At 74.1% G+C, this 111627-nt stretch carries 104 protein-coding genes, 1 pseudogene and 3 riboswitches (2 of these 108 cut by a window edge); of the genes and pseudogenes, 38 read left to right on the top strand and 67 right to left on the bottom strand.

From position 1 onward, the window contains the following. Nucleotides 1-789: the 5' portion of a hypothetical protein gene (locus tag ACSUPR_RS28810; protein WP_436888182.1), read on the bottom strand. Its footprint begins 483 nt before the window's first position; 789 of the gene's 1272 nt are visible here — the first part of the coding sequence; it begins with the start codon at nucleotides 787-789; its stop codon lies off the left edge, out of view. A 614-nt stretch (nucleotides 790-1403) separates the two neighbouring features. Continuing rightward, nucleotides 1404-1967, bottom strand: a complete 564-nt coding sequence (locus ACSUPR_RS28805; protein WP_436888180.1) for a hemerythrin domain-containing protein — start codon at nucleotides 1965-1967, stop codon at nucleotides 1404-1406. Nucleotides 1968-2483: 516 nt separating this feature from the next. Between ACSUPR_RS28805 and ACSUPR_RS28800 the strand changes: the two genes are divergently transcribed. The 3 genes from ACSUPR_RS28800 (at nucleotide 2484) to ACSUPR_RS28790 (ending at nucleotide 7760) form a co-directional block, all read left to right on the top strand. Continuing rightward, nucleotides 2484-2963 carry a hypothetical protein gene (locus ACSUPR_RS28800; protein WP_436888179.1) on the top strand — a complete coding sequence of 160 codons (480 nt, stop codon included), beginning with the start codon at nucleotides 2484-2486 and terminating at the stop codon, nucleotides 2961-2963. 540 nt (nucleotides 2964-3503) lie between these two features. Further along, nucleotides 3504-4892, top strand: coding sequence for a dihydrolipoyl dehydrogenase family protein (locus ACSUPR_RS28795; protein ID WP_436888177.1), 1389 nt, complete (start codon nucleotides 3504-3506; stop codon nucleotides 4890-4892). Nucleotides 4893-5144: 252 nt separating this feature from the next. Continuing rightward, on the top strand, nucleotides 5145-7760 hold the full coding sequence (locus tag ACSUPR_RS28790; RefSeq protein ID WP_436888175.1) for a protein kinase domain-containing protein: 2616 nt from the start codon (nucleotides 5145-5147) through the stop codon (nucleotides 7758-7760). Nucleotides 7761-7771: 11 nt separating this feature from the next. Here ACSUPR_RS28790 and ACSUPR_RS28785 read toward each other — a convergent pair whose 3' ends face one another. Further along, nucleotides 7772-8689 carry an ADP-ribosylglycohydrolase family protein gene (locus tag ACSUPR_RS28785; protein WP_436888173.1) on the bottom strand — a complete coding sequence of 306 codons (918 nt, stop codon included), beginning with the start codon at nucleotides 8687-8689 and terminating at the stop codon, nucleotides 7772-7774. A 141-nt stretch (nucleotides 8690-8830) separates the two neighbouring features. Here ACSUPR_RS28785 and ACSUPR_RS28780 point away from each other — a divergent pair. Beyond that, nucleotides 8831-9205: pseudogene (locus ACSUPR_RS28780) on the top strand (alpha/beta fold hydrolase); the annotation flags it as partial. Nucleotides 9206-9671: 466 nt separating this feature from the next. Here the strand turns inward: ACSUPR_RS28780 and ACSUPR_RS28775 are convergent. Then, nucleotides 9672-10820, bottom strand: a complete 1149-nt coding sequence (locus tag ACSUPR_RS28775) for an epoxide hydrolase family protein (RefSeq protein WP_436888171.1) — start codon at nucleotides 10818-10820, stop codon at nucleotides 9672-9674. An 81-nt stretch (nucleotides 10821-10901) separates the two neighbouring features. Here ACSUPR_RS28775 and ACSUPR_RS28770 point away from each other — a divergent pair, with 81 nt between their 5' ends. Further along, complete coding sequence (locus ACSUPR_RS28770) at nucleotides 10902-11864, top strand: helix-turn-helix transcriptional regulator (RefSeq protein ID WP_436888170.1); 963 nt, start codon at nucleotides 10902-10904, stop codon at nucleotides 11862-11864. Between the two features lie 127 nt (nucleotides 11865-11991). Here ACSUPR_RS28770 and ACSUPR_RS28765 read toward each other — a convergent pair whose 3' ends face one another. Continuing rightward, the gene (locus ACSUPR_RS28765; protein ID WP_436888168.1) at nucleotides 11992-12201 is read right to left on the bottom strand and encodes a hypothetical protein; all 210 of its coding nucleotides are present in this window, start codon (nucleotides 12199-12201) and stop codon (nucleotides 11992-11994) included. Between the two features lie 214 nt (nucleotides 12202-12415). After that, entirely contained in the window at nucleotides 12416-13495 is a 1080-nt protein-coding gene (locus ACSUPR_RS28760; RefSeq protein ID WP_436888166.1) for an RNA ligase (ATP), read from the bottom strand. Nucleotides 13496-13710: 215 nt separating this feature from the next. Further along, nucleotides 13711-13922: riboswitch (cobalamin riboswitch) on the top strand. Nucleotides 13923-13980: 58 nt separating this feature from the next. Here ACSUPR_RS28760 and ACSUPR_RS28755 point away from each other — a divergent pair. The 7 genes from ACSUPR_RS28755 (at nucleotide 13981) to ACSUPR_RS28725 (ending at nucleotide 23729) form a co-directional block, all read left to right on the top strand. Then, complete coding sequence (locus ACSUPR_RS28755) at nucleotides 13981-15018, top strand: ABC transporter substrate-binding protein (RefSeq protein WP_436888164.1); 1038 nt, start codon at nucleotides 13981-13983, stop codon at nucleotides 15016-15018. Continuing rightward, nucleotides 15015-16031, top strand: a complete 1017-nt coding sequence (locus ACSUPR_RS28750) for a FecCD family ABC transporter permease (protein WP_436888162.1) — start codon at nucleotides 15015-15017, stop codon at nucleotides 16029-16031. The genes ACSUPR_RS28755 and ACSUPR_RS28750 overlap by 4 nt, the downstream gene beginning before the upstream one ends. A gap of 80 nt (nucleotides 16032-16111) precedes the next feature. Then, a complete protein-coding gene (locus ACSUPR_RS28745) occupies nucleotides 16112-16969 on the top strand; it encodes an ABC transporter ATP-binding protein (protein ID WP_436892178.1) in 858 nt (285 codons plus the stop codon). Then, nucleotides 16966-20556, top strand: coding sequence for a cobaltochelatase subunit CobN (gene cobN, locus ACSUPR_RS28740; protein ID WP_436888161.1), 3591 nt, complete (start codon nucleotides 16966-16968; stop codon nucleotides 20554-20556). Before ACSUPR_RS28745 ends, cobN begins: the two co-directional genes overlap by 4 nt. Continuing rightward, nucleotides 20553-21275 (top strand): precorrin-6A synthase (deacetylating), encoded by a 723-nt coding sequence (cobF, locus tag ACSUPR_RS28735; RefSeq protein ID WP_436888159.1) that lies wholly within the window; start codon nucleotides 20553-20555, stop codon nucleotides 21273-21275. The genes cobN and cobF overlap by 4 nt, the downstream gene beginning before the upstream one ends. Nucleotides 21276-21409: 134 nt before the next feature. Further along, nucleotides 21410-22843 carry a cobyric acid synthase gene (locus ACSUPR_RS28730; protein WP_436888157.1) on the top strand — a complete coding sequence of 478 codons (1434 nt, stop codon included), beginning with the start codon at nucleotides 21410-21412 and terminating at the stop codon, nucleotides 22841-22843. Between the two features lie 166 nt (nucleotides 22844-23009). Further along, a complete protein-coding gene (locus tag ACSUPR_RS28725) occupies nucleotides 23010-23729 on the top strand; it encodes a cobalt-precorrin-6A reductase (RefSeq protein ID WP_436888155.1) in 720 nt (239 codons plus the stop codon). A gap of 279 nt (nucleotides 23730-24008) precedes the next feature. Here the strand turns inward: ACSUPR_RS28725 and ACSUPR_RS28720 are convergent, their stop codons facing one another. From ACSUPR_RS28720 to ACSUPR_RS28710, 3 genes are read right to left on the bottom strand one after another with little or no spacing between them, the layout of a single operon-like run. Then, complete coding sequence (locus ACSUPR_RS28720) at nucleotides 24009-26594, bottom strand: cobyrinate a,c-diamide synthase (RefSeq protein WP_436888154.1); 2586 nt, start codon at nucleotides 26592-26594, stop codon at nucleotides 24009-24011. Beyond that, nucleotides 26588-27202, bottom strand: a complete 615-nt coding sequence (cobO, locus tag ACSUPR_RS28715; protein WP_436888152.1) for a cob(I)yrinic acid a,c-diamide adenosyltransferase — start codon at nucleotides 27200-27202, stop codon at nucleotides 26588-26590. Before cobO ends, ACSUPR_RS28720 begins: the two co-directional genes overlap by 7 nt. Then, nucleotides 27202-29301, bottom strand: coding sequence for a VWA domain-containing protein (locus ACSUPR_RS28710; RefSeq protein ID WP_436888150.1), 2100 nt, complete (start codon nucleotides 29299-29301; stop codon nucleotides 27202-27204). Before ACSUPR_RS28710 ends, cobO begins: the two co-directional genes overlap by 1 nt. 27 nt (nucleotides 29302-29328) lie before the next feature. Further along, nucleotides 29329-29464, bottom strand: a riboswitch (cobalamin riboswitch). A gap of 55 nt (nucleotides 29465-29519) precedes the next feature. Here ACSUPR_RS28710 and cbiE point away from each other — a divergent pair. Then, on the top strand, nucleotides 29520-30752 hold the full coding sequence (gene cbiE / locus ACSUPR_RS28705) for a precorrin-6y C5,15-methyltransferase (decarboxylating) subunit CbiE (RefSeq protein WP_436888148.1): 1233 nt from the start codon (nucleotides 29520-29522) through the stop codon (nucleotides 30750-30752). A gap of 260 nt (nucleotides 30753-31012) precedes the next feature. On the opposite strand, the gene cobM is transcribed toward cbiE, so the two are convergent. From cobM to ACSUPR_RS28665, 8 genes are all read right to left on the bottom strand, one after another. Beyond that, nucleotides 31013-31780: a precorrin-4 C(11)-methyltransferase gene (gene cobM, locus ACSUPR_RS28700; RefSeq protein ID WP_436888146.1), complete on the bottom strand. Its 768-nt coding sequence runs from the start codon at nucleotides 31778-31780 to the stop codon at nucleotides 31013-31015. Continuing rightward, nucleotides 31765-33279, bottom strand: coding sequence for a precorrin-2 C(20)-methyltransferase (locus ACSUPR_RS28695; RefSeq protein ID WP_436888144.1), 1515 nt, complete (start codon nucleotides 33277-33279; stop codon nucleotides 31765-31767). The genes cobM and ACSUPR_RS28695 overlap by 16 nt, the downstream gene beginning before the upstream one ends. Continuing rightward, nucleotides 33276-33941: a precorrin-8X methylmutase gene (locus ACSUPR_RS28690; RefSeq protein ID WP_436888142.1), complete on the bottom strand. Its 666-nt coding sequence runs from the start codon at nucleotides 33939-33941 to the stop codon at nucleotides 33276-33278. The genes ACSUPR_RS28695 and ACSUPR_RS28690 overlap by 4 nt, the downstream gene beginning before the upstream one ends. Next, on the bottom strand, nucleotides 33938-34816 hold the full coding sequence (locus tag ACSUPR_RS28685) for a nitrite reductase (RefSeq protein WP_436888140.1): 879 nt from the start codon (nucleotides 34814-34816) through the stop codon (nucleotides 33938-33940). Before ACSUPR_RS28685 ends, ACSUPR_RS28690 begins: the two co-directional genes overlap by 4 nt. 54 nt (nucleotides 34817-34870) lie before the next feature. Continuing rightward, a riboswitch (cobalamin riboswitch) is annotated at nucleotides 34871-35078 on the bottom strand. 146 nt (nucleotides 35079-35224) lie between these two features. Continuing rightward, nucleotides 35225-36055, bottom strand: coding sequence for an ABC transporter permease (locus ACSUPR_RS28680; RefSeq protein ID WP_436888138.1), 831 nt, complete (start codon nucleotides 36053-36055; stop codon nucleotides 35225-35227). Between the two features lie 2 nt (nucleotides 36056-36057). Next, on the bottom strand, nucleotides 36058-36696 hold the full coding sequence (locus tag ACSUPR_RS28675; protein WP_436888136.1) for an ABC transporter ATP-binding protein: 639 nt from the start codon (nucleotides 36694-36696) through the stop codon (nucleotides 36058-36060). 77 nt (nucleotides 36697-36773) lie between these two features. Beyond that, nucleotides 36774-38978, bottom strand: a complete 2205-nt coding sequence (locus tag ACSUPR_RS28670) for a polyprenyl synthetase family protein (RefSeq protein ID WP_436888134.1) — start codon at nucleotides 38976-38978, stop codon at nucleotides 36774-36776. Between the two features lie 540 nt (nucleotides 38979-39518). Continuing rightward, complete coding sequence (locus tag ACSUPR_RS28665) at nucleotides 39519-40232, bottom strand: PepSY domain-containing protein (protein WP_436888132.1); 714 nt, start codon at nucleotides 40230-40232, stop codon at nucleotides 39519-39521. Nucleotides 40233-40400: 168 nt separating this feature from the next. Here ACSUPR_RS28665 and ACSUPR_RS28660 point away from each other — a divergent pair, with 168 nt between their 5' ends. From ACSUPR_RS28660 to ACSUPR_RS28650, 3 genes are all read left to right on the top strand, one after another. Next, nucleotides 40401-41063, top strand: a complete 663-nt coding sequence (locus ACSUPR_RS28660) for a response regulator transcription factor (RefSeq protein WP_436888130.1) — start codon at nucleotides 40401-40403, stop codon at nucleotides 41061-41063. After that, the gene (locus ACSUPR_RS28655) at nucleotides 41060-42433 is read left to right on the top strand and encodes a HAMP domain-containing sensor histidine kinase (RefSeq protein ID WP_436888127.1); all 1374 of its coding nucleotides are present in this window, start codon (nucleotides 41060-41062) and stop codon (nucleotides 42431-42433) included. Before ACSUPR_RS28660 ends, ACSUPR_RS28655 begins: the two co-directional genes overlap by 4 nt. Before the next feature lie 104 nt (nucleotides 42434-42537). Beyond that, on the top strand, nucleotides 42538-42963 hold the full coding sequence (locus tag ACSUPR_RS28650; RefSeq protein ID WP_436888125.1) for a GNAT family N-acetyltransferase: 426 nt from the start codon (nucleotides 42538-42540) through the stop codon (nucleotides 42961-42963). Between the two features lie 54 nt (nucleotides 42964-43017). Here the strand turns inward: ACSUPR_RS28650 and ACSUPR_RS28645 are convergent, their stop codons facing one another. After that, a complete protein-coding gene (locus tag ACSUPR_RS28645; protein ID WP_436888123.1) occupies nucleotides 43018-43170 on the bottom strand; it encodes a hypothetical protein in 153 nt (50 codons plus the stop codon). After that, entirely contained in the window at nucleotides 43163-43354 is a 192-nt protein-coding gene (locus tag ACSUPR_RS28640; protein WP_436888121.1) for a hypothetical protein, read from the bottom strand. The genes ACSUPR_RS28645 and ACSUPR_RS28640 overlap by 8 nt, the downstream gene beginning before the upstream one ends. Nucleotides 43355-43392: 38 nt before the next feature. Here ACSUPR_RS28640 and ACSUPR_RS28635 point away from each other — a divergent pair, with 38 nt between their 5' ends. Then, entirely contained in the window at nucleotides 43393-44685 is a 1293-nt protein-coding gene (locus ACSUPR_RS28635) for an RNA-guided endonuclease InsQ/TnpB family protein (RefSeq protein ID WP_436888119.1), read from the top strand. Nucleotides 44686-44894: 209 nt separating this feature from the next. Here ACSUPR_RS28635 and ACSUPR_RS28630 read toward each other — a convergent pair whose 3' ends face one another. From ACSUPR_RS28630 to ACSUPR_RS28620, 3 genes are all read right to left on the bottom strand, one after another. After that, complete coding sequence (locus ACSUPR_RS28630) at nucleotides 44895-46388, bottom strand: aminopeptidase P family protein (protein WP_436892177.1); 1494 nt, start codon at nucleotides 46386-46388, stop codon at nucleotides 44895-44897. A gap of 301 nt (nucleotides 46389-46689) precedes the next feature. Beyond that, complete coding sequence (locus tag ACSUPR_RS28625) at nucleotides 46690-47223, bottom strand: GNAT family N-acetyltransferase (protein WP_436888117.1); 534 nt, start codon at nucleotides 47221-47223, stop codon at nucleotides 46690-46692. A 148-nt stretch (nucleotides 47224-47371) separates the two neighbouring features. Beyond that, entirely contained in the window at nucleotides 47372-48310 is a 939-nt protein-coding gene (locus ACSUPR_RS28620; RefSeq protein ID WP_436888115.1) for an oxygenase MpaB family protein, read from the bottom strand. 251 nt (nucleotides 48311-48561) lie between these two features. On the opposite strand from ACSUPR_RS28620, the gene ACSUPR_RS28615 reads away from it, so the two are divergent. Next, nucleotides 48562-49272 (top strand): nuclear transport factor 2 family protein, encoded by a 711-nt coding sequence (locus ACSUPR_RS28615; RefSeq protein WP_436888113.1) that lies wholly within the window; start codon nucleotides 48562-48564, stop codon nucleotides 49270-49272. Between the two features lie 112 nt (nucleotides 49273-49384). Here the strand turns inward: ACSUPR_RS28615 and ACSUPR_RS28610 are convergent, their stop codons facing one another. Then, nucleotides 49385-50065 carry a response regulator gene (locus tag ACSUPR_RS28610; protein ID WP_436888112.1) on the bottom strand — a complete coding sequence of 227 codons (681 nt, stop codon included), beginning with the start codon at nucleotides 50063-50065 and terminating at the stop codon, nucleotides 49385-49387. After that, nucleotides 50035-51426, bottom strand: coding sequence for a sensor histidine kinase (locus ACSUPR_RS28605; protein ID WP_436888111.1), 1392 nt, complete (start codon nucleotides 51424-51426; stop codon nucleotides 50035-50037). The genes ACSUPR_RS28610 and ACSUPR_RS28605 overlap by 31 nt, the downstream gene beginning before the upstream one ends. 162 nt (nucleotides 51427-51588) lie before the next feature. On the opposite strand from ACSUPR_RS28605, the gene purB reads away from it, so the two are divergent. Both purB and ACSUPR_RS28595 read left to right on the top strand, forming a co-directional pair. Then, nucleotides 51589-53019, top strand: a complete 1431-nt coding sequence (gene purB, locus ACSUPR_RS28600) for an adenylosuccinate lyase (RefSeq protein WP_436888109.1) — start codon at nucleotides 51589-51591, stop codon at nucleotides 53017-53019. 245 nt (nucleotides 53020-53264) lie between these two features. Further along, entirely contained in the window at nucleotides 53265-53441 is a 177-nt protein-coding gene (locus tag ACSUPR_RS28595; RefSeq protein ID WP_436888107.1) for a hypothetical protein, read from the top strand. A 157-nt stretch (nucleotides 53442-53598) separates the two neighbouring features. Here the strand turns inward: ACSUPR_RS28595 and ACSUPR_RS28590 are convergent, their stop codons facing one another. Next, nucleotides 53599-54564, bottom strand: coding sequence for a threonine ammonia-lyase (locus tag ACSUPR_RS28590; protein ID WP_436892176.1), 966 nt, complete (start codon nucleotides 54562-54564; stop codon nucleotides 53599-53601). 68 nt (nucleotides 54565-54632) lie between these two features. On the opposite strand from ACSUPR_RS28590, the gene ACSUPR_RS28585 reads away from it, so the two are divergent. Further along, nucleotides 54633-55229, top strand: a complete 597-nt coding sequence (locus ACSUPR_RS28585; RefSeq protein ID WP_436888105.1) for a flavin reductase family protein — start codon at nucleotides 54633-54635, stop codon at nucleotides 55227-55229. Between the two features lie 52 nt (nucleotides 55230-55281). Here the strand turns inward: ACSUPR_RS28585 and ACSUPR_RS28580 are convergent, their stop codons facing one another. From ACSUPR_RS28580 to ACSUPR_RS28560, 5 genes are all read right to left on the bottom strand, one after another. Next, entirely contained in the window at nucleotides 55282-56661 is a 1380-nt protein-coding gene (locus ACSUPR_RS28580) for a cellulase family glycosylhydrolase (protein WP_436888104.1), read from the bottom strand. A gap of 415 nt (nucleotides 56662-57076) precedes the next feature. Beyond that, on the bottom strand, nucleotides 57077-57745 hold the full coding sequence (locus ACSUPR_RS28575; RefSeq protein WP_436888103.1) for a maleylpyruvate isomerase family mycothiol-dependent enzyme: 669 nt from the start codon (nucleotides 57743-57745) through the stop codon (nucleotides 57077-57079). A gap of 76 nt (nucleotides 57746-57821) precedes the next feature. After that, complete coding sequence (locus ACSUPR_RS28570) at nucleotides 57822-58178, bottom strand: hypothetical protein (RefSeq protein WP_436888101.1); 357 nt, start codon at nucleotides 58176-58178, stop codon at nucleotides 57822-57824. Between the two features lie 77 nt (nucleotides 58179-58255). Further along, a complete protein-coding gene (locus ACSUPR_RS28565) occupies nucleotides 58256-58876 on the bottom strand; it encodes an FMN reductase (protein WP_436888099.1) in 621 nt (206 codons plus the stop codon). Further along, complete coding sequence (locus ACSUPR_RS28560; RefSeq protein WP_436888097.1) at nucleotides 58873-59985, bottom strand: LLM class flavin-dependent oxidoreductase; 1113 nt, start codon at nucleotides 59983-59985, stop codon at nucleotides 58873-58875. Before ACSUPR_RS28560 ends, ACSUPR_RS28565 begins: the two co-directional genes overlap by 4 nt. Nucleotides 59986-60261: 276 nt before the next feature. Between ACSUPR_RS28560 and ACSUPR_RS28555 the strand changes: the two genes are divergently transcribed. Beyond that, complete coding sequence (locus ACSUPR_RS28555) at nucleotides 60262-60459, top strand: hypothetical protein (RefSeq protein ID WP_436888095.1); 198 nt, start codon at nucleotides 60262-60264, stop codon at nucleotides 60457-60459. 413 nt (nucleotides 60460-60872) lie between these two features. Here ACSUPR_RS28555 and ACSUPR_RS28550 read toward each other — a convergent pair whose 3' ends face one another. Beyond that, the gene (locus ACSUPR_RS28550) at nucleotides 60873-61784 is read right to left on the bottom strand and encodes a GlxA family transcriptional regulator (protein ID WP_436888093.1); all 912 of its coding nucleotides are present in this window, start codon (nucleotides 61782-61784) and stop codon (nucleotides 60873-60875) included. Nucleotides 61785-61927: 143 nt separating this feature from the next. On the opposite strand from ACSUPR_RS28550, the gene ACSUPR_RS28545 reads away from it, so the two are divergent. Further along, on the top strand, nucleotides 61928-62365 hold the full coding sequence (locus tag ACSUPR_RS28545; protein ID WP_436888091.1) for a Rid family hydrolase: 438 nt from the start codon (nucleotides 61928-61930) through the stop codon (nucleotides 62363-62365). Here ACSUPR_RS28545 and ACSUPR_RS28540 read toward each other — a convergent pair. The 4 genes from ACSUPR_RS28540 to ACSUPR_RS28525 form a co-directional block, all read right to left on the bottom strand. Beyond that, on the bottom strand, nucleotides 62343-62546 hold the full coding sequence (locus ACSUPR_RS28540) for a hypothetical protein (protein ID WP_436888089.1): 204 nt from the start codon (nucleotides 62544-62546) through the stop codon (nucleotides 62343-62345). The two genes, ACSUPR_RS28545 and ACSUPR_RS28540, sit on opposite strands and share 23 nt — an antisense overlap. Before the next feature lie 156 nt (nucleotides 62547-62702). Continuing rightward, nucleotides 62703-63107, bottom strand: coding sequence for a hypothetical protein (locus ACSUPR_RS28535; protein ID WP_436888087.1), 405 nt, complete (start codon nucleotides 63105-63107; stop codon nucleotides 62703-62705). A 376-nt stretch (nucleotides 63108-63483) separates the two neighbouring features. After that, entirely contained in the window at nucleotides 63484-63873 is a 390-nt protein-coding gene (locus tag ACSUPR_RS28530) for an ADP-ribosylation/crystallin J1 (protein WP_436892175.1), read from the bottom strand. Between the two features lie 465 nt (nucleotides 63874-64338). Then, complete coding sequence (locus ACSUPR_RS28525; protein ID WP_436888085.1) at nucleotides 64339-66570, bottom strand: protein kinase domain-containing protein; 2232 nt, start codon at nucleotides 66568-66570, stop codon at nucleotides 64339-64341. A 513-nt stretch (nucleotides 66571-67083) separates the two neighbouring features. Here ACSUPR_RS28525 and ACSUPR_RS28520 point away from each other — a divergent pair. Then, nucleotides 67084-67950 carry an alpha/beta fold hydrolase gene (locus ACSUPR_RS28520; protein ID WP_436888083.1) on the top strand — a complete coding sequence of 289 codons (867 nt, stop codon included), beginning with the start codon at nucleotides 67084-67086 and terminating at the stop codon, nucleotides 67948-67950. A 157-nt stretch (nucleotides 67951-68107) separates the two neighbouring features. Then, entirely contained in the window at nucleotides 68108-69766 is a 1659-nt protein-coding gene (locus tag ACSUPR_RS28515; protein ID WP_436888081.1) for a catalase, read from the top strand. 179 nt (nucleotides 69767-69945) lie between these two features. Here the strand turns inward: ACSUPR_RS28515 and paaI are convergent, their stop codons facing one another. The 10 genes from paaI to ACSUPR_RS28465 all read right to left on the bottom strand — a co-directional run bounded on the left by paaI (nucleotide 69946) and on the right by ACSUPR_RS28465 (nucleotide 78159). Continuing rightward, the gene (gene paaI / locus ACSUPR_RS28510) at nucleotides 69946-70323 is read right to left on the bottom strand and encodes a hydroxyphenylacetyl-CoA thioesterase PaaI (protein ID WP_436892174.1); all 378 of its coding nucleotides are present in this window, start codon (nucleotides 70321-70323) and stop codon (nucleotides 69946-69948) included. A gap of 38 nt (nucleotides 70324-70361) precedes the next feature. After that, on the bottom strand, nucleotides 70362-71462 hold the full coding sequence (gene paaE, locus ACSUPR_RS28505; protein ID WP_436888079.1) for a 1,2-phenylacetyl-CoA epoxidase subunit PaaE: 1101 nt from the start codon (nucleotides 71460-71462) through the stop codon (nucleotides 70362-70364). Between the two features lie 2 nt (nucleotides 71463-71464). Next, on the bottom strand, nucleotides 71465-71983 hold the full coding sequence (gene paaD, locus ACSUPR_RS28500; protein WP_436888077.1) for a 1,2-phenylacetyl-CoA epoxidase subunit PaaD: 519 nt from the start codon (nucleotides 71981-71983) through the stop codon (nucleotides 71465-71467). Continuing rightward, nucleotides 71980-72858, bottom strand: coding sequence for a 1,2-phenylacetyl-CoA epoxidase subunit PaaC (gene paaC, locus ACSUPR_RS28495; RefSeq protein WP_436888075.1), 879 nt, complete (start codon nucleotides 72856-72858; stop codon nucleotides 71980-71982). The genes paaD and paaC overlap by 4 nt, the downstream gene beginning before the upstream one ends. Nucleotides 72859-72898: 40 nt before the next feature. Further along, nucleotides 72899-73276: a 1,2-phenylacetyl-CoA epoxidase subunit PaaB gene (gene paaB, locus ACSUPR_RS28490; protein ID WP_436888073.1), complete on the bottom strand. Its 378-nt coding sequence runs from the start codon at nucleotides 73274-73276 to the stop codon at nucleotides 72899-72901. Next, nucleotides 73273-74265: a 1,2-phenylacetyl-CoA epoxidase subunit PaaA gene (gene paaA / locus ACSUPR_RS28485; protein ID WP_436888071.1), complete on the bottom strand. Its 993-nt coding sequence runs from the start codon at nucleotides 74263-74265 to the stop codon at nucleotides 73273-73275. The genes paaB and paaA overlap by 4 nt, the downstream gene beginning before the upstream one ends. 217 nt (nucleotides 74266-74482) lie before the next feature. After that, the gene (locus ACSUPR_RS28480; RefSeq protein ID WP_436888070.1) at nucleotides 74483-75274 is read right to left on the bottom strand and encodes an enoyl-CoA hydratase/isomerase family protein; all 792 of its coding nucleotides are present in this window, start codon (nucleotides 75272-75274) and stop codon (nucleotides 74483-74485) included. Nucleotides 75275-75278: 4 nt separating this feature from the next. After that, nucleotides 75279-76097 (bottom strand): 3-hydroxyacyl-CoA dehydrogenase family protein, encoded by an 819-nt coding sequence (locus tag ACSUPR_RS28475; protein WP_436892173.1) that lies wholly within the window; start codon nucleotides 76095-76097, stop codon nucleotides 75279-75281. Nucleotides 76098-76156: 59 nt separating this feature from the next. Continuing rightward, nucleotides 76157-76912: an enoyl-CoA hydratase/isomerase family protein gene (locus ACSUPR_RS28470; protein WP_436888068.1), complete on the bottom strand. Its 756-nt coding sequence runs from the start codon at nucleotides 76910-76912 to the stop codon at nucleotides 76157-76159. A gap of 11 nt (nucleotides 76913-76923) precedes the next feature. Then, nucleotides 76924-78159, bottom strand: a complete 1236-nt coding sequence (locus ACSUPR_RS28465) for a thiolase family protein (RefSeq protein ID WP_436892172.1) — start codon at nucleotides 78157-78159, stop codon at nucleotides 76924-76926. Between the two features lie 248 nt (nucleotides 78160-78407). Between ACSUPR_RS28465 and paaK the strand changes: the two genes are divergently transcribed. The 4 genes from paaK to ACSUPR_RS28445 all read left to right on the top strand — a co-directional run bounded on the left by paaK (nucleotide 78408) and on the right by ACSUPR_RS28445 (nucleotide 82442). Beyond that, nucleotides 78408-79769, top strand: a complete 1362-nt coding sequence (gene paaK, locus ACSUPR_RS28460) for a phenylacetate--CoA ligase PaaK (protein ID WP_436888066.1) — start codon at nucleotides 78408-78410, stop codon at nucleotides 79767-79769. A 467-nt stretch (nucleotides 79770-80236) separates the two neighbouring features. Continuing rightward, a complete protein-coding gene (locus tag ACSUPR_RS28455; RefSeq protein WP_436888064.1) occupies nucleotides 80237-80710 on the top strand; it encodes an RrF2 family transcriptional regulator in 474 nt (157 codons plus the stop codon). A gap of 89 nt (nucleotides 80711-80799) precedes the next feature. Continuing rightward, the gene (locus ACSUPR_RS28450; RefSeq protein ID WP_436888062.1) at nucleotides 80800-82047 is read left to right on the top strand and encodes an MFS transporter; all 1248 of its coding nucleotides are present in this window, start codon (nucleotides 80800-80802) and stop codon (nucleotides 82045-82047) included. Continuing rightward, nucleotides 82044-82442: a RidA family protein gene (locus ACSUPR_RS28445; protein ID WP_436888060.1), complete on the top strand. Its 399-nt coding sequence runs from the start codon at nucleotides 82044-82046 to the stop codon at nucleotides 82440-82442. Before ACSUPR_RS28450 ends, ACSUPR_RS28445 begins: the two co-directional genes overlap by 4 nt. 521 nt (nucleotides 82443-82963) lie before the next feature. Here ACSUPR_RS28445 and ACSUPR_RS28440 read toward each other — a convergent pair. Then, nucleotides 82964-83338, bottom strand: a complete 375-nt coding sequence (locus ACSUPR_RS28440) for a hypothetical protein (RefSeq protein WP_436888058.1) — start codon at nucleotides 83336-83338, stop codon at nucleotides 82964-82966. Between the two features lie 122 nt (nucleotides 83339-83460). Continuing rightward, nucleotides 83461-84033 (bottom strand): ATP-binding protein, encoded by a 573-nt coding sequence (locus ACSUPR_RS28435; protein WP_436888056.1) that lies wholly within the window; start codon nucleotides 84031-84033, stop codon nucleotides 83461-83463. 220 nt (nucleotides 84034-84253) lie between these two features. Here ACSUPR_RS28435 and ACSUPR_RS28430 point away from each other — a divergent pair, with 220 nt between their 5' ends. Further along, nucleotides 84254-85111, top strand: a complete 858-nt coding sequence (locus ACSUPR_RS28430; RefSeq protein WP_436888054.1) for a helix-turn-helix domain-containing protein — start codon at nucleotides 84254-84256, stop codon at nucleotides 85109-85111. Further along, nucleotides 85108-85290, top strand: coding sequence for a DUF397 domain-containing protein (locus ACSUPR_RS28425; RefSeq protein ID WP_436888053.1), 183 nt, complete (start codon nucleotides 85108-85110; stop codon nucleotides 85288-85290). The genes ACSUPR_RS28430 and ACSUPR_RS28425 overlap by 4 nt, the downstream gene beginning before the upstream one ends. 52 nt (nucleotides 85291-85342) lie before the next feature. On the opposite strand, the gene ACSUPR_RS28420 is transcribed toward ACSUPR_RS28425, so the two are convergent. From ACSUPR_RS28420 to ACSUPR_RS28360, 13 genes are all read right to left on the bottom strand, one after another. Beyond that, nucleotides 85343-85813 (bottom strand): NUDIX domain-containing protein, encoded by a 471-nt coding sequence (locus ACSUPR_RS28420; protein ID WP_436888051.1) that lies wholly within the window; start codon nucleotides 85811-85813, stop codon nucleotides 85343-85345. Between the two features lie 118 nt (nucleotides 85814-85931). Then, entirely contained in the window at nucleotides 85932-86600 is a 669-nt protein-coding gene (locus ACSUPR_RS28415; protein WP_436888049.1) for a YdcF family protein, read from the bottom strand. Next, the gene (locus ACSUPR_RS28410; RefSeq protein ID WP_436888048.1) at nucleotides 86546-87175 is read right to left on the bottom strand and encodes a histidine phosphatase family protein; all 630 of its coding nucleotides are present in this window, start codon (nucleotides 87173-87175) and stop codon (nucleotides 86546-86548) included. Before ACSUPR_RS28410 ends, ACSUPR_RS28415 begins: the two co-directional genes overlap by 55 nt. After that, on the bottom strand, nucleotides 87168-87929 hold the full coding sequence (locus ACSUPR_RS28405) for an SDR family NAD(P)-dependent oxidoreductase (protein ID WP_436888046.1): 762 nt from the start codon (nucleotides 87927-87929) through the stop codon (nucleotides 87168-87170). Before ACSUPR_RS28405 ends, ACSUPR_RS28410 begins: the two co-directional genes overlap by 8 nt. Further along, a complete protein-coding gene (locus tag ACSUPR_RS28400) occupies nucleotides 87914-89044 on the bottom strand; it encodes a hypothetical protein (RefSeq protein ID WP_436888044.1) in 1131 nt (376 codons plus the stop codon). The genes ACSUPR_RS28405 and ACSUPR_RS28400 overlap by 16 nt, the downstream gene beginning before the upstream one ends. After that, complete coding sequence (locus ACSUPR_RS28395) at nucleotides 89041-90000, bottom strand: glycosyltransferase family 9 protein (RefSeq protein ID WP_436888043.1); 960 nt, start codon at nucleotides 89998-90000, stop codon at nucleotides 89041-89043. Before ACSUPR_RS28395 ends, ACSUPR_RS28400 begins: the two co-directional genes overlap by 4 nt. A 140-nt stretch (nucleotides 90001-90140) precedes the next feature. Then, the gene (locus tag ACSUPR_RS28390; RefSeq protein ID WP_436888040.1) at nucleotides 90141-90713 is read right to left on the bottom strand and encodes a phosphoribosyltransferase; all 573 of its coding nucleotides are present in this window, start codon (nucleotides 90711-90713) and stop codon (nucleotides 90141-90143) included. Between the two features lie 22 nt (nucleotides 90714-90735). Then, nucleotides 90736-92532, bottom strand: coding sequence for a DUF4254 domain-containing protein (locus tag ACSUPR_RS28385; protein WP_436888038.1), 1797 nt, complete (start codon nucleotides 92530-92532; stop codon nucleotides 90736-90738). Between the two features lie 22 nt (nucleotides 92533-92554). Beyond that, the gene (locus ACSUPR_RS28380) at nucleotides 92555-93196 is read right to left on the bottom strand and encodes a hypothetical protein (protein ID WP_436888036.1); all 642 of its coding nucleotides are present in this window, start codon (nucleotides 93194-93196) and stop codon (nucleotides 92555-92557) included. A gap of 15 nt (nucleotides 93197-93211) precedes the next feature. Next, entirely contained in the window at nucleotides 93212-93679 is a 468-nt protein-coding gene (locus ACSUPR_RS28375; RefSeq protein ID WP_436888034.1) for an NUDIX hydrolase, read from the bottom strand. Between the two features lie 246 nt (nucleotides 93680-93925). Then, the gene (locus ACSUPR_RS28370; protein ID WP_436888032.1) at nucleotides 93926-94759 is read right to left on the bottom strand and encodes a helix-turn-helix domain-containing protein; all 834 of its coding nucleotides are present in this window, start codon (nucleotides 94757-94759) and stop codon (nucleotides 93926-93928) included. Next, nucleotides 94759-95292, bottom strand: coding sequence for a DUF6879 family protein (locus tag ACSUPR_RS28365; protein ID WP_436888030.1), 534 nt, complete (start codon nucleotides 95290-95292; stop codon nucleotides 94759-94761). The genes ACSUPR_RS28370 and ACSUPR_RS28365 overlap by 1 nt, the downstream gene beginning before the upstream one ends. Next, nucleotides 95276-95455 (bottom strand): hypothetical protein, encoded by a 180-nt coding sequence (locus ACSUPR_RS28360; protein ID WP_436892171.1) that lies wholly within the window; start codon nucleotides 95453-95455, stop codon nucleotides 95276-95278. The genes ACSUPR_RS28365 and ACSUPR_RS28360 overlap by 17 nt, the downstream gene beginning before the upstream one ends. 392 nt (nucleotides 95456-95847) lie before the next feature. On the opposite strand from ACSUPR_RS28360, the gene ACSUPR_RS28355 reads away from it, so the two are divergent. Genes ACSUPR_RS28355 through ACSUPR_RS28345 form a run of 3 tightly spaced genes read left to right on the top strand, consistent with a single transcriptional unit; the run spans nucleotide 95848 to nucleotide 97983 of the window. Next, nucleotides 95848-96282 (top strand): hypothetical protein, encoded by a 435-nt coding sequence (locus ACSUPR_RS28355; protein WP_436888028.1) that lies wholly within the window; start codon nucleotides 95848-95850, stop codon nucleotides 96280-96282. Continuing rightward, the gene (locus tag ACSUPR_RS28350) at nucleotides 96279-96740 is read left to right on the top strand and encodes a hypothetical protein (protein WP_436888026.1); all 462 of its coding nucleotides are present in this window, start codon (nucleotides 96279-96281) and stop codon (nucleotides 96738-96740) included. Before ACSUPR_RS28355 ends, ACSUPR_RS28350 begins: the two co-directional genes overlap by 4 nt. A gap of 55 nt (nucleotides 96741-96795) precedes the next feature. Then, on the top strand, nucleotides 96796-97983 hold the full coding sequence (locus tag ACSUPR_RS28345) for a hypothetical protein (protein WP_436888025.1): 1188 nt from the start codon (nucleotides 96796-96798) through the stop codon (nucleotides 97981-97983). A 13-nt stretch (nucleotides 97984-97996) separates the two neighbouring features. On the opposite strand, the gene ACSUPR_RS28340 is transcribed toward ACSUPR_RS28345, so the two are convergent. The 3 genes from ACSUPR_RS28340 to ilvA are packed head-to-tail and all read right to left on the bottom strand — an operon-like array spanning nucleotide 97997 to nucleotide 100052. Further along, nucleotides 97997-98305 carry a hypothetical protein gene (locus ACSUPR_RS28340; RefSeq protein WP_436888024.1) on the bottom strand — a complete coding sequence of 103 codons (309 nt, stop codon included), beginning with the start codon at nucleotides 98303-98305 and terminating at the stop codon, nucleotides 97997-97999. A gap of 60 nt (nucleotides 98306-98365) precedes the next feature. After that, complete coding sequence (locus ACSUPR_RS28335) at nucleotides 98366-98767, bottom strand: hypothetical protein (RefSeq protein ID WP_436888022.1); 402 nt, start codon at nucleotides 98765-98767, stop codon at nucleotides 98366-98368. Nucleotides 98768-98771: 4 nt separating this feature from the next. Next, entirely contained in the window at nucleotides 98772-100052 is a 1281-nt protein-coding gene (gene ilvA, locus ACSUPR_RS28330) for a threonine ammonia-lyase IlvA (RefSeq protein ID WP_436888020.1), read from the bottom strand. A 314-nt stretch (nucleotides 100053-100366) separates the two neighbouring features. On the opposite strand from ilvA, the gene ACSUPR_RS28325 reads away from it, so the two are divergent. After that, nucleotides 100367-101824, top strand: a complete 1458-nt coding sequence (locus ACSUPR_RS28325) for an alanine/glycine:cation symporter family protein (protein ID WP_436888019.1) — start codon at nucleotides 100367-100369, stop codon at nucleotides 101822-101824. A 185-nt stretch (nucleotides 101825-102009) separates the two neighbouring features. Here the strand turns inward: ACSUPR_RS28325 and ACSUPR_RS28320 are convergent, their stop codons facing one another. From ACSUPR_RS28320 to ACSUPR_RS28310, 3 genes are all read right to left on the bottom strand, one after another. Next, on the bottom strand, nucleotides 102010-103119 hold the full coding sequence (locus tag ACSUPR_RS28320; RefSeq protein WP_436888017.1) for an NADH:flavin oxidoreductase/NADH oxidase: 1110 nt from the start codon (nucleotides 103117-103119) through the stop codon (nucleotides 102010-102012). 188 nt (nucleotides 103120-103307) lie between these two features. After that, entirely contained in the window at nucleotides 103308-104576 is a 1269-nt protein-coding gene (locus tag ACSUPR_RS28315; protein WP_436888016.1) for a fibronectin type III domain-containing protein, read from the bottom strand. 281 nt (nucleotides 104577-104857) lie between these two features. Next, nucleotides 104858-105814 carry a helix-turn-helix transcriptional regulator gene (locus ACSUPR_RS28310; RefSeq protein ID WP_436888014.1) on the bottom strand — a complete coding sequence of 319 codons (957 nt, stop codon included), beginning with the start codon at nucleotides 105812-105814 and terminating at the stop codon, nucleotides 104858-104860. Between the two features lie 62 nt (nucleotides 105815-105876). On the opposite strand from ACSUPR_RS28310, the gene ACSUPR_RS28305 reads away from it, so the two are divergent. Next, nucleotides 105877-108111, top strand: a complete 2235-nt coding sequence (locus ACSUPR_RS28305; RefSeq protein WP_436888012.1) for an ATP-binding cassette domain-containing protein — start codon at nucleotides 105877-105879, stop codon at nucleotides 108109-108111. Here the strand turns inward: ACSUPR_RS28305 and ACSUPR_RS28300 are convergent. Then, nucleotides 108097-109503, bottom strand: coding sequence for a serine hydrolase domain-containing protein (locus tag ACSUPR_RS28300; protein WP_436888010.1), 1407 nt, complete (start codon nucleotides 109501-109503; stop codon nucleotides 108097-108099). The two genes, ACSUPR_RS28305 and ACSUPR_RS28300, sit on opposite strands and share 15 nt — an antisense overlap. A 249-nt stretch (nucleotides 109504-109752) precedes the next feature. Here ACSUPR_RS28300 and ACSUPR_RS28295 point away from each other — a divergent pair, with 249 nt between their 5' ends. Beyond that, a complete protein-coding gene (locus ACSUPR_RS28295; protein ID WP_436888008.1) occupies nucleotides 109753-111411 on the top strand; it encodes an amidohydrolase in 1659 nt (552 codons plus the stop codon). A 70-nt stretch (nucleotides 111412-111481) separates the two neighbouring features. Next, on the top strand, nucleotides 111482-111627 hold the 5' portion of the coding sequence (locus ACSUPR_RS28290; protein ID WP_436888006.1) for an MFS transporter. 1189 nt of this gene lie beyond the right edge of the window; only the first 146 of its 1335 coding nucleotides appear in the window; the start codon lies at nucleotides 111482-111484; the stop codon falls past the right edge of the window.

Here is a 111627-nt window from a genome sequence, read left to right as displayed (position 1 = left end):
GGCGTCTCCGGGCAGGGGCTGCAACCCGTCGAGCCGGTCGTAGAAGGTGCAGAAGGCCATGATGCCGTTGACGGGCATGTCCTTGGTCTTGTCGGCATGGGCCGAGATCCTGGCCTTGGACTGCTTGCGCCCGGCCGCGGCAGGGGTGTTGTGGTAGATCTGCGCGAGGACGTGGTTCAGCGGCGCCTGGTCCCGGAACACGGTGGCCGCCTCGCGGTTCAGAGCCTCGACGATAGCCGTGTCGGTCGGACGGAAATCCTCGGTGGGCCCCGAGAGGTTCGTGGAGCACCGGAGCAGGCGGAAATGCAGTTCGTCGCCCTCCCGTGTCACGGGCGTCAGATAGATGCCGCTGCGATGGGCCTTTCCGGGCTTTGTGGACTCGGTCAGGGACTGGAATTCGTGCTCCGCACGGATCCGCCCGAAGTGATCGGCGCCGGGGTCGAAGAAGCGGCGGTAGTACACGCCGGCGCCGTGGACGCGGATGGGGACCCGGCCGGGGTCGACGGGGGTCCAGGGTTCGTCGCCGCCCCCGTGGTGACCGTGCGACAGGTCCCGGACGACGAACACCCGGGCCGCCGTACGCAGTCGGCGGACGCTGATCCCGGATACGTCGCCACAGAGGTAGACGGTCTTGTGCGCGAGGTCGGGCGGACCGGAGGCAAGGTCCTCGGGCGTGATCACGGAGCCGAAGAAGTCCCTGGCCAGGTCATGGTCCGACAGGCTCGGAGTCGCGACCAGGATGTTGTCCGCATCCTCGATACGGGCTTCTCCCGGTCCTGTTGTGCGCATCGGACGGCACCTGTCGTTCGCAGATCTGGTGGATCACTGGAAACCGTGAACACGGCAGCGGCCCGCACCCTTTCCATTCGCGTTCCCGCGTTGTGAGGCGCGAAGGAAGGGAGGCGAACCGTCGGCCCCGGATTCTCTCACGGGGCTCGACAGGGGGCAACGGATCATGCCGTGCGAACGGTGCGCGGAGCTGCTCGGCGCGGACGGCCCGCGGAGATCGGGCTGTGCAGGTCGGTGACGCCTGCGGGCCGCCTGGTGTGCGGGCACCTCGCGCAGGGGCGCGGCCGCGGTCCCCGATGTCGGCCGATCCGCGCCCAGGTGCCGCAGGGACCTGCCGAGGCCGACCATCCGGCGGGCCGGTGAGTCTCCCTACGCGAGCCCGGGGATATCGCCGGAGCCGGAACGCCCTGGCCGACGACACGGCCGCCCCGGCCCGGCACCGGGAGCGCCTCTCCGCCCGTACCCGGCCGAAGCGGGCCACGCCGGCACGGACGTCCGGGCCGACGTTCCGGGATCGCCGGGCTCCCATGCCTGCTGGACGGGGTGGGGGCCCGGGGCCCGCGCGCCCGGCGGCCCGTCCCCGTGCCGGGGACGGGCCGCCGGGCGAGGGGTGTTCAGGTCTCGCGGCCCGAGAGCGCGTCCCGCATCCGGTCGATGAGCCCTGCTCCCGGGTCCAGGATCCTGTTGGCGGGCGGGGTGTCCGGGGCGCTGGGGTGGGGACGCGTGGGGGCCCGTTCCTTGGCCTTGACCACCTTGGCCCCCAGGTCCCGCAGCTCCTCCTGCGTGCACGCGGAACGCAGGCGCGGCAGCAGGTCCTTCTCCTCTTCGTCGATGTGGTGGCGGATGTCCGAGATCAGCTTGTTCAACAGCCGCTGGAACTCGGGGTCGTCGGCCTCCAGGCCCTCCAGGTCCTTCATCACCTGTTCGGCCTCGGCGTGCTCCTCCAGCTCGTGGTCGACGATCCGGTCGCCGTCGTCCAGCACCCGGCGCGCCGCCGGGTACATGTGCTGTTCCTCGGCGACCGAATGCCTCACCAGCTCGGTGATCACGTGTTCGGTCAGCTGCTTGCGCACTTCGGGAGAAGGAGAGTTCTCCAGCTCCGTGAATATCTGCTCGACCTGGCGGTGGTCGGAGATGATGACATCGATGAGGTCGGGTTGCCGGGTTTCCGCGGTCATGGTCTCCCCCTGAGGTCACGGACATGGACGGCCGGCGCTCCGGACGGCTCCGCCCTCACACGGCGGGACCCCGGGAGGCGCACCGATACTGTGCGCGGCCGACTGTGCTCCTGCGTCCTGCGAGCGCGCCCCGGCGTCATGATGCGTCCCGGGCCGCACCCGAACAGGCAGTCACACATGGTGACGGACCTCAGACACTAACACCGCGCGCCTCCGTCGGCTTCGATGTGCGCGCGTGTCACCGGCCGCGCGTTCGTGTGGGCGGACCGGAGTGGAACACCGCCCCGGTGGCTCCCGCGCTCGACCCGCACCGCCGACAGGGCGTCCACCACCGGCGAGGCGTGTACGCGGCCGGCGCCGACCGGTCCGCCACCCGCTGCGGACACAGGTCGGCACCGCCACTGGGCGGAGGAACCGGCCCCGTTCCAACGGATCGGACACCCGGGCGCGCTTTCCCCCCGCTCCGCGGGATCGTAGGCTTTCCCGAACAGCGAAGCCCCTCCCAGGAAGCGGTTCATGATCCTCCGACCGCGCAACACCGCGGGCACCAGGTCCCTTTCGGACGTCATCCGCGACCCCCGGCAGTGGTGGTGGGGCGTCCAGGGTGGAAACCCGCAGGTCGCCGAGCAGGACCTGCGCGACCTCCGCCAGGGGCACCCCCTACAGGCGGTCGCCCACCTGCGCCGGGGACCCTTCTTCCGGCAGGGGCTGCTGATCATGCACCTCGCGGCCGCCGAGCGGCTCACATGGCGCAGATGGCGCCCGTTCCGCTCTGACGCGCCGCCCATCCCGGTGCCGGCCCCGGTCGAGGTGGTCGCCGTCAGAGAGCCGTCCTCCTTCCAGGAGCGCGGACTCGGAGACGTACGCATCATCGACTTCCGAGCGGGAGTCCAGGAGTGGAGCATGGCCGTGGTCACCATCGACGTCCCCGTGGTCACGGCCGCCCTGGGAGAGGCCTCATCCCGGTCCGGACCTCCCGCCCCGGGAGATCTCTGACCGGATCGGCCACCGGCACGTGGCACGGCCCCCATCATGTCCGGCAGGCGGCATGTCCGTGAAACCGCTCGGCCGCGTCGTGTTCCCTCCTCGACGGTCGGAAAAGTCCCGGGCGCCGGTCGTGCCGGTGCGCGGGCGCGGCCCCGGTGCCTCGGTCCGAGGAACCGGTGGCACCGCGCCGACGGGCCGTCGGCCGCCCCGGCCGGACCGGCCCGTGAACCGCGCATGCTCCTGCGGTGCCCGGACGAGACCCACGGGCTCCCCTCCCCCTGAGCGCCGGTGTCCGACGCGCGGCCCCGCCTGGGGCGGTTCGGCGCATCGGCCCGGCCGAGCAGCCGGGCCGGGCCGCGGCCGTCCGGGGAGCCCGTCGGGGCCCGGTGTTCCGCACGGGACGGGAGCCGCCCCTCCTCGCCGTCGGCCCGCGGCGGGGGCGCGGCGGGCCGGGTGGAAGCCGACCGCCCACCTCCCCGGAAGCGGCCCCGCGGTGAGAGGGTGGAACCGCCGACGGGCACGACGACGCCGAACACGAACGGGACGGGCATGGACGAGATCGAATTCGACGCGGTGGTGGTAGGGGCCGGGCCGGGCGGGGAGGTCGCGGCCGGAAGGCTCGCCGACGCCGGGCTGAGCGTCGCGATCGTGGAGGCCGACAAGGTCGGCGGCGAATGCTCCTACTACGCCTGCATGCCCTCCAAAGCGCTGCTGCGCCCGGGTGAGCTGCTCATCGAGGCGCGCCGGGCGCCCGGGGCAGCGGAGGCGGTGACCGGGCCGCTGGACGTGGAGGCGGTGCTGCGCCGCCGCGACGAGATCATCGGCGGGCGCGGCGAGGACGGCTCGCTCAGCGACGCGGGCCAGCTGCCGTGGCTGGAGGAGCACGGGATCACCCTCTTCCGCGGCCGGGGGCGCCTGGTCGGCGAGAAGCGGGTGGCGGTCGGCGGCAGCGTGCTGCGGGCCCGGCGCGCGGTGGTCCTCGCGGGCGGCACCCGGGCGGCGCTGCCGCCGATCGACGGGCTCGCCGACGCCCGCCCGTGGACCAACCGGGAGGCGACGACCGCCCGCGAGGTCCCCGGGTCGCTGATCGTGGTCGGCGGCGGGGTGGTGGGCGTCGAGATGAGCCAGGCGTACCGGTCGCTGGGCGCCCGGGTGACACTGGTGGCGGGCGGACGGGGGCTGCTGCCCCGGGAGGAGGACTTCGTCGGCGAGCAGGTCGGCGCGTCCCTGGCCGAGCAGGGAGTGGACGTCCGGTCCGGGCCCCGCGCGGTCGCGGTGCGCCGGGACGGCGACCGGGTGACGGTCGCTCTGAACGACGGCACGGCCCTGGAGGCGGACGAGGTGCTGGTGGCGGCCGGACGCGTACCGCAGAGCGCCGAGCTGGGGCTGGCGGAGGTCGGGGTGGAGACCGACGGGTTCGTCAAGGTCGACGAGCGGATGCGGGTGCCCGGGCTGGACTGGCTGTACGTGATCGGCGACCTCAACGGGCGCGCCCTGTTCACGCACATGGCCAAGTACCAGGCGGCGATCGCGACCGCCGACGTCCTGGGCTCGGACATCGCGCTGGAGCACCCGGCGGACGGCCCGGGCGCGCCGCGGGTGATCTTCACCGAGCCCCAGGTGGCCTCGGTCGGGTACACGGTGGCCGCCGCCCGGGAGGCGGGCCTGCGCGTGCGGGCGGTGGACGTCCCGACCGACGGGAACGCGGGCGGGGCGTTCACCGGCGGCGGGCGCGGCACGGCCCGGTTCGTCGTCGACGAGGAGCGGAACGTGCTGGTGGGCGCCACCATCACCGGGACGGGCGTCGCCGACATGCTCCAGGCGGCGACGATCGCGATCGTCGGCGGGGTGCCGGTCGGCAGGCTCCGGCACGCCGTCCCGGCGTTCCCGACCCGCAGCGAGATCTGGCTCCACCTGTTCGACGCCCTGGGCGTCTGACCCGCGGCGGTGCGGTCGGCCTGCCCGCGCGGTGGTGCGCGCCGCGGACACGGAAGTGTCGAACACCTGTTCATCCATGACCCCATTCTCGGGCGTCGAGGGCCGCCGGGGGCGTTTTCCACAGGCGCTCATCGACGTGCTGCGCCGCCGGGCGGACCCCGGCCGCTGATCCGCTCCCGGCGGCGAGTCCGCTAGGCTGCCCTGCGGCACCCCGGCCCTTACGGCACCCCCACCCCGGAAACGACCCCCCGCATGGAACCCCTGCGCCCCGGCGACCCCCGAGCGTTCGGACGCTACCGCACCCTGCGCCGCATCGGCGCGGGAGGCATGGGCGTCGTCTTCCTCGCCGTCACCACCGAGGGGGAGGCGGACCTGGCGGCGGTGAAGTCCATCCGCCCCGAGTACGCGGCCGACCGGGAGTTCCGCGCCCGGTTCGCGGGCGAGGCCGCCCTGGCCCGCCGGGTGCGCGGCCCCTACACCGCCCGGGTCCTGGACGCCGACACCGAGGGGTCCACGCCCTGGCTGGCCACCGAGTACATCGCGGGCCCGTCCCTCCAGGACGCGGTGCGCGACGGCGGCCCGTTCCCGGAGGCGTCGCTGCGGGTGCTGGCCGCCGGGCTCGCCGAGGCCCTGGCGGCCATCCACGCCGTCGACCTGGTCCACCGCGACCTCAAGCCCTCCAACGTCCTGCTGTCCCCGCGCGGCCCGCAGGTCATCGACTTCGGCATCGCCCGGGCCGCCGACGCCACCGCCCTCACCCGCACCGGCCAGGCACTGGGCACCCCCGCCTACATGTCGCCCGAGCAGGCGAGGGGTCGGGGTCTGGGCCCGCACAGCGACCTGTTCTCCTACGGGGGCGTGCTGGTGTTCGCGGCCACCGGCCGCCTCCCGTTCGGGACCGGCGACCCGGCGGCCCTGCTCTACCGGGTGGTCAACGAGCCCGCCGACCTCGAGGGGGTGCCCGCCTCCCTGCTGCCGCTGGTGAGCGCGTGCCTGGCCAAGGATCCGCGGGAGCGCCCCTCGCTGGAGGCGGTCGCCGCCGAGCTGGCCGGCACGGCGCTTCCGGGGTCGGGGTCCCAGGACCCCACGGTGTGGCTGCCCCCGCCGGTCGCCGACGAAGTCGCGCGCACCCTGGTGGCAGCGACCCGCCTGCACCCGACGGCGGTCCTGCGGACGAAGGTCGCGGAGGAGTCCGCGCCCCCGACGCCGGAAGCCGCCGAGGCGCCGGACACCACGGTGCCCGCGCCTGAGGCACAGGCCAGGGACGCCGGAACACCTGGGGAGCCCGAATCGGGGACCGGCACCGCGGAGGAGGCGAACTCCGCGGCCTCCGGGGCCGCTGCCGAGAGGGAGGAGCCGAGCACGGAGGTGCCGGACACGGAGGCGCCGGACACGGAGGCGCCGGACACGGAGGCGCCGGACACGGCGGCACCGGACGCGGGAGCGGCCGCGGGGTCCGAGACGCGGTCCTCCCCCGCCGAGGCGGCGGTACGGCCGCGCCCGGCGACCGGGACCACAGCGGTGAAGGCCTCGGCGGCACGACAGGGCACCTCCGCACCGGAGCCCACCACCCCGGAACGGGGCGGCCCCGCCCCAGAAGAGACACCGAGCGAGGCCCCGGGGCGCCCTGCCCCCCGCCGTTCCGCGGCGCACCTCTCCCGGGCGGCACCGCGCCGCCCTCGGCTCCTGTCCACTCCCGGACGACGTCGGGGCGCGCTCGGGGCCGCGGTGCTGGCCGTCGGCCTCGTCGCCGCGCAGTACGTGGCGGCCGGGGCCGGGGAAGAGGGTCCCCAGAACCCGGCCGCCCGCGAAGAGGAGCCCGCACCGGTCCCGGGAGGCCCGACCGATCCCGCCGGGGCGCGGGTCGTCGACACCGCCCCCGTCGCACCCCCGTACAGTTTCGCGGCCCTGTCCGATGCCGGACTGCACCTTTTCGACTCCCGACGCGGGGACCGGGTCAGGGAGCTGACCCTCCAGGACGAGAGGCACGACTTCGGCGGCTCGGAGTTGGCCGCCACCCCGAGCGGGACCGTCCTGGCGGCACGGGCCCCGCGGGCCGCCGGTGACGGCGTCTCCAAGGTCCACGTCTGGGATCTCGCGGGTGATGAGCGCCACGCCGTCGACCTGCCCGAGGAAATGGGCGACGGCGGGCACATCGCGCTCTCGGCGGACGGCGGAACGGTGTTCGTCGCCTACCACCACACCCGCACGGGACGCGCGGAGGTGGGCGCCTACCGGATACGCACCGGCGCCCGGGTGTACACCTACGCCGTTCCTGAGAACGAGCGGGGGTGGTTCCCCCGGGTGCGGGACCTGGTGGTCACCGGCGACGGGGAGGCACTGGTCGTCACCCTGGACGCGGGCCTGCTGGTGCTGGATCCCGCCACCGGAGAGGCGCACCCCTCCTACGACGGGTTCCGGACCGCGCCCCGGGACCTGCTCGGTCCCACCGCGGTCTCCCACAGCAGCGACGCCGGAGTCGTCGTGGCCACCGCCACCGACGACTCCGTCCTGGTGTGGGCCCTGGATTCCGGCGCGGAGCCGCGGGAGTTCCACCCCCGCCCGACCCCCGACGACGGAACGGAGGTGGTCATCCGCGACGTGGCCTTCACGGACTACGGGCGCGGTGTCGCCGCGTCCGGAACGGCCCGCGGCAGGGACCAGGGGTTCCTCATGGTGTGGGACCGCGGGGAGGGGAACGTACGGGCCCAGAAGTGGTCGGAGAGCGAGTTCCTCTCGATCGGCAGCACCGGTGGCGGCTGGCTCCTGGTCTCCTTCCGGCCGATCGCCGAGCGGGAACCCCACGGGCTCGCCATGCTGGAGGACGACCTCACCACCAACCAGGAGTACCGCGTCCGCTGGGATTGAGCGCCGGGCCGTCAGGGCGCGGGGGCCTCGAAGGCGGTGACCCAGGCCGGGAGGGGCTCACGGCTCGCCGGCCACGGCTCCGGCACACCGGCGGTGCCGGTGCGGGCCGCCACCACGCCCCCGGCGATCGCGCAGGTGGTGTCCCGGTCGCCCAGCCCCGCCACCGTCGTCCAGAGCGCTTCGGCCAGGTCGTCCGGGTGGCCGGCGGCGGCCCAGAGGGCGAACGGCACGGTGTCCTGGGCCGACAGGCGGGTGCCGTTCCCCAGCATCGCGGCGGCGTGTTCGGGCGCGGTGCCCGGCGCCAGCCGGGCCGCCCGCTCCAGGCCCGACCGCACCTGTGAGGGTTCGAGCCGTTCGGCGACCGTGCGGAGGAACCCGGCGCGGCCGGGTGCGGGGGCTCCGCGGCCGCGCACCGCCAGGGCCGCGGCGAGGGCCACCGCGACCGCACCGGCGACGGCCTCTGGGTGGGTGTGGGTCACCGTGGCGGACAGGGCCGCCTCCTCGGCGACGCGGTCGAGGTCGTCGGCGAAGTAGGCGCCCAGGGGGGCCACCCGCATGGCGGCGCCGTTGCCGTGGGAGCCCTCGCCGCCGAACTGCCCGGCGGCGGCCGGACGCCACGGCTCCCCGTCGCCGATGCGGCGGAGCAGCCGGTTCATCGACGGCCCGTACCCGCGGCCCGGGTCGTAGCGGCCCGCGAAGTCCGCGGCGAGGGCGTCCTGGTCGATCCGCCCGTGTTCGATGAGCACGGCCAGGACCGAGAGCGCCATGGCGGTGTCGTCGGTCCAGTGCCAGACGGGCTCGGCCAGCCATCGCCGGCCGATCGCCTCCTCGGCCTGTCCCGGCGCGAGGAAGTACCGGTCGCCGAAGGCGTCCCCGAGTGCGAGCCCGTCCAGGCTCCGCACGGCCCGCCCGATCCGCTGTTCCCGCATCCGCCTGCTCCGTCCGCCGTGTCGCCGCCGCCCCCATCCTGCCCGGTACCGTCGCGGCCGCGCCGCCCGGGGTAAGGGCACTCCGGGGGCGGTGGCCGGCGGGGCCGGCGGGGCCGGCGGGGCCGGCGCCAGCCTCGGCGCATGCACGTCGTCGAACGCGGATCGGGCACGCCGATCGTCCTGCTGCACGGTTTCGGGGTCGACCACCGGCTGCTCCTGCCCCTGGACCCCGTCTTCGAGGCGGAGGGCGGGTGGCGGCGGCTGTACGTCGACCTGCCGGGCACCGCGGGGACACCGGTCGGCGCGGTCGCGAGCGCCGAGGACGTGGTCTCCGCCGTGGAGGACGAGATCGGAGAGCGCCTGGGCGGGGAGCCGTTCGCCCTCCTGGGGAACTCGTTCGGCGGCATGGTCGCCCGCCGGGTGGCCCACGACCTGCGCCCGCGGGTGCCGGGCCTGGCGGTGCCGGCAGCGGTGTTCGTCGCCGGCCACGCGCAGCGGGACGTGCCCGCGCGGACCGTGCTGGCCGAGGATCCGGCGGCGGTCGCGGGTCTGGGCGGGGACGGCGGGACGTACTCCGAGACGGCGGTGGCCCAGTCGGCCGCCGACGCGCGGGCGTTCGCCGAGCACGCCCTCCCCGGGCTGCGCTCCGCCGACGGGGTCGGGCTGGAGCGCATCGCCCGGCGCTACGCCCTGGACCGGGAGCCGGAGGAGGACGCACCGGAGCCGTTCACCCGGCCGTCCCTGTTCGTCACCGGCCGGCAGGACCACGTGGTGGGCCACCGCGACGCATGGGTCCGGGCCGGGCACTACCCGCACGCGACGTTCACCGTGCTCGGCGCGGCCGGTCACAACGTGCACCTGGACCGGTCGGCGCTCACCGCGGCGCTGGTCGCGGACTGGCTCCGGCGGATGCGGACCGTTCCCTGGGACGCCGTCCCGGCGCCGGACCGCCGTGGCGGGTCCGGCGCCCGGCGGGCGCCGGTCAGGCGGCGCGGAGCGCGGCGAAGAAGGCGCGGATGTCGCCGGCGACGACCTCGGGGACCTCCAGGGCGGCGAAGTGGCCTCCCTTCTCGAAGCGGCTCCAGTGCACGATGTTGGAGTTGTCGCGCTCGGCGAGGACCCGGATGGTCTGGAAGTCGTCGGCGAAGACCGCGACGCCCGTGGGCGCCCCGTTCACCTGCGGCTCGTCCTGGGCGCGCGCGTTCTCGAAGTAGGAGCGGCCCATGCCGGAGGCGGCGTTGGCGAACCAGTTCACACTCACCTCCAGGAGGATCTTCTCCAGCGGCACCAGCGACGTGCCGTTGCCGAAGGAGTTGAACAGCTCGCTGTAGGCGAGCAGGCCCACCGGCGAGTCGCTGAGGCCGACCGCGACGGTCTGGGGCCGCGAGGCGTTCATCGTGTTGTAGCCGCCCACGGACTGGAACCACCGCATGTGCTCCAGCCCGGCGTGGTCCTGCGGCTCCAGTCGCTCGAACTCGGCGGGGTCGCCGGAGGGGAACGAGAAGAGCTGGAGCACGTGCAGGCCGAGGAACCCCTCGGGCTCCAGCAGCCCGAGCTCCCGGGCGACCATCGCACCGTTGTCGGAGCCGTGGACGCCGTAGCCCCCGTAGCCGAGGCGGCGCATCAGGGTGTCGTAGGCGGCGGCGACGCGGGCGGTGGTCCAGCCGCCGGAGGCGAGCGGCTGGGAGAAGCCGTAGCCCGGTGCGTCCGGGATGACCAGGTGGAAGGCGTCCTCGGCGCGGCCGCCGCGGGAGACCGGGTCGGTGAGCGCGTCCACGAGGTCGAGGTAGTCCACGGACGAGCCCGGGTAGGTGTGCGCGAGCAGCAGCGGCGTGGCGTCGGCGTGCGGGGAGCGCACGTGCACGAAGTGGATGTTCTGCCCGTCGATGTCGGTGGTGAAGTGCGGGACGGCGTTGATGCGCGCCTCGGCGGCCCGCCAGTCGAAGTCCCGCCAGGCGCCGACCGCCTCGCGCAGGTAGGCGTCGGGGGTCCCGGCCTCCCAGTCGTCGACCGGGGAGGGCTGGGGCAGGCGGGTCCGGGAGAGGCGGTCGTGCAAGTCGGCGAGCTCGGCGTCGGTGACGGCGACGGTGAAGGGGCGGATGTCGGCGGCGGAAGCGCTGGTGTTCTCCATGTCTCCGACGGTACGGTCCCATCAGGAAGATTCGCTTCCTAATGGATCCTGCGGTCCGCGAGGATGTTCGGAGGGGGCCGGATGCCCGACACCGCCGCCAGACTGCTGGCGCTGCTCTCCCTGCTCCAGTCGCAGCCCGACCGGACGGGGCGCGAGCTCGCCGAGCGGCTCGGGGTCAGCGGCCGCACGGTCCGCAAGGACGTGGACCGGCTGCGCGAACTCGGCTATCCCGTGGAGGCGGCCCGGGGTTCGACGGGCGGGTACCGTCTCGGGGCGGGCGGCCGGATGCCCCCGCTGCTGCTCGACGAGGAGGAGGCCGTCGCCGTGGCCGTCGGGCTGCGCGCCGCGGGCGGCGTCTCGGGGGTCGCCGAATCGGGAGGGCGGGCACTCGCCAAGCTCGAGCAGGTACTGCCCGCGCGCCTGCGCCGGACCGTGGAGGCCCTGCACGGAACGATCGAGCACGCCCCCGGGAACACCGGCACCGACGCGCCCGATCCCGAGGTCGACGCGGGTGTGCTGCGGGCGGTGGCGCGCGCCGTCCGCGACGGCGAGTGGCTGCGGTTCGACTACGAGGGGGACCCCCGGCTCGTGGAGCCGTACCGGCTGCTCTCCTGGCAGCGCCGCTGGTACCTGGTCGGCCGCGACCCGCGCGGCGGCGGGTGGGACGCCTACCGCGTCGACTGGATGGCGCCGCGGCCGCCGACCGGTCGCCGCTTCGACCCGGTGGCGCCGCCAGGCGGGGACCTCACGGCGTTCGCCATGCGGGCGATCGCCGCCCAGGGGTGGAAGGTGCATGCGCGGCTGCGCGTCGACGCGCCCGCGGAGCGGGTGCTGGAACGCATCAACCCGGCGGTCGGGGTGGTCGAACCCGTCGACGGGGCGACCTCTGTACTGGTCACGGGTGCCGACAGCCTCGACACGGTGGCCGTGTACGTCGGCATGCTCGGCATGGACTTCACTGTGGAGTCGCCGGCCGAGCTGGTGCCGCTGCTGCGCGCGCTGTCCGAGCGCTACGCCCGTGCGGTCCGGGGCTCGTCCCGGTGAGGGCCGGGCCGGTCGTGCCCGCCGGCACCGCCCCCGCGTCGCACGGCGGGGCCGCCGCACCCCGCCCGCGGGGCGGGGTGCGGCGGCCGGAGCCGTTCCCCGGCGCGTCCGCGCCGGGGCGGCCCGGTCAGCCGTTGTGGTTCGCGATGCACTGGCTGAGCAGGTTGAGGTCCAGGTTGATGAGGCCGAGCGCGTTCTGCTCGTCGATGCAGGCCTGGTAGGCGTTGGAACCACCGGAGGCGGCGGTCGTCGGCGCGGCGGTGGCCACCCCCGCGCCCGCGCCGAGCAGACCCGCGGCGAACAGACCGGTGACGGCGAACTTGACAGCGTTACGCATGATCGTTCCTCGTTCCTCTGTCTTGGTACTTCAGGCACAGCGCCCACCAGGGAAGATAACCCTTAGATCACATTTCGAAACTCTCTGTGTCCAGATGGGGGCGGCAGCGGGCGTCCCCGGCCGCCCCCCGCGGGCGGGGGCGCAGGCCGGAATCCGGCCGTGGCGGGCCCTTCCGGGCCGCCGGCGCGCAGATGCGGCCGGCGGCCCGAACGGATCACTCGTACTCGGTGCCGCCCTTGCGGGTGAGGTAGGCGTCGGACACGAACTTGGCGATCGCGCGCCCCGCCAGGACCTCGGAGTACCGCTCCCGGGCCGGGCGGACGACCACGCCCTCGCGCAGGTGGGCGGCGCGGCCGCTCCAGGTCTCCTCGCCCTGGGCGACCCCGAGCAGGGCCGCCTCGTCGTAGGGGCCGCTGTAGAGCTCGGGGACGGCGGGCAGGCCGACCTCCTTCAGCACGCCCGGCAGGTCCGCGGCGTCGATCCAGGACACGGCGCCGCCGACGTCCAGGCGGACGTCGAACACCGCGTACCCCGGCCGCTCGCTGCGGCCGTGCTCGCCGTAGCCCAGGTCCTGCACGCCCGCGCCGAACACCTCGCCGAACACGCCCACCCGGTCCGCGCCGAACCTCTCGGCGATCCGCCGGGCGGCCCCGGGGACCCCGTGGGCCTTCACCGACCTCCAGTACAGGTTGTCCTCGGCGAAGGCCAGCGCCAGGTTGCGGGACCCGTGCCCCTTGGAGGAGACGAACTCCTCGCCGGTCCCGGCGACCAGGGTGAACAGGCAGGCGGTGCCGTGGATCTTCTCCGTGGCGACCACGGGCTCGCCGGGGACGAAGACGTCCGGGTAGCGCTTGGCGTTCTCCACCTCGATCCACCGCAGCAGGTCGGGGGCGGCGACGACCTCGCCGCTCATGTGCAGCGGCACCTCGGGCACCCACTTGGTGATGCCGAGTTCCGCGGCGAAGTCCTCGCCCTCCTCCTGGGACCGCGCCAGGTCCCGGCCGACCAGCGCCCGGGGGCGGCAGACGATGCCCTGGGAGATCTCCCCGCGCAGCCGGATGGCCTTGACCCGGTTGCGCCTGGAGCCCGCGAGCTTCCCGGTCAGCCCGAGCTCGTCGATGAGCCCGTCGGGGAGCACGGCGCTCTCGGGGATGTAGACGGCCCGGTCACCGGTGCGGTAGGCGCCCTTGGCCACGACCGCGCGGAACAGGCCGACCTGGGCCAGTTCGAGCGCGTCGGCGTTGGGGTGGGGGTGGATGGTGAGCCGCTCCGCGGTGACCCGGAGGGTGGACATGGGGTTCCCTTCCTGGTTCGGGGACAGGGTGCGCCGGGGCAGGGGCCCTGCGGCCCGGGGGCCGGGCGCAGGCGCCGTGGGTGGCCCGGCCACTATGGCCGAGGGGCCGCCGCGGGGACAACGCCTTTTCCCTCCGGGCCCCGGGGCGGCCGGCCGGAGACCGCCCCGGGGGCGGGTCCAGCCCAGGGGCCGCCTCCGCCGGGCCCCGGGGGCGTTGATAGCCTGCCCGGGCCAGTCGTACCACTCCGGTGGTCAGGGAATCCGGTGCGAATCCGGAACTGACGCGCAGCGGTGAGGGGGACGGGCGGGGTACTGCGCCACTGGGGCGGGACCGTGTCGGCCGGGAACGGCGGCGCGGACCGGCCTGGGAAGGCATCCCGTCCGGGTGAGCCCGAGTCCGAAGACCTGCTGGCCCCGCGCGCCGACACCGCGCGGGTGACCCATGCCAGGCTCCGCGTCCGAGCCCCGACATGCAAGGCGTCCCCATGTACCGCCGTACGCCCCTCGCGGGCTCCCTGCTGCTCGTCCCCGTGCTGCTGCTCTCCGCCTGTTCCCCGGACCCGGGGGACGGGTCGGCCGCGACCGGCTCCGCCCCGGACGGCGGAGCGTCCCTCGACAACTGCGGGTACGCGGTGCCCCTGGGCACTCCCCCGCAGCGGGTCGTCTCCCTCAACCAGGGCACCACCGAGATCCTGTACTCCCTGGGCCTGGCGGACCGCGTCGTCGGCACCGCCACCTGGACCGACCCGATCATGGAGGGCCTGGAGGAGGCCGACGAGGGCGTCCCGCGCCTGGCGGAGAACAACCCCTCCTTCGAGCGGGTCCTGGAGGCCGAACCCGACTTCGTCACGGCCTCCTTCGTGTCCACCCTGGGCACCGGCGGTGTCGCCACCCGTGAGCAGTTCGAGGAGCTGGGGGTGGGCACGTACGTCTCTCCCGCCGACTGCGCCGCGGGCAAGGACAACGGCGGCGGCGGTGACGGCTCCCGCAGCGAACCGCTCACCCTGGACGTCGTCCACGGGGAGATCCGCGACCTGGCCGCCGTCTTCGGCGTCGAGGAGCGGGGCGAGGAGCTCGTGGCCGAGCTGGAGGCCAGGGTGGACTCCGCCACCGCCGACCTGGACGCCTCCGGGGTGTCCCTCATGTACTGGTTCGCGAACTCGGAGGCGCCCTACCTGGCCGGGTGCTGCGGGGCGCCCGGAGCGATCACACGGGCGGTCGGGGCGGAGAACGCCTTCGACGACACCCACGACGAGTGGCCCCAGATCAACTGGGAGACCGTCGCCGACCGGGACCCCGACGTCATCGTGCTGGGCGACCTCACCCGCGAGTCGCAGACCGCCGAGTCGGCGGCGGCCAAGATCGACTTCCTGGAGGGGCACCCCGCCACCCGCAACCTCACCGCGGTGCGCGAGGAGCGCTACATCCTGCTGAGCGGCCAGGCCATGAACCCCTCGATCCGCACCGTCGAGGGTGTGGAGCGGGTCGCCGCCGGACTGCGGGAACTCGGGTTCGCACGGTGAGGGGCGCGCGTCTCGCGCTGCTCACCGGCACGGGCCTGGCCGCCCTGGTCGCCTCCGTCGCGGTCGCGGTGACCATCGGCCCGGCCGACATCACCGTGACCGAGGTGCGGCTCTCGGTGCTGGCCCGGTTCGGGCACGGTGAGAGCCCCCTGTCGGCGCTGCGCGAGGGCATCGTGTGGAACCTGCGCATGCCCCGTGCGCTGCTGGCGGCGGTGTGCGGGGCCGGGCTGGCGCTGTGCGGCGCGGTGATGCAGTCGCTGCTGCGCAACCCCCTGGCGGACCCCTTCGTGCTGGGGGTGTCCTCGGGCGCCTCCACCGGGGCGGTCGTGGTGATCGTGCTGGGCTGGGGCGCCGGGGTGGTGTCGCTGTCGGCGGGCGCCTTCGCCGGTGCCGTGCTCTCCTTCGGGATGGTGGTGGTGCTGTCCCAGACCCTGGGCGCGACCATGGACCGGGTGGTGCTGTCCGGGGTCGCGGCGATGCAGCTCTTCTCGGCCCTGACCTCGTTCGTCGTGCTGACCTCGGCGGACGCCGAGACCACGCGCGGGGTGCTGTTCTGGCTGCTGGGCTCGCTCTCGGGTGCGGGGTGGGCCGACGTGGTCCTGTGCTCGCTGGTGCTGGCCGCGGTGCTGGCGGTGTGCCTGGGGAACACGGGCACCCTGGACGCGTTCGCGTTCGGGGAGGAGGCCGCCGCGCACCTGGGCGTGCGGGTGGCCAGGGTGCGCCTGCTGCTGCTGACCGCGACGGCCCTGCTCACCGCCGCGCTGGTCAGCGCGGCGGGGGCGATCGGGTTCGTGGGGCTGGTGCTGCCGCACATCACCCGCCTGCTCACCGGGTCCGGCCACACCCGGCTGCTGCCGGTGACCGCGCTGACCGGTGCCGTGTTCCTGGTGTGGGTGGACACGGCGGCGCGGACGCTGCTGGACCCGCAGGAGATCCCGGTGGGCGTGGTGACCTCGCTCATCGGGGTGCCGGCGTTCGTCGCCGTGCTGTACCGGACGAGGAGGGCGTCGTGACCGACCACGTGACCGCCGTGCCGGGACCGCCGCCTCCCGCCGCACCTCCCGCCGCGCCTCCCGCGACAGGGGAGCGCGGTCTGCGGGCCGACCGGGTGGCCCGCCTGGCGGGAGGGCGCCTGGTCGTGGACGGGGTGACCCTGGCCCCGCGCCCCGGGGAGACCGTCGGGCTGCTGGGCCCCAACGGCTCGGGCAAGTCCACCCTGCTGCGACTGCTGTCCGGTGTGCTCGCGCCGTCCGCGGGGGTCGTCGTCCTGGACGGCCGCCCGCTCGCCCGGACCGCCCGCCGGGCGGTGGCGCGGCGGGTGGCGGTCGTGGAGCAGCACGCGGAGACGCGGACCGAGCTGACGGTCCGCGACGCGGTGGCGCTGGGGCGCATCCCCCACCGGCGCGCCTGGACGCCCCCGTCCGCCGCCGACGCCGCGGCGGTGGCGGCCGCGCTGGAGGCGGCCGGGCTCACCGCTCTGGCCGACCGGTCCTGGCACACGCTGTCGGGCGGTGAGCGCCAGCGCGCCCAGATCGCCCGGGCCCTGGCCCAGGAACCCGGGGAGCTGCTGCTCGACGAACCCACCAACCACCTCGACATCCAGTACCAGCTGGACCTGATGGAACTGGTCGTGGGCCTGCCGGTGACCACGGTGATCGCCATGCACGACCTCAACCTGGCCGCGATGTACTGCGACCGGCTGCTGGTGCTGCGCGGGGGCCGGGCGGTCGCCGAGGGCACGCCCGCGCAGGTGCTCACCCCCTCCCTCATCAGGGAGGTCTACGGGGTGGACGCCGAGGTCGCCGAGGGGCCCGGCCACCCGGTGGTCCGGTTCCTGCGCCGGGTCCCGCACGTGCCCCTCGACCGCACCCGCCCCGCACACCCCCGCGCGGACACCGACGCGCCCGACGAGCCACAGCCCACGACCCCCTGGGGAGGAATCCGGCCATGACGGTACGGATCGCACTGTTGTCCACATCCGACACCGACCTGCTCTCAGCACGGGGCAGCGGCGCGTCCTACACGTGGGCGAACCCGTCCCGCGCCTCGGACGGCGAGCTCACCGCGGCGGTGGAGGGCGCCGACCTGGTCGTGGTGCGGCTGCTGGGCTCCCCGCACGACCTCTGGCCGGGGCTGTCCGCCGTCCGGGAGCGGGGCACGCCCCTGGTCGTGCTCAGCGGCGAGCAGCAGCCCAGCGCGGAGCTGATGGAGCACTCCACCGTGCCGATCGGCACGGCCACCGAAGCGCACCGCTACCTCGCCCAGGGCGGGCCCGCCAACCTGGCACGCCTGCACGCCTTCCTGTCGGACACCGTGCTGGTGACCGGCGAGGGGTTCGAGCCGCCCCTGGAGATCCCGGTGTGGGGCGTCGCCGAGCGGGACCGCGACGCGGACCCGGACCTGCCCCGGATCGGCATCCTGTACTACCGGGCCCACGAGGCCGGGGGCAACACGGCGTTCGTCCACGACCTGGCGGACGCGGTCGACGCCACCGGCCGGGCGGTGGGCGTGCCCGTGTTCGCCGGGTCGCTGCGCTCGGCGCCCGACGAGCTGTACGAGGCGCTCGGCGCGTTCGACGCGCTGGTGGTGACCCTGCTCGCCGCGGGCGGCAGCACCCCCGCCGCGGCGGGTGCGGGAGGGGACGACGAGGCCTGGGACGTGGAGCGGATGGCCGCCCTGGGCGTCCCGGTCCTCCAGGGGCTGTGCCTGACGAGCCCGCGCGCCGCCTGGGAGGAGTCCGACGACGGGGTCACACCGCTGGACTCGGCCAACCAGATCGCCATCCCCGAGTTCGACGGCCGCATCATCACCGTGCCGTTCTCCTTCAAGGAGATCGACCGGGACGGGCTGCCCCGCTACGCCGCCGACCCCGAGCGCTGCGCCCGCCTGGCCGGGATCGCGGTGGCGCACGCGCGCCTGCGGCACGTGCCGCCCGCCGAGAAGCGGATCGCGGTGGTGCTGTCGGCCTACCCCACCAAGCACGCGCGGATCGGCAACGCGGTCGGCCTGGACACCCCCCGCTCCCTGGTGCGCCTGCTGCGGCGGCTGCGGGAGGAGGGCTACGACCTCGGCGGACCGGAGGCCCTGCCCGGCCTGGACCTGCCCGACGAGGGAGAGGCGGGCGACGCGCTCGTGCACGCCCTGATCGCCGCGGGCGGCCAGGACGAGGAGTGGCTGACCTCCGGACAGCTCACCGACGCCCACGTGCGCATCACCGCCGAGGAGTACGCCGCCTGGACCGCGCACCTGCCCGCGGAGCTGCGGGAGGCGATGACCGAGGCCTGGGGCCCCGCCCCGGGAAGCCTCTACGTCAACGACGCCGGCGAGATCGTGCTCGCCGCGCTGCGGGCGGGCAACGTCGTCGTCCTGGTGCAGCCGCCGCGCGGTTTCGGCGAGAACCCCATCGCGATCTACCACGACCCGGACCTGCCGCCGAGCCACCACTACCTGGCGGCCTACCGCTGGCTGGAGCACGGGTTCGGCGCCCACGCGGTGGTCCACCTGGGCAAGCACGGATCGCTGGAGTGGCTCCCGGGCAAGAACGCGGCCCTGTCCGCGGCCTGCGCCACCGACGCCGCCCTGGGCGACCTGCCGCTCGTGTACCCGTTCCTGGTCAACGACCCGGGTGAGGGGGCCCAGGCCAAGCGGCGCGTCCACGCCACGGTCGTGGACCACCTGATCCCGCCGATGGCGCGCGCGGAGACGTACGGCGACATCGCCCGCCTGGAGCAGCTGCTGGACGAGCACGCCAACATCGCCGCCATGGACCCGGCCAAGCTGCCCGCGGTCCGCGGCGAGATCTGGTCCCTGATGCGGGCCGCGGAGATGCACCGGGACCTGGGGCTGGCCGAGCGGCCCGGCGACGAGGAGTTCGACGACTTCCTGCTGCACGTCGACGGATGGCTGTGCGAGATCAAGGACACCCAGATCCGCGACGGGCTGCACGTGCTGGGCGCCGCCCCCGGGGGCGGGGCCCGGGTGAACCTGGTCCTGTCCGTGCTGCGCGCCGCGCAGGTGTGGGGAGGGGTCGGGCGGGCCGTGCCGGGACTGCGCGCGGCGCTGGGCCTGGAGGAGGGCGCGTCTACCGCCGAGGTGGACGCGGTGGAGGCGCTCGCCCGCGACCTGGTGGAGCGCATGGAGGCCGCGGACTGGGACCCGGCCGCGGTGCCGGGCCTGCACGACGACGCGCGGGTGCGCTCCGTCCTGGAGTTCGCGGCCACCCAGGTCGTGCCGCGCCTGGCGCGCACCACCGACGAGCTCGACCACGTCCTGCGCGCCCTGGCGGGCGGGTTCGTCCCGGCGGGGCCGTCGGGGTCCCCGCTGCGGGGCCTGGTCAACGTCCTGCCGACCGGGCGCAACTTCTACACCGTCGACCCGCGGGCGGTGCCGTCCCGGCTGGCCTGGCAGACCGGCCAGGCCATGGCCGACTCGCTGCTGCGCCGCCACCTGGACGAGACGGGGACCTACCCGGAGTCGGTCGGGCTCTCGGTGTGGGGCACCTCGGCGATGCGCACGTCCGGCGACGACGTGGCCGAGGTGCTGGCCCTGCTCGGCGTGCGGCCGGAGTGGGATGAGGCGTCGCGCCGGGTCTCGCGCCTGGACGTGGTGCCCCTGGAGGAGCTGGGGCGCCCGCGGATCGACGTGACGGTGCGCATCTCCGGTTTCTTCCGGGACGCGTTCCCGCACGTGGTCGCCATGATGGACGACGCCGTGGCCCTGGTTGCCGGGCTCGACGAACCGGACGAGCGCAACTTCGTCCGCGCGCACACCCGCGCGGACCTGGAGTCGCACGGGGACCTGCGGCGGGCCACCACCCGGATCTTCGGCTCCGCCCCGGGGTCCTACGGGGCGGGCATCCTCCAGGTGGTGGAGTCGGGCAACTGGCGCGACGACAGCGACCTGGCGGAGGTGTACACCGCCTGGGGCGGGTTCGCCTACGGCCGCGGGCTCGACGGCGTCCCGGCCGCCGACGACATGCGGGCCAACTACCGGCGGATCAGGGTGGCGGCGAAGAACATCGACAGCGCCGAGCACGACATCGCCGACTCCGACGACTACTTCCAGTACCACGGCGGCATGATCGCCACCGTGCGCGCGCTCACGGGCTCCGACCCCAAGGCGTACGTGGGCGACTCCACCTCGCCCGACGCGGTGCGCACCCGCCCGCTGTCGGAGGAGACGGCGCGGGTGTTCCGGGCCCGCGTGGTGAACCCGCGGTGGATCTCCGCGATGCGGCGGCACGGGTACAAGGGGGCGTTCGAGCTGGCCGCGACCGTCGACTACCTCTTCGGGTTCGACGCCACGGCGGGCGTGGTCCACGACTGGATGTACGAGCGGCTCGCGGCCGAGTACGTGCTCGACGGGACCACGCAGGAGTTCTTGCGCCGCTCCAACCCGTGGGCGCTGCACGGCATCGTCGAGCGGCTGCACGAGGCCGCCCGGCGCGGCCTGTGGGCGGAGCCCGACCCCGCGACCCTCCAGGCGCTCACCGAGGTGTACCTGGAGGTCGAGGGCGACCTGGAGGAGAGGGACGAGTGAGGGTGCGCGTCCTGGGGATCGGCATGGGTCCCCGACAGCTCACCGCCGAGGCGTCCGACGCCCTGCGGGGGTGCGACTACGCGGTCGCCTCCCGCAAGGGGGACGACGACGGGCTGCTGGCGCTGCGGCGGGCGGTCTGCGCGGCGCACGGCGTCCCGCTGGTGGAGGTGCCCGACCCCGAGCGGGACCGGGACGCCGCCGACTACGCGGCGGCGGTCGCCGCCTGGCACGGGGCGCGGGTGGCCGCCTACGAGCGGGTGCTGGCCGAACGCGGGGGGACGGCGGCGTTCCTGGTCTGGGGCGACCCGTCCCTGTACGACTCGACGCTGCGGATCGTGGAGGCCGTGGCGGCGCGGGGCGCCGTGCCGGTGGAGTACGACGTGCTGCCGGGGATCAGCGCCCCGCAGGTGCTCGCCGCGCGGCACCGGATCGTGCTGCACGGGGTGGGGCGGCCGGTCCACGTCACCCCGGCCCGGCGGCTGGAGGAGGCGGTGGCCGCGGGCCACCGCGACATCGTCGTCATGCTGGGCGGGCGGCACGGGTTCGACGGCCTGGCGGACTGGTCCGTGTGGTGGGGCGCCAACCTGGGCACCGACACCGAGGAGCTGGTCGCGGGGCGGGTCGGCGACGTGCTGCCCGGCATAGAGGCGGCCCGGCGGCGGGCCCGGGAGAGGGCGGGATGGGTCATGGACACGGCGCTGCTCAGGAGGCCGGAGTGAGGCCGGGGGGCACCGGGCCGAAGGCCTCCCTTGAGGGTGGAAGTCCGCACCGGCGCGAAGCGCTCCCCCCGGACGACGGTGGGAGACGGGCGGGACTGCTGGTCGCCGGCACCACCTCCGACGCGGGCAAGAGCGTGGTCACCACCGGCCTGTGCCGGGCCTTCGCGCGCCGCGGGGTGCGGGTCGCCCCCTACAAGGCGCAGAACATGTCCAACAACTCCATGGTCTGCCGGGGGCCGGACGGGCGGCCCGCGGAGATCGGACGGGCGCAGTGGGTGCAGGCGTTGGCCGCGCGCACCGAGCCCGAGCCCGCGATGAACCCGGTCCTGCTCAAGCCCGGCGGCGACCGGCGCAGCTACGTGGTGCTGCTCGGCCACCCCGGGGGCGAGGTGTCCTCCGCGGACTGGGAGGCGGGGCGCCGCCACCTGGCGGAGGCGGCGCACGCCGCCTTCGACGACCTGGCGTCCCGGTACGAGGTGGTCGTCGCCGAGGGCGCGGGCAGCCCCGCCGAGATCAACCTGCGGGCGGGCGACTACGTCAACATGGGGCTGGCCCGGCACGCCGGCCTGCCTGCGGTGGTCGTGGGGGACATCGACCGGGGCGGGGTGTTCGCCGCCCTGTACGGGACGGTGGCCCTGCTGGAGCGGGCCGACCGCGACCTGGTCGCGGGTTTCGTGGTCAACAAGTTCCGGGGCGACCCCGCGCTGCTGGAACCGGGGCTGGCGGACCTGGAGCGGCGCACGGGCCGGCGCGTGTACGGCGTCCTGCCGTGGGAGCCGGACCTGTGGCTGGACTCGGAGGACGCCCTCGACCTGGAGGGCAGGCGCGCGGACGGGGACCGGGCGCGGCGGGTGGCGGTGGTGCGCCTGCCCCGCATCAGCAACTTCACCGACGTGGACGCGCTCGGGCTGGAGCCGGGCCTGGACGTGGTGTTCGCGTCGGGCCCGCGCGACCTCTCCGACGCCGACCTCGTCGTGCTGCCCGGCACCCGCGCCACCCTGGCGGACCTGGAGTGGCTGCGCTCGCGGGGGCTGGACCGCGCCGTGGTCGGGCACGCCCGCCGGGGGCGGCCGGTGCTGGGGATCTGCGGCGGCTTCCAGATGCTGGGCCGCACCGTGGCCGATCCCGGCGGGGTGGAGGTCCGCGGCGGCGGGGAGGCGCCGGGGCTGGGGCTGCTGGACGTGCGCACGGACTTCACCGCGGACAAGACCCTCGGGCTGCCGTCGGGGGAGGTGTTCGGCGTTCCCGTGAGCGGCTACGAGATCCACCACGGCACGGTGACGCGCGGCCCGGGGGCGGAGGCGTTCCCCGGCGGGGCACGGGCGGGCGCGGTCTTCGGCACGCTCTGGCACGGGGCTCTGGAGGGCGACGCCTTCCGCGGCGCGTTCCTCGCCGAGACGCTCGGCCACGAGGCGTCCGGCGTCCGGTTCGCCCAGGCCCGGGAGCGGCGCCTGGACCTGCTCGGCGACCTGGTGGAACGGCACCTGGACGTCGACGCGCTGCTGGACCTGGCCCGCGGGGGCGCCCCCGCGGGCCTGCTCGATCCGCACCCCGGGGGCGCCCGGTGAGGCCGCCGCGCGGGAGCCGGACACCGGCCCGCGAAAGCGCACCGCGGCGACCGCCCGGCACCCACCCGCGGGAACGCACGGTGGCACCGCCGCCGCGCGGGAGCCGGACACCGGCCCGTGAAAGCTCGGTCCATGGACCGTCCGAGACCCGCCGGAGGGGAACACGATGAGACTGCTGCTGCTGGGCGGTACCTCCGAGGCCCGCGAGCTGGCCGCCCTCCTGGTGGACGCGGGGGTGGACGTCACCTCGTCACTGGCCGGGAGGGTGGCGCGGCCGCGCCTGCCGGTGGGCCGGGTCCGCGTCGGGGGTTTCGGCGGGGTGGCCGGGCTGCGCGCCGCGCTGGCCGACTACGACGCGGTCGTGGACGCCACCCACCCCTTCGCCCTGGGGATGTCCGCGAACGCGGCCGCGGCCTGCACCGACCTGCCGCTGCTGCGGCTGGAGCGGCCCGGGTGGGAGCCCGAACCGGACTGGCACCACGCCGCCGACCACGAGGAGGCGGCCCGGACGGCGGCGCGGCTGGGGTCCCGGCCGTTCCTGACCGTCGGGCGCCAGGAGCTGGCGCGGTTCGAGCCCGCCCTGAGCTCCCTGCCCGTCCTGGCCCGCGTGGTGGACGCGCCGGAGCGGCGGCCGCCCGACGCCTGGCGGCTGGTGACCGGGCGGGGGCCGTACACGCTGGAGGGCGAGCGCGGGCTCATGGCCGGGCACGGGTCCGACGTCCTGGTCACGAAGAACTCGGGCGGGACCTACACCCGGCCCAAGCTGGAGGCCGCGCGCCTGCTCGGCGTCCCGGTCGTGGTGGTGCGGCGCCCGCCGGGCCCCGCGGGTGTGCCCGTCGTGCACGACGTGGCGTCGGCGTTCGCGTGGGTGCGCGACCTGGGCTGAGCCGACCGCCGCTCCGCCCTCCCGGCACCGGGCATGAGCGTTCGGTCCCCCTGAGCGGTGGCGGTGCCGACACCCGCCCGGGCACGCGGCCTGAGCCGAGCAGGTCGACGCCCCCGGCGGCCCGACGCCGGGACCGAGCACGAGTGGCCCCTGGCCGTGGCGCGGTACCGACACCCGCCCGGGTGCGCACCGGGCCCGGACGACATCACCTCTCCCCGGCGTCTCACCTCCCCCATCAAGCGGCCCGGCACCGGCGTGCGTGCGCCGGGCCGCCGGGGTTCACGCCTGGGTGGCGAGGGCGGGCGCCGTCCGCCCGGTGATCGCGTCCAGCGCCGCCAGGAACCTCGCGGTGGCCTCAGGCGGGCGCACGGCCACCCGCACCCAGGAGGCGTCCAGGCCGGGGAAGGTGTCGGCCCGCCGCACCGCGATGCCGCCCGCGCGCAGGCGGGCGTGGATTCCCTCGCCGACCCGGGCCAGGACGAACGGGGCGCGGGAGGGGACGTGGTCCAGCCCGGCCCGGCGCAGTCCGGCCTCCAGCGGGGCCCGCCACCCGTCGAGGGTGCGGGCGCGTTCGGCCGCCTCGGCCACCGCCCGCGGGTCCGCCGCGCAGGCGACCATGGCCGCGACGGCGGGCGCGGACACCGTCCAGGGCGTCTGACCCCGGGCCAGCTCCCGGACGACCGCCGGGTCGCCGACGGCGTACCCGGCGCGGATGCCGGGGATCGACCAGTGCTTGGTGAGGCTGCGCAGGACCACCACCCCCTCCAGCTCCTCCCCCGCCAGCGACCCGGGTTCGCCGGGAACGGCGTCCATGAACGCCTCGTCGATGACCAGGAGGCGTCCGGGGCGGCGGAGGGCGCGCAGCACCTCGGCCGGGTGCAGGACCCCGGTGGGGTTGGTGGGGTTGCCCACCACCACGAGGTCGGCGTCCTCGGGGACGGCCTCGGGGTGGAGCGCGAAGCCGTCCCGCGCGGTGCACAGCACCGGTGTGACGCGGTGCCCCGCCTGTTCCAGGGCGGCGTGCGGCTCGGTGAACTGGGGGTGCACGACCACCGGGCGGCGCCAGGGGCGCAGCCGGGCGAGGAGCGTGAACGCCTCCGCGGCCCCCGCGGTGGGCAGGACGTCATCGGGAGCGCGCCCGTGGCGGCGGGCGATCGCGGCGCGGGCGGGGCCGGGGTCGGGGTAGGCGGCGGCGTCGGCCAGGCTCGCGTGCAGGGCCCGGTCGAGCCAGGCCGGGCGCGGGCCCGCGTACACGTTGACGGCGAGGTCCAGCAGGCCGTCGCCGGTCTCGGCGTCCCCGTGGTGGCGCAGCGGATCCGCGGGGCGCTCGGGACCGCTGGCGGCTGCCGGGGCGGCCGGAGGTGCTCCGCCGTCCGTGCCGGGCGCCGCCGGAGCCGCGCACGTGGGGGCGGAGCCGGAGGCCGGGGAGGACGCGCCGTCCGTGTCGGCGGGTGTCGGAGGTGTCGCCGCGGGGGCCGCGGCCGTGTGCGGTCCGACCCCGCGCGCAGGCCCGCCGGAGGCGACGGCGGTGGCGAAGCGGTCCGCGAGCCGGGGGTGACCCGCCCAGTGGACGTGCAGGTAGGACGCGTGCAGGGTCGGTGAGGCGAACCCCTCCGCGGCGCCCCCGATCTCCCACGCCGGGCCGTCCGCTCCGCTCTCCGGGGTGACCCGGGTGCGGTGGAACTCGTGGCCGGTCACCCTCTCCCCCGCCCGGGTCAGCAGCGTGTCCCGGGGCGAGACCGCCTCCGGATAGCGCAGCGTCAGGCGGTCGGTCATCCGGGCGTCGGCCGGCAGGGCGCCGACCATGGGCAGCCCGTCCAGGGACCGGGCGAGGTAGAGCAGGCCCGCGCACTCGGCGACGGTGGGGACACCGTCCAGCACCGCCTCCCCGAGTTCGGCGGCCAGGGCGCGGTTGGCGGACAGTTCCCCCGTGTACACCTCCGGGAAGCCGCCGCCGAGGTAGATCCCCCGGGTCCCGGCGGGCAGCCCGGTGTCGGTGAGCGGGTCGAAGACCCGCACGTCGCACCCGGCGGCGCGGAGCAGCTCCTCGGTCTCGGTGTAGCGGAAGGTGAAGGCGCGCCCCCCGGCCACCGCGACCACCGGGCGCCGCCCGCCGGTCCGGCCGCCGGACCGGCCGTCCACCTCCCGGTCCGGGTCCCAGGGCCGGGCGTCCAGAGCGGGCGCGGAGCGGGCGAGCTCCAGCAGCGCGGCCAGGTCGACGTGGGCGGCGACGTGCTCGCCCAGGCGGGCCACCACCCGCTCCGACTCCGCCCGTTCGGCGGCCGGGACCAGGCCCAGGTGCCGCGAGGGGCGGGTGATCCGCTCGTCGTGGGGGACGACGCCGAGCACCGGCAGGCGGGTGGAGCGGGTGATCTCCGCGATGTTGCGCGCCGACCCGGCGCGGTTGAGGATCACGCCCGCGACCTCGACCGAGGGGTCGTAGTCGGCCATCCCCGCCACGAGGGCGCCCGCGGACCGGGACATGCGGGACACGTCCACGACCAGCACCACCGGGGTCCGGGTGAGCGCGGCGACGTGCGCCGACGAGGCGAAACCGCCGGTCCCGATGCGCCCGTCGTGCAGCCCCATGACGCCTTCGATGACGGCGGTGTCCGCGCCGCGCGCCCCGTGCAGGAACAGCGGCGCCACCCGGTGCTCCCCCACCAGGTGGGGGTCGAGGTTGCGGCCGGGGCGGCCGGTGGCCAGGGCGTGGTAGCCGGGGTCGATGTAGTCCGGGCCGACCTTGTGCCCGCTCACGGTGTGCCCGGCGTCGCGGAGCGCGGCCATGAGCCCGGTCGCGACCGTGGTCTTGCCCTGGCCCGTCATGGGGGCGGCGACCATGACCCGGGGCGGCGCCGTCACCATTCGATGCCCCGCTGCCCCTTCCGGCCCGCGTCCATGGGGTGCTTCACCTTGGTCATCTCGGTGACCAGGTCGGCGGCCTCCAGGAGTTCGGGGGCCGCGCGGCGGCCGGTGACCACCACGTGCTGGCGGCCCGGCCGGCCCCGCAGGGTCGCCACGACGTCCTCGACGTCGACCCAGCCCCAGTGGATCGGATAGGTGAACTCGTCGAGGATGAGCAGGTCGTGCCGCTGGTCGGCGAGCCTGCGCTTGATCTCCGCCCAGCCCTCGGCCGCGTCCGCGGCGTGGTCCTCCGTGCTGCCCTGGCGGCGGCTCCAGGACCAGCCCGAGCCCATCTTGTGCCACTCCACGGGGCCGCCCTCACCGGTCTCCTCGTGCAGTCGCCCCAGGCGTTCGAGCACGGTCTGCTCGCCGATGCGCCACTTCGCCGACTTCACGAACTGGAACACACCGATCCGCCAGCCCTGGTTCCAGCCGCGCAGCGCGAGCCCGAACGCGGCGGTCGACTTGCCCTTGCCGTCGCCGGTGTGGACGGCGAGCACGGGCTGGTTGCGGCGCTGGCGCGTGGTGAGCCCGTCGTCGGGGACCACGAGCGGTTTTCCCTGCGGCATCAGGCGGCCCTCTCTCTCACGGCGGTGCCCAGCGCGTCGGCGCTGACCTCGGACACGGGGATGTGGTCGGCGCCCAGGCGGCGGGCGAGGTCGGCGGCCAGTCCCAGTCGCAGCGGACCGGACTCGCCGTCCACGACGACGGTGGTCACGCCCAGCCCGGCGACGTGGTCGGCGGCCGCCAGTGAACGGCCGACGGCGCCCCGTCCTCCGGTGGCCCGGCCGTCGGTCACCAGGACGAGCAGCGGGCGCTGGCGCGGATCGCGCAGGCGCTCGCGCCGCAGGACCCGGGCGGCCTCCAGCAGGCCCTCGGCGAGCGGGGTCCGCCCTCCGGCGGGCAGCTCGTCCAGGCGTGCGGCGGCGGCGTCCACCGACCGGGTCGGCGGCAGCACCAGTTCGGCCCCGGCCCCGCGGAAGGTCACGAGGCCGACCTTGTCGCGGCGCCGGTAGGCGTCCAGAAGCAGGGACAGGATGGCCGTCTTGACCTCGCCCATGCGCTTGCGGGCCGCCATGGAGCCGGACGCGTCGACGCAGAACAGCACCAGGTTGCCCTCCTGGCCCTCGCGCACCGCGACGCGCAGGTCGCGGGGCAGCAGGCCGATCCGGCCGCCGCCGTGCGGGCGCGAGGCCGCGGCCCTGACGGTCTCCACCAGGTGGAGCGAGCCGCCCGAGGCCGGGCCCGGCGGCTCGGCTCCGATCCTGCGGCCCCGGGTGCCGACGGCGCGGCTGCGCCGTCCGTCGGCGCCCGCCCCCGTGCCGCGCACGCTGAACGCCCGGGGCCGGTAGGGGGTGCCCGCCCTGACCGCGGTGCCCGCGGCGGGCCGCGGCGCCGCGCCGTCCCCGGGCTCCTCCTGCTCCCGGGGGGCGTGCGGTTCCCCGGAGCCCTCCGGATCCCGGGGCGGTTCGGGGGGCCGCCCCGGTGCGTCGTCCCCGGTGTCCGGTGCCGGGGAGGGACCCTCCTGCGGGGTTCCGGTGTCCGGGGCGCCGTCCCCGCCGGAATCACGGGGGCCGCCGGAGCCCTCGGGGCCGCCGGGGCCGTCCTGCGGTCCGGGGTCGTCCGGCGGCGGTTCCTCGTCGCCGAGGACCCGGTCGAGGAGCTCCTCGTCGATGCCCGGCGCGTCGAAGGGGTTGCGGCGGCGCCGGTGCGGCAGCGCGAGCAGGGCCGCGCGGCGGATGTCGGCCCGGGTGACCGAGGTGCGGCCCTGCCAGGCGGCGTGCGCGAGGGCCGTGCGCGCGGTCACGATGTCGGCGCGCAGCCCGTCGACCTCGAACGCCGCGCACACCTGCGCGATCTTCAGCAGGGCGGCGTGGGACAGCCGGGCGCGCCCGAGGGTGTCCCGGGCCGACGCGATGCGCTCGGCGAGCGCCCTCTCGGCTGCGCCGTAGCGCTCCGCGAAGGCCGCGGCGTCGGAGTCGTAGGCCATGCGCCTGCGCACCACCTCGACCCGGGCGGCGGGGTCGGCGGGCGCGGAGACCTCGACGGTGAGCCCGAACCGGTCCAGGAGCTGCGGGCGCAGCTCGCCCTCCTCGGGGTTCATCGTGCCGATGAGCAGGAACCGGGCCGTGTGCTCCACGGAGAACCCGTCGCGCTCCACGGTCACCCGGCCGGTCGCGGCGGCGTCGAGGAGGAGGTCGACCAGGTGGTCGTGGAGCAGGTTGACCTCGTCGACGTAGAGGATGCCCCGGTGGGCGCGGGCCAGCAGCCCGGGTTCGTAGGCGACCCTGCCGTGCGTGAGCGCCTGCTCCAGGTGCAGGGAGCCCAGGACTCGGTCCTCGGTGGCCCCCACGGGGAGTTCGACCAGGCGCACCGGGCGGCTCTCCACCGGGGCGCCGGGCGGGAAGGGGCCGTCCGGCGACTCCTGTGCGGGGTCGGCGGGGTCGACGGAGAACCGGTCGCCCGGGTGGACCTCCACGGGGGGCAGCAGGGGGGCCAGGGCGCGCACCGCCGTGGACTTGGCGGTCCCCTTCTGTCCCCGTACCAGGACGCCCCCGATCTCGGGGGAGACGCTGGCCAGGACCAGGGCCAGGCCGAGATCGTCCAGCGGCTCGGTGTCGCAGCCGACGATCGCCGAGAAAGGGTAGTGCGATGACCGCGATGGCATGGGTGAGGCTCCCGCTCGTTTCGCCATGGGTGTGACGGATGCGGGGCCGGTCTTCGGACTTGCCGGGTCCCCCTGTTCGGGGGCCCGGTTCACCGCAGCGGGCCTGTGCCGGAATCTCACCGGGCTTCCCAGATTCTCCCCGACCGCCCTTCCCACCGTTTCCGAAGGTGGGGAGGCCGGGGCACCTCGCACCAGGGTCCGACGATAGCGTCCACCCCATGAGCACCTTCACCCGCCCCACCCCCGAACCCCGTGTCACCGTCGTCGGCGTGGGCGCCGACGGCTGGCCGGGGGTGCCCGAACGGCTGCGGCGGCTGGTGCTGGACGCGGAGGCGGTGCTGGGCGGGCGCAGGCACCTGGCGATGCTGCCGGTCCTGGGGGGGCAGCGCCGGGAGGCCTGGCCCTCCCCGCTCCGGGAGGGGCTGCCCCGGCTGCTCGCCTCCTGCCCCGACCGGGGCGTGGTGGCCCTGGCCTCGGGCGACCCGCTGGTGTCCGGTGTGGCCGCCACGCTCATCGACCTGCTCGGTGCGGACGCGGTGCGGGTGGAGCCCGCCCTGTCCTCGGTCGCGCTGGCGCGCGCCCGGATGGGCTGGCCCGCCGAACGGTGCGCCGTGGTGACCCTGGTCGGGCGCGATCCCCGGCTGCTGCTGCGCTGGCTGTCCCCCGGGCGGCGCCTGCTGGTGCTCTCCTCGGACGCGGGCACCCCCGCGCTCGCGGCCGCCCTGCTGAGCGGAGCCGGGTACGGGGGCACCCGCATGACCGTGCTCGGGGACCTGGGCTCGGACGCGGAGTCACGCCTGGAGGGCACGGCCGACGGCTGGCCCGGCATGGACCCGGGCTCCGTGCCCGCCCTGCACGTGCTGGCCCTGGAGCTGGACGGGCCGCCCGGGTACGGCCTGGCGGCCGGGCTCCCCGACGACGCCTACGAGCACGACGGGCAGCTCACCAAGCGGGACCTGCGCGCTTGCGCGCTGGCCCGGCTGGCGCCCGCGCCGGGGCTGCACCTGTGGGACGTGGGCGCGGGTGCGGGGTCGGTGGGGATCGAGTGGATGCGCGCGGACCCCGCCTGCACGGCGACGGCGGTGGAGGCCGACGCCGGGCGGGCCGCGCGGATCGGCCGCAACGCGGGGCGGCTCGGGGTGCCGGGGCTGCGCGTGGTCGCCGGGCGCGCCCCGGAGGCGCTGGCGGGGCTGCCCGCACCCGACGCGGTGTTCGTCGGCGGCGGCGCGACCCGGCCCGGGGTCCTGGACACCTGTCTGGCGGCGCTGCGCCCGGGGGGCCGCCTGGTGGTGCACGGGGTGACCCTGGAGACCGAGCGGCTGCTCGCCGACGCCCACCGGGACCACGGCGGGGAGCTGACCCGGATCGCCGTGGAGACCGCCGCGCCGATCGGCGGGTTCACCGGGTGGACGCCGGCCCGGACCGTCACCCAGTGGTCCTGGAGGGCGTGAACCGGACCGTGCCCTCCCCGGCCCCGGGCACCGCCGGCCGCGGGGGCCGGGAACCGCCGGCTCCGGTCGGACGTGCCCCCGCACCGGGTGTCCGCCCGGCGCCGGGCCCCGGCTCCCCGGCCGCGGGGGCGGGGCCGGGGGCGCAGGGCGGGGCCGGATCGCCCGTTTCCCCGGTCGGGGCCCGGAGCGCGTTCTCGGAGGTCCGGGGGCGGGCAACGGGAAACCGGCGGAGGCGGGGCCCGGGCCCCGGGGTACGCGGCCTATCCGCCGTTTCCCCGCCGGAGCCGGGCCGGGTCGTAGAGGTAGGAGTCGCCGCCGCCGCTCGGGTCCAGGGCCCGCCCCACGAGGATCACCGCGGCCTGCCGGAACCCGGCCTCCTCCACCCGGTCGGCGATGTCCGCGACGGTTCCGCGCAGCACCGCCTCCCCCGGCTGGGAGGCGCGGTGGACCACGACCACCGGGCAGTCCGCGCCGTACTCTGGTCCGATCTCCGCCATGAGCGCCCGCACCCGGGTGATCGCCAGGTGGAGCACCAGGGTGGCCCGGGTGGCGGCGAACGCCGTCAGGGACTCCGTCTCCGGCATGGCGGTGGAGCGCGCCCGGGTCCGGGTGAGCACCACCGACTGCGCCACCAGCGGCACGGTCAGCTCCCGCCCGGCCAGGGCGGCGGCCGCCGCGTAGGCGGGCACCCCGGGGGTGACGTCCCACGGCACGCCGTGCGCGTCGAGCCTGCGGGCCTGCTCGGCCAGAGCGGAGTACAGGGACGGGTCCCCCGAGGTCAGGCGTACGACGTCGTGTCCGGCCCGGTGGGCGCCGACCAGGCGGTCGGTGATGTCGTCCAGGTCCAGGCCCTGGGTGTCCACGAGTTCGGCGCCGGGCGCGCAGTGGGACAGGACCTGCGGGTCCAGGTACGTCCCCGGGTAGAGCACCACGTCGGCCGCGCCGAGCAGGCGCGTGGCGCGCACCGTCAGCAGGTCCGCCGCGCCGGGGCCCGCCCCGACGAAGTGCACGGTCACGGCTTCACCCACCGGGGGGTCCAGACCCGCCCCGAGGAGGAGACCCGGGTCCCGGACGCCCCCACGATGAGCAGGCAGCGCATGTCGACCGCGGCGGGGTCGAGCCCGCCCAGGGTGGTCACCTCCAGAGCCTCCCCCTCCCGGCCCACGTCACGGCCCACCACGACCACCGTGTCCGGGTCGCGGTGCTCCAGCAGGACGCGGCGCGCGGTGGCGATCTGCTCGGTGCGCGAGCGCGAGGCGGGGTTGTACAGGGCGAGCGCCAGGTCGGCGTCGGCGACGGCGCGCAGCCGGTGCTCGACGACCTTCCACGGCTTGAGGCGGTCCGAGAGGCTCATGACCGCGAAGTCCCCGCCGACGGGGGCGCCGGCCCGGGCGGCGACGGCCTGGACGGCGCTCACACCGGGCAGGACGCGCACGGGCACGTCCCGGAAGCGGGGGTCCTCGGCCGCCTCGAACACGGCGGTGGCCATGCCGAAGATCCCGGCGTCGCCGCCGGAGACCACGGCCACGCGCTCACCCGCCGCGGCCAGTTCCAGGGCGTGCCGGGCGCGGTCGAGCTCGACGGTGTTGCCCGAGGCGTGGCGGGTCAGTCCGGGGCGCTGGGGCACCCGGGCGACGTAGGGCCCGTAGCCGACCACGTGGTCGACGGCGGCCAGCGCCTCCCGGGCCTCGGGGGTGAGCCAGTGGCCGGGGCCGGGCCCCAGGCCGACGACCAGGAGCTCGGCCGCGGCCGCCGCGGGCGGGGGTGCGGCCCGGCGGGCGGCCGCTCCGTCGCGGGAGCGGGCGCCGTTGCGGCTGTCGCCGGTGACCAGGACGAGGGAGAAGTACGGGACGGTGCCGGGGTCGACCTCCGCCGCGGGCAGCCGCCGCTCGCCCTCCATGGAGGCGCGCTCCACGTAGACGGCGTGGTCCAGCCGGCCGGCCGCCGCGAGGGCGCGGCGCACCGCCGGGAAGGTCCGGCCGAGCTTCATGACGACGGCGGCGTCGGTGTCGGCGAGGCGGCGGGCCAGCTCCGGCTCGGGCAGGGTGCCGGGTAGGACGGTGAGCACGTCCGTCTGGCGCGCCAGGGGCGCGGCCGCGGCGGCGGTGGCCGCGGCGAAGGCCGGGACGCCGGGCACGATCCCGGTCTCGTACCGGTCGGCCAGGCGGTCGTGCATGTACATGTACGACCCGTAGAAGAGCGGGTCGCCCTCGGCGAGCAGGACGACGTCGCGCCCGGCGTCCAGGTGGGCGGCCAGGCGCTCGGCGGACTCGCGGTAGAAGTCGGCCAGGGCGCCCTCGTAGCCGCCCGGGTGGTCGGCCGCGCCGGTGGTCACGGGGTAGGTGAGCCGCTCCTGGACCGCCGCGGCCGGGATGAGGCCGGCGGCGGTGCGGCGGGCGTTGGAGTCCTTGCCCGGACCGCAGTGGTAGGCGACGACGTCGGCCGCCGCGATGAGCCGGGCGGCCTTCAGGGTGATCAGCTCCGGGTCCCCGGGGCCGACGCCCACACCGTGGAATCTGCCGGTCATTCCTCCTCCTTGGCGAGGGCGTTGAGGGCCGAGGCGGCCATCGCGGAGCCGCCGCGGCGGCCGCGGGCGAGCACGTAGGGGACGTCGGTCCCGTGGCGGTCGGCGAACTCCTCCAGGGCCTGCTTGGACTCGGCGGCGCCGACGAACCCGACCGGGCAGCCGACGATCGCCGCGGGGCGCGGGGCGCCGTCGACGAGCATCTCCAACAGGTGGAAGAGCGCCGTGGGGGCGTTGCCGAAGGCGACCACGGCCCCCTCCAGGCGGGGCTCCCACAGGGAGACCGCGGCGGCGGAGCGGGTGGTGCCCCAGCGTCGGGCCAGGCCGGGGACGCGGTCGTCGCCCAGCAGGCACAGGACCTCGTTGTCGGCGGGCAGCCGGCTCCTGGTGACGCCGGTGGCGACCATGGTGGCGTCGCACAGGATCGGAGCGCCGGAGCGCAGGGCCGACCGGGCCGCGCGGACCAGGTCGGGGTGGACCACCAGGTCGGCGGCGAGGTCGACCTGCCCGGTGCCGTGGATCATCCGCACCGCGAGGCGCTCGGCGTCGGCGGGCAGGTGGCCCAGGGAGGCCTCCGCGCGGATGGTGGCGAAGGAGTCCACGTAGATCGCGGGCCCGTCGTCGACGTACTCGTAGTGCCGGTTCGGGCGGCGCAGGGGGGTCACCGGGCCTCCCCGGGGACGACCACGCCGCGCCAGGGGGTGACGACGAGTTCCCCGGCACCGGTGCCGGGGGCCTCCCCGGCGAGGGCCTCGGCGGCGGCGCGGTCCAGGCCCTCCTCCGGCACGGGCACGTGGCGGCCTCCGCCGGGCAGCGGCCCGTACGGCAGGGGTGGGGCCGGGTCCGGCAGGCGCGCGTCGGGCGGCTCGGGGGCGCACAGCGGGGCGGGGAGCTCGGTGACGTGCCACGGCGCGGCGGGACCGGTGCCGCGCCGCTCCAGGAACAGGTCGGCCAGGCGGACCAGGGCGTCGGCCGCGTCCTCCAGTCGCACCACCGGGCCGTGGCGGTCGCCGACCCGCAGCTGGGCGGTGCGCCCGTCCAGCGCGGTGAGCCCCAGGTCGCAGGCGCGTCCCACGAGGTCGCCGCGCCCGTCGTCGAGGACGAACAGGAAGCGGCCGGGCAGGGCGGCGCGGCGCGGGGCCGAGCACAGGGCGGCGTCCAGGGCCGCGGCGACGGGGCGCAGGTCGGCGCGCCCCCCGGACAGGCCGGTGAGCGGGGAGGCCATCACGTTGCGGACGAGTTCGTGGGAGGGCGAGGGCAGCAGCCCGGTGGCCTCCAGGGCCCGCAGGGCGTCGGGGGCCAGGCGCCCGTCCCGGCCGGGCAGGGCGCGCAGCTGGAGGTTGGCCCGCCCCGTCACGTGGATCCGCCCGGAGCCGTACTCCCGGGCGACGGCCGCCAGTGCGGTGAGGGAGCGGGCCGGGAGGCGGCCGCCGATGAGGCGGAGCCGGACCAGCAGGCCGTCGTCGGCGGGCCAGGGTCTGAGTGCACCGGGGCAGCGGTCGCGCCGGGTGCGGGGCGCGGGGGCGTCCGCGGGGAACATGCACGTCCTTCGGGTCGGGGGCCCGTACGCGGGGCCCGCGGGTGACCCGGCGGCCCGTCACCGCCGGTGCCAGCAGGTCTTCGGACTCGGGGTCTTCCGGAGCGGAGCGCCTTCCCGGGGCTGTGCGCCCCAGTGGCCGCCCGGGACCCTCAGGTCCGCGGACACGCCCGCCCGTCACCCTCACCGCTGCGCGTCAGTCCCGGATTCGCACCGGGTTCCCTGCCCCACGTAGTGGAGTACGACTGGCCCGAAGAGCGTACAACGTCCGCCTTCGGCTCCGACCAGCGGTCTTGCCTTCTCCCCCGGAGCCCCTCCCGCCGAGCCGCCGGGACCGGGAGCGTCCCCCGTTCCACGCTCCCCGCACCCGGTGCCCGCCCGGCCCCGGACCCTCCCCGTCCGGCCCCCGGCTCAGGCGGGGCCGGACGGCGCGGCCGTCCCCGACGGGGCGCGGGACGACCGGGCCGGGAACGCGGACGGGGAGCGCCGGCGGTCCCGGGTGCGCAGCCGGAAGGCGACCGCGGCCACCAGCACCGCTCCCCCGAACCAGAGCGGTCCCAGCAGCAGGTGCCCGGTCGGCAGCGTCCCCCCGAAACCCGCCGCCACCGCCGTCTGCATGGTCCCGTAGGTCGGCAGGAAGACCACCACCCCGCTGTCCGAGGCCGGGTTGGAGACCGGGTTCTGGAGCCCCATGTCGATGATCGACAGCATGATGATGCAGAACATGCCCTCCAGCTCGCCCCGCAGCACCGACGCCAGCATCACCCCGATCCCTCCGAAGGCCAGGGCCGCGCCCAGCAGTGACAGCCACACCACCGCGGGCCTCTCCGGCGACCAGTAGAGGTGGATGACGGCCACCGCGTAGGCGCAGACCAGCGCGGAGGCGGCGAGAAGGGCGGTCAGCTTGGCGCCCAGCAGGTGGGCGCGGGGGTACCCCGCCACCGCCAGGCGCTCGTCGAACTCCGCGGAGCGGAACGTGACGATGAACATCATGAAGCCCACGATCAGCGTCACCGCGTTGACCGCGCCGGAGATCTTGCTGACGTGGTTGCCGTCGACGACGAGGGTCTGGTCGGTGGCGCGCAGCAGGAACGGCACGTCGGCGTCGGCGATCACCAGGTAGACCAGGGTGATCCAGACCGGGATGAAGAACACCACCAGCAGCAGGGCGAGACGGTTGCGCAGGTGTTCCAGGAGGGCGTACCGGGTGGCGGTGGTGTAGCGGGTCCAGGCTCGTCGCACGGTCACACATCCGCCCCGCGGGGGTCGGCCGCGCGGACCCCCTCCGCCAGCACCCCGTCGCGCATGTGCCACAGCACGTCGAAGCGGGCGGTGTCGAAGGCGATGTGGGAGACGACGAGGACGGAGCGGCCGCTCCGTGCCAGTTCCGCCGCGAGCTCCCAGAAGCGCTCGTAGGTCTCCCAGTCGAACCCCTGGTAGGGCTCGTCCAACAGGAGCAGCGGCGGATCGTGCATGAGGGCGAGCGTGAGGTTCAGCTTCTGGCGGGTGCCGCCGCTGAGCGTGCCCACCGGCTCGTCGAGGTAGGCGGCGAAGTTGAGCTCCTCGGCGAGCCCGCGGGCGCGGTCCAGGGACGGGAGGTCGTAGGCGACCTGGAAGAAGCGCAGGTGCTGTGCGACGGTGAAGGCCGGGTTGAGGACGGGCCGCTGGGGGCAGTAGCCGACGCCGTCGGGGTGTTCGACGGTGCCCCGGTCCGGGGACAGGCGCCCGGCGAGGATGCGCAGGAGGGTGGACTTGCCCGCCCCGTTCTCCCCGACCACTCCGGCCAGGCACCCCGGGGGGACGCTCATGTCGATGCCGCGCAGCACGGCGCGGCGCCCGTAGGACTTGTGGACGCCGGTGACGGTCAGGGTGGTCGTGGGCACGGCGGGGCACCTCCGTCGGTGTCGTGGCGGGGGAACGGTGGAGGGCGGCGCGGGGACCGCCCGGGCTCGCGCGGGGATCACTCGGATTCCCGGTTCGCGGCGTAGGAGCCCAGGGCGCGGGCGTGCACGGTGGCCCATCCCGCGGGCAGGAGGTCCCGGAGGGGCTCCCAGGCGGCCGCGACCAGGCGCGCGGCCTCCTCCTCGCAGGCGGAGACCGCCCCGCACCCCTCCAGGTCCTCCACCGCGGAGGCGATGGCGTCCCTGTCCTCGCAGCCGTCCCTGACGGTCTCCCAGATCCGCCGCACGCGCTCGGCGGGCAGGAGTCCCACGGCGTGGGCCAGCGGCATGGTGGCCTTGCCCGCGCGCAGGTCCTCGGCGGTGTGCTTGGTGGGCTCGCTGGAGCCCGTGGAGGAGCGCGCGGTGACGCCCCTCAGGTCCATGACGTCGTCGCTGATCTGGTAGGCGAGGCCGACGGCCTCGAAGTAGTCGCCCAGGGTCCGCACCAGGCCGTCGTCCGCTCCCGCGATGCGGGCGCCGATCTCGGCCACCCCCCGGACGGGGGCCGCCGTCTTGAGGCGGTGCACGGTGCGGATGCGGTTGAGCAGCGGTCGGGCGTCGCCTGTGGCGACCGCCCGGTCCATGGCCGACCGGTGTCCGGCGATGTCGAGGGCCTGGCCGGCGTGGCCCGCGCGCAGCGCCCACAGGTAGGTCCGGTAGGCCCGCAGCCGCAGCGCGTCGTCGTCCGCCAGCACCTCGTCGATGACCCGGTCGAACGCGAAGTAGGCGGCGGTCCCCGCGTTGATGGCGGCGGGGACCCCGAAGACCGTGTGCGCCGCCGGGCGCCCCCGGCGCAGCGGCGAGCCGTCCTGGACGTCGTCGACGACCAGGGAACCGGTGTGGAAGAGTTCCGTGGCGGCCAGCAGGGGCCGGTAGGGTTCGCTGTCCCCTCCGCACAGCTCGATCGCCGCCACGGCCACGTAGGAGCGCCAGCTCTTGCCCAGGCCCCCGGTGGCGTGGCGCATCGGTTCGATGAGGGAGGCGTGCAGGTCGTCCGCGGCCCCCGGGTCGAACCGCTCGGGGCGGTCCTCGCATCCGGCGGCGCTCATGGGGGTGTCCCGCGGGATCGGCGGGTAGAGGCGGTCGATCTCCTCCAGGGTCACGTCACGGATCCTGGTGACGTGCCGCTCGAAGTCGCCGACCCTGTTGTCGGGGAACTCCTCCCATACGCCGTGGCCCCGTACGCGCCTGCCGGCCAGAGCGCCCTCGGCGTCGACGTGCGCGCAGAGCATGCCCGGGCCCAGGAGCAGGGAGCGGATCTCCTGCCGCGGGAACCAGGACCTCACGGACAGGCGCAGGCCCAGGTCGGGGGCTTCGACCTCCCAGGCGGCCGGGTAGGTGTTGAGGCTGGGCAGGGAGGTCCAGGGGTCCCGGGCCGCCACCCTCGCGGGGGCCGCCACCGGCTCCCCCTCGGGCGAGATGGCCACGACGGTGGCCCCCGCGGAGGGGCCGGGGCCGGTGCGGTGGACCTCCAGCTCCCAGCCGTCGTCCAGGCGCAGCCCCGCCCAGATCCACACCGGGGCGTCCGCCGGGCGGGAGCGGTCGGCTCGGTACCAGGGACCGGCGTCGATGTGCTCGTACCAGCCGTCCCCGGTGACCCGCTCCTCCCGCAGGCCGTCCTTCAGCACACCCCGCGCCTCCAGGCGGGGGACGGTGCGGACGCGGGTGTCGGCGGCGTCCGCCGGGGACCACCGCCCGGCTCCGGGGCGGGACCTGACCAGGGCGGGTTTGCGCGGGGTGAGGGCGAGGGAGAACCCGTTCTCGCCGTCGGCCTCGATGACGTGGCCGGCGCCCTCCTCCCGGAGCCGGGCCACCCCGAAGTCGAGGTCCAGCCGGTCGCCTCCGGTGCGGACGGGGGCCGGCAGGACGCGGTCGGGGTGCAGGTCCTCCTGCCGCAGCAGTGTCTCCGCCAGGGCGGCGCGGACGCGGGGGTCGGTGCCGCGGTCGGCGGCGGCCGCCGCCCGGAGGAGTTCCAGGCAGCCCGCGTCCATCCACGTTCGGACGCCGTGGGCGGCGGCGGGGCCGCTGCGCGCCCACAGCACCGCGTGGGAGTCGGGCAGCCCCCGCTCCGGCCCGGGGGCGCCGTGCCGGAGGAAGGCGACCACGAGGCCGACCGGACCGCCGCCGGTCAGCAGCCGGGCGGTGAACCACCACCACTCCGCTCCGCTCCGCGCCCGCGCGGCCTCCACCGGGAGTGCGGCCGCGGAGGTCCGTGCCGGCTGCACCGACGAGTGAATCATTCCCGCCCCTGTCCACGGCCCCGCGGGCCGCGCCGTGGGCCCGGCGCGCGAAAATCGGCGGCCGGGACCTTCTGCTCATGACAGTGGGGATGTTAGGGCAGGGAGAGCCGCGGGGACCGGCTTTTCCAGAAAGGGGGGAGGGAAATTCCCGGGGCTCTGAGAAACCTGCGAGAAAGAAAATCACAAAGGACGCATAATTGCCGACGAAAAGTCCGTGGGGAAGCTTTTTCGTCCTTTGGGGGACCAAGGTCCGCCATCCGGGCCGGGAACGGCGGACGGGCCGGGAGGAGCCGGTCCGGCGCAGACCCCGGCCGAGGGCGGCGACACGCCCGGGCCCCGGTCCCGGCGGGAGGCCGGGGAGGGGCGCCGGTCACCGCGGAGAACGGCGTCGCCCCGGCGGCTGCCGGGGAGACGGCCCGGACGGAGCCCCCACCCGGGCCGCGCGGGGCCGGTTCCGGTTCCCTGGTCGGCGCCAGGGGCGGCCGGAAGCCGGGCGGGTACCGGGGACGGGACGGCGCGGGCCGCTCAGTCGTCCTCGCGGACGTCGACGACCTCGCCGGACAGGTCGACGATGACGTCGTACTCGCGGCCGTCGGCGCCGCGCACCTCGACGTCCCAGGTCCGGTGGCCGTCCTCGTCGTCGAGGTCGGCGCCCACCGCGCGGGCACCCTCGCCCACGGCGGCCGCCGCCGCGGCCTCGACGGCGGCGCGGTCGGCCTCGCCCGTCTCACCGGAGTCGTCCCAGGGGGCCGGTCCGCCGTCCGGGTCGCGCAGGTTCAGCCCGTTGACGGTGTAGACGTCGGCGTCCTCGCGCTCTCCGTCGTCGTCCTCCTCGTAGCGGACGCCCAGGGTGACCTCGGTGCCCTCCAGCCCGCGCAGCTCCTCCGGCAGGGGGGCGGCGGTGCCGTCGCCGTCGTAGTCCTCCAGGACGGGGTCGGTGAGCAGCCACTCCTCGGGGCCGAAGTCGACGTCCACCCCGGCCACGCTCCAGTCGTCCCTGTCGTCGCCGTCGGCGCGCAGTTCACCGACGAGCTGTTCGAGGCCCTCGACGGGCCTGGTGGCCGAGGTGCCGCCGCCGTCCTCGCCGACCGGGGCGGCCCCGGCGGAGAACCCGGTCAGGCCGATCGGCTCGATCCGCTGCTCCGGGTCGTCGAGCAGCAGGTGGCCGCCGACCGCGCCGACGGCCAGCAGCCCGGCGGCGGCGGAGGAGGCGAGGAGGATCGTGGTCCGCTTCTGCATCGTGGTGTCCTTACCCGTGGATGTCCCGTTCACTGCCTCCAGCATGGGACGGCGGGATGATGGGGGCCTGAGCGCAACCTGAAGGCCGCCTTCAGGTTGCGCTCAGGGAGGGCTCAGCGCCCCCTGGGAGGCTGGGGCGACGACCGACGGGGAGAGGGGCGCGGGGGCGTGGCGATTCTGGTGGTGGAGGACGAGGAGGGAATCGTCTCCTTCGTGCGGCGCGGCCTGGAGAGCGCCGGGCACCGGGTGCTGGTCGCCTCCGACGGCGTCGACGGGCTGACGATGGCCCTGTCCCCCGACGTCGAGCTGGTGGTCCTGGACCTGGGCCTGCCGGGCATCCCGGGCGAGGAGGTGCTGCGCAGGCTGCGGCGCCGCCGCCCCTCGGTACCGGTGATCGTGCTGACCGCCAAGGACGCCGTGAGCGACCGGGTCTCGAACCTGGACGCCGGGGCCGACGACTACATGGTCAAGCCCTTCAGTGTGAGCGAGCTGCTGGCCCGGGTGCGGGCCCGGCTGCGCACCGGCGGGCAGGAGCGCGGCGACGTGCTGGCGGCCGGGGGCCTCGTCCTGGACCTGGGGGCGCGCACCGCTTCGGTGGACGGGGCCACGGTCACCCTGTCGGCGCGCGAGTTCGCGCTGCTGGAGGTGCTGGTGCGCCACCCGGGACAGGTGTTCTCCCAGCCGCAGCTGCTGGACCGGGTGTGGGGCTACGACTTCGACGGGGCGTCGAACGTGGTGGAGGTGTACATCAGCCAGCTGCGCCGCAAGCTGGGCGCGGAGCGGATCGTGACGGTGCGCGGGGTCGGGTACCGGCTCGGCGGTGACCGGTGAACCTCACCGCCCGGGTGGTGCTCCGGGCCCTGCTGGTGATGGCGCTGGTGATCGGCGGGGTCGCCCTGCTCACCTACGAGATGGTGCGGGTGTCGGGCCGCGCCGACGTGGACCGGCTGCTGCGGGAGGAGTCGGCGCTGGTGGGCGAGGCGCTCGGGGTCCGGCTGCCTGCCGCCGCCGGGCTGGACGGGGTGGTGTCGGGCCCGGAGGCGCAGCGGGCGGCGCGGCAGGCGCTGGCGACGCGGCCCAGCGGGGCCCGGCACGTGACGCTGGTGTCCGCGGGAGGGGTGCGGTTGCAGAGCACCGGGGGGCCGGGGGCGGTGGCGACCCTCATGAGCGGGTCCGACGCGCCGCCGGTGGAACCGGGCACCCTGCGCACGGTGGACAGCGGCGCCGGGCCCCTGCGCGTGATGGACGCCGCGGTGGTGGACGGGGACGGTGCGCAGGTGGCGGTGGTGACGGTGGCGGCGCCGCTGGAGCCGTCGCGGGAGGCGGCCGGGGCGGTGCTGGCGAGTGTCGGCGCGGCGGGCGCGGTGGGCCTGGCCGGGGGCGGGCTGCTGCTGTGGGCGGTGGTGCGGCGCACGCTGCGGCCGGTGCGGGAGGTGTCGGCGGCGGCCAAGGAGGTCTCCCCCGCCGACCTGGCGGCGCGGGTGCCCGTCCCCGGCAGCCGTGACGAGATCGGCGAACTGGCCGGGGAGATCAACGGCATGCTGGACCGGATCGAGGCGGCCGACGCCGACCGGCGCCGGTACCTGGCCGCGATCTCCCACGAGGTGCGCACCCCGCTGGCCGTCGCCGAGGGTCACCTGGAGCTGCTGGGCGGGGCGGAGGCGGATGTGGTGCGCACCGAGCTGGGCCGTTTGCGGAGGGTGCTGGAGGACCTGATGGCGGTGGCGCGCGGCGGCGACGAGATCGACGCCGACCGCGGGCCGGTGTTCCTGCCCGACCTGTTCGACGAGGTGCGCTCGCGCGCGGCGGCGCTGCCCGCGCGGGAGGCGGTCGCCGTGGAGGAGCCGCCGCCGGTGGTGCTGCTCGGCGACCAGGCCCGGTTGGAGCAGTGCCTGGCCAACCTGGTCGGCAACGCGGTCGACCACAACCCGGCGGGGACCCGGGTGACGGTGTCGGCGCACGGGTCCGGGGAGGAGGTCGCGCTGGTGGTGGCGGACGACGGGGCGGGGATCGACCCGGAGGTGCTGCCGCGCGTGTTCGAGCCGTTCGTGACCACGCGCGCGGGCGGGCCGGGGCGCATCGCCGGGCTGGGGCTGGCGGTGGTGCACTCGCTGGTGGCGGCCCAGGGCGGGCGGGTGGAGGTCGACAGCGGACCGGCGGGCACGTGCGTGACCATCACCCTGCCGCGCGCCACCGCCTGACGGCCGCCCCCGGCACGCGGTCGTGCCGCGGTGGCGGGGCCGCCCCCGTGTGCGGGAGGCCCGGACCGTGGGAGACTCCTGTTCCTCGGAGGAGGGGGCGGAACATGGTCGAGGTCGAGGTGCGGGCGTGCGCGGCGCGGGAGCCGGCGCGCGACGAGGTGCTGGAGCTGTACGGGTCGGTGGGCTGGGACGCCTACACCCGCGATCCGGAGGGGCTGCTGCGGGCCCTGGCCGGGTCCCACCGGGTGGTGGCCGCCCGCCGGGACGGCCGCCTCGTGGGGCCGGCCCGGTCGGTCTCCGACGGGGAGACCGTCGTGTACGTCCAGGACGCGCCGGTGGCCCCCGCCGAGCAGCGCGGAGGGCTGGGGCGGCGGCTGCTGGAGGAGCTGTTCGCCGGGTACCCCGGCGTCCGGCAGCGGGTGCTGCTCACCGACGACGAGGACAGGCAGCGGGCGTTCTACGAGGCCCTCGGGTTCACGGAGGTGCACGACCACAGGCCGCCGCTGCGCGCGTTCGTGCGGTTCGGCTGAGCGGCCGCGGGCTCCGGCACGGGCCGGGGCGCGCCCGAGGCCGCCCCGCGCGGATCAGCCGAGGGCGTCGCGCTCGTCCTCCAGTCGGGCGCGGGAGGGCGGGTCGGTGGTGAGGGAGACCGCCCGGTCGTAGGCGGCCCGGGCCGGACCGGTGCGGCCCAGGAGAATCCGGATTCGCCGCCAGATCGATCCAGCGTCCTCACGCACCCTTCTTCAGTTCCTCCAGTAGCTCCTGCCGGTGGTTCTGGGCCACGCGCAGTGCGGCGACAAGGACGGCGGACATGGACAGGCGTCGTTGCGCGTCGGTGGTCAGTGCCAGAGTGGCCTGGCGTAGGGCGTCGCGTGCGGGCTCGGTGAGGTTCACCGAGATGTAGGGCGTCTTTCTCTTCATACCCATACAGTAGCTTACAGAGTGCTAATATAGCGTTCATGTCGAGGTTCCGGTTATACCCCACCCGTGCGCAGGAGGCCGTGCTGTTCGGCCACTGCGCGCAGGCGCGGCATGCCTGGAACCTGGCTTGGGAGGTCAACACCACGTACTGCAAGGGCGGGGCCCGCACCGCCCGCCCAGCACGGTGGGTGGGGATGTGCGCGATGCTCACCGAGGTGCGCCGCACCCTCGCCGCCGATCTCACCCCGGAGGAGGCGGACTACTTCTCCTGGGTGGCCTCGGGCAACGCCGACGTCCAGCAGCAGGCGCTGCGCGACTTCGACCAAGCGCTGGTCAACTTCTTCAACGGCACCCACGGATACCCGGGCAGGCGCAAGAAATACCAGCACGAGGGCTTCCGGGTCATCGGCACCGACCGGGTCCCCGCCTGGACCGCTGACGGGAAGCCGGTGCTCAACGCCAAGGGCAGGCGGGTCATGCACCGGCAGGTACGGGTCGAGAAACTCAACCGCAAATGGGCGCAGGTCAAGGTTCCCGGGTGCGGTTGGGTGAAGTTCCGCAACACCCGCCGGGGACTGCCCGACGCCAAGACGTTCCGGGTCACCTACCGGGCCGGGCAGTGGCACGTGTCCTTCGCCGTGGCCCCGGACCCGGTCCAGGCTCCCGGCAACGGTGAGACCGTCGGCATCGATCGGGGCGTGGTCATCACCGCCGCTCTGTCGGACGGGCGCACTCTGAACTGCCCGCAGTTATCGGCCCAGGAACGAGCCCGGGTGCGCAAGCACCAGCGGCGCGCCGCCCGCGCACCCAAAGACAGCCCCGCCCGGAAGACCGAATACGCCCACATTGCCCGGCTACGGGAGAGGGAGGCGGCCCGGCGCAAGGACTGGTGCGAGAAAACGAGCACCATGCTCGCGCGTTCGTTCGACATCATCCGGTTCGAGGACCTGCGCATCAAGAACATGACCCGCTCCGCCCGCGGCACCGCAGCCGAGCCGGGTCGGTTGGTCCGTCAGAAGGCCGGGTTGAACCGGGCGATCCTCGCCCAGGGATGGGGACTCCTGCGGCAACGGGCCGGGCACAAGGCCCCCGGCCGGGTACAGGACATCCCGGCCGCCTACACCAGTCTGCGTTGCAGCGACTGCCAGTGGATCGACAAGAACTCGCGCAAGAGCCAAGCCGAGTGGTCGTGCACCAACTGTGGTTTCACCTGCAATGCCGACACCAACGCAGCCAACAACGTCGCGGCAGGACAGGGCGGGCCTCCCCGCCCCGGGCCTCGGGGCCCGTGCCGGAGGGACGACACCGCACCAGCGGTCGAGCGTCCGTGAACCCCAGCGGTTCCCACTCTCCGAGTGGGAACCGCTGGAATCCCCCGTTTTCCGACGGGGGAGGATGTCAAGTGACCACCCGGGAGGGCGGTTCGCAAGGGTGACGATCGACGGGGCGGGGATTCGACATCCGATGGGAGGGGACCCGGAAAAAATCCGGGCCGCCCGCGCCGTCCCCGGCGCGGGCGGCCCGGGGAGCGGACCGGCGGTCAGGAGCGCGGCAGGCGCTCGGCCAGCCAGGCCTCGACCTCGGCGGAGGAGCGCGGCAGGCCTGCCGACAGGACGGTGCGCCCGTCCTCGGTGACCAGGACGTCGTCCTCGATGCGCACGCCGATGCCGCGCAGCTCCTCGGGGACGGTCGTGTCGTCGGCCTGGAAGTACAGTCCGGGCTCCACGGTGAGGACCATGCCCGGCTTCAGGTCGCCGTACAGGTGGACCTCCTGGCGGGAGAGCGCGCAGTCGTGCACGTCCAGGCCGAGCATGTGGCCGGTTCCGTGGAGGGTGTAGCGGCGCTGGAGCCCCAGCTCCAGGATGCGGTCCACCGGGCCCTCCAGCAGGCCCCACTCGACCAGGCCCTCGGCCAGCACCCGCTGGGAGGCCTCGTGGAAGGCGATGAAGGGGGCGCCCGGGGCGACGGCGGCGATACCGGCCTCCTGGGCGGCGTACACCAGGTCGTACACCCTGCGCTGGACGTCGGTGAAGGTGCCCGAGACCGGCATGGTGCGGGTGACGTCGGCGGTGTACAGGGTGGTGGTCTCCACGCCGGCGTCGAGGAGCAGCAGGTCGCCGTCGCGGACGGGGCCGTCGTTGCGGGTCCAGTGCAGGGTGGTGGCGTTGGCGCCGGAGGCGGCGATGGTGCCGTAGCCGACGTCGTTGCCCTCCACCCGGGCGCGCAGGAAGAACGTGCCCTCGATGAAGCGCTCGGAGGTGTCCTTGGCCTGCGGCAGGGTCCTGGCGACGTCCTCGAAGCCGCACACCGTGGCGTCGACGGCCAGCCGGAGCTGGGCGATCTCCCACTCGTCCTTGACCAGGCGGTGGTCGGCCAGGGTGACGGCGAGCTCCTCGTCCAGGGCGGCGGACTTGGCGCGGGCCTCCTCGTCGGCGTCGCCGCGCACCTCGTCGACGATGGCGTCGAGCCCGGCGTCGTGGCCGCGGACGATGCGCACGGCGGTGTCGGTGGCGCGCAGGACGTCGGCCAGGGTGGTGACGTCGGCGGTGGGAACGCCGAACAGGTCGGCGGCCTCGGAGAGGCTGTTGCGGCGGCCGGTCCACAGTTCGCCGTAGCCGCCGAGCCAGAACTCGCCGTTCTCGCGGTTGGAGCGCGGCTTGAGGTAGAGAACGGAGTCGTGGCCGCCGTCGGCGCGCGGGGTGAGGACCAGGCAGCCGCCGTCGGAGGTGTCGCCGGTGAGGTAGGCGTACTCGGTGGCGGCCCGGAAGGGGTACTCGGTGTCGTTGGAGCGGGTGACCAGCTGCCCGGCCGGGACGACGAGGCGCTCACCGGGGAAGGCGGCGCTCGCGGCGGCGCGGCGGCGGGCGGTGTGCGCGGCCTGCTCGATGGGCTCCAGGTCGCGCCGCTCGGTGTCGGCCCAACCGGTGGTCATCCACGCGGCGAGCTCGTCGGAGACCGACTGCGCCTGGCCGTTCTTGCGTGGCGTGAACACGAAGGTGCCCGTGTCGGCTCCGGGGCGCTGCTGCTCGCTCACGTCGTGACTCTCCTCGTCGTGGTCGTCCTGGGTCATGGCTGACCGGTGCGGCCGCTGCGGGGTCAGCGGCCGGGCGGGGCCGCGGGTGGCGGCCCGCCGCCCATGGTACGGCGGCGGGAGGCACCGGGGCCGCCCTGCGGACATAGCGAACCCCATAACGCGCGAACACGCCTTGTTATGCCTCCGTGACCGGCAAAGTCGCAGGTGGAGCGGGTGCGGGCGGACCGGCGGTGGACGGAGGCGCCGGTCGTCCCAGGGGCCGGGGCCGCGCGCCCGGCGCGCACCCGTGGGGCGGGGCCGGTCAGAGCCGCTGCACGAAGGGGATGGCCTTGGGGTAGGGCAGGTCGTCGATGGAGGCGGGGTCCACCCACCGGTAGCCGATGCGCTCGTACAGGGCGACCGCCTCGGGCTGGTTGGGGCCGGTGAACAGGATGACGTCGGCGTAGCCCAGGGCGCGGGCGGCGTCCTCCAGGGCGGCCATGACCCGGCGGCCCAGGCCGCGCCGCCGGTGGCGGGCACAGGTCCAGATGCGCTTGAACTCGGCGGTGCCGGGACGCTCCCCGGGCCGGACGCGGTAGGGGCGCAGCGCTCCCCCGGCGACGACCTCCCCGCCGATCTCGGCGAGAACGACCCGGCCGTGGGGCGCGGCGAACTCGGAGATCGGGTAGCGGGACAGCTCGTTCGCGGCCCCCTCGGCCCCGTAGCGCTCGGTGTACTCCTCCAGCAGGCCGTCGAGCAGCCCCTGCACCCGGGGGTCGTCGTGCCGGACGGTGAGCATGCGCACGCCGTCGGCGTCCGTGGCCCCGGCCGCGCCCTCGGTCCGCGTGCGTGTCATCGGTGGTCCCCTCCCCTGAAACGGGGCGCCCGCGGGCGCCCGCCGGGAATGGTATCCGCGATCCGGACCGCCCGGCCACGCGTCGAAGGTCACCCCCGGGGGACCGGTCAGGGCGGCCGTCGGCCTCCCGGGAGTGCGGCGCTCCGGTTCAGGACTCGGCGGGGACCCTCGGGGCGGGGACGGCGGTGGTGTCGGGGGCCCGGAAGCGGGTGAGCGAGCGCAGCGCGCGGGACCCGTTCTCCACCCGGTAGCCGGCCGCGAGCAGGCGTTCGCGGGCCTCCTCGGCGCTGCGCAGGGTCGCCTCGTCGAAGATGAGGTTGTAGTAGCGCTCGGGCACCCGGTTGAGCCCGGCGCGCAGCGCGCGCAGGGCCGCGGTGGCCGCGGCCTCCCCGCCCGGGACCGGGGGCAGGACGCCGTACTCGCGGCGCGCCCAGGCGGGCAGGGTGGCGTAGGACAGGGCGCCGACCGGGAACCACAGGGGCCGCAGCGGGGCCAGCGCGGACAGGTGCTCGGGCACCGACGGCCAGAGCAGGAACCGGACCGCCTGCCGGGCCTCGGGGGTGGCGCGCAGCACGGGCCGCACCGCGGCCAGGTAGCGGCGCATGTCCGCGACCGAGCGCGGGACGTCGTCCCGCGACAGGCCGACGTAGGCGGCGGTGGCGGACTGCTCGTCGAGGTAGCGGTCGCACTCGCCCGGGGTGAGCGGCACCCCGGCGCGCACGGCGGTCTCCAGGTAGGAGCTCACCTCGGCGCAGTGCACCCACACCAGCAGGTCGTGCTCGTCGACCCGGTGGCGGCGGCCGGTGGCGGGGTCGGTGAACGACAGCGCCCGGTGCACCCGGCGGATGTGCGCGCCCAGGCGCTCGGCCTCCTCCGGGGAGCCGTAGGTGGTGACGGCCACGAAGTGGGCGGTGCGCAGCAGCCGTCCCGTGGGGTCGCTGCGAAAGTCCGACCGCTGCCAGACGCCCTGCATCGCCACCGGGTGCAGGGCCTGGAGCATGAGGGCGCGCACGCCCGCCACCCACATGGCGCGGTCCAGGTGGACGGCCCAGGTGACGCTCTCGGGTGCGGCGACGGTCGGTCTCATCGGCTCTCCTCCGGGGCTGCGCGGGGGGCTCGCGCCTGGGCCGTCGGGCCCGGGGGCCCTGCGCCCCACGATACGTCGGCCGCCGCGGGGCCCCGCGGCGGCCCGGCCCCAGCGGCCCTTGTCCAGAAAGCACCGATTCTTGGCACGCGCAGGACCGGGGCCGGGCGCACCCTGGCGTTAACGGGACGCCCCGGGCCCGCCCCTCGGCCGCGCGCCCCTCCTCATCCCTTCGTCCACCTGTGGAGCGGGACATGTCCACGCAGAATGACGTCCACTTCGATGCCGACACCTACCGCCGCGCCATCGAGGAGACGGACGCCGACACCCTGATCGCGATGTTCAAGGACGACGCCGAACTGGAGATGTTCGACAAGCGCACACCGCCGGGGTCCCCCGCGGTGCTGCACGGCAAGGACGCCATCGAGCCGGTCGTGCGCGAGCTGTGCGGCCGGGACATGACGCACGAGGTCCTCAAGGTGGCCGTGGACGGGGACCACGTCGCCTACACCGAGAGGTGCGTCTACCCCGACGGCAGCATGGTCATGAGCAACACCATGCTGGACCTGAGCGACGGCGCCATCGCCCACCAGACCACCGTGCAGGCGTGGGACGAGGAGGCGGTGGACCAGCCCCAGGTCGGTGACTTCGACGCCCCCGACGAGCAGCAGTCGTTCGACCACGGGCACGCCGAGATCGTCCGGATCGGTGGGCACAACGTCCTCCGGACCACCATGGAGCCGGGGTGGCGCTGGTCGGAGCACATGAAGGAGATGGTCGGCACCGACCAGTGCGAGCTGACCCACACGCTCGTACTGCTGTCCGGCACCGTCCGGGTGCGGATGGAGGACGGCACCGAGGCGGAGGTGACCGCCGGACAGACCGCGTTCATCCCTCCCGGGCACGACGGCTGGGTGGTCGGCGACGAGCCGGCCGTGGGGATCGACTGGACCGCCAGGGACTGACGCCGGGCCGGGGCCGGCCCTTGCGGGAGGTCCCGGCGCGGCCCGGGGCCGGGCGGGGCGCCCGGTCCCCTCCGGGCGCGCGGGCCCGGACCGCCCGCCGCGTCCGGACCGCTCAGGTACCGCGCAGGTAGGCCAGGACGGCGTGGACGCGGCGGTGCGAGCCCTCGTCGGGCGGCAGGTCGAGCTTGGCGAGGATGTTGCCCACGTGCTTGCCGACGGCGGCGTCGCTGACCACCAGGCGGCGGGCGATCGCCCCGTTGGAGTGCCCCTCGGCCATCAGCGCCAGCACCTCGCGCTCGCGCGGGGTGAGCCGCTCCAGCGGGTCGGAGCGGCGGCGCAGCAGCTGGCGGACCACCTCGGGGTCGACGAACGTGGCGCCCTCCACCACCCGGCGCAGCACCGACGCGAACTCGCGCACGTCGCCCACCCGCTGTTTGAGCAGGTAGCCCACCCCCCGGCCCGCGCCGGAGTCGAGCAGGTCGGAGGCGTAGCTGAGCTCCACGTACTGGCTGAGCGCCACCACCGCCAGCCCGGGCAGGCGGCGGCGGAGCTCGACGGCGGCGCGCAGCCCCTCGTCGGTGAAGTCCGGGGGCATGCGGATGTCGGTGACGACCAGGCCGGGCCGGTGCTCCTCCGCGGCCTCCAGCAGGGCGTCGCCGTCTCCGACGGCGGCCACCACGGGGAACCCGAAGCGTTCCAGGACGCCCACCAGTCCCTCCCGCAGCAGCACGCCGTCCTCGGCGAGCACGGTGGGGACGGGGGTCACCTCGGGTCCGTCCGGTCGATCGTGCACGGCAGCTCCACTCGGATGCGGGTCGGCCCTCCCTGGGGGCTGGACAGGTCCATTGTGCCGCCCATGACCGCGACGCGGTCGCGCATCCCGGTCAGGCCGCTGCCGCGCGCCGGGTCCGCACCGCCGGGCCCGTAGTCGGTGACCTCCACCGCCAGGGCGTCGCCGCCGGGCGCGGAGGACAGGGAGGCGTGCACGGTGGCGGCGTTGGCCTCGGTGTGCTTGTAGACGTTGGTGAGCGCCTCCGCGACCACGAAGTAGGCGGTGCCCTCCACGTGGGCGGGGAGTCGGCGCGGCAGGTCCGCCTCGACGGTGACCGGCACGGGCGAGTGGTCGGCGAGTTCGGCCAGGGCGGCGGGCAGGCCCCGGTCGGTGAGGACGCGCGGGTGGATGCCGCGGACCAGCTCGCGCAGCTCGGTGATGAGCTCGTCGGCCTTGCGCTGGGCGGCGGCGAGCCGGCGGTCGGCCTCGGACCCCTCCTCGACGTCCAGCCGGGCCATGCCCAGGTCCATGTTCAGGGCCACCAGCCGCTGCTGGGCACCGTCGTGCAGGTCGCGCTCGATGCGGCGGCGCTCGTACTCGAAGGCGTCCACGAGGCGGGCCCGTGAGTGGGTGACCTCGGTGAGCTCGGCGCGCAGCTCCTCCTTGGGCGGGCCGACCAGCAGGGCGCGGGCCAGGACGCCGTGGCCGTAGGAGGTGAGGCCGCACAGGTAGACGGCGGTCAGGAGCGCGACCGGGGAGAGCAGGGTCAGCGGCAGCGCCTCCTCGACGGTGGTGGCGGTGACGAACCCCAGGCTGATCTGGGAGCCGGGGGCGTCCCCGACCAGTGCCGGACCCAGCAGGAGGAGGACCGCGAAGCTCAGCAGGGTCCCCATCACCATGATGAGGAGGAACGCGATGGGCATGAACAGGAAGAGGTAGGCGACCTCGCGCCAGGTCGCGGCCTCGGTGTAGCGCAGCCTGATCCAGCCCCACAGCCCGGGCGGGGGGACCCGGTGGCCGCTGTCGGCGGGGGCGGGCGAGACCAGGCGCAGGCGGCGGCGCTCCAGGGCCCCCAGCGGCAGGCCGAGCAGCGGGCCGAGGCACACCGTCATGAGCAGCCCGGACAGGACCCCGGAGACCAGGAGGAACATCCGGTCGCCCGTGTCCGCGGGTGTTTCGGCCAGGGCGAGGGCGACCACCAGCCAGGGGCCGTACAGCGGGAAGGCGACGGCCATGAGGAGGACGCCGATCAGCGCGGTGGTGGCCGCGTAGGCGGTCGCCCGCAGCGACCAGCCGGAGAAGGGGAAGAGCGGGCGGGCCATCGCCCGGAGGAGGTCTGCGGGCGCGTTCCGGGGGCGCTGCCCTACGGTGCCTGTGGTCATGCCTCCACGTTAGGAAGCCGGGGAGCGGCGGGGAATCCGCCCGGCCACCGGACCGGGGGTGGGGACGGCCCTACCCCCCCGGGGCGGCGGAGTGCGGGGCCCGGCGCCCGGACCGGGTCCGGAGCGCGGGTGTCCCTGCTCAGCGCGGTAGGGTGGGCGAACGTGAGCGCGAAACCCGTTATCCCCGATGTCCTGGCCGCCCGGTACGCCTCGGCGGAGCTGACCCGGCTGTGGTCCCCGGAGTACAAGGTGGTCGCCGAACGGCGGCTGTGGCTGGCCGTCCTGCGCGCGCAGGCGCGCCTGGGCGTGGACGTCCCCGACGGCGTGGTGGCCGACTACGAGAAGGTCCTGGAGCAGGTGGACCTGGAGTCCATCGCCGCCCGCGAGCGGGTCACCCGCCACGACGTCAAGGCGCGGATCGAGGAGTTCAACGCCCTCGCCGGGCACGAGCACGTGCACAAGGGCATGACCTCGCGCGACCTGACCGAGAACGTCGAGCAGCTGCAGGTCCGCGACAGCCTGCTGCTGGTGCGCGACCGCACGGTGGCGCTGCTGGCGCGGCTGGGCCGGCTGGGCGCCGAGTACGACACGACGGTGATGGCGGGCCGCTCGCACAACGTGGCGGCGCAGGCCACCACGCTGGGCAAGCGGTTCGCGTCGATCGCCGACGAGGTGCTGGTGGCGTTCGGCCGGCTGGAGGAGCTGATCACCCGCTACCCGCTGCGCGGCATCAAGGGCCCGGTGGGCACCGCCCAGGACATGCTGGACCTGCTGGGCGGGGACCGGGCCGCGCTGGCGCGGCTGGAGGACGAGGTGGCCGCGCACCTGGGGTTCACCCACCGGTTCACCAGTGTGGGCCAGGTGTACCCGCGCTCCCTCGACTTCGAGGTGCTGACGGCGCTGGTCCAGCTGGCCGCGGGCCCGTCCTCGCTGGCCAAGACGATCCGGCTGATGGCCGGGCACGAGCTGGTCACCGAGGGGTTCGCCGAGGGCCAGGTGGGCTCGTCCGCGATGCCGCACAAGATGAACACCCGCTCGTGCGAGCGGGTCAACGGGCTGACGGTGGTCCTGCGCGGGTACGCGTCGATGGCCGGGGAACTGGCCGGGGACCAGTGGAACGAGGGCGACGTCTCCTGTTCGGTGGTGCGCCGGGTGGCGCTGCCGGACGCGTTCTTCGCCTTCGACGGCCTGGTCGAGACGATGCTGACGGTGCTGGACGAGTTCGGCGCCTTCCCCGCGGTGGTCTCCGCGGAGCTGGACCGGTACCTGCCGTTCCTGGCCACCACGAAGATGCTGATGGCGGCGGTGCGGGCGGGCGTGGGCCGGGAGACGGCGCACGAGCTGATCAAGGAGCACGCCGTGGGCTCGGCGCTGGCGATGCGCCAGGAGGGCGTGGGCAACCGGCTGCTGGAGCGGCTGGGCGGGGACGAGCGGTTCCCGCTGGACCGGGCCGAGCTGGAGGCCCTGCTCGCGGACCGGATCACGTTCACGGGTGCGGCGGCCGAGCAGGTCGCGGCGGTGGTGGAGAGGATCGACGCCATCGTGGAGCTGCACCCGCGGGCGGCGGCGTACGCTCCGGGGTCCATCCTCTAGATCGTTTTCTCGAACTCCCGCCCCGGCTCGGCCCGTCCGTGGCCCGCCACCGCCCTCAGCGGCCGGCCCGCGGCCACGGACCCCGCCTGATGCGGCGCCCCGTAGGGCTCGGGCCCGGGACCCGGAGGTCCCGGGCCCTTCTCGTGCACCGCGTATGACGCAGTTCACCTGAGCGAACACTGGGTTCGAAAGTTAACGCCTATTACGGTTGGGGCGTCGGCGTTCCGCACCCCTTGGAGGTTCCGTTGACCGATCCCGACTCCTTCGGTACCGCCCTGTGGACCCTGCTGCTGATCACGGGGATCATCCTGGCCTTCGGCACGGCCGCCCTGAGCGACATGGCGCTGCGCCGCCGCGAGGACCGCCGCGAGCGGGAACAGCGCGAGGCCTCCGCCCGGAAGCGCTCCGGCGGCACGGCCTGACCCCGGCCTCCTGTACCTCCGGCTCCTCCCGGCCCCGCTGCGCGGCCGGGAGGGGCCGGAGCGGAGCGGTCCGGTCCCGGCCGACCGGGCACAGGCCGCCCCGCGCGGTCACCGGGTCCGGCGACCGTCCCCGCCCCCGTCCGCTCCTGCGGGTCCCTCAGCGGTACTCGGCGATGATCCGGGAGAACAGGTCCGGATCGACGTTGCCGCCGGAGACCACCGCGACCGTCGCCTCGGGCCGCCCCGGTACCGCGGGCACCCGCCCGGCCAGCACGGCAGCGGCGGCCAGCGCCCCGCTGGGCTCGGCCACCACCCGCGCTCCCAGGGCCAGGTGGGCGACCGCCCGGGCGATCTCTTCCTCGGTGACGGTGACGATCCCGTCCAGCCGGTGGCGCAGGTGCTCGAAGGTGAGGTCGGACAGGCACACCCGCACCCCGTCGGCCATGGTCCGGTGGGTGCGCTCGGGCTCCCAGGCGACCCGGCGCCCCAGTTCCAGGCTCTCGGCGGCGTCGGCGGCCAGCTCCGGTTCCACCCCGATCACCCGCACCCGGCGGGGGTGGACGGTCCAGGCCGCCGTGGCGACCCCCGAGGCCAGCCCGCCCCCGCCCACCGGGACGACGATCGTGGTGACCTCCGGCGACTGCTCCAGGATCTCCAGGCCCACCGTGCCCTGACCGGCGATGACGGCGCGGTCGTCGAAGGGCGGGACCAGGGCCAGCAGTTCGGCGCGCGAGATCTCCTCGGCCGTCCCGACGCGCTCGGCTGGTGGGACGAGGACGATCCGGGCGCCCCGGTCGCGCATCCGGTCCACCTTGACCTCGGGCGCGTTGTCGGGGACGACGACCGTGCAGGGGACGCCCAGGCGGGCGGCGGCGTAGGCCAGGGCCTGGCCGTGGTTGCCGGAGGAGTGGGTGATGACGCCGTGGGCGCGCTGGGTGGGGTTGAGCAGGGCGACGGCGTTGGTGGCGCCGCGCAGCTTGAACGCGCCGGTCGGCTGCAGGTTCTCGGGTTTGACGAGGAACGGCGGGCCCTGGGGCGGGCCGGCCGTCAGGGGGGTGCGCACGACCGAGCCCTGGAGGCGGGCGGCCGCGGCGCGGATGTCGTCTGCTGAGACCAGTTCCATGGCCCGGGTATGCCCGCCGCGGCGGGCGTCGTCACGGGTCGGCCGCACCTTGTGGATAATCGGTGGTCATGCGCACCGAATGGACTCCCGAGGACCTGCCCGGCCGGGCCTTCTACCGGATGATGACCGCGGTGGTGGTACCGCGGCCGATCGCCTGGGTCTCCACCACCTCCGCCGACGGGGTGGACAACCTGGCACCCCACTCCTTCTTCACCATCGCCTGCGCCGATCCGGCGATCGTGCAGTTCACGTCCATCGGCCGCAAGGACTCCCTGCGCAACGTGGAGGCCACCGGCGAGTTCGTGGTGAACCTGGCGCCCGAGCCGCTGTGGAAGGAGGTCAACGCGTCCGGGACCGACTTCCCGCCGGAGGTCGACGAGTTCGAGGCCCTGGGGATCACGCGCGAGGAGAGCGCCGCGGTGCGTCCGCCCCGGGTGGCGGCCTCCCCGGTGGCGCTGGAGTGCGCGCTGCACTCGACGGCGGGGTTCGGCACCTCCACGGTGGTCTTCGGCCGGGTGGTGCACGTGGCGGTGGACGAGGGCGTGATGGGCGGGGACGGCCTGCCCGAGGCCGGGCGGCTGCGGCCGCTGGCCCGGCTGGGGCGCAACGAGTGGTCCACCCTGGGCGAGGTGCGCGCGGTCGACCGCAGTCCCTACCGCCCCTGAGCCCCCGGCCGTGCGGACCGGGCGGTCCGCACGGCCGGAGGCGGAACGTGCGTCAGGCGGTGCAGGTGAGCGCGGGGACCTGCGGGTCGCCCTCGGCGGCGCCGACGAGGCCGAAGGTGGCCGACTCCCCGGCGGCGAGCGTGCCGTTGTAGGGGGCGTTCACGGCGGTGACCAGGGGGCCGTCGGTCGTGACCTCGGCGTTCCAGGACTGGGTGACGCGCTGCCCCGGGGGCTCGGTCCAGGTCACGGTCCACCCGGTCAGCGCCCTGTCCGCGGTGACGGTGACATCGGCCCGGAACCCGCCCGACCACGCCTGGACGATGGTGTGGACGGCCTCGCAGCCGTCCCCGCCCGGGCCCTCGGTGGGCTCCTCGGTGGGCGGGTCGGTGGGCTCCTCGGTGGGCCCGCCGCCGTACACCGGTGCCTCGACCGAGGTCTCCGCGATGCCGTCGGGACCGTGGAAGATCCGCTCGCCCCACGGCGTGAGGCGGTCCGGGTCGAAGCCCTCGACCATGTCGAGGTACTCCACTCCCCCGCCGTTGCCGCTCCACGACCAGCCGATGTAGCCGAGCCCGAGTCGGCGGGTGTGCTCCAGGATCGCGTCCTCGTCGGGGTTCCCGTCGCTGTGGTCGTGGCCGAACTCGCCGACGATCAGCGGCAGCCCGGCGTCCGCGAAGTGCTCCAGGTAGGAGACCACCGTCGACTCCTGGGCGTAGACGCCGTACATGTGGATCGAGAAGAGGGTGTTGGCGTGCGTGTCGGAGGCGAAGACCGACGCCGCGTCGTTCCGCATGGTGTGGGACCAGTCCTGGCCCCAGTTGGGGGCGTCCACGACGAGGGTGTGCCGGAAGCCGGCGTCCCTCAGCCTGGCGATCGCGGCGGAGGTGTCGTCCGCCCAGTTCGCCACGGTCGCCTGGTCGTTGCCGTAGGGCTCGTTGCCGATGTTGACCAGGACGTGGTCCTCCTCGCCCTCCAGGACGTCCTGGATCCGCAGCCAGTAGTCGACGGCCTGGTCGAGGGTGGCGGCGCCGGACTGCTCGCCGTAGCCGGTGGTGTCGTGGACCTCCAGCACGCAGATCAGGCGGTTGGCCTTGCAGTCGGCGACGACGGCGGCCACGTCGGCGGGACCGTTCTCCGTCCAGCGGTCGCCGCTGCTGAGGACGACGCGGACGGTGTTGGCGCCCAGTTCCTTGATGTCGGCGAGGGAGTCGGTCTCCTGCGGGTACCAGGTGTGGGCGTGGTTGACGCCCCGCATGACGAAGTCGTTGCCGGCCGCGTCGACGAGGCGGCCGTTCTCGATCCGGAAACCGGTGTCGGGCTCGGCGGAGGAGGTGAGGTGCGCGCCGGAGGGCACGCCGGGGGCCGCCGCCGCGAAGGCGAGGGCGACGATCCCGATCAGGGCCACGAGGGCCAGGGACAGACGTTGGACCATGGGGGGTTCTCCTCAAAGATGAAGGACAACGTTGTCTTTTTGTGTCGAAGTGATCCGAACGGCGGGACAACGTTGTCATCTCGCACAGGAGTCGTGCGGTGTCACGGTTCGCGAGCACGTCCGGCATCCGCGGCGAAGCGGGGCCGGAAGGGCCGCGAACCCCGGGTCGGGGGTCCTGGGCACGGGGACCCGGCACCGGGACCTCCGCCGGGGCGCGGCCGGACCGCGCCCCTCTCGGTCGGGGCACCCCTTCGGGAGCGCTCCCAGAACGATGTGGAGAAGTTAACACCGTCGATGCGAGGGCGCAATGGAGGGGAAACCGGGGATTCGCGGACCGCGCCCGGCGCCCGGCCCGACCGCGACGCCTTGCGCGTACGCGGATCCGGGCCGGGGCGTCCCGCGCCGCCGGGGCGGCTCAGACCGTGAGGGGCTCCGCGGCGGCGGGGAGCAGGGACAGTGCGGGCAGGATCGGCGCGGGGTCGCCGGTCCAGTCCATCGCGGCGATCTGGCCGGGGGTGCGCCGCCCCATCAGCGCGCGGTAGAGCTCGAAGGCGGTGCCGCGCCAGTGCAGGGTGCCGCCCGGGCCCAGGGTCCAGGAGCGGCCGGCGTCGGTGGCGGTGACGGTCAGGCCGGGCGCGTGCCCGGGCCAGGCGCGGCCCAGGCCGGTGAGGGAGAAGTCGAGCAGGGTGTCGGCGTGCCCGGTGGCCGGCTCCAGGCCCAGGGCACCGCGGATGTCGTTCTCGTGGGTCCAGGCGTCCACCACGGGCAGCCGGTAGCGCAGACGGGTCTCGGTGCCCAGCAGCTCCAGCAGGGCGGGGGTGGCCGCGCGCCACTCGTCGCAGAGTTCGCCGATGCCGCGGTCGGCCCGCTCGGCGACCTGGCGGGCGGTGGCCTCGTCGGAGGCGGGCGGGGTGAAGGTTCCGGCGACCACCTCGGCGCACAGCCCGGCCAGGTGGGCGTAGGTCTGCTGGACGGTCCAGTCGGGGCAGGCGGGAACGGCGGTGCCCAGGGCGGCGTCGTCGAGTTCTGCGGCCAGGGCGAGCAGGCGCTCCTGGACCTCGCTGTAGATGCGCACGGAATCCATGCGCGCCACCTTACCGAACACCGTTCGGAAACCGCCGTCCGGGAGTCCCCCGGAACCCCGCCCGGCCCTGACGGCGTCAGTCCCATGCGTCGTCGGGCAGGAGCCACAGCCCGTCCCCCATCTCCTCCACGATCGCGGCCGCCGGGGCACGGACGGCCGCCCAGCAGGTGGAGGCGTGTACTGCGGCGGGCGCCCACCCGTCCTCGGCCATGGTGTCGAAGACCTCGACCAGGGCCGACAGGTTCCTGCGCACCCCCTCCGGGAAGGTCTCCGGCCGGTTCACGGCGTAGAGGTGGAAGTCGTCGACCTGGAGGGCGATCTCGTCGACGGCGAAGCCGGTGCGCTCCACCCACGAGATCTGGCGCCCGGCGTCCCAAGAGGCGGTCTCGGCGGCCTGACGCAGATAGGAGAGACAGGAGGGGGTCAGGGACATGGGGGCGGGGTGACGGGCGCGGATGCGGTGCGGCCCCGGCCGGGGGTTCCCGGTCCGGGGCCGGACGGGGGGGCGGGTCAGGTTCCCAGGCCGGACATCAGGTCGGCGAAGGCGACCGGCTCGTCGTAGGGGTCGTCCTCGCGCCGCTCGTGGTCGGCCGCCAGCAGCGCCAGCTGGCGGCCCGCCCGCTCGATGCGCTCGTTGAGCTCGCGGGCGCCCTCGTTGCCCGCGCCCCAGTCCTCCGAGGCCGCGTACACGCCGGTCGGGACGACCAACGCACGGCCGTAGGAGAACATGGGCCGCATGGCGTGCTCCAGCACCAGCGAGTGGCGCGGGCTGCCGCCGGTGGCGCCGATGAGCACCGGGAGCGAGTCCAGGGCGCCCGGTTCGACCACGTCGAAGAACGACTTGAACAGCCCGCTGTAGGAGGCGTTGAACACCGGGGTCACCGCGATGACCCCGTCCGCCTCGGCCACGTCGGACAGCACGTCGGGCAGTTCGCCGGTGGGCACCTGGGTGACCATGGCGTTCATGACGTCGTGGGCCAGCTCTCGCAGTTCCACCGTGCGCACCCGGGCCCGGATCCCCCTGTCCCCCAGCGCCCGTTCGGTGGCGGCGGTGAGCCGGTCGGCGAGCAGCCGGGAGGACGACGGGGTGCTCAGCCCCGCCGAGACGGTGACGATGCGGCGGACGGTCATGCCCGGGCCTCCGTGTTCTCCTCTTTGTGGTCCTCGGCCCGCTTCGCGGCGAGCATCGAGGCGTGGGTGGGTGCGTCGGGTACGTGTGCGGGGCGGTTTGCCGCGAACTCCTTGCGCAGTACCGGCACGACCTCCTCACCCAGCAGGTCCAGCTGCTCCAGGACGGTCTTGAGCGGCAGGCCGGCGTGGTCCATGAGGAAGAGCTGGCGCTGGTAGTCGCCGAACATCTCGCGGAAGGTCAGCGTGCGGTCGATGACCTGCTGCGGGCTGCCGACGGTCAGCGGCGTCTCTCGGGTGAACTCCTCCAGGGAGGGCCCGCCGCCGTAGACGGGCGCGTGGTCGAAGTAGGGCCGGAACTCCTTGACCGCGTCCTGGGAGTTCTTGCGCATGAACACCTGTCCGCCCAGGCCGACGATGGCCTGGTCCGCCTTGCCGTGGCCGTAGTGCTCGTACCGGCGGCGGTACAGCGAGATGAGCTTCTTGGTGTGCGTGGCGGGCCAGAAGATGTTGTTGTGGAAGAAGCCGTCACCGTAGTAGGCGGCCTGCTCGGCGATCTCCGGGCTGCGGATGGAGCCGTGCCACACGAACGGCGGCACGCCGTCGAGCGGGCGCGGGGTGGCGGTGAAGCCCTGCAGCGGAGTGCGGAACTTGCCCTCCCAGTTGACGACGTCCTCCCGCCACAGGCGGTGCAGCAGGTTGTAGTGCTCCAGGGCCATGGGGATGCCCTCGCGGATGTCGTAGCCGAACCAGGGGTAGACCGGCCCGGTGTTGCCGCGGCCCATCATCAGGTCCACCCGGCCGTCGGCGACGTGCTGGAGGAAGGCGTAGTCCTCGGCGATCTTCACCGGGTCGTTGGTGGTGATGAGGGTGGTCGCGGTGGACAGGACGATCCGGTCCGTCCTGGCGGCGATGTACCCGAGCATGGTGGTCGGCGAGGACGGCACGAACGGCGGGTTGTGGTGCTCGCCGGTCGCGAACACGTCCAGTCCGACCTCTTCGGCCTTGAGCGCGATCTCGATCATGGCCTTGATTCGCTCATGCTCGGTGGGTGTCCGGCCGGTGGTGGGGTCGGTGGTCACATCGCCGACCGAGAAGATTCCGAACTGCATGGCCCGCTCCTCAACTAGCTTTCCAAGAAGTAGTTTCCTGAGAAACTATCATGCCCGAACGGCGATCACACTCCCCCTATTCCCGCCGGGTGTCTCCCGAGCCGGTCTCCGTTCATCCACAGGCACGCTCCGTATCCGCAGAATGTCACCTGGACCTGATAAGCCTGGTAAAGCCGACACCATCCCGGTCACCCGGAGTCATGGACGGCCGGACACGAGGACGTCGAACACACCGGAAGGAGAAGGGCGCCCCCTCGACCCCGCGCCCGAAACCACATGTCCGTCACCCTCGATCCCCGGCGGCTTCCCCACCACCGACCCCACGACCACGAACGCGCCGACACCGCGCTCCCCGACCGCTCCGGCTGCTCCCGCCAGCCGGTGGTCCTGGCCGACGCCCTCGCCGACGTCGTGACCGCGCTCAGTGTCCTGGACCCCGACCTGACCCCCGGGCCCCGCCTCGGCGGGGCCTGACCCCGGACACGCCCGCGGCCGTATCGACGGTGTCGAGACGGCCGCGGGAGCCGCGCCCGGCAGAACGCCGGAGCCCGCTTCCGTGCGCCCTCCAACCGGCGGGTGCGAAGCCCTCCACGGTGCCGGAGGCGGCGGCGCGGTGGCCCTCGACGCTCTCCGGGACCCGGGTCCCGCCCGCCCCGCCGGTACCGGGCGGGGCGTGGAGCCCCCGCCGCACCTGGAGGGGCGGAGGCCCGACGGAGTGGACGCCGCCGTACTCCACGCCCAGGTGCCGGACGCCGATGAGGGCTGCCCGGAGGTGGGGCGTGCGACCCGCCGGAGGCCGCGGCACCCGCGTCCGGCATGCCCGCCGTGCCGCCGTCCCCCTCGGCTCTCCTGCAGGTGGAAGCCTCACGCGGGCTCACTTCACAGATTCAGGACGGCTCCGGCACCGGGTGGTCGGGGTCCGACGCGCGCATCCGGCGGTAGGCGCTCGGGGTGACGCCCACCTCGCGCCGGAAGATCGTCCGGAAGTTCACCGGGGAGCCGAACCCCGTCTCCGCGGCGATCCTCTCCACCGTCCGGTCGGTGGACTCCAGCAGGCGACGGGCGGCCACGATCCTCCGCAGTGTCACCCACCGCATGGGCGGCATCCCCGTCTCGCGGACGAAGTGCCGGATCAGGGTCCGCCGCGCCATCCGGCTGCGCTCGGCCAGGACCGCCACGGTGATGGGCTCCCCCAGGTGCTCGACAGCCCAGGCGAGCGTGGCGCGCAGCCCCTCGCGGGCGTGGGGGGCCGCGGTGCTGTACTGCGCCTGCTCCGCGTCGCGGGCGGACGACACGACCGCCTCCCGGGCCGCCCCGTCCGCGGCCACCGTCCCGAGGTCCGCCTCGATCAGGTGCAGGCAGGTGTCGATCCCGGCACTCGCCCCGGCCGACGTGAGGAGCCGCCCGTCCTCGACGAGCAGCCGGTTCCCGTCGACGCGGACGTCCGGGAAGGCCTCCTGCAGCTCCTCGGCGTAGCGCCAGTGGACGGTGGCCGTGCGGCCCGCCAGCAGCCCGGCCTCGGCCAGGGCGAACACGCCCGTGCAGACCCCCACGATGCGCGCACCCCGTTCGTGGGCGACGCGCAGGACCTCCAGGTAGGGCTCCGGGACCGGCCGGTACGGCTCCCCGTAGCCCGGCACGACCAGGATGTCGGCCCCCGCCGCGTCCTCCACCGGACGCGTCCCGTCCCCGCCGCCGCAGACCACGACCCGGTACGCCGGGTGCCGTCCGAAGACGTGGACCGGGATCGCGACGTCGAGCTCGAACAGCCTCGGCATCGCGAGGATCCCCACCGTCACGGACCCGTCCTTCGGGCGCACGCCCCCACCTCCGACATCCGGCACGATCCCTGCCGTGGACGGCACTCTTCGCTCTGGTCCCCGCCCCGGCGCCCTCGTAGCGTTTCCAGGGAACACGACAGCGAACGAACAGGCGGGAACCCATGTCCGGTGAGAACAGGACCGAGTCCCACGGAGTCCCGTGGGAGGAGACCTACGGGTACGTCCAGGCATTGCAGCGCGGGGACACCATATACGTGTCGGGCCAGGTGGCACACGACGGACCGGCCCCGACCCTGGTCGCCCCGGCACCGGTCGGCCCCGACGGGCGGGTCACCGACTTCGGCGGCACGGCGGCGCAGATGCGCCAGTGCTACGCCAACGCGGCGCGGCTGCTGGAGCGGTTCGGCGCCTCCCTGGACGACGTCGTCGACGAGGTCATCTACGTGGTCGACGCCGCCGAGGGGGACGCCGTCGCGGGCGAGGTGCGCAAGGAGGCCTACGGGCGGCCGGACCCGCAGGTGGCGAGCACGATGATCGGCACGCCACGGCTGGCGTTCCCCGAACTCCTGGTGGAGATCAAGCTCGTCGCCCGGGTGTGAGCCCGGCGGGCTCCGCGGCGGGGCGGCGCAGGCTCGCGAAGGCGAGTCTGCGCCGCCCGCGGTCCAGGACGGACGGGGCGGGCAGGCCCCGCAGGTAACGGGTCTCGTCCGTCTCCGCATCCGGCGCCGGGTCCTGCGGGCGGGGCGCCAGGGTGTTCCGCGTACCGTTCTGCGTGCTCATGGTCACTGCTCTCCTCTGTCCTCGGGCGGTCGGCGGCCCGCTCCCTCCCTGTGCGGGCCTCCACCTGTCCCGACGGCGGTGCGGGCGGACCATGACGCGGAACGCGGAGGAATTCCCCCCGATCCCGTCACCGGCCCCCGCCGGCCTGTTCCCCCGTCACGACCGGGCCGGAGGGAAGGGGCGTCGATGACCGACCCGGGGGCCGTCAGCGCCCGTGTCCTGCTGCGCGAACGCCCGCCCCCCGCCGTCCTCACGGCGCTGCACCGCGCCCCGGGCCTGGGCGTGTCCGAGGTGGCCCGGCGCGCCCTGTCCGGGGTGCCGCTGCTGCGGTCCGAACTGTCCGGCGGCGACCACGTCGAGGCGGTCCGCCGCCTGCGTACGGTGCTCGACCTGGTCGCCCCCTACCGGCACGAGGTGCACGAGTGCGTCGGTGCGCCCCTCCGGCCCGGGGACGCGCACCGACGCGCCGGTCCTGCTCGCCGCCCTGGCCCGGGCCGGGCAGCCGCCCGCCCCGGTGCGCCCGGTCGCCGACCCGTCTGCGGCCGACCTGTGGCGCACCACGCCCGGCCTCCGTCCTCCGGACGGCACCGCGGTCCACGGTCCGCACTCCCTGGCCGAGCGCAACGCGGCCTACGAGGTCGCCCGCCACGCGCCCGGCCGGGCACTCGTCGGTGACGACGGCGGCGGCCGCGGGCTCCTCATGTGCGCGCCCGGCCCGGACTTCGACCCGGCCGCGGGCGGGGAGTCGGCGGAGGCCGTGCTCCTGGACCTGGGAGCGCTGTGCCCCGGCGTCGCCGGTGAGGGGGAGTTCCTCACCGACGACCTGCTGGGGTGGCCCGCCCGCCGGTCGCACGGTGTCCCGGGCGGCCCCGGCGTCCGGCCCGGGGTGCGGGGCGTCCGGGGCGCGGTGGCGTCCGTCCGGAGTCCGGCAACCGGGTCAGGGCACGGCGTCCCCGTCGTGGCGCAGGCCCTCGGGGTGTTCGGGCAGGAACGACACGACCAGGCGGATCGGCCCCACCAGGTGGGCGTTGAACTCGGCGAGCTCCTCGGCGGGCACCCACAGCTCCAGGATCGTGCGCCCGCCCGCCTGCCGGACCGGGTAGCGGGCGGCGAAGTCCGCGTCCACCCCGAACCGGGTGACGTGGCCCGCCCCGGACCGGGGCAGGTTCCAGTCCCGTGCGATGCGCACCGCGTAATCCTCGTTGAGCACCGGGTAGAAGATCGGCTGGTCGGGCAGGCGCGGCGGCCACTCCCGCCACCCGGAGTCCCGGACCAGGTCCAGTTCCTCCGGCCCCGTCGGACGCCACAGCGTCATGGTCCCGGCCATGCCGGCCATCCCCCTCCTCGCTCGTGCGGGCGTTCGTCCCCCCGCATCGTCAGGAGCTTAGGGATTCCATGGCAGGGTCCGCACCGGCTTTTTACCGGGCGGAACGAAAATCCTCGGAACCACGGGGAACACCCAAGCTGTACGAAGCGTTCTCACAGGTGAAGCGCCCCGAACCCCGACCTGGAACCCCGCAGACCCCGAATCCGCAACCCGCCGCCACAGGTCGAGGGCGCCGCATCGCACACATCGAAGACCATGCGCGAACGTGCGCGTCGTGTCGGCAATGGGGGTTTCCGACACGAGATCATCGCCACGTTCGCCTTCCCAGCGGCCGGACCGCACTCAGTGCTTCTGGCCGCGCCCGCCGGGCCCGTGTTGGGGGACACGGGCCCGGCCTGTGTCCGGGGTCCGCCGCCACCGCGCGGCGGGCCCCGGACCTCTTCCGCCCGGTCCGCGAGGCTCCGGTCAGGGCCGCTCGTGGTAGTCGATCAGGGTCCTGGGCTCGAACTCCACCTCGGTGTAGGGGAAGGGCGAGTCCTCGGGGGGCTCGCCCACCGCGGCCGCCGGCTGGCAGGGGGCCAGGAAGAAGGTCCGCCCCTCGATCGTCCCACCGAGGTCGCGGCGGAAGATGGCGCAGGACATCGTGCCGTCGATGAGCCAGGTGGTGCCGCCGCTCCCGCTGTAGCCGCCCAGGACCTCGACGCGCCCGGGGTCGGCGTTCTCCCCGTAGACGTCGGTCCCGTTCATCATCGCCGAGGTCTCCATCGCGTAGTCGCAGTCCACCTCCCAGCCGCTGGCCCGGACGTCCCACTCCCGGCCGGCCATGGTCACGGTCCCGCACACCGGCGCGTGGACCGCGGCCCAGCCGAACCCGTCCCCGGCGGAGGTGACCTGCGGGTCCCGCACCTCGACCGCGTCCCCGACGGAGGCGAAGTCGATCCGCACCTCCCAGCCTCCGGTGGTGTACTCGGCCCGTACCGGCGCACCCTCCGCGTCGACCTCCACCCGGCCGGTCCCCTCCTCCTCGGTGAGGACCCCCCGGTCCAGCACCCGCACGACGGTCGGCCCCGAGTAGCCTCCCTCCCCCTCGCTCTCGGCCCGCCCCGACTCGGCCAGGGCCCGCAGCGGGGCGGTCACCAGGCCGGAGAGGGAATCGGCGGTCACACTCGCGTCGACCGCCAGCAGGGGGGCCGAGTCGTTCCAGTAGGCGCCCGCCATCTCCTGCTCCCGCGGGGCGTACACGTACAGACCGCCGCGGCGCACCGCCACGGCCGTGGTCCCCTCCCCCATGGCCGCGCCCCGGATGAGGAGGGTCCGCCCCTCGGCCGAGTACTCGTACTCCTCCACGACCGGTTCTCCCCCGCCGACGGGTGTGCGCTCGACGCGCGCGGTGAACCCCTCCCCCTCCTCCAGGACCTGCGCGGCGGCCAGCACGGCCTCGGCGGGGTCGTCGGCGGCCCGGTCGTAGACCAGGTAGCCGCCGCCGGCCAGTCCCGCGGCGAGGAGCACGCCCGCGCCCGCGGTCGCGGCCTTGGACCCGGCCAGGGCGGTCAGTGCGCCGCCGCCCTGGCCGACGGCCGTGCCGGTGGCCGTGCTCCCGCCGGCCGCCGTGCCCCCCGCTGCACCGCCCGCGGTTCCGGCGGCGGGGGCGCCACCGGAGAACAGGGCGGCGCCGGCCAGTCCGGCGGCCGAGGCGAGCCCGACCGCGCCCGCCCACAGCCTCGGGTCGTGCCCGGCTGCGTCGACGCCCCGCCAGTGGGCGTCCAGCAGCGCCCGCAGGGTCCGCACGGCGGGCACCCGCCCCCCGCCCGCCAGGCCGACCTCCTCGGGTTCGGGCAGCAGGGCGCGCATGAGCTGCACGGCGCGCGGGCGCGCCGCCGGGTCCACGGACAGTGCCGCCTCCACGAGCGGCAGCAGGGTGGCGGGGACCCCGTCGATGTCGTACTCCCCCGCCTCCACCCGGGCCCGCAGCTCCTGCGGGGTGCCGCGGCCGAAGGGGTCACGGCCGGTGGCGGCCAGCGCCACCAGACCGCCCCAGGCGAACACGTCGGCGGCGGGGGCGGCGGTGGCCCCGGCATAGCGCTCGGGCGCCACCCAGCCGGGGGTGCCGTAGGAGGCGGAGCGGTCGGTGGACCGGTCGGCGCCGATGTCCGTGGCGATGCCGAAGTCGACGATCCTGGGGCCGGTCGGGGACAGCACCACGTTCCCGGGCTTGATGTCGCGGTGGGCGATCCCGGCGGTGTGCAGGGCGGCCAGGCCCTCGGCCGTGCCGACGGCGAACGCGCGGAGCATCTCCCCCTCCAGCGGGCCGAACGCGCGCACGTGGGCGCGCAGGTCGCGGCCGGGGATGTACTCGAAGGCCAGCCAGGGGACCTTCGCGGTGACGTCGGCGGCGTAGAGGGCGGCGGTGCCGATGCCGCGGGCGCGTCCCAGCATCTCCACCTCGCGGGCGAACGCCTCCCGGTAGCGGCGCCTGCGGGCGTGCCGGGCGTGCACGGTCTTGACGGCGACGCACAGGCCGGCGGGGTCCACACCCCCGTAGACGGCGCCCATGCCGCCCGCGCCGATACGGCCCGCCAGGCGGTAGGGGCCCAGGGCGCGGGGGTCGTCGGCGGTCAGGGGTGTCAGGCCGGGAGGCGGGCCGACGGGGGTGCCCGGTGCCGGCACGGTGGGTTCGGGGGTGGTGGGGGTGCTCATCGGACCTTCCCTGCTCGGTCTCGCCTCCGGAGGATTCCCTGTTCCGCCTCGTGTGACGCCTGCCACCGCCGGACCGTTCCGGTCCGTGTCCCGCGGGTGGGGAGGCGGCGCCCGCCGCGACGGCCGCGGGGAGTGTGACCTGGACATCTCTCGAGAAAAATGCTAGCCGGGAACATCCGGCCGCCCCGGCACGTTCTTCATGGTGAACGCGGACGGGACCCGCAGGGGATCCGGGAGCGTGACAACGAGACCATGCGCGAACGTGAGCGCTCGTGCCGGCAATGGGGGTTTCCGGCACGTACCCGACCGCCACGTTCGCCTTCCCAGCGGCCGGACCGCACCCCGTGCAACCCGGCCGCACCCGCTGGGCCCGTGTTGGGGGACATGGGTCCGGCTTTGTGCCCGGGAGCGCGCCGTCCCCACCCGACGGCGCCCCCGGGCACCTCCATGTCCGCACTCCGAATGGCGTCAAGTTATCTTGACAAGTCTGGTGTGCGCGTTGACAGTGGGGCCATGGACGAGAACACCCGGCCCGTGTCCGCGACCGGCGCGGCCACCGCGCCCGACGGCACCGCCCTGGGCTACCGGACGCTGGGGGCGGGGCCGCCGCTGCTGCTGTTCCACGGCTCGATGATGTCCTCCCGCGACCTGTTGTCGTTGGGTGCGGCACTGGCCGGGCGGTTCACCGTGCACCTGCCCGACCGGCGCGGCCGGGGCCTGAGCGGCCCGTACGGCCCGGGCCACGACCTCGCCCGCGCGGCCGCCGACGTGGCGGCGCTCGTGGAGCACACGGGAGCACGCGGGGTGTTCGGGCTCAGCGCGGGTGCGGTCCCGGTCCTGGAATGGGGGCGCACCGCCGGGGGCGGACGGCGGATCGCCGTGTACGAGCCGCCGCTGCGCACCGGCTCGTTCTCCCCCACCGCCTGGCTGGAGCGCTACGAGCGCGAACTGGCCGCGGGGCGGACGGCGCACGCGATGGTCACCCTGATGCGCGGCACGCAGGACCCGCCCTGGGCCCGGTCCGTCCCCCGGCCGCTCCTGGCCGCGCTCATGGGGGCCGCCCTGCGCGACCCCGGTGCCGGCGGCGTCCCGCTGCGGGACCTGCCGCCCACCATGGCCGCCGACGCCCGCATGGTCCGCGAGACCGAGCACGCGCCGCTCTCCCGCCACGCCGGGGTGCGCGCCGAGGTTCTGCTGCTGGGAGGCTCCCGCAGCGCCCCGTACTTCAAGGACGCCCTCACCGCGCTGGAGGGGGTCCTGCCGCGCGCCCGCCGCGTGGAACTCCCCGGCCAGGGCCACCTGGCGGCCGCGAACGACGGCCGGCCCGACCTGGTAGCCCGCGAACTCGCCGTCTTCTTCGACGGCGCTCCCCCGCGCTGACCCCCTCCCGGCCGCCCGGCGCCGGGCCCGGACGGCGCTCCGCGGACCGGTCCGGTAAAAATCTGTCGCTTTCCCGTGGCTCCGGTGTGTCGGACGGCCCTCACGGGGCAGTGTGGGCGGGGGAACGGATCACGACGAGAGGTGGGGGACCGCTCGCATGACTGACGTATCCAGCCGGGGACCGCAGCAGGGGGACGACCGGGAGGTGCTCACCAACCGCCAGGGACACCCCGTCTACGACAACCAGAACCAGAGGACGGTCGGCGAGCGGGGGCCCGCCACCCTGGAGAACTACCAGTTTCTGGAGAAGATCAGCCACTTCGACCGGGAGCGCATCCCCGAGCGGGTGGTGCACGCCCGGGGCGTGACCGCATTCGGCTACTTCGAGTCCTACGGGACCTGGGGCGACGAGCCGATCGAGCGGTACACGCGCGCCAAACTCTTCCAGGGCAGGGGCAAGCGCACCGACATCGCCCTGCGCTTCTCCACGGTCATCGGCGGACGGGACTCCTCCGAGTGCGCCCGGGACCCGCGCGGGTTCGCGGTCAAGTTCTACACCGAGGACGGCAACTGGGACCTGGTGGGCAACAACCTCGCGGTGTTCTTCATCCGCGACGCCATCAAGTTCCCCGACGTCATCCACGCCCTCAAGCCGGACCCGGTGACCTTCCGGCAGGAGCCCAACCGCATCTTCGACTTCATGTCCCAGACCCCCGAGTGCATGCACATGCTGGTCAACCTGTTCAGCCCGCGCGGCATCCCGGCGGACTACCGGCACCAGCAGGGGTTCGGAGTCAACACCTACAAGTGGGTCAACGACGCGGGCGAGACCGTGCTGGTCAAGTACACGTGGATGCCCAAGCAGGGCGTGCGCAGCATGACCGAGGCCGACGCCGCCAACATCCAGGCGACCGAGACCGGGCACGCCACCAAGGACCTGCACGAGGCCATCGACCGGGGCGACCACCCTGAGTGGGAGCTGCTCGTGCAGATGATGAGCGACGACGATCACCCCGAGCTCGACTTCGACCCGCTGGACGACACCAAGACCTGGCCGGAGCAGGACTTCCCGCCCAAGCCGGTGGGCCGGATCGTGCTCGACCGCAACGTGTCGGACAACTTCACCGAGAACGAGCAGATCTCCTTCGGCACCGGTGTGCTCGTCGACGGCCTGGACTTCTCCGACGACAAGATGCTGGTCGGCCGCACCTTCTCCTACAGTGACACCCAGCGCTACCGGGTGGGGCCCAACTACCTGCAGCTGCCGGTGAACCGGGCCAGGAACGCGAACGTGCGCACCAACCAGCGCGACGGCCTGATGGCCTACGCACAGGACACGGGCGGGGAGAACCCGCATGTCAACTACGAGCCCTCCATCACGGGCGGCCTGCGCGAGGGGCGGTACCCGACGCACGACGAGCAGGGTCCGGAGATCCGGGGCAGGCTCACCCGCAAGCGCATCGCGCGCACCAACGACTACCAGCAGGCCGGGCAGCGCTACCTGCTGATGGAGCAGTGGGAGCGCGACGACCTCGTGCACAACTTCACGACGCTGCTCTCCCAGTGCGACCGGCCCATCCAGGAGCGCATGGTGTGGCACTTCCTGCTGGTGGAGGACGACCTGGGACTGCGCGTGGGCAAGGGCCTGGGCATCGGCCCCGAGGACGTGGCCCACCTGGAGCCGCTGCAGAGCCAGAGCCTCACCGAGGAGGACCGGCGGCGCCTGGCCAACCTCGGTGCCAACGGCCCCCGCGACGTCTCCGGTCTGACCATGACCCACTGCGTTCCCAACGAGCGCCACGTCGTCGAACGCTGAGGCCGCCGTACCGGACGGAGCCGTGCACCGAGGCCGTTCGCCAAGGCCGTGCGCGGCTCCGTCCCGCCGCGACGGGGTCCGGCCTCCGAATCAGGGACCGGCGGACCCTGCAGGGGCCATACGCCGGGGCCGCCCGGGGGTGTCCCCCGGGCGGCCCCGGTGTGCGTGCGAGGCGGCCGTCAGGTGCGGGCGGGCAGGGTGCGGCTGCGGCCGCGGAACTCGGCCACGACCTCCCCGCCGCGGCGCACGGTGACGTCGTAGACGCCGCTGCGCCCGAACACCGTCCGCTCCTGGGCGGTCGCCACCAGCAGGTCGCCCTCGTGGGCCGGGGCCACGAACGTGACGTCGGCGCCCGAGGCCACGGTCACCCCGCGCCCGTCCACGTTGCAGGCGCACGCGAACGCCGTGTCGGCGAGCGTGAACACGAACCCGCCGTGGGCGATCCCGTGCCCGTTGACCATGAGGGGCCCCACGGTCATCTCCACCACCGCGGTGCCGTGGTCGGCGCGCACCAGGCGCATCCCCAGGTTCTTGGAGGCCCGGTCGGCCTCGAACATCGCCCAGGCGGCCTCGTTGCGCACCGCTCCCTCCCCGCTCACGAGTCGAAGTCCACGGTCACGGTGTCGGTCTCGGGCAGCGCCTGGCAGGACAGCGCGTACCCGGCCGCCACCTCGGCCTCGTCCAGGGCGTAGTTGCGCAGCATGCGCACCTCGCCGTCGCACACCTTGACCCGGCACGTGCCGCACACCCCGCCCTTGCAGGCGAAGGGCAGGTCGGGCCGGTACCGCTGGGCGGAGTCCAGCACCGGCACCCCGCGCGGCAGTGTCAGCGTGGTGGTGCGCCCGTCCAGGACCACGGTGACCTCGCTGGCCGGGCCCTCCACCTCCGGGTCCTCGTGGCGGGCCTGGGGCGGCGGCTCGGCGCCCTCGACGAAGAACAGCTCCTGGTGGACCCGCTCGGCGGGCACCCCGCGCTCGCCCAGCACCCGGCGGGCGTCGGTGACCATCCCGAAGGGCCCGCACAGCCACCAGTGGTCGACGGCGTCGGCCGCGACGATGGTGTCCAGCAGGGCCTCCAGCTTGGCGCCGTCCAGGCGGCCGGTGAACAGCTCGGCCTCGCGCGGCTCGCGGGACAGCACGTGCACCAGCTCGAAGCGGTGCCCGAACGCGTCCTTGAGGTCGGCCAGCTCGTCGGCGAACATCACCGTGTCGCTTCGCCGGTTGCCGTAGAGCAGGGTGACGTGGGAGTCGGTGCGGCGCAGCAGCGACGCGGCCATCGACAGCATCGGGGTGATGCCCGACCCGGCGGCGACCATCACGTGCCGGGCCGCGGTGGACAGGTCCGGGCAGAACCGGCCGGTGGGCGCGCCCACCTCGACCTCGTCGCCCGGGCGCACCTCCTCCACCAGCCAGGTGGAGAACAGGCCGTCCGCGACCAGGCGCACACCCACCCGCGGCGCCTCGCCCGCCGGGGAGCAGATGGAGTAGCTGCGCCGCTCCTCGGTCCCGTCGACCCGCCGGCGCAGGGTCAGGGACTGCCCGGGGGCGAACGCGAACTCCCCGGCCAGGTGGTCGGGCACGTCGAAGGTGACCGCGACGGCGTCGTCGCACAGCTTCTCGACGGCGGCCACGCGCAGCCGGTGGAACACCGACCCGCGGCGCGGTGCCGCGGGGGCGTCGGTGACGGGTGTGGTCACGGTCAGATCTCCTTGACGTGCTCGAACGGTTCGAGGCAGGACCGGCAGCGGTGCAGGGACTTGCAGGAGGTCGCCCCGAACCGGGACAGCTCCTCGGTGTCGGCCGCCCCGCACAGCGGGCAGCGCGGCGCGGTCCGGGTGGGCAGCAGGGTCAGCGGTACGGGCCCGGCGGCCCGCCGGGGGGCCGCCCCCGGCGGGGAGATGCCGTGCTCGGCGAGCTTGCGCCGCCCCTCGTCGGTGATCCAGTCGGTGGTCCAGGCCGGGGACAGCTCGGTGCGCACCTCCACGGCGTCGAACCCGGCGGCGCGCACCGCCCGGTCCACGTCCACCCGCATCTCGGCCAGGGCGGGGCAGCCGGAGTAGGTGGGGGTGATCCACACCTGCACGGTGCCCGCCCCGTCGATCTCCACCCGGCGCAGGATGCCCAGGTCGGCGAGGGTCAGCATGGGCAGTTCGGGGTCGGTGACGGCGGCGGCCGCGGCGCGGGCGCGCTCGGTGTCCCGGACCGGTGCCGCGGTCACCACGTCGCCTCCGGGTGCTCCCGGGCCACCCGCTGGAGCTCGTCCAGCAGGGCGGCGAGTTCGGGGGTGTGCCGTCCCTCGCGTCCGGCCGCCTCGGCCTCGGGGAAGGGGCCGGGTGCGGGCAGGGTGGCCTCGGTCAGGACCGCGGTCAGGACGGCGTGGACCTCGTCGCGGACGGTGGCGGGGTCCACGGCCGCGTTCAGGGCCGCGAGGCGGGTCTCCACGGGGTGTGCGGCGAACAGCTCGCCGGTGAGCGGCCACACGTCGGCGACGGCCTGCGCCATGCGCTCGTGCGAGTAGTCGGTGCCGTCGCCCAGGCGCAGCGCCCACGAGACCGCGTACTCGCGGTGGTAGGCCAGCTCGTTGACCCCCTTGGCGGCGATGGCGGCGACCACCGGGTCGGCGCTGTCGGCCAGCCGGGTGAACAGGGCCAGCCGGTGGCTGGAGAGCACCAGCAGGGTGACGACGGCGCGGGCGAAGTCGCCGCGGGGCGCCTCGGCCAGGTGCACGTTGCGGAACTCGCGCGGGCCGCGCCGGTAGGCGAAGGCGTCCTCGTCGCGTCCGGTGCCGTCGGCCTGGCCGGCGCGGGCCAGCAGCAGGCGGGCCTGGCCCAGGAGGTCCAGGGCGATGTTGGCCAGCGCCACCTCCTCCTCCAGCTCGGGCGCGTCGGTCACCCAGTGGACCAGCCGCTGGGCCTGGACCAGGGCGTCGTCGCCGAGCATCTGGCAGTACAGGGCCAGGTCGGCGCCGTCCACCCCGTCGGGCAGGGTGGTGTCGACGCCAGCGAGCGCGTCGGTGAAGCCGGTGCCGAAGGCCCAGCGGGCGTCGCCCTGGTGCTCTTCCACCAGGCCGGTGAAAATGTTGTCGCCACTCATGTGTTCTGTTCCTCGAAGCCTCGTCGTCCCGGGTCGCCGCCTAGATGTGCGGGACGTCCTCGGGGATGGGGTAGAAGGTCGGGTGGCGGTAGACCTTGTCTCCGCTGGGCGCGAAGAAGGGGTCCTTCTCGTCGGGGCTGGACGCGGTGATGTTCTCGGCGCGGACCACCCAGATGCTGACGCCCTCGTTGCGGCGGGTGTAGAGGTTGCGGGCGTTGTGCAGCGCCATGGTGTCGTCGGGCGCGTGCAGCGAGCCCACGTGGACGTGGTTGAGGCCGCGCTTGCCGCGGACGAAGACCTCGTACAGCGGCCACTCCGGGCGGGCGGCGCTGCCGCCCTCCGGGCGTCCGTTGAGGGTGGTGGTGGGCGACGGGCGGGCGGCGCCGGAGCCGGCAGGGGTCGTGGTGTCGTTGCTCATGCCGTGGCCTCCTGGAGGTTCTCGGTGTTCCGGGCCCTGGCGGCCTGCTTGGCGGCGTAGGCGGTGGCGGCCTCGCGGACCCAGGCGCCCTTCTCGTGGGCGGCCCGGCGGCGGGCGATGCGCTCGGCGTTCTTGGGGCCGGCGCCGGAGACGACCTGCTTGAACTCGACCCAGTCGGGCTCGCCGAAGTCGTAGTGGCCGCGCTCGGCGTTCCAGGCGAGCTCGGGGTCGGGGAGGGTGACGCCGAGCTTCTCCGCCTGGGGGACGGTCATGTCGACGAACTTCTGGCGCAGGTCGTCGTTGGTGTCGCGCTTGATCCGCCAGGCCATGGACTGGGCGGTGTTCGGCGAGTCGGCGTCGGGCGGGCCGAACATCATCAGGGACGGCCACCACCAGCGGTCGACGGCGTCCTGGACCATCCTGCGCTGGCCCTCGGTGCCCTCCATCATGCGCATGAGCAGCTCGTAGCCCTGCCGCTGGTGGAAGGACTCCTCCTTGCAGATGCGCACCATGGCGCGCGCGTAGGGGCCGAAGGAGCTGCGGCACAGGGGCACCTGGTTGCAGATGGCGGCGCCGTCCACCAGCCACCCGATGACGCCGACGTCGGCGAAGGTCGTCGAGGGGTAGTTGAAGATCGAGGAGTACTTCTGCCGGCCCTCGATGAGGCGCGTGGTGAGGTCGGCGCGGTCGACGCCGAGGGTCTCGGCGGCGGCGTACAGGTACAGGCCGTGGCCCGCCTCGTCCTGGACCTTGGCCAGGAGGATGGCCTTGCGGCGCAGGCTGGGCGCCGAGGCGATCCAGTCGCCCTCGGGCTGCATGCCGATGATCTCCGAGTGGGCGTGCTGGGAGACCTGGCGCACGAGCGTCCTGCGGTAGGCGTCGGGCATCCAGTCGCGCGGCTCGATGCGCTGGTCGGCGGCGATCTTCGCGTCGAAGTCGGCCTGGTGCGCGTCGTCGGCACCGGGGGGCGCCTCCTGCGTCACGGTCATTGATCAGTCCCCATTCATAACCGAACGTTCGGTCAGTAATTAGTATCCACGCATCCGCCCGCGCCGGTCAAGTCCGGGCGGGCGGATGGGGGCGGTCCACCTGGGACGCGGCCGGATCCGCCACGGGTGCGGGCGGACGCGCCGGGGGCCGGTGGCGGCCGGACGACGTCCGGCCAGGGGCCCGTCGGCCGGCGGCGGGGCCGCCGGCCGACCGGGGTCAGCGGCCGGTGAAGGTGGGCGTGCGCTTGTTCACGAACGCGTCGACGGCCCCGGCGTGGTCGGCGGTCGCCCCGAGCTGCTGCTGGAGGTCGGCCTCCTCCTCCAGCAGCTCGGCCAGCGGGCGCCCGCCCTCGGCGGCCGAGCGCACCTCGCGCTTGGCGGCGACGAAGGCGGCGGTCGGGCCGCTCGCCAGCATCGCGGCCAGCTCGCGGGCGCGCTTCTCCCAGGCGTCGTCGTCGACGACCTCGGTGACCAGGCCCAGCTCCAGCGCCCTGTCCGCCCCGAACAGGGTGCCCAGCAGCATGAGCTCCATGGCGCGGGCCTGCCCCAGCGAGGCGACCAGCCGGGAGGCGAGCCCGGAGTCGGAGGCCAGGCCGATGCCGGTGAACGCGGTGCCGAACTTGGCCTTGCGGGCCGCGACCCGCAGGTCCCCGGCCAGGGCGAAGCCCATCCCGGCGCCCACGCAGGCTCCGCCGATGCCGACCACCACGGGCACCTGGATCGATTCCAGGGCCAGCACGATCGGGTTGTAGTGCTCGCGCACCGTGTTCAGGGCCCCGTCACCGCCGCCCTCCTGGAGGGTGCGCGCGTGCTCGGTCAGGTCCTGGCCCACGCAGAACGCCTTGTCCGACCCCAGCAGCAGCACCGCGCGGGCGGTGCTGGAGGCCGCGGCCTCGCGCAGCGCCGCCAGCAGCTCCTTCTTCACCTCCCGGGTCAGCGCGGGACGGTTCAGCCGCACCACGGCCAGTCCGTCGGACTCGGAGAACTCCGCCGCCCTCTGTTCGCTCAACGCCCTACTCTCCCTTGTTCCAGGTGTGGAAGCCCTGTCCGGTCTTCTTGCCGAGCTTCCCCTCCGCGACCATACGCCGCAGCAGCTCCGGCGGGGAGAACCGGTCGCCCAGCTCCGAGGCGAGGTACTCGGCGATGGCCAGGCGCACGTCCAGGCCGACCAGGTCGGTGAGCCTGAGCGGACCCATCGGGTGGCGGTAGCCCAGCTCCATGGCGGTGTCGATGTCGGCCGGGGAGGCGACCTCCTCCTCGACCATGCGGATGGCCTCCAGGCCGAGCATGACGCCCAGGCGGCTGGTGGCGAACCCGGGGGCGTCGCGGACGACGATCTCGGTCTTGCCCAGGGCGCCCACCCAGCCGCGCACCGCCTCGACCACGGCCGGGTCGGTGTCGGGGGCGGTGACGATCTCCACGAGCCTGGAGGCGGGCACCGGGTTGAAGAAGTGGGTGCCCAGGAACCGGCGCGGGTGCTTCAGGGCGGCGGCCAGCTCGGTGACCGACAGGGAGCTGGTGTTGGAGGCCAGCACGGCCTCCTCCCCCACGGCGGCCTCGGCCGCGGTGAGGACGGCGATCTTCAGTTCGGGCTTCTCCGGCACGGCCTCGACCACCAGGCCGGTCCCCGCGGGGATGTCGGCGGCGTCGGTGACGGTGTCCAGCCTGGCCAGGTGTGTCTCCGGTTCGCCGTCGAGCTTTCCGCGCGCGGCGGAGGCGGCCAGGCCCGAGGCGACCCGGGCGCGGCCCGCCTCGGCGGCCTCTGCCGTCGCCTCGACCAGGGTCACCCCGGCACCCGCGGTGAGGAACTGCTGGACGATCCCGGCACCCATGGTGCCGCCGCCGATGACGGCGACCCGGGCGGGGACGGCAGGGGTGGTGTTTCCGGAGGTCAACGCTTCTTCCTCTCCAGGAACCGGGTCATCCGGTCGTGCTTGTCGGCGGTCTCGAACAACACCGCCTGGGTCAGGTCGTCGGCCAGCGGATGGGGGCCGTCGGCGTCCAGCACCAGCTTGGTCATGCGCAGGGCCAGGGCCGAGGAGGCGGCCATGCGGTCGATGACGGCGTGGGCGCGCTCGCGCAGCTCCCCGGCGGGGACGATCTCGGCGACCAGGCCGTGCCGCAGCGCCGCCTCGGCGTCCAGGCGGTAGCCGCCCAGCAGCACCTGCTTGGCCACCGACGCGCCCACCAGCTCCCTGAGCCGCCAGCAGGCGCCCGCCCCGGCGATGATGCCCAGGCCCGGCTCGGGCTGGGCGAACACGGCGTCGGGGGTGGCGATGCGGATGTCGCAGGCGTAGGAGAGTTCGGCGCCGCCGCCCAGCGCCCATCCGTCCACGGCCGCCACGGTGGGGACCTGGAGGCGGTGCAGGCGCTCGAACAGGCGGCTGTTGATCCCGGCCAGCGCCTCCTCGCGGCCGCGCTCGCGCAGCTCGGAGATGTCGGCGCCGCCCGCGAACACGGTGCCGTGCCCGGTGAGCAGCAGCGGGCGGGGCTCGGCCTCCACGCGGGCGCACACCTCGTGGAGTTCGGCGATCATCGCGCCGTTGATGGCGTTGCGGGCCTCGGGCCGGTGCAGCTCCACCACGACCCGGTCCTCGCGCCACTCCACCCGCAGGGTCCGGAAGTCGGTCTTCTCTGCTTCGGTCATGCCGTGTCCCCTCAGACCCGCTCGACCAGCAGGGCGGCGCCCTGGCCCACGCCCACGCACAGGGTGGCCAGCCCGCGGTCGGTGCCCTCGCGCTCCATGCGGTTGAGGAGGGTGACCAGGATGCGGGCGCCGGAGCTGCCCAGCGGGTGCCCCAGGGCGATGGCGCCGCCGTCGGCGTTGACGCGCGCCGCGTCGAGCTTGAGCTGCCGGATGACGCCCAGGGACTGGGCGGCGAAGGCCTCGTTGAGCTCGACCGATCCGACCTGGTCCAGGGTCCAGCCCGCGCGGGCCAGCACCTTCTGCGTGGCGGGCACCGGGCCCAGGCCCATGATCTGCGGGGGGACGCCGGCGGAGGCGGAGGCCACGACGCGGGCGCGCGGGGTGAGGCCGTGGCGCTCTACGGCCGCGGCGGAGGCCAGGACCAGGGCGGAGGCTCCGTCGGACAGGGAGGAGGAGTTGCCCGCGGTGACGATGCCGCCCCTGCGGAACACGGGGCGCAGCTTCGCGAGGGTGGCCTCGTCGGTGTCGGCGCGGGGGCCTTCGTCGGCGGTGACCTCGTGGGTGGCGCCCTTGCGTCCGGTGACCGTGACGGGGACGATCTCGCGGTCGAAGCGGCCCGCCGCGGCGGCGGCGACCGCCTTGCGGTGGCTGGCCAGCGCGAAGGCGTCGGACTCCTCGCGGGTGATGCCCTCCAGGACGGCCACCTCCTCGGCGGTCTCGCCCATGGACAGGGTGTAGCGCAGCTCGTCCGGGGAGGCGTCGGCCGGGGCGTCCGCGTCGTGGGCGGCGAAGCGCGGGTTGGTGAAACGCCACCCCAGGGAGGTGTCGGCGACCTCGCCGGGCTTGGCCCAGGGGGTGCCGGGCTTGGCCATCACCCAGGGGGCGCGGGTCATGGACTCCACGCCGCCGGCGACGACCACGTCGGCCTCGCCCGCGCGGATGGCCTGGGCGGCGGAGGAGACCGCGGTCAGGCCGCTGGCGCACAGGCGGTTGACGGTGTAGCCGGGGACGCTCGGGTCCAGCCCGGCCAGCAGGGCGGCCATGCGGGCGACGTTGCGGTTGTCCTCGCCCGCCTGGTTGGCGGCGCCCAGGATCACCTCGTCGATCGAGTCTCCGGGGACGCCGGCGCGGCGGACCGCCTCGGCGACGGCCACGGCGGCCAGATCGTCGGGGCGGACTGCGGCGAGGGCGCCACCGTACCGGCCCTGTGGGGTGCGCACCCCGTCGACCACGTAGACGTCGCTCACGAACGGCCTCCCATGATGGTTGACGGTGGCCTGTGCCACCGTCGACAGTGAACTGATCGACACGTCTCCTTGACACGGGTCTCGGAGACTGACTTAATGCATTAGTAACCGAACGTTCGGTCAGTAAGCAAGTCGGCCCGCTCCGGAGCGGACCGGCACCCACCTCGAACGCGCGGCGCACCCACCGCACCACCCTCCCGGGCGTCGACCCGGCGGCACACCGCGCACTCGCACACGGAGAGTCTCATATGGCGAGCCACGACACCATCCGGCGGTCGACCGGTGTCACCGGTACCACCCCCCGACTCGGCGAGGCCCCCGCCCCCGAGCTCCTGGACCCGGCCGAGCGCATGAGTGTCGACGAGCTGCGCGCCCTCCAGCTCGACCGGTTGAAGTGGACCCTGGAGCACGCCTACACCAACGTGCCGCTGTACAGGAAGAAGTTCGACGAGGCGGGCGTGCGGCCCGAGGACCTGAAGGAACTCGCCGACCTGCGGCACTTCCCCCACACCACCAAGGCCGACCTGCGGGACAACTACCCGTTCGGCATGTTCGCCGTCCCCCAGGAGCGGGTCGCCCGTGTCCACGCCTCCAGCGGCACCACCGGCAAGCCGACCGTGGTGGGCTACACCCGCGAGGACATCGACACCTGGGCGACCGTGGTGGCCCGCTCCATCCGCGCCGCGGGCGGGCGCCCCGGCCACAAGGTGCACGTGTCCTACGGGTACGGGCTGTTCACCGGCGGGCTGGGCGCGCACTACGGCGCCGAGAAGCTCGGGTGCACCGTCATCCCCGCGTCGGGCGGGCAGACCGCCAAGCAGGTGCAGCTGATCCAGGACTTCCGGCCCGAGATCATCATGGTGACGCCCAGCTACATGCTGACCCTCCTGGACGAGTTCGAGCGCCAGGGAATCGACCCGCGCACCACGTCCCTGAAGATCGGCATCTTCGGCGCCGAGCCGTGGACCGAGAAGATGCGCGTGGAGATCGAGGAGCGGTTCGACATCCACGCCGTGGACATCTACGGGCTGTCGGAGGTCATGGGCCCGGGCGTGGCCAACGAGTGCGTGGAGACCAAGGACGGGCTGCACATCTGGGAGGACCACTTCTACCCGGAGGTGCTCGATCCGGTCACCCACGAGGTCCTGCCCGACGGGGAGAACGGCGAGCTGGTGTTCACCTCGCTCACCAAGCAGGCCATGCCGGTCATCCGGTACCGCACCCGCGACCTGACCACGCTGCGCCCGGGCACCGCCCGGCCGGTGCGGCGGATGGACAAGGTGACCGGGCGCAGCGACGACATGATCATCCTGCGCGGGGTGAACGTGTTCCCGACCCAGATCGAGGAGATCGTGCTGGGCCTGGACGGGCTGGCCCCGCACTTCCAGCTGGTGCTCACCAGGGAGGGCCGCCTGGACCGCATGGCGGTGCGGATCGAGGCGGCGCCGGACTGCACGGCCGACCGGCGCGCGGCGCTGGCCCGGGAGATCACGGCGACCGTGAAGGACCGGGTCGGGGTGAGCGTGACGGTGGACGTCGTGGACCCGGAGCAGATCGAGCGGTCGGTGGGCAAGTTCCGCCGCATCATCGACAACCGGCCCAAGGAGTAGGACGGGACCACCCCGCGGAGCCCGTCCCGGCCCCGTACCCGATCCGCACGGCGGTACAGCCGAGGCGGAGGGGTGCGGGGCCGTCGTCGTGCCGGTGCGGGGCGCCGGGGCACCGCGCCCTCGGGCCGGACGGGAGCACCGGCCCGGAAGAAGGGGAACGGGCCGCCGACCGGTGCGCCGCCCGGGGGCTTGGGGCCGGAGGGATCGCGCCGCAGGCGGGGGCTTTCCGGAGTACGGTGTGCTCCTCCCGGGGCGGACGCGTGGCGCGGGCCGCGGTGGCCGCAGGGCCCGGCGGGTGTCCGGCGCCGGGCGGGACCGCAGGTGCGCCCCGCGGACCGCTCTCCCCCACGAGCCCCCTCGGGGCGACCGGTGAACGAGGTGGGGACGGGGCCCCGGCACGGGCGTCCGGAGCAGAGCGGTGCCGGAGGGTTGCCCCGACCTATTCAAGACATATAACATCCGGGATCATGAAGATGAGCGAGGGAGTGGAGTGGGCGCTGCACACCTGCGTCAACCTCTCCTGGACGGACCCCGGTGAAGCCGTGCCCGCGGCCCGACTGGCGGAGGTCTTCTCCCTGCCGACGGCCTACCTGAGCAAGCACCTCCAGGCGCTGGCCCGGGCGGGCGTCCTCATCTCCACGACGGGACCGCGCGGCGGCTTCCGGCTCGCCCGCGATCCGGCCGACATCACCCTGCTGGACGTCGTCACCGCGATCGAGGGACCCGAGGACGCCTTCCGCTGCCGGCAGATCCTCAAGGACGGCCCCGGCGGGCGGCCGGACGTCGACTACCGGCGGACCTGCACGATCTCCCAGGCCATGCGCAGGGCCGAACTCGCCTGGCGCGCGGAGCTGGCCGGACAGACCGTCGCCGACATCCGCCGCACCGTGGAGCAGCGGGACCCGAAGACGGCACCGGCCACCCGCGAGCGGCTCCGCTAGCCGCTCCCCCACCTCTTCAGCACCGGAGGTTTCACCGTGCAGCAATTATCGATATCAAATATCCGAGAACACTGGAAAAGGAGGCGTCGATGAGCCGGACCGAGGCCGCCACCTCTGCCGTGCAGGAGGCGCCGGGCGGGATCCGCGGGTGGTCGGCCGTCGCGGCCGTGGCCCTGGGCATCTTCGCCCTGATGACGACCGAGCTGCTGCCCGTCGGCCTGCTCACCCCCATGGCCGGGGACCTGGGCGTGGACGAGGCCCGGGCGGGTCTGGCGGTCACCGTGCCCGGCCTCGTCGCGGCGGCGGCCGCTCCGCTGACCGCGACCGTGGCGGGACGCATCGACCGGCGGCTCTTCCTGGCCGGACTGCTGGCCCTGCTGGTCGCGGGGAACCTCGTCACGGCCCTCGCCCCGAACCTGAGCGCGGTGCTGGCGGCACGGGTGGCGATCGGTGCGGCGATCGGCGGTTTCTGGGCCCTCGCCGGAGGACTGGCGCCGCGTCTGGTGCCGGCCCACCGGGTCGGCACGGCCACGGCGGTGATCTTCAGCGGCGTCTCGGCGGCCTCGGTGGCCGGGATCCCCCTCGGGACACTGCTGGCCGAGGCGTACGGGTGGCGCGCGGTGTTCGGTGCGGCGGGGCTGCTGGGGCTCGTGGCACTGGCGGGGGTGCTCGCCGCCGTGCCGCCGCTGCCGGTGGAGCGGTCGCTGCGACCGGCCGACCTGGGCGGTCTGCTCCGGCGCAACGGTGCGGTCCGGCTCGGGGTGGTCCTCACGCTGCTGTTGGTGGCGGGGCACTTCACGGCGTACACGTTCGTCCGGCCGCTGCTGCACGAACAGACGGGGATGGGCGCCGCGGAGGTCGGCGGAACGCTGCTGCTGTTCGGCGCGGCGGGACTGGCCGGGAACTTCCTGGCGGGGATGTTCGCCACCCGCGGCGTCCGCAGGGTGCTGAGGGCCGTCGCCGGGGGCCTCGTGCTGGCGATGCCGCTGCTCGCGACGGTCGGCGCACCGTGGTCGGGCGCACTCGTGGTCGGCTTCTGGGGGCTGGCCTACGGGGGCGTGTCTGTCGGCCTCCAGACCTGGATGCTGCGGGCCGCGCCGGAGCAGGCCGAGGGCGCGACCTCGCTGTTCGTGGCGGCCTTCAACGCCGCCATCGCACTGGGCGCGCTGGGCGGCGGACTGGCGCTGGACGCGGCGGGGCTGAACGGCGCCCTCGGCCTGGCGGGGGTCCTGCTGGTGGCGGCACTGGCCCTCACGGCCGTCCCGGTCCCCCGGATCGCGCCCCGCGGTTCGGGCACTGAACAACACCAGGAACAACGAGAGAGAAGAGAACCATGAGCCACACCATCCTCAACCCGGCCGCCCTGCACGACCCGACCGGGTTCGGCTACAGCCACCTGGCGAGCACGGAGGAGTTCGTGTTCGTCGCGGGTCAGTACGCCTCCGACGCCGAGGGCGGGGTCACCTCCCCCGGTTTCGCGGAGCAGGTGGAGAAATCCTTCGAGAACCTGGAGACGGCCCTGGAGGCCGCCGGGGTCACCCCGCGGGACGTGGTCCAGCTGCGCACCTACGCCGTGGGACTCGACCTGGAGCGGCTGGGGGTGCTCACCGCCCGCATCGCCCGGACCTGGGGCGACCGGCCGCCCACGCAGACGCTGCTCGGTGTGGCGGGACTGGCGCTGCCGGGGATGCTCTTCGAGGTCGACGCGGTCGCCGTGCGCACGCGGGCCTGAGGCCCGGGCCGGTCGGCGGCTTCCTGCGCGAGCAGCCGTCGCCGTGCGCGCCGGGAGCTGAGCAGCACCCCGCCCGGTCCTTCGGCCCCGGTCGGCCATCGCCGTGCGCGGGTGGGGCTGAGCGCCGCGCCCGGTCGGCGGGGCGGTGCGGCGACCGCGCCGTCCCGCCCCGCCTACGGGCCCCTCCGCGCGCCCGTGACGGCGTACGCCGGGTGGGTGTCGTTGGCCGTCGGGGCTGCGCTTCCCACCCGGGCGCACGGTGGTGGAAGCCTGTCAGGCCTCGGCCGAGAATGCACATCCGGGGTGGGTGGATCCGAGTCGAACGCCGGTGACCAGGACGTTTCCCGAACGCGGTCTGCGAGAGGTCCGATCGCGAATGGCAGACGGCCAGGCGTGCTCTTCCCGTGCACCACAGCGGCACCACCCCGCCCACGACCGGCGGTCAGCCGCCCTCCGGGCACAGCCGAGCGGGGTGGCGCCGCAGAGCACGGCACCGGTGGAGGTCGAGTCGGTCAGCCGGTTCAGGTGAACACCGGCACCCGTGCACGTTCGGTCGATGCCGTGTACCGCCACACGGCGAGCAGCAGGGCGTTGGTGTCGGGGGCTTCCAGCAGGCCGGTGGGGGTGATGGCCCAGAAGGACTGAGTGGCCTCTCCGTAGTAGACGATCAGGTCGGGGTGCTGTGCCTGGACGGCGGCGGCGCGTGCGTGTTCGGGGGCGAACTCGGTGCGGTGCCCGCCCAGGCGGGGCAGGCGCTGGGCGCGGCGGGCCCGGCAGGAGGGGTGCTCGCAGGCCGGGCAGACCGGGCCGATGAGCGGCCGCCTCCGGGGCAGCGGCGGGAGCGGGGTGGGTCGGGTGTCGTCACAGCGGCGCGGCCGCGGGATAGGGTGGCGCATCGGATCCTGGTTTCTTGGTTTTCGCAGGCCGGAGTTCGGGATCAAGGGCTCAGAAGGCGTTGGCGCGCCTTCTGGGCCCGTCTTCGTACCGGGCCCCTCGTCGTGGGGGCCGGGTGGAGGTGTCAGGCCACGGGGGCGGGTTCCTTCCAGCGGCTTCCTTCGAGGTCGTAGGCGAGGTAGCACCACACGGTGCGGTAGCGGGCGTAGCCGTTGTCGCCCCAGTCCGTGGCCAGGGCGTCGACCAGGGCCAGACCGCGCCCCGTCTCGGCCTCCGCCTCCGCCGGGAGTCGTCCGGGAGCCAGGCGGGTGTCCTCACCGGAGGCGGTACCCAGGTCGCGGCAGGTCAGGTGCAGGCCGTGGCGGTTGCGGTGGACCAGCAGCGTGTAGTGGCCGCCCGGACGTCCGGACAGGGAGTGGCGGACGGCGTTGGCGGCCAGTTCCGAGCCCAGCAGGGTGAACAGGTACCGGTAGTCGGGGTCGCGGTGGGCGGCGCAGGTGTCCAGGAACGCGCGCACCAGCGGCATCACCTCGCCCAGGCCGGGGAAGGCGTAGCGGCGCAGCCGGTAGGGGGCACGCTCGCAGGTGCCGGTGAAGTAGTGGCGGTGGCCGGGCCGGACGAACGCGGCCAGGGGCACCGTCGCGATCCCGGCCACCGGGGCCGGGTGCAGGCGGGGGTCGTGGACGGTTTCGGGCATGACGGACACACTCCTTGCACAGGTGGAGGAAACAGGGATTCTCTGCCCGTCGGGAGATCTTCACGATTGCAGCAGTGCAGAGCACGGGCAGGTCGTAGCTTGATCAACGAGAGCTCTCCGTCACCCGCCGATCACCGCCATCCCCATAGTGCAACTCAGATTCTGAGCGGTCAACCACTTCAACTCGAAATCTGAGTTCTCTTGGGCATAGGATCCCCTCATGCAAAGCCCGATCAGCCCCAGCGTGCGCCGCCGTCGCCTAGCCCGAGAACTCCGCCGCCTACGCGAAGCGCATGACCTCAAACTGGCCGCCGCCGCGAAGGGGTCCGGGGTCCCTCTGTCCACCCTCAGCAGCATCGAGAACGCCACAGCCCGACGCATCCGTACACGGGACATCGACGCCCTCGCCGACCTCTACAACACCACCGAAGACGTACGCTCAGCACTTCACAAGCTGACCCGGGAGTCCAAAGAAACCGGGTGGTGGTCCAGCTACAAAGACATCTTCGGTGGCAACGCCCTACCCGACTTCGAAGCGGAAGCCTCCATGATCCGCCGCTTCGAAGGCCTCACCCTTCCCGGGCTTCTCCAGACCCCTGAGTACGCGGCAGCCGTCTTCCGCGCCGGTCGCGTCCTACCGGAAACCGACGTCGAACGTCGCGTACAGGCCCGCATGGAACGCAAGAGCATCTTCAACCGGATCAAGCCGCCGCACTTCATCGCGGTCATCGACGAAGGGGCTCTACGAAGGGTCATCGGCGGCCCCGCCGTTATGCGGGATCAGCTCGAATACCTGAAGAACATGGCGCTGCGCCACCACATCGACATCCAGGTGCTGCCCTATTCGGCGGGCGCCCACCTCGCCCTCGCGGGACCGTTCACCATCCTGGACTTCCCCACTCCCATCGACCCTCCCCTGGTGTATGTAGGAACCGCGGTCGACGGCCTCTATATGGACCAAACGGAAGATGTGGAGCAATATAACGTGGCCTTCAGCAACGTTCAGGGGGTCGCCCTGTCGACCGCCCTGTCGTTCGAGCTGATCGAAGACGTCCTGAAGTCCCTGGAGAGCACGTGACACCCAACGAGCTGGAGTTCCGCAAGAGCAGCTACAGCGCACAGGATCAGGAATGCGTCGAGGTCGCCGACCTGCCCGCAGGGGCCGCCGTTCGGGATTCCAAGAACCCCGGCGACGGACACTTCCCCTTTCCTGCATCCGAGTGGTCGGCCTTCCTCCGAACCGCACCTCTGTCCTGAGAAGCCAGGCCAGCGCTTCCCCGATCCCTGGCCAACAGAGGCGACCGACTCCCTACACGGGCACTTCTCCGTTCTCCAGGTAGACCACCGTGCCCTGTTCGCGGGCGTACGCAGCGTGGGTGATCCTGCGCGCGAGCCGGGGGATGGTGGCCTCTGCGATCGAGGCCACCTCGTGGAACTCGTACCCGGTCAGTTCGCCCGGGTCGAGGACGATCCGGTCCAGCCATTCCTGGTCGAGGACTCCCCCGTCGAAGACGAAGAGCTGTTTGTCGCCCTCGGACCGGTTGGGTGCCCAGTCAACGACCAGGAGCCGCCCGAGGGGTGGGGTGATCCCCAGTTCCTCCTTCACCTCCCGGGCGGCGGCCCGACTCGGTGTCTCTCCGTGCTCGATGTAGCCGCCGGGGAGGTCCCGGTAGTCCTTGTAGGAGGGGACCACCATCATGACCCGGCCGAGGTGATCGAAGAACAGGACACCGGCGGCGACCCGGGGGCGGGAGAAGGATTCCGTGGGATCAGAGACCATGCCCCGACACTAACTTCTTCCCCGTCGGGCCTCCGCGGCTCATGGGCCGTGAACACCGATCTCCGGCTCGCCCCAGCTGGCCTTCGCCCCCGGCCCGGCCCGGTCCGGCCAAGCAAGGTCAGCTCGGGATCAGCCGACTGTCGAACCCCGAGGCAACGAGGGACTCGTAGGCGTTCTGAACCTGGAGGGGAACCTCCTGCTCAATGGCAAAGCCCAGTTCGGGGTACTCCATCACGCGTTGCAGGTCGCCGACCATCATGTCGATGACGAGCCCGATGTCCCCGATCTCCTTGACGTAGTCGCCCAGGCTCAGCGGCGCGGAGGCGCACACCACCTCGACCTCGGGCCACAGCTTGCGCGCGGTGGCGAAGGCGCGCCGTTCCATGTAGGGCATGCAGACCAGGAACACCGAGGTAGGGGCGATCCCGTTCTTCTCCAGGACCTTTCGGGAGAAGGCGATGTTCTGGCCGGTGTTCGCCGCCTCCGGCTCCACCAGCACCGCGGCGTTGGGAACGCCGAGTTCGAGCGCCCGCTCACGGAAGTGCACCGCCTCCCCTCGTGGGAAGATCTCGACAGTCGCAGAGCTGTTGGCTCCGGTGAAGACCAGGGTGGGAAAGTACCCGGCAAGGTAGAGCTTGGCGGCATAGGAAGCGACACCGATGTCGTTGCAGCCCAGGGCGATCGCCGCATCGCACCGCCGCACCTCATGGCGCATGAGGTGGTACTCCCAGATCAACTCCGCCTGCCGCCACTGCTCCTGGGTGATGGTGCGTACGTCGTCCGCCATGTAGTCCTCCTCCGGTGAACGGACCGGATCTCCTCGGCTGTGCGAAGTTCCAGGAAACCCCACTCATCCCAGTGGTTCGGATCGAACACCGAAACCTCGGAACGGTCCAGAGCGCGCAGGAGCATCTTGTGGGAGACGACGAGGACGGGACCGTATTCGGTGGCGAGGGCGTTGAGACGCTCACCGGCTCTCGCGGCCCGCTCGGTCAGCTCGCGTTCTGATTCCCCGTCCCCGTAACGGCTGGTCGGATCGAGAGCACGCCTCGACCTCCACGCGGCGTAGTCCTCAGGGAGGTCGGCGGGCGAGATCCCTCGAACCGTGGTCGAGCTGCGCCACTCTCGGAGTTCGGGGAGCACGTCCAGCAAGGGCGTTCCGGAGTGTTCGGCGAGAAGCCCGGCCGTCTGTAGTGCACGCGGCAAGGGGCTGGACACGATACCGGCGACCGTGGGCAGCGACCCGGCCGCGGCGATCGCAGTCCGACGCCCCTCGGGGGACAGTTCGGCGTCGTCGGGTGCGTGGTATCCCGGCCTGTGCCCGGTGTAGTGGGCGTGGCGGATGAAGTGGATGTCAGCCAAGGACCCATCCTCCATCGACTCGCAGGGTCTGGCCGGTGATGAACCCGGCCTCCTCGCTGGCGAGGAAGACGACGGCGGAGGCGACGTCCTCCGGTCGGCCGCGGCGGCGGACGCACTGCCGGGCCAGTTGCCGCTTCTCCATGGCTTCGGGGTCGGGAACGACCTGCTCTTCAGCGGGTACGCGGATGGACCCCGGAGCCACGCAGTTCACGGTGACCCCGTGCTGACCGTATTCGCGCGCGAGGGCACGGGTGAGGCCCTCCAGTCCGGCCTTGGCCGCGATGTAGTCGGCGAGGTCGTGTCTGCCCGCGGCCGCGAGCACACTGCCGATGCCGATGAGACGGCCGTGCCCCCGGGAGATCATCCCTGGAGCAGCGGCCTGGGCGAGCAGGTGGTGGGCGGTCAGGTTGAGGGCAAGGCACTCAGACCAGCGCCCCTGCGTGAGGTCCGCATATGGAGTGCGGGGGTAGTCGCCGGCCGCCGTGACGATGACGTCCGGCGGCCCCATCCGGTCATGGACGCGCGCGTAGAGCTCCGCCGGCGCGGCGGGCGAGCGCAGGTCCGCGTCGAAGGCTTCGGCTGCTCCCCCTCGGACGGCGATCTCCTGAGCGAGGTGCTCGGCGCCGTGGGGGTCGTTGAAGTGGGCCAGAGCGACTCGGGCCCCGTTGGCGGCGAGAGCGCGGACAATGGCCGAGCCGATTCCGCCGGTGGCTCCGGTGACTAGGGCCAGGCGGCCGTTCAAGGAGTAGGGCATGAGGACTCCGCCAGGTCGAAGAAGCGCTGCGGGGAGAAGTCGGGAGCCGCGCACAGGGCGAGTTTGGCCAGCAGGTACAGCCGCTGTTCCACGGTCATACGGGCGAGGTCGAAGACGCCGATGATGCGCATCGCCAGGTAGGGGCCAAGGGCCTGGGCCAGGGACTCTCCGGGAAAGCACCGGGCCGCGATCGGGTGGACGAACAGTTCCCAGTAGCGGTCCAGAGCGAGCCGCCGTGTGGCGGAGAGCCGGTCGGTGAAGCGGATATGGAGTACGTCTTCACGCAGGCGTGCGCTGATCCGTGGTGTGTTCGCGGGCATGCGGTCGAAGGTGGCGGGGTGCCGGACGAACGCATCCGGGTTGAGGAGGGGGACCAGCCAGCCTCCGAGGACGGCCGTGTGGAAGCTGAAATTGGCGATCTCTCCCGCGATGGCGTTGCGTCCGGCGGTGTCGTAGTCGAGCCAGGCCAAGGGCGCCGCGAGGTTGACGTCGGTCGGGTCCCCCTGGCTGATCGCGCTCCAGACGGGGGCGTCGAACGCGTTGCGCAGCCAGGTGCGTGTTCCCTCCCAGTCGAGCCTGTAGTGGCGTCCGTTGACGTACAGGCCCGTCCGGGCCAGGTCGCTCGCCTTCGGCCCGGTCTCGGTGTCGGTCAGCGGCAGATCGCGTCCGGCGTAGTAGCGGTCGAGCCGTCCGCCCGGGGCGGCGCGGTCCCGGTACAGCTTCCCGACGACGGCCTCCGGTGGGGTCAGTTCGGCGGTCTTCGCGAAAACCTGTGCGTAAGCGGCCGCCAGTTCCGCCATGTAGGCGTCCAGAGCGGCGTGGTCTCCGTCATCGGGGGTGTTGAGCAGGTCGAGGAGGAGCCCGCGGTCAGGACCGCCGGGCAGCCTGTCGTACACCAGGACCGAGCGTCCCGGGAGCCGGATGTGGTGGTACAGGGCGGGCACCGGGTACCACTCGCGCAGGAGCCGGTGACCTGCCGCCTCCGCGCGGGCCTCGCCGTGGTCGGGCATGCATTTGGCGATGAGGCTTTGCCTCGGGGTGTCGATCGGGTAGAGCCGGTTTCGGGTGTGCTTCAGCGGCCGTCCGATCCGCGGGAAGAACGCCGGAGTGTTCACGGAGTTCCTCGATTCAGGGCGAGGACGGCGGTTTCCGCTACGGTGGCCGAAGGTATCGAGGACAGCGGAGACCGCGGTGCGTCCCTTTCGTCCAGGCCGTCGCGCACGGGACACAGGTCCCGGCGGTGCATGTGCTCGGAGAAGGGTGTGGCCAGGGCGTGGTGGCGGCTCAATCCGGTCCGCCACTTGCTGTGGGAATGCCTTCCGTACAGGCCGACGACCTCGGCTCTGGCCGAGCTGAGCGCGGCCAGATGGGTGAGGCCGGTGTCGTTGCCCAGGACGACGTCGCACCGGGCGAACAGTGCGGCCAGCTCCTCCAACGGGATGTCCACCGCCCACTCCACCTCGAAACCATCCGCGGCTTCCAGTGGTCGGGGAGCCCTCTCCTCACGTCCGGGAATGAGAAGGAGCCGCACGCGGCGCCCGGTTCGCTCACCGATGATCCGAGCGGCGGCGGCGAAGCGCTCAGCTCCGTAGTCCTTGCGGTCGGGGCGGCTGGTGGCGATGACGGCAGCGACCGTCAGCCTTCCCCTGGCCGGGGCTCCGCCGTCCCGGGACAGGGGCGCCAGGAACGGCGGCTCACCGGGCAGACGGGCGCCGACGCCCCGCTCCACCTCCAGGTAGTAGCGGGCGGGGAGGAAGGGGTGGGCGTGTCGGCCGTCGTGGAAACAGCGGGCTCTCTCCGGGCGGCAGACCAGTACGTGGTCTTCTCCCCTGGGCTGCGCCAGTGCCACACCGGATTCGTCACCGAGGATCAACCGGGGCGAGGAACGCCGTGGAGAGGGAGCCGAGGATGTCACCGGGTAGAGCCGCCCGTACCGGCCCACCAGGCGGAGGGGAACGATCCGGCCGTTGAGAGCGAGGGCGTCCGTGACCGCCGCGACCGCACCGAAGGCGAGGAGCGAGTCCCCCAGTTTGCCGTCGAAGGCCACCACGACCTGACCGCACCGTTCCACGGCTCGCCGAAGGAGATGGTCCGGGGGTTCGGGCAGCGCCCGGCCGACAGGAAACACTTCGCGGTAGTAGCCGAGGGGTTCACTGCGCACCTGCCCCGGTGTGTAGACGGTCCCACCCCAGTGGCGCCGCACCGGCGGGCTCATCGCTCCTGCCCGATCCGGGTGAGGGAGACCAGGGGGATGCCGAGTTCCTCGATGACGGATCTGGCGCTGTACCGGGTGTCCTCGGCCAGGCAGACCGCGGCCAGCGGGTGCGCTCCCTGCGCGCGCAGGGCCTGGACGAGGTTGACCAGGGTGACGCCGGTCGTCACCTCGTCGTCGGCCAAGAGGTAACTCTGCCCCGGGGTGATGCCGTAGGCGAACACGTTCGGCCGGTTGGCGTGGCCCTCGACGAAGTGCACGGCGCCGGGAAGCGGGACGCGCACTTTCCACGCGAGCTTGTAGGGCAGCCCCGACGCCAGGCTGAGGGCCAGGGCGGGCACGATCCCGCCCGCGTCCAGGCCCAGGACCGCGTCGGCGCGCACGGCTGAGGGCAGCCTGTGTCGCAGGGACTCCCACAGAAGCTGCCCGGCGTCGGTGAGCTCGGCAGGCGGTACAGCGGAGCGGGTACCGTCCAGAGCGTGGAGTACCCGCTCGGGGCGGCTTTTGGGCCCGGCGTCCAGGCGGGGAACGATCTCGGCGTGAAATCCGGTTTCCCCGGTCACGGCTTCCATGTCTTTCCTCTCCTGGTCGCGTTCAGGCGGCGCACTGTCGTCGGTGCCAGGCGAGCAGCCGGTCGGCGGCCGCCTCGATCGCTCCGAGCACCCGGTGCCGGTCCACCCCTTCGCGGTGGGCGGCGATGACCTCGTCCACGGGCGGAAGTCCGAGGGATCCGAGGTCGGGCAGCAGCCTCTGTGCTTCGGTGACGGCGTCGCCTCCGTCCACCCAGACCGCCTGTTCTCTGAGTAGGAGTCGGCAGATCAGGGCCACGTGCTTGTACAGGGGACGGATCCGTCCCCGGCCGGGGTCGTGGAGCAGTCGCCGGGTGGTGGCGACCACGTCGGCCAGGGCGGCGGGAGTCGCTCGTTCCACTTCTGCCCGTGAGATCACCGGGAGCCTCAGCCCTGGGCCGGCAAGGAGGGCGGGAGCGCCTTCCTGGAGCATGACCAGCGCCGCGAGCACCCGATTGGGGAGACGTCGAGCCTGTGCTTCGGCGAGGGGCAGGAGCGTCGCCCCCAAGTGGATACCGTTCTGGGCCAGAAGGGCGACCCGGTAGGCCTCGACCACCCGTTTCACCTCTTCACCGTGTCCTTCCTCGGAGAACACGAGCAGGTCGATGTCGGACCATCCCTGCCTCCAACCACCGTGGGCCGCGCTGCCGGTCAACGCGGCCAGGCAGCGGTCGTCGGGAAGGGCCGACAGCGCATCGGTGAGCCGCGCTGTCGCCGCCCGAACCGCCGGAGGCAGGGCCAACTCCTGGGGAGGAAGGAGCTTGAACCGAGCACCGACCGCAGGTACGGCCAGGTGGCGCAACCTGCTGTGCAGCCGGATCACGCTGCCGGAGTTGTCCAGGACCGCATCGGCCGGGATCCGGTCCGCGCCCCGTCCGGTCTTGACACGGTCCTTCTCCTCCAGCGCCCGTTCGTCCCCTCCCGACCGTGCCAGCCTCAGCGGACGGGAAGCGTCGATGTAGACCACGTGGAGGAGTTCGCCCATCATCTCCTTGAGAGCCGCGATCGACTCGGCCCTGTGCACGGATTCGATGGTGATCAGGCGGATGCCCCGATGGGCGTCTGCGAACCGGTTCAGTTCGTCCAGGAGGAGTTCGGCCTGCCGTTGCGGTGAGAGGACGTAGGGGTCGGCCAGGCCCTGACGGGCGGCGGCCTGGGTGATGAGGTAGCCGATCTTGAACCGTGCGGCGCCCTCGTCCCGGTTCAGGAAGATCCCGGAGGTGGTCTTGCCGCACTCGCTCAGGCCGCCCAGTGCGATGACCCGCGGCAGATGGGGGCTCGGCACGGGACGTGTCCGGGTGCGCACGGTGGTGCCGTAGAGCTTGAACCGCGCCCCATGGGGGAGCCGCCGTCGACCGGCCGCGACGTCCTCAGCGAGGAGTCGGAGCGCTTCGCCCACCTCCTGGAGCTGTGTTTCCACCCTGGTCAGGCGTGCCCGGACGCCGGGGTCGTCGTCCGCCGCCAGCCGCGTGTGGTGCAGTCGAAGCACCGACACCGACATCCGGTCGACCACGGAGCCGATGGATTCGGTGTGCAGGGGCGCGGTCCCGTCGCAGGGAGGGCAGGCCGCGCCGATCACTTCGTCCAGGCGCTCGGTGTGGCGGACTCGGTCCATGTTGAGCCGGTCGATGGTGCGTTTGCCGTCGGCGACCTGCGGCGCGGCGAGTGCGCTGCCCCGGACCGTGTCTTCGGCCGTCCACAGCAGGTGGTTCGTGTGGTGCAGTCCGGCCGCCACTTCCCGGAGGCGTTCGCGTTCCTTGGGAGGGAGTCGGCTGGTCAGGGGTTCGAGGGGTTCGTCGAGAAAGAAGCCGGGAGGGGTCACGGGGGTGGTCCGTCCTTCACGGTCAGCGGTTCGCGGGGGCGCCGATCCCTCGGGAGAGGAGGGCCCGGCGGATGCGCACGTGTGTCTCGTCGGCATCGAGGAGGTCGTCGGACACGACTTCGGCGAACACGTCCTGGTGTGCCATGCGCAGGAGCACGTGGTGCAGGTGCCTCTGGTAGTCGAGGTAGGTTCCGGTCCACGGACTGTGATCGCGGCGCCGGGCGATGGCGATGCTGCGTTCGGTGTCGGCTGAGGGCAGGAGCAGAACCGAAACCTCGCGCGGTTCGGGCTCCTCGGTACCGACGAGAGCCCCGACCCGGTGCCAGGCTTCCGTGATCGGTACTGACTCCTTGACGGCGCAGGTGGCGATCGCCGTGGCGAGCAGCATGTACCAGCCGCGGTCGAGAAGGCCGGTCCTTCCCGGAGACAGCGCCCGTGCCCGCTTGGCGTGGCCGGCGAACAGCATGGCGGTCAGTTCCTCCGTGGTGGAGGTGGCGAACCACCAGGTGGCGTAGTCCTGTTCCGACACCCGGGCCCACGGAACCGGGTCGTGCCGGTGGACTGGGCCCAGGTCGTAGAACCCCTCCCAACTGTCGGCGAGCATGCGCACCTGCGTCGACTTGCCGCTGTTGTCGGGGCCGTTGAGGCTGACGAATCCGGTCATCACGTCCCGTCCCGGTCAGGTTTCGTCGCCCTGGTTCACCAAGGTGAGGAGGCCGTGGAGGTTCGCCTGGAGGAAGTCGGCGAGCCGGGGCGGCAGGAGGCGGATGTCCGCGAGGGCGTCATGGGTGGCGGGAACGGCGACCGCCTCGTAGGTGCCGCGACCGGGCTCGGTGAACTCGGCCCCGGTGCGCTGCTCCGGGTCGACGGAGAGCAGTCGGGCGACGAAGACGTGCTGGAGGCCCACGCCCTCGGGAAGGTCGTCGGTGATGAGCAGGACCTGGCGAACCCGGTCGATCTTTCCGCCCAGTTCCTCGAACACCTCGCGGTGCAGCGCCGCCTCGACATCGGCGTCCTCCGGCTCCAGCCCGCCGCCCACGGACACCCAGTAAGGCTCCTGCCCGGGTTTGGTGCGCTTGATGAGCACCAGCCGCCGGTGCTCGTCGAACAGGAGGGCGCGAGCGCTCTGCTTGACAAGATTGTTCATATCAACCCGCTCCTGATCATGCACTGGAAGCTGAAATCGGGCGCGCGAGAACCGAATTCCACCTGGAGGGGAATCACTCTTTCCATCACACCCGCCATCGCAAGACACCCGGCGCCCGTTAACGAAGAAGCAATTCAGAGCTTATACACGGAACAACGGACAAGACACGGGTTTCCCGTTAAAGAATAAAATCGCCTGGGCACAACGGGACCCGAGCCAACGGCCCGCTCACTCCGAACCAGAACATCAGCCACGGAACGCTTGTGCGCATTGGCGCAAGAAATTTCTCGCCTCGTCACCGAACAGGGCGTTCTCCTCGAAAACCCGGAAGGTGTCGACGTAGAGGGCCACGTCCTGGGCAGAGCGGATGAGCAGTGCCCCGGTGAACGTCTCGACCGTGGCCAGCACCTGGTCGTAGACAGTGAATGTGGACAGAGGACCTTCGGGTATCACGACCCGTTCGAGCGGGATCACCCCGACCCTGACGTTGGGCAATTCTGAAAGCGCCGCGATCCGTTCGAGCTGAACCGACATCGCCGCCGCACCGCACAGAGGCCACCTGAGTGCCTGCTCGGTCAGGAGAAAAGTGAATTCCTTGCCGGTGTCGTAGAGGATGGCTTGTCGCTCGAACCGTCGCATCAACGCCCGCGTATGGTCTCCGGGCAGGCTTGCCAGACTCGCCCTGGCGTACTCGGGTGTCTGGAGCAGACCGGTGATCATAGCGGGAAGGAAGTAGCGGAAGGTCGACGACGTCGCTTCCAGAGTGGCGAGCTCCGCCTGTTTGTGGTGCAGTCCGCGACGCAGCGAGGCGCGCCAGTTCTGGTATTCCGTGCTGGCGACCCGCGCCAGGGAGGAGATCTCCGCCAGCTCCTCCGGGGTCGCCTTGACGACGCGGAGGATCCGTTCGAGGTCGAGAGAGGAGGGGACCAGCTTTCCGGTCTCGATCTTCGAGATCTTGCTCTGGCTCATTCCGACGCTGGAAGCGAGTCGCTCGCCGGTGAGTCCGGCTCTCTTGCGCAGGCGTCGGAGCGCCTTGGACAGTTCTCCGCGGCGCCCGTCGATGCTCTCCGGTTCCAGCACTAGGTGTTCAGTCTTGCCCTGTATTTCTCGTAAGGGGTCGCCATCCGAAGCGCGGCGTCCTTGCGTGCGACGTAGTCAGAGACGTCCGCGTCCTGGAGGAGGATGCGGTCGATCTGTGTTCCGTCGTCCTCGTACCGCATGAGGACGACATGGGTGTCGTCGAAGAGCCAGAAGTCCTCGTGCGCGGCGAACGGGAGCTCCGCGGGGGCATCCGTTTCGAGGATCCGGACGTCCTCGCCCGCCACGATGTTGAAGTCGTACCCCCACTCCATCTCGTAGCGCAGATAATCCGTCAGCGGGGGCGTCACCACGTGAACACGTTCCACGCGGCGCCCTGAAGCCGTGAACCTCCGGACGCGGTGGAGCCACGGTGAGTCCGCCAGTTCCGCGTCCGGCCGTGGTTCGCCGGCCAGGAAGCGCCTGAACTCCTCGTCCTCGGAGGCGACTCCGTAGACCGGCAGTGTCTCCATCCGGAACGCATAGTCGCGAAAGGCGTCGAAGAACTCCCGCCAGGCGTCACCTTCCAAGCGCACGGGCGGCCTCCTCCCACACCTCTCGGGGGATCTCCACGACGGCTTCGCCTTCGGGGCTGGCCACGCTCGTGACCAGGTCGCCCTGAACGACGATCGAGTTCCGGTCGGTGGTGAACACCTTCGGGCAGTCATCGCCCTTGCAGTCACCGGCGATCTGGACCATGTCCACGGTCGTACCTCCGCGGTAGGGGGTTGTGCACCGCAATCTACGCGCGCGAAGGGTGGGCGTCCAGGAATAATCAGAATATTCGCGCTTTGGAATTTTATGGTGCGTCAGATCAGCTCGAAAAGGTTCCAGGATGTCCCTTCGGTTCGCTGATCTGCCCTATTGAGACATCATCATCCCAACCGCCATCCCGGCGAATCCGGCCTGTGTCGAGCACCACCGGCAAGGCCGACCACGACGAGCCGCTGCACGACCGCACCGAGGACGCATGACGGTGGCTGGGCCCATGGACACGGGGAGCGTCCCAAGGCCCACCGACCACGATGCGCTGGGTGCTCCCGGTCGTCACCACCGTTACCGTCATCGGTGGCCGGAGGTGCACCTTCCACTTGAACGCACCCAGAGTCGGAGCGCTGTCGGCGCCGGGGGCTAGGGTGCCGCGCAACGACCACGCATGGAAGGCGGTCCCCTTGTTCGACGGCACGGCTCTGAGTGAGCGCGGGTTCCTGGCGCTGGTGGGCAAGCGGCCGGGCATGTACACCGGACGGACCTCCTTCGACCGGATGGTCGTCTTCCTCGTCGGTTACGACTGCTGCGCCGAGCGCCGCGGAGGCTCCGTTCTGGACGGCTTCCGCGAGTGGATCGAGGAGCAGGAGGGCATCACCTCCGGCGCTCTGGGCTGGCCGGGGCAGGTGCGCCGCATCGCCTTCCCCGGGGAGGAACGCTTCGGAGAGCTCACGAAGGAGGAGGATGAGCGGGCGGTCGTCACGCTGTTCCGGCTGCTGGACGGGTTCCTCGCCGCGAAGGAGGAGGGGCGGGCGTGAGTGAGAACGTCCTGTCGGTGATCCCCACCGATCCGTACTGGAGGCCCGGGAAGGAGGCGGCGGACCGCGCCGCAGCCCTGGCGGACGCGCTGTGCCCGGCCAACGACCTCGGGCGGCAGGTCGGCGTCCGGTGGACGGACTCCCCCGTGTTCATCGACTGCGGACAGAACCTGGAGCGGATCGGCTGCCCCGTGTGCGGGGCCTCGGTGGACATCGACTGGTGGCTCGACCTCATGGAGGAGCTTTCCGAGCAGGACTTCGCGAGGCTCGCGGTGCGGGTGCCCTGCTGCGGGGCCGCGACCAGTGTCGACGCCCTGGACTACACCTGGCCCTGCGGGCTGGCCTCGTTCGAGATCGCGCTCTGGAACCCGGATCGGGACGACTTCGACGCGGAGGAGCTCACCGTGCTGGGTGAGGCCCTGGGGCACCCCGTCCGTACCGTCCTGGCCCGGATCTGACAGGGCCGGTCCGGTGCGGTCACCCTGTCGGCCCCCGATCCCCCACAGGAACACCATGCCCGCTGAAACCCCCACGCCCGGCTCCGGCCGGGTGGACGTGCGCAGGGACCGCGTCCACTCCTGGATCGCCTACTGGATCCTCTACGGCCTGCTCCTGCTGCTGCCGGTGGGCCTCGCCGCGGGCGCCCGCTACGCGGCGGTGGCCAATGGCAACGTCGACGACCCCTCCGGCGACCTCGCCCTGTTCGGGGTCCTGGGTGCCGTGCTGCTGGTCCTCGCCCTGGCATTGGCGGCGGCCGGGCCGTACCACCTGGCCCGCCAGGGCCTGGAGGTCGGCGACCGGGGCGTCGGCATCGTGCGCGAACGGCTGTGGTGGGCGCGCGGCGGCACGGTGTTCGTCCCCTGGAAGGACGTGCACGCGGTCGTCGGCGGAGTGAGCACCGGCAACTCCGCGGCCCGCACCCTGGAGATACACCTGAAGCGGGCCGACCGGGTGGCCGACCCCGTGGTGCGTTGGGCGGTGCTCGTCCCCGCCGGTCACGGCTGGAAGGGGACGACGGCCCCGCCGCGGCCCCGGATCGTGCTCCGGCTGGACCGCCCGATCCTGGAGCGGATCGAGGAGGAGTTCGATGCCTGGCGGCCGGGGACCAGAGCCGGGGGCACCTCCCCCGAGGCCGCTCTGCCTCCGGCCGCGCCCGCGGCTGCGGGCGCCGGGCGGCGGGTGGACATGCGCTGGCAGCACGCCGGCGGGTGGCTCCTGGCGACCGGCCTCTGCCTCCACCTCACCGCCGGTCTCACCGTGCTGACGGGCGTGACGGTCGTCCTCGGCGAGTACGGGGCCGCCGTGCTCATGCTGTTCCTCGCGGTGGTCCTCGGGCTGGTCTGCCGCCCGCTGCTGCGGATGGCCCCGCGCTACACCACCGCGCAGGCCGTCGTCCTGGACGGCGACGGCATCACCCTGGTGCAGGAGCCGCGAAGGGCGTTCCCCGGAGTGCGGGCGCACGTCCCCTGGTCGCAGGTCCGCGGTGTGGGCCAGGACGTGGGGTACGCCCACCTGGAGAGAGGACGCCGGGTGCAGTACTTCGTGGACGTGGTGACCGAGGAACCGCTCCACAGCGTCGACCTGCCGCACTGGGCCTACCTGGACGGATCCGAGTTGCGGATCAGGCCGACCCGCGCCAGGCACGGCGAACTCGTCCGCGCGTTCCGCGCCGCCCGCCCCGACCTCCTCCCCGGCGGCTGACCCGCCGCAGGGATCAGCGCGCCGCGCCTCCGAACAGGGAAAGGACCCACTCGACCAGGCCCACCACCACCGCACCGAAGACCGCCGCACCGGCCAGGAAGAGGAGTGCCGACATGACACCGAAGACGAGCACCGCCATCTTGCGATTCAGATCGTCGGCGAGCCCGCCGCGTTCGCGCTCGTAGGCCGCGGCCAGGAACGGGACGAACCGCAGGGACGACCGCTGGTGCCATTCCCAGTGCTGTGACAGCTCCCGGGCAAGGGCGCCCAGGACGAAGGAGAACAGGAAGAGGAGCAGCATGAGCCCGATGGCCGTGAGCATGAGGCATCCGGTTCAGATGGGGGACGGGAGCCCATCCTGCCACGGTGGGCCGCGCCCGGCTCAGCGGACGACGGTGGGCAGGCCCGCCTCGGCCAGCAGGTCGGCGAGAAGGCAGACCTCGGGGTAGGTGCCCTCGTAGCCCTTCCCACGCAGCGCGGCAGCCGCCTGCGCGGCCTCGGTGAGGGGCAGGCCGAACACGTCACGGAAGGCCTTGGGGATGGCCCCGCTCCGGGTCTGCGGGTCTACCAGGGACAGCCGGTGCGTCCCGTGGCGGGCGGCCACCGCCTCGCGCACCCCGGCCGGGGCCGGACCCCGGCCCCGGTCACAGGACTGGCCGCAGGCGCAGGACCACTCCCGTGTCCAGTGCAGCCGCCCGTCCTCGACGGACTGGCCCGCCCACCATGTGCGGGTTTCCCCGCACCCTGCGCACGGCTCGGTCGACTCCGCGGCGCGGTCGTGCACGGGGTCAGACCAGGAAGCCGAAGAGCGGGCTGTCCGGCTGCACCCGCTCGATGCGGTGCGGGGCGGCCTCCATGCGCTTGAGCATGGGCTCCAGGTCCTCCGGCGACCCCAGCTCCACGCCGACCAGGGCCGGGCCGGTCTCGCGGTTGTTGCGCTTGACGTACTCGAACCGGGTGATGTCGTCGTCCGGCCCCAGGATGTCGTCCAGGAAGCGGCGCAGCGCCCCCGGCTCCTGGGGGAAGTCCACCAGGAAGTAGTGCTTGCGCCCCTCGTGGACCAGCGCCCGCTCCACGATCTCCGCGTACCGGCTCACGTCGTTGTTCCCGCCGGAGAGCACGCACACGACCGTCGCGCCCTCCGGGAGGCCGACGCCCGCGTCGAGCGCGGCCGAGGCGAGCGCGCCCGCGGGTTCGCTGATGATCCCGTCGGTCTGGTACAGGTCCAGCATCTCGCGGCAGATCCGCCCCTCGGGGACCGCGACCAGGTGCGGCGGCTGCTCGGCCGCCACCGCGTGGGTGATGCGGCCGACCCGGCGCACGGCGGCGCCGTCCACGAACGGGTCGAGGTCGTCCAGGTCCACCGGCCGCCCCGCCCGCAGGGCGGCCGCCATGCTCGCGGCCCCCGCCGGTTCGGCGCCGACCACCCGGACCCGCGGGTGGTGCCCGCGCAGCCAGGTGAGCGTCCCCGCCAGGAGTCCGCCGCCGCCCACCGGGACGACGACGGCGTCGGGGGCCCGGCCGAGCTGTTCCACGATCTCCCTGACCACCGTGCCCTGCCCTGCGATGGTGCGCGGGTCGTCGAAGGCGGGCAGCAGGGTCATCCCGAGGACCTCGGCGTCGGACCGGGCGGCCGCCGCCGCGTCGTCGTAGGTGTCGCCCGCGACGACGACGCTCACGCTTGCGCCGCCCAGCGCGGTCACCCGCTCGCGCTTCTGGCGCGGGGTGGTCCTGGGCAGGTGGATGCGCGCCCGGATCCCCAGGGAGGCGCACGCGAACGCCACCCCCTGGGCGTGGTTGCCCGCGCTCGCGCAGACCACGCCCCGCTCCCGCTGCCCCGGGTCGAGCGAGCGCACGAAGTTGAGGGCACCGCGCCCCTTGTAGGAGCGGACGGCGTTGAGGTCCTCGCGTTTGAGGCGCACGTCCAGGCCGTACCGCGCGGAGAGCCGTTCGCTGCGCTGGAGCGGGGTGGGCGGGATGACGTCGGCGAGGCGGGCGGCCGCCTCGTCCACCTGCGCCGCGGTCACCCGCGCGGGGGCCGCGTCCCCGTACCGGTCGTTCTCGTTCACCGTGGTCCTCATCGTTGCGGGCATGGGTTCCGTCCGCCGGAGGCGGGACTCGGAACCGTCCGTCTCGACCGTACAGCGCCCCGCGCGCCGTCCGGTGCCGCAACGGTCGCACGCGGCCCCGCGGAACCCCGGGCGACGGCACGGCCGGGGCGCCTCTGTGACCTCCTCCACAGGCGTCCCGGCGCCGCCACACCTCGGCAACGATTCCGTGACAGAAGGTGCCCCGGCGGTCGCCCCGTGTTTGTTCCGGGCGAATCGGGCGAGGAAGGGCCTCCGTACGGACCTCCTCTGTGGAAACGGTGATCCTCCCTCCCATGCAAGCGTTGACCGACGCCATCGGCGTCTTCAACAACGACCTGTTCTGGCCCCTGGTCATCGTGGTGCTGGTCGCCGCGAGCCTCTACTTCACCGTCCGGCTGGGGCTGGTGCAGTTCCGGCTCCTGCCCGACATGCTCCGCTCGCTGGGCGGCTCGACGCACGCCGCCGACGGCGAGCGGCGCTCCATCTCCTCCTTCCAGGCCTTCACCGTGTCCGCGGCAGCCCGGGTGGGCACCGGCAACGTCGCGGGCGTCGCCACGGCGATCTCCCTGGGCGGTCCCGGAGCCGTGGTGTGGATGTGGCTCATGGCCCTCCTCGTCGGCGCCGCCAGCTTCGTCGAGTCCACCCTGGCGCAGCTGTGGAAGGTGCCCCACAAGGACGGGTACCGGGGCGGGCCGGCCTACTACATGCAGTACGGACTCGGCCGGCGCTGGCTGGGCGTGGTCTTCGCGATCACCATCACGGTGACCTTCGGCTTCGTCTTCAACGCGGTCCAGGCGAACACCATCTCCAGCACCCTGGTCGGGTCCGCCTCCGCGATGGGCGCCGACACCGACGCCATGCCGTGGCTGCCCGCCGCCGTCGGCGCCGCCCTGGTGGCGCTGACCGCCGCCGTCGTCTTCGGCGGCATCCGGCGCATCGCCCACGTCACCCAGCTGCTGGTCCCGTTCATGGCCCTGGCCTACCTGCTGCTGGGCACCGCCGTGGTGCTCATGAACCTGGAGAAGATCCCCGGCGTCCTCTCGCTCATGTTCGCCCACGCCTTCGGCCTGCGCGAGATCGCCGCCGCGGGCCTGGGCACGGCCATCATCCAGGGCGTGCGGCGCGGGATGTTCTCCAACGAGGCGGGGCTGGGCTCGGCGCCCAACGCGGGGGCGACCGCCAGTGTCAGCCACCCGGTCAAGCAGGGCCTGGTGCAGACGCTGGGCGTCTACTTCGACACCCTCGTGGTCTGCTCGGTCACCGCCTTCATCATCCTGGTGTCCGACCCCTCCTACGGCGAGGACCTGGGCGCCACGATGACCCAGGACGCGCTGGGCGCCAACCTGGGCACCTGGGCGGTGCACGCGCTGACCGTCATCATCTTCCTGCTGGCCTTCAGCTCGGTGCTGGGCAACTACTACTACGGCGAGTCCAACGTCGGCTTCCTCAGCCCGAGCGGGAGGATGCTGACCGCCTACAAGTGGATCTTCCTGGTGGCGACGTTCCTGGGCTCGATCGGCTCGATCGGGCTGGTGTGGACGCTGTCCGACACCACCATGGGCTTCATGGCGCTGGTCAACCTGGCTGCGGTCGTGCCGCTGGCGGGTGTGGCGGTCAAGCTGCTCAAGGACTACACGGACCAGCGCAGGCAGGGGCTGGACCCGGTGTTCACTTCGGACCGGCTGCCGGAGCTCCCCCACGTGCAGTGCTGGGACCCCGCCCCCGAGAAGGCGGAGAAGGCCGGGGCGTGAGCCCGGTCCGCCCTTCCGGCCGCCCCGGGACGTCCGGAAGGGCGGGGGCCGGGAGTTCCCGGCCCCCTGCCGGGGCGTCCCCGGCCGGTCCCGCACCTGCGCCCGCCCCGCCGGGCCGGCTGGGCGGGCGGGGCACGGGGGCTCGGCGGGGCGGTCCGCAGGCCGTGGGCGGCGGAGCGGACCGCCTAGCGGCGGCGCGGGGTGACGGCGTAGCCGTACTGGACCGGCCAACGGGGTTCGGCACCCAGTTCGGCCGCGGCACGGTGCGCCCAGTAGGGCTCGCGCAGCAGCTGCCGGCCGAGCAGCACGGTGTCGGCCCGGCCCGAGGCGACGATCTCCTCGGCCTGGACGGGCTCGGTGATGAGGCCGACGGCCCCGGTGGGCATCCCCGTCTCGGCGCGCACCCGCTCGGCGAAGGGCACCTGGTACCCGGGCGCGACGGGGATGCGCGCCTTGGCGGCGACGCCCCCGGTGGAGACGTCGAGCAGGTCCACGCCGCGGGCCTGGAGCTCCTTGGCCAGGCGGACGGTGTCCTCGCCGGTCCAGCCCTCCCGGGGGTCGTCGGGGTTCTCGGTGAGCCAGTCGGTGGCCGAGGTCCGGAAGAGCACCGGCAGGTCCTCGGGCCAGACCGCCCGCACCGCCTCGACCACGGCCAGCGGGAAGCGCAGGCGGTTCTCGAAGCTCCCGCCGTAGGAGTCGGTTCGGTCGTTGCCCGCCGGGGACAGGAAGGTGTTGAGCAGGTACCCGTGGGCGCCGTGCACCTCCACCACCCTGAACCCGGCGGCCAGGGCGCGTTCGGCGGCCGCGGCGAAGTCCCCGACCAGCTGCTCGATCCGGTCGACGGTGAGCGCGCGGGGCGCGGGCAGGCCGGGGAAGGCCGTGTCTCCGGTGGAGACGGTCGCCCAGCCGCCCTCCTCCTCGGGGACGGCGCCCGGGCCGTCCCAGGGCCGCCTGTTGGAGGCCTTGCGTCCGGCGTGGGCGAGCTGGATCGCCGGGACCGCGCCGTAGGACTCGATCGCGGCGGCGACCCGGGCGAAGGCGGCCTGCTGGGCGGAGTTCCACAGCCCCAGGTCCTGGGGGCTGATCCGGCCCTCGGCGCGCACCGCGGTGGCCTCGGCCATGACCAGGCCCGCCCCGCCCGCGGCCCGCGAGGCCAGGTGGGTGAGGTGGAAGTCGGTGGGCACCCCGGCCTCGGGGCCCTGGGCGGCGGCCGAGTACGTGCACATCGGAGCCATCCACACGCGGTTGGGGACGGTCAGCGATCGCAGTGCCAGCGGGGTGAACAGGGCGCTCACGGCGGGTCCTCACTCGTCGGGGCGGGTACGGGCAGGGATACGCCGTACATCGTACTTCGACGATTGTCGTACCATCTGCCCCGCCCCGGTCGGCCCCACCGCGTGACCCGCTCCGCGGCGGGGTCGGCCGGCCCCGCCGCGGAGCGGGTCGCGGCGCCCCCGGACGGCCCCGGGGGCGCCGCACCGGGTCAGAGCGTGTCGGTGACGCGCTTGCCGTCGCTCTTGTCGATGGTGAAGGCGTCCACGACGGTGCCGTCGGCGGTGCGCGCGGTGTAGACCAGGCGGTCGCCGTCGACCTCCACGGCCTGGAAGGTGGAGGTGTCGCCGATCTGGACGCGGGCCTCGGCACCGTTGGAGGTCCAGTTGCCCTCGGAGACGTCGTACTTCTTGGTGCCGGTCACCGCGACGGTGTAGACGGTCCCGGTCTGCACGGCCGGGTCGTCGGTGCGGTTCGCGGTGAGGTTGCCGCGCGCGTAGGAGTGGTCGTGGCCCTGGAGCACCAGGTCGACGTCGTACTCCTCCAGGGTGTCCAGCCAGGCGTCGCGCAGCGGCCCGTTGTCGCGGCTGGGGCTGTTGGAGAAGACGGGGTGGTGGAAGGTGACCACGGTCCAGGCGTGGGGGTTGGACTCCAGGACCCCCTCCAGCCACTGCCGCTGGGTGTTCAGCCAGGAGCGGGTGCTCAGCGGCGCGGCGTTGCGGTAGTTGGAGTTCAGGGAGATGAACCGCACGCCCTGGTAGTCGGTGTGGTGGACGGTCTCGGGCAGGTGGCGGCCGCCGGCGGGGCCGTTGCCCGCGCCGGGGAACTGCGCCGTCCAGTAGCGGCTCAGGGACAGCAGGGAGTACTCGTGGTTGCCCGGGGTGGCGAGGTGGTTCATGGTGCCCGCCGCCTCGGGACCGACGGCCTCGAACCACTCGGTCCACTCGGACTCGCTGTCGGCCGAGTTGACGAGGTCCCCGGCGTGGACGGCCAGCTCGGCGTCGGGCTCGGCGGCCAGGGCGGCCCGCACCACGGCGGCGCCGCCGGTGGAGATGCCGTTCTGCATGTCGCCGAAGTACAGGAAGGTGAAGGGGTCGGCGCCGGAGGAGGCGGTGGTGAAGACCCGCCAGGGGCTGAAGGAGGTCCCGTCGCCGACCCGGTACCGGTAGTCGGTGCCGGGGGCCAGACCGGTGGCGGTGGCGGCGTGGAAGGTGCCGTTGACCGAGGCGGTGTCGGTGCCCTCGACGTCGGTGATCCGGTCGGGGTCGGCGGCCGGGGCGATCTGGAGCACCGGGGAGCCGGAGCCGTCCGAGCGCCAGGTCAGGGTCTGGGAGGTGGCGGGGTCGGCGGTGGGGGTGAGGATCACCCGCTCGGGGCCGGTGGCGGCGCTCGCGGCGGGCGCGGTGGCGGCGACCGAGGTCAGGGCCAGCAGGGTCGAGCCGAGCAGGGCGAGGGTGCGGCGGGCGGCGAGGGTGGACACGGGGGGTGCCTTTCTGCCGGGGGAACGCTGACGCAGCGACGGTAACGGCCCGGGGGCAACACGGTGTGAACGTCCGGGGACCACCGGTCGCGGCGCGGTGAACGCCGCGCGTGCGCTCTGTTACCGCCGCAGCGCAACGGGTGCGCGCGGGCCCCGGATCCCGTGTCCCCGCCGTTCCCCCGCCGGGTGCCTCGGCTGCGCCGGGGCCGGGCCGGTCGGCGGGGCTCCGCGCCCCCGCGTATCCCCGCGGCGCGGGGGCCGCCCGGCGGGCACCGGACGGCCTACCCCTCCTCCCCCGCCAGGCCGGCGCCGAAGGCCCGGAGGGCCGCCCGTACCCCGGGCGGTCCGTGCACCGCGACGCCGGCGCCCAGGAACGCCAGCGGGGTGAGCAGCCACTCCCAGGTGTCCACCATGACCGCCACCCGGGTCCGCTCCCCCGCCGACCACTCGACCTCGGCGTCGTACTCGGCGAAGGCGTCGGCGACCGCCTCGGCGGGCGCGTCCACGGTGAGGACGACGCGGGTCCGCTCCCGGTCCAGGCCGCGCCGCAGGTACTCGGCGGCGGTGTCGGCGGGCAGCGGCCGGGGCGCGTACCCGTCGTGGGTCGTCCGCAGGCCGCCGATGCGGTCCGTGCGGAACACCCGCCAGTCCCGTCGGCCGGTGTCCCAGGCCAGCAGGTACCACCGGCCCCGGTGGTGGACCTGCCGGTGGGGTTCGACCCGCCGCGAGGACTCCCGCCCGGTGCGCCCCCGGTAGTCGAAGGCGACGATCCGCCGGTCCCGGATCGCGTCGGCCAGGACCGCCAGGCTCCCCGCAGCGGTCCCCGGACCGGGCGGCGTCGTGCTCTCCAGGCTCTCCCGGAGGCGGGCCGCCCGGTGCCGCAGCCGCGCGGGCAGGTACTGGTCGACCTTGCCGTAGGCGCGGGTGGCGGCCTCCTCCACGCTCCCGCCCTCGGCCGCGCCGCCCGCCGCCAGGGCGGCCAGCGCCAGCAGGGTCGCGGTCGCCTCGTCCTCGTCGAACACCAGCGGAGGCACGGAGGAGCCCGCGACCAGCCGGTAGTGGCCGCCGGGCCCGGGCCGGGTGCTCACCGGGTAGCCGTAGCCGCGCAGGCGGTCCACGTCGCGGCGCAGCGTGCGGGGGCTGACGCCCAGCCGCGCGGCCAGTTCCTCCCCGGTGAACGAGCGCCCGGACTGGAGCGTGGTGAGCAGGGCGAGGGTGCGCCCGGTGACATCCGCCATGGGTCCAGTCTCTCCGGTATCGCGGCCGGATTCCGGCCACATCTGCCCGTAGCGTCGCCGGTATGGAGACCAACGCGGTGATCCGCCTGCGCGGAGTGCGGACCAACAACCTCAAGTCCATCGACCTCGACATCCCGCGCGGACGCCTGGTCGTGTTCGCGGGCGTGTCGGGGTCGGGCAAGTCGTCGCTGGTGTTCGGTACGGTCGCGGCCGAGGCCGGGCACCGCCTCAACGAGACCTTCCCGCCCTTCGCCCGGGAGCGCCTGCCCAGGTGGACCCGGCCCGACGCCGACCTGGTCGAGGGGCTGTCCCCCGTGGTGGTGGTCGGGCAGCGGCGGCTGGGCGGCAACGCCCGCTCCACCGTCGGCACCGCCACCGGCATCTGGACGTACCTGCGGCTGCTGTTCTCCCGGATCGGCACCCCGCACGTGGGCGAGGCCTCCCGGTTCTCGTTCAACGACCCCTCGGGGATGTGCCCGACCTGCTCGGGGCTGGGCCAGACCGTGGTGAGCGCCGTCGACCGCTTCCTCGACCTGGACCTGTCCCTGGCCCGGGGGGCGATCCGGGTACCGGGGTTCGGAGACGGCCGCCACTGGTACGAGCGCTACGCCGACATCGGCGACTTCACCGCCGACACCCCGCTGCGGGAGTGGACACCGCAGGAGCGCGACGCCCTGCTGTACGGCGGTGAGCACGCGGCCCGGCTGGGCTCGCGGCCGACCCGGGAGTACGAGGGGGTCGTGGAGCGGTTCGAGCGCATCCACCTGCGCGCCGGCGGGGAGGTGTCCGACCGCAAGCGGGAGGTGCTGGAGCGGTTCACCCGCTCGGCGACCTGCCCGGAGTGCGGGGGCGACCGGCTGAACGCGGCGGCCCGCGCCGCCACCGTCCGCGGCCGCACCCTGGGCGAGCTGGCCCGCACCGAGATCGCCGACCTGGCCTCCTGGGTGCGGGAGGTGGACGACCCCGCCGTCGCGCCCGTCGTGGCCGGGCTCGGCGAGCGCCTGCGGGCCCTGGCGGACATCGGCCTGGGGTACCTGCATCCGGGGCGGGCCACCGCGAGCCTGTCCGGCGGGGAGTCCCAGCGGATCACGGCCGTCCGGCACCTCGGCGGCGGCCTGGTGGAGATGGTCTACGTGTTCGACGAGCCCACCACGGGCCTGCACCCGCGCGACGTCGCGTCGATGACGGGGCTGCTGGCCCGGCTGCGCGACCGGGGCAACACGGTCCTGGTGGTCGAGCACGACCCGGTCGTCATGGCCGCCGCCGACGAGGTCGTCGAGATCGGCCCGGGGGCCGGGGCCGACGGCGGCCGGGTGGTCCACCAGGGGACCTTCGAGGCGCTGCGGTCCTCGGGCACCGCCACCGCCGCCGCCCTGGCCGCCCGGACACCGGTCCGCGCCGAACCCCGCCCGGCCACCGGGGCGCTCACGGTGCGGGGCGCCCGCCGCAACAACCTCAGGGACGTCACCGTGGAGTTCCCCACGGGGGTCCTCACCGTCCTCACCGGCGTCTCCGGGTCGGGCAAGTCCAGCCTGGCCGCGGAGCTGGTCGCCCGGCACGGGGCGGTGGTGCTCGACCAGCGGCCGGTGACCACCAACCGGCGCTCCACCCCGATCACCTACACCGGGATCGCCGCGGGGGTGCGCGCGCTGTTCGCCGAACGCAGCGGGCTGCCCGCGGGCCGGTTCAGCGCCAACTCCACAGGGGCCTGCCCCGAGTGCCGCGGGCTGGGGACGGTCCGCGTGGACCTGGCGTTCCTGGAGGCGGAGGAGGTCGTCTGCCCGGTCTGCGGGGGCCGCCGCTTCACCGACGAGGTGCTGCGCCACCGGGTGGGCGGGCTGTCCATCGCCGACATCGACGGCCTGACGGTCGCCGAGGCGATCGCGCTGCTGCCCGACGCGGGCGTCCGGGCGGCGCTGGAGCGCCTGGACCGGGTGGGTCTGGGGCACCTGCGGCTGGGGCGCCCGCTGACGAGCCTGTCCGGCGGCGAGTGCCAGCGCCTCAAGATCGCCCGGGAGCTGCGGGACGCCGACGGGCCGTCCCTGTACGTGCTGGACGAGCCCACCACGGGCCTGCACCCGCGCGACGTCGCGGTGCTGCTCGGCGTGCTGGACCGGATGGTCGAACAGGGGCACACCATCGTCGTCATCGAGCACGACGTGGACGTCATGCGCCACGCGGACCACCTCGTCGACCTGGGCCCCGGCCCGGGCGAGCGCGGCGGGCGGGTCCTCTACCAGGGGCCGCCCGCCGGGCTGCGCGGCACGGCGACCGCCGAGGCCCTACACGGCGGGTGAGTCCGCCCGGGGCAGTGCCCGGCCGTTGTGGTGGGCGTACTCCTCCCCCGTGTCCAGGCGGTAGAAGACCACCGGAGTCCAGGTGCGCACCTTCTCGGAGCGGACGGCGTACACCCCGGGGGCGACCGCCGCCATGCGGAACTCCCGGACGGGCTCGGGCTCCAGCGCGGCCAGCGGGCCCAGCGCGGTGGTCCGCAGCACCGGGCCGTCCTCGCCCGCCAGGACCTCCAGGCGCTCGGCGGCGCTCTCGTACACCCCCAGGTGCGGTGTGATGTCGGTGTCCGGGGGCACCGCGGGCGGGTCCAGCGGTTCCTGGACGCGCACCCCGGCCAGGGCGTCGAACACCTCCCGGTACAGGTCCTGGTAGAGGTCGCGGGTGCGGCCGCCGTTGGTGAGCAGGGCGACGGCCAGGCCCGCCTCCGGGAGCAGGCGCAGGAACGCGGACTGGCCGATGGTGTTGCCGTCGTGGCCGATCGCGCGGTGTCCGTCCCAGTCGTAGAGGATCCAGCCCAGCCCCCAGGAGTCGCCGAGGGTGTAGGGGTCGGGCAGGCGCACCTGCGGTTCGGCCATGGCGCGGACGGTGTCCCCGGACAGCAGGCGGGTGCCGTCGGCCGTGGTACCGCCGCGCAGGTGGGCGGCGGCGAAGCGCAGCACGTCGCCGACGTCGGCGGTCACGCCCCCGGCCGGGCCCACGGACCGGGGCAGCCCCCACTGCGCGGCCCGCACCGGGTCCGGCAGGCCCTCGACGTGGCCCACGGCGGGGTCGTGCAGCAGGGCGTGCTCGGGCAGGGTGCCGGTGCGCTCCAGGCCGAGGGGGTCGAAGAGGCGCTCGCGCATCGCCTCGTCCCACACCCTCCCGGTGAGCCGCTCGATGATCCGGCCCAGCAGGACGAACCCGGAGTTGCAGTAGGAGAAGGTGGCGCCGAGCGGGTGGACCCGGGCGGCGTCGGCGAGCATCGCGGTGTACTCCCCGACGGCGCCGTCACCGCGGCCGGTGTCGGTGAACAGGTCGCCGTCGATACCGCTGGTGTGGGTGAGCAGGTGGCGGACGGTGACCCCGGAGGTGGCCGCGTCGGCGGAGGGGACCGCCTCGGGCAGGATCTCCGCGACCGGGGTGTCGACGGCCAGCAGGCCCTCCTCCACCAGGCCCAGGACGACGGTCGCGGTCCAGACCTTGGTGACCGATCCGATCTGGAAGGCCGACCGGGGTGTGACGGGGTGGCCGGTGTCGGTGTCGAGGACGCCGTGCGCCGCGGCGAAGGAGTCCTCCCGTCCGCCGGGGCCCAGGCGCAGCACGCCGAGCTGGGCCCCGGGCACGCCGTGGCGCTCCGCCAGGGCGGCCAGCCGGGCGGCCCAGTGGCCGGGGTCGATGGGGGTGAGTTCGTCGGGCAAGGAGCTCCCCTGTCGGTCGTGGCCGCGGGTCCCGGTACCGGGATCCACGGCCACCCTAGGGGCGGTGCGCGCCGGGCGGGCCGAGGGGTCCGCTTCCCGGCCCCGGCCGCAGGGGCGGTACCGGGACTGTGCACATGCCCACCCGGAGGCGGGGGATCCGCTGCGGTTCGTCATTGAGGCACCGCGCACCGGCCCGGCACCCTGGAGGGAACCGTCCCGCCCCTCCCTTCCAGGAAGAACACCACCGGCATGCTCGACCTCCTCCTCACGAACGCGCGTGTGCGCACCCTCGACGACGACCGGCCCGCCGCCACCGCCGTGGGCATCGCGGCCGGGCGCGTCCTCGGGTTCGACGGGGACGTTCTCGGCCTGCCCGCCCGCTCCGTCGTCGACTGCGGCGGCGCTGCGGTGGTCCCCGGGTTCGGCGACGCGCACAACCACATGGCGTGGTTCGGCCAGTCCCTGGGCGAGCTCGCCCTGGAGGACGTCACCACCCTGGACGGGCTCTACGACGCGGTGGCCCGCCGGGCCGCCGGGCTGCCCGCCGACGCCTGGGTCGTCGGCTCCGGCTACGACGACACCGCCATGGGGGCGCACCCCGACCGGCACGGCCTGGACCGGGCCGGGGGCGGCCGCCCGGTGTGGCTCAAGCACCGCTCCGGGCACATGTGCACCGTGAGCGGCGCCGTGCTGCGCCGGATCGGCGCCGACACCGCCGGGGTGCGCGACCCCGAGGGCGGCGTGGTCGTCCGCGACGGCGCCGGGGTGCCCACCGGCCTGCTCCAGGAGCGGGCCCAGGAGATGGTGACCGCGCTGGTCATGCCCTACCCCGTCGAGGAACTGGCCGACGCGGTCGGACGGGCCTCGCGGGTGTACGCCGCCGAGGGCCTCACCCACGTCGTCGAGGCCGGGATCGGGCGCGGGCTCATCGGCCGCACCCCGGTGGAGGCCGCCGCCTACCAGCTGGCCCGCGAGCGCGGCGACCTGCTCACCCGGGTGGAGCTGATGGTGGCCGCCGACAACCTGCACCCGCTGGACGGGCACGCCGACGACGGCATCGACGTCGGCATCGACCTGGGGCTGCGCACCGGCTTCGGCGACGACCGGCTGCGCCTGGGCCCCATGAAGATCTGGCTGGACGGCTCGCTCATCGGCCGTACCGCGGCCGTGACCGAGCCCCTGTGCGGGCACGGGCACGGCGTGTTCCAGAACCCGCCCGGGGAGATGCGCGACCTGGTGGTGGCCGCCCACCGGGCCGGGTGGCGGGTGGCCGCGCACGCCATCGGCGACGAGGCCGTGGACCTGGCGCTGGACGCCTTCGAGCGGGCGCAGGAGGAGTTGCCGCGCCCGGACGTCCGGCACCGGATCGAGCACGCCGGGGTGGTGCGGCCCGACCAGCTGTCCCGGTTCGCCGGCCTGGGTGTGGTACCGGTGCCCCAGCCCCGGTTCCTGTACACCGTCGGCGACGCCATGGCGGCGTCCCTGGGCCCGGAGCGGGTGCCGTGGCTGTACCGGCACCGGTCGTTCCTGGAGCACGGGATCCGGGTACCGGGCAGCTCCGACCGGCCCGTGGCGCCCGGGGCCCCGCTGGCGGGCATGGCCTCGATGGTGGAGCGGCTCAGCAGCGGGGGCGCCGTCCTGGCCCCCGACGAGCGGGTCACCGCCGAGCAGGCCCTGCGCGCCTACACCGTCGACGCCGCCTGGGCGAGCCGCGACGAGCACCGCCGGGGCACCCTGAGCCCCGGCAAGCTGGCCGACCTGGTGCTCCTGGACCGCGACCCGGTGGACACCGCCGGGTCGGGCATCGACACCGTCGAGGTGCTGGCGACCCTGGTCGGCGGCGAGGCCGTCCACGGCGCCGACGCCTTTCCCGGGCTGGCCGCGGCGGTCCCCGGACCCCGCGGCTGACACGCCCCTTTCCCATCCCCTGACCCCCCGCGCCGGTGCGGCGCGGACACCGAGGAGGAGAAGCATCCCCATGAACGACCTCGACCGCACGGGCCCCGGGGCCCCGCCCGGGGGGAAGGCCCCGGTGGTGAGCGGCAAGGAGGCCGGACGCATCGCCTTCGCCGCGTTCGTCGGCACAGCCCTGGAGTGGTACGACTACTTCCTCTTCGGGACCGC

It is taken from the genome of Nocardiopsis dassonvillei (assembly GCF_964273065.1).
Lineage (GTDB): Bacteria > Actinomycetota > Actinomycetes > Streptosporangiales > Streptosporangiaceae > Nocardiopsis > Nocardiopsis dassonvillei_B.
This window is presented reverse-complemented; position numbering and strand designations above follow the sequence as displayed.

Bases quoted from the DNA above. Each gene is read 5' to 3' on its own strand.
- ACSUPR_RS28805 (WP_436888180.1), bottom strand. From the start codon at position 1,967: ATGACCGCGGAAACCCGGCAACCCGACCTCATCGATGTCATCATCTCC.
- ACSUPR_RS28800 (WP_436888179.1), top strand. From the start codon at position 2,484: ATGATCCTCCGACCGCGCAACACCGCGGGCACCAGGTCCCTTTCGGAC.
- ACSUPR_RS28795 (WP_436888177.1), top strand. From the start codon at position 3,504: ATGGACGAGATCGAATTCGACGCGGTGGTGGTAGGGGCCGGGCCGGGC.
- ACSUPR_RS28790 (WP_436888175.1), top strand. From the start codon at position 5,145: ATGGAACCCCTGCGCCCCGGCGACCCCCGAGCGTTCGGACGCTACCGC.
- ACSUPR_RS28785 (WP_436888173.1), bottom strand. From the start codon at position 8,689: ATGCGGGAACAGCGGATCGGGCGGGCCGTGCGGAGCCTGGACGGGCTC.
- ACSUPR_RS28775 (WP_436888171.1), bottom strand. From the start codon at position 10,820: ATGGAGAACACCAGCGCTTCCGCCGCCGACATCCGCCCCTTCACCGTC.
- ACSUPR_RS28770 (WP_436888170.1), top strand. From the start codon at position 10,902: ATGCCCGACACCGCCGCCAGACTGCTGGCGCTGCTCTCCCTGCTCCAG.
- ACSUPR_RS28765 (WP_436888168.1), bottom strand. From the start codon at position 12,201: ATGCGTAACGCTGTCAAGTTCGCCGTCACCGGTCTGTTCGCCGCGGGT.
- ACSUPR_RS28760 (WP_436888166.1), bottom strand. From the start codon at position 13,495: ATGTCCACCCTCCGGGTCACCGCGGAGCGGCTCACCATCCACCCCCAC.
- ACSUPR_RS28755 (WP_436888164.1), top strand. From the start codon at position 13,981: ATGTACCGCCGTACGCCCCTCGCGGGCTCCCTGCTGCTCGTCCCCGTG.
- cobN (WP_436888161.1), top strand. From the start codon at position 16,966: ATGACGGTACGGATCGCACTGTTGTCCACATCCGACACCGACCTGCTC.
- ACSUPR_RS28725 (WP_436888155.1), top strand. From the start codon at position 23,010: ATGAGACTGCTGCTGCTGGGCGGTACCTCCGAGGCCCGCGAGCTGGCC.
- ACSUPR_RS28720 (WP_436888154.1), bottom strand. From the start codon at position 26,594: ATGGTGACGGCGCCGCCCCGGGTCATGGTCGCCGCCCCCATGACGGGC.
- cobO (WP_436888152.1), bottom strand. From the start codon at position 27,202: ATGCCGCAGGGAAAACCGCTCGTGGTCCCCGACGACGGGCTCACCACG.
- ACSUPR_RS28710 (WP_436888150.1), bottom strand. From the start codon at position 29,301: ATGCCATCGCGGTCATCGCACTACCCTTTCTCGGCGATCGTCGGCTGC.
- cbiE (WP_436888148.1), top strand. From the start codon at position 29,520: ATGAGCACCTTCACCCGCCCCACCCCCGAACCCCGTGTCACCGTCGTC.
- ACSUPR_RS28695 (WP_436888144.1), bottom strand. From the start codon at position 33,279: ATGACCGGCAGATTCCACGGTGTGGGCGTCGGCCCCGGGGACCCGGAG.
- ACSUPR_RS28685 (WP_436888140.1), bottom strand. From the start codon at position 34,816: ATGTTCCCCGCGGACGCCCCCGCGCCCCGCACCCGGCGCGACCGCTGC.
- ACSUPR_RS28665 (WP_436888132.1), bottom strand. From the start codon at position 40,232: ATGCAGAAGCGGACCACGATCCTCCTCGCCTCCTCCGCCGCCGCCGGG.
- ACSUPR_RS28650 (WP_436888125.1), top strand. From the start codon at position 42,538: ATGGTCGAGGTCGAGGTGCGGGCGTGCGCGGCGCGGGAGCCGGCGCGC.
- ACSUPR_RS28640 (WP_436888121.1), bottom strand. From the start codon at position 43,354: ATGAAGAGAAAGACGCCCTACATCTCGGTGAACCTCACCGAGCCCGCA.
- ACSUPR_RS28635 (WP_436888119.1), top strand. From the start codon at position 43,393: ATGTCGAGGTTCCGGTTATACCCCACCCGTGCGCAGGAGGCCGTGCTG.
- ACSUPR_RS28625 (WP_436888117.1), bottom strand. From the start codon at position 47,223: ATGACACGCACGCGGACCGAGGGCGCGGCCGGGGCCACGGACGCCGAC.
- ACSUPR_RS28620 (WP_436888115.1), bottom strand. From the start codon at position 48,310: ATGAGACCGACCGTCGCCGCACCCGAGAGCGTCACCTGGGCCGTCCAC.
- ACSUPR_RS28615 (WP_436888113.1), top strand. From the start codon at position 48,562: ATGTCCACGCAGAATGACGTCCACTTCGATGCCGACACCTACCGCCGC.
- ACSUPR_RS28605 (WP_436888111.1), bottom strand. From the start codon at position 51,426: ATGACCACAGGCACCGTAGGGCAGCGCCCCCGGAACGCGCCCGCAGAC.
- ACSUPR_RS28590 (WP_436892176.1), bottom strand. From the start codon at position 54,564: ATGGAACTGGTCTCAGCAGACGACATCCGCGCCGCGGCCGCCCGCCTC.
- ACSUPR_RS28585 (WP_436888105.1), top strand. From the start codon at position 54,633: ATGCGCACCGAATGGACTCCCGAGGACCTGCCCGGCCGGGCCTTCTAC.
- ACSUPR_RS28580 (WP_436888104.1), bottom strand. From the start codon at position 56,661: ATGGTCCAACGTCTGTCCCTGGCCCTCGTGGCCCTGATCGGGATCGTC.
- ACSUPR_RS28575 (WP_436888103.1), bottom strand. From the start codon at position 57,745: ATGGATTCCGTGCGCATCTACAGCGAGGTCCAGGAGCGCCTGCTCGCC.
- ACSUPR_RS28570 (WP_436888101.1), bottom strand. From the start codon at position 58,178: ATGTCCCTGACCCCCTCCTGTCTCTCCTATCTGCGTCAGGCCGCCGAG.
- ACSUPR_RS28565 (WP_436888099.1), bottom strand. From the start codon at position 58,876: ATGACCGTCCGCCGCATCGTCACCGTCTCGGCGGGGCTGAGCACCCCG.
- ACSUPR_RS28560 (WP_436888097.1), bottom strand. From the start codon at position 59,985: ATGCAGTTCGGAATCTTCTCGGTCGGCGATGTGACCACCGACCCCACC.
- ACSUPR_RS28555 (WP_436888095.1), top strand. From the start codon at position 60,262: ATGTCCGTCACCCTCGATCCCCGGCGGCTTCCCCACCACCGACCCCAC.
- ACSUPR_RS28545 (WP_436888091.1), top strand. From the start codon at position 61,928: ATGTCCGGTGAGAACAGGACCGAGTCCCACGGAGTCCCGTGGGAGGAG.
- ACSUPR_RS28540 (WP_436888089.1), bottom strand. From the start codon at position 62,546: ATGAGCACGCAGAACGGTACGCGGAACACCCTGGCGCCCCGCCCGCAG.
- ACSUPR_RS28530 (WP_436892175.1), bottom strand. From the start codon at position 63,873: ATGGCCGGGACCATGACGCTGTGGCGTCCGACGGGGCCGGAGGAACTG.
- ACSUPR_RS28525 (WP_436888085.1), bottom strand. From the start codon at position 66,570: ATGAGCACCCCCACCACCCCCGAACCCACCGTGCCGGCACCGGGCACC.
- ACSUPR_RS28520 (WP_436888083.1), top strand. From the start codon at position 67,084: ATGGACGAGAACACCCGGCCCGTGTCCGCGACCGGCGCGGCCACCGCG.
- ACSUPR_RS28515 (WP_436888081.1), top strand. From the start codon at position 68,108: ATGACTGACGTATCCAGCCGGGGACCGCAGCAGGGGGACGACCGGGAG.
- paaI (WP_436892174.1), bottom strand. From the start codon at position 70,323: ATGTTCGAGGCCGACCGGGCCTCCAAGAACCTGGGGATGCGCCTGGTG.
- paaC (WP_436888075.1), bottom strand. From the start codon at position 72,858: ATGAGTGGCGACAACATTTTCACCGGCCTGGTGGAAGAGCACCAGGGC.
- paaB (WP_436888073.1), bottom strand. From the start codon at position 73,276: ATGAGCAACGACACCACGACCCCTGCCGGCTCCGGCGCCGCCCGCCCG.
- paaA (WP_436888071.1), bottom strand. From the start codon at position 74,265: ATGACCGTGACGCAGGAGGCGCCCCCCGGTGCCGACGACGCGCACCAG.
- ACSUPR_RS28475 (WP_436892173.1), bottom strand. From the start codon at position 76,097: ATGGGTGCCGGGATCGTCCAGCAGTTCCTCACCGCGGGTGCCGGGGTG.
- ACSUPR_RS28470 (WP_436888068.1), bottom strand. From the start codon at position 76,912: ATGACCGAAGCAGAGAAGACCGACTTCCGGACCCTGCGGGTGGAGTGG.
- paaK (WP_436888066.1), top strand. From the start codon at position 78,408: ATGGCGAGCCACGACACCATCCGGCGGTCGACCGGTGTCACCGGTACC.
- ACSUPR_RS28455 (WP_436888064.1), top strand. From the start codon at position 80,237: ATGAAGATGAGCGAGGGAGTGGAGTGGGCGCTGCACACCTGCGTCAAC.
- ACSUPR_RS28450 (WP_436888062.1), top strand. From the start codon at position 80,800: ATGAGCCGGACCGAGGCCGCCACCTCTGCCGTGCAGGAGGCGCCGGGC.
- ACSUPR_RS28445 (WP_436888060.1), top strand. From the start codon at position 82,044: ATGAGCCACACCATCCTCAACCCGGCCGCCCTGCACGACCCGACCGGG.
- ACSUPR_RS28440 (WP_436888058.1), bottom strand. From the start codon at position 83,338: ATGCGCCACCCTATCCCGCGGCCGCGCCGCTGTGACGACACCCGACCC.
- ACSUPR_RS28435 (WP_436888056.1), bottom strand. From the start codon at position 84,033: ATGCCCGAAACCGTCCACGACCCCCGCCTGCACCCGGCCCCGGTGGCC.
- ACSUPR_RS28430 (WP_436888054.1), top strand. From the start codon at position 84,254: ATGCAAAGCCCGATCAGCCCCAGCGTGCGCCGCCGTCGCCTAGCCCGA.
- ACSUPR_RS28420 (WP_436888051.1), bottom strand. From the start codon at position 85,813: ATGGTCTCTGATCCCACGGAATCCTTCTCCCGCCCCCGGGTCGCCGCC.
- ACSUPR_RS28415 (WP_436888049.1), bottom strand. From the start codon at position 86,600: ATGGCGGACGACGTACGCACCATCACCCAGGAGCAGTGGCGGCAGGCG.
- ACSUPR_RS28405 (WP_436888046.1), bottom strand. From the start codon at position 87,929: ATGCCCTACTCCTTGAACGGCCGCCTGGCCCTAGTCACCGGAGCCACC.
- ACSUPR_RS28390 (WP_436888040.1), bottom strand. From the start codon at position 90,713: ATGGAAGCCGTGACCGGGGAAACCGGATTTCACGCCGAGATCGTTCCC.
- ACSUPR_RS28380 (WP_436888036.1), bottom strand. From the start codon at position 93,196: ATGACCGGATTCGTCAGCCTCAACGGCCCCGACAACAGCGGCAAGTCG.
- ACSUPR_RS28375 (WP_436888034.1), bottom strand. From the start codon at position 93,679: ATGAACAATCTTGTCAAGCAGAGCGCTCGCGCCCTCCTGTTCGACGAG.
- ACSUPR_RS28360 (WP_436892171.1), bottom strand. From the start codon at position 95,455: ATGGTCCAGATCGCCGGTGACTGCAAGGGCGATGACTGCCCGAAGGTG.
- ACSUPR_RS28345 (WP_436888025.1), top strand. From the start codon at position 96,796: ATGCCCGCTGAAACCCCCACGCCCGGCTCCGGCCGGGTGGACGTGCGC.
- ACSUPR_RS28340 (WP_436888024.1), bottom strand. From the start codon at position 98,305: ATGCTCACGGCCATCGGGCTCATGCTGCTCCTCTTCCTGTTCTCCTTC.
- ACSUPR_RS28325 (WP_436888019.1), top strand. From the start codon at position 100,367: ATGCAAGCGTTGACCGACGCCATCGGCGTCTTCAACAACGACCTGTTC.
- ACSUPR_RS28310 (WP_436888014.1), bottom strand. From the start codon at position 105,814: ATGGCGGATGTCACCGGGCGCACCCTCGCCCTGCTCACCACGCTCCAG.
- ACSUPR_RS28305 (WP_436888012.1), top strand. From the start codon at position 105,877: ATGGAGACCAACGCGGTGATCCGCCTGCGCGGAGTGCGGACCAACAAC.
- ACSUPR_RS28295 (WP_436888008.1), top strand. From the start codon at position 109,753: ATGCTCGACCTCCTCCTCACGAACGCGCGTGTGCGCACCCTCGACGAC.